At 71.8% G+C, this 113,328-nt stretch carries 101 protein-coding genes (2 of these 101 only partly in view); 31 read left to right on the top strand and 70 right to left on the bottom strand.

Annotated features, from left to right (window positions below; translation table 11 throughout):
- From ACFYXS_RS23290 to ACFYXS_RS23310, 5 genes are all read left to right on the top strand, one after another.
- Window positions 1-457: the final stretch of a branched-chain amino acid ABC transporter substrate-binding protein gene (locus ACFYXS_RS23290; protein WP_389251161.1), read on the top strand. Its footprint begins 713 nt before the window's first position; only the last 457 of its 1,170 coding nucleotides appear in the window; its start codon lies beyond the left edge, outside the window; it ends in the stop codon at window positions 455-457.
- 127 nt (window positions 458-584) lie between these two features.
- Entirely contained in the window at window positions 585-1,514 is a 930-nt protein-coding gene (locus ACFYXS_RS23295; RefSeq protein WP_389251163.1) for a branched-chain amino acid ABC transporter permease, read from the top strand.
- Complete coding sequence (locus ACFYXS_RS23300) at window positions 1,511-2,878, top strand: branched-chain amino acid ABC transporter permease (protein ID WP_389251165.1); 1,368 nt, start codon at window positions 1,511-1,513, stop codon at window positions 2,876-2,878. Before ACFYXS_RS23295 ends, ACFYXS_RS23300 begins: the two co-directional genes overlap by 4 nt.
- On the top strand, window positions 2,875-3,813 hold the full coding sequence (locus ACFYXS_RS23305) for an ABC transporter ATP-binding protein (protein ID WP_389251167.1): 939 nt from the start codon (window positions 2,875-2,877) through the stop codon (window positions 3,811-3,813). The genes ACFYXS_RS23300 and ACFYXS_RS23305 overlap by 4 nt, the downstream gene beginning before the upstream one ends.
- On the top strand, window positions 3,810-4,580 hold the full coding sequence (locus ACFYXS_RS23310) for an ABC transporter ATP-binding protein (protein ID WP_389251169.1): 771 nt from the start codon (window positions 3,810-3,812) through the stop codon (window positions 4,578-4,580). Before ACFYXS_RS23305 ends, ACFYXS_RS23310 begins: the two co-directional genes overlap by 4 nt.
- Window positions 4,581-4,646: 66 nt before the next feature.
- Here the strand turns inward: ACFYXS_RS23310 and ACFYXS_RS23315 are convergent, their stop codons facing one another.
- Together ACFYXS_RS23315 and ACFYXS_RS23320 are read right to left on the bottom strand one after the other, a co-directional pair.
- Window positions 4,647-5,132 carry a PaaI family thioesterase gene (locus tag ACFYXS_RS23315; RefSeq protein WP_389251171.1) on the bottom strand — a complete coding sequence of 162 codons (486 nt, stop codon included), beginning with the start codon at window positions 5,130-5,132 and terminating at the stop codon, window positions 4,647-4,649.
- Window positions 5,133-5,189: 57 nt separating this feature from the next.
- Window positions 5,190-7,523 carry an FdhF/YdeP family oxidoreductase gene (locus ACFYXS_RS23320; RefSeq protein WP_389251173.1) on the bottom strand — a complete coding sequence of 778 codons (2,334 nt, stop codon included), beginning with the start codon at window positions 7,521-7,523 and terminating at the stop codon, window positions 5,190-5,192.
- 67 nt (window positions 7,524-7,590) lie between these two features.
- Here ACFYXS_RS23320 and polA point away from each other — a divergent pair, with 67 nt between their 5' ends.
- On the top strand, window positions 7,591-10,323 hold the full coding sequence (gene polA, locus ACFYXS_RS23325; RefSeq protein ID WP_389251175.1) for a DNA polymerase I: 2,733 nt from the start codon (window positions 7,591-7,593) through the stop codon (window positions 10,321-10,323).
- Here polA and ACFYXS_RS23330 read toward each other — a convergent pair.
- A complete protein-coding gene (locus ACFYXS_RS23330) occupies window positions 10,254-11,156 on the bottom strand; it encodes a DUF4184 family protein (protein WP_389251177.1) in 903 nt (300 codons plus the stop codon). The two genes, polA and ACFYXS_RS23330, sit on opposite strands and share 70 nt — an antisense overlap.
- 137 nt (window positions 11,157-11,293) lie before the next feature.
- Here ACFYXS_RS23330 and ACFYXS_RS23335 point away from each other — a divergent pair, with 137 nt between their 5' ends.
- Window positions 11,294-12,556: a lytic transglycosylase domain-containing protein gene (locus ACFYXS_RS23335; RefSeq protein ID WP_389251179.1), complete on the top strand. Its 1,263-nt coding sequence runs from the start codon at window positions 11,294-11,296 to the stop codon at window positions 12,554-12,556.
- A gap of 289 nt (window positions 12,557-12,845) precedes the next feature.
- Here ACFYXS_RS23335 and pyk read toward each other — a convergent pair whose 3' ends face one another.
- Both pyk and ACFYXS_RS23345 read right to left on the bottom strand, forming a co-directional pair.
- Window positions 12,846-14,285, bottom strand: a complete 1,440-nt coding sequence (gene pyk, locus ACFYXS_RS23340; RefSeq protein WP_389251181.1) for a pyruvate kinase — start codon at window positions 14,283-14,285, stop codon at window positions 12,846-12,848.
- Between the two features lie 194 nt (window positions 14,286-14,479).
- A complete protein-coding gene (locus tag ACFYXS_RS23345) occupies window positions 14,480-15,187 on the bottom strand; it encodes an SIMPL domain-containing protein (RefSeq protein WP_389251183.1) in 708 nt (235 codons plus the stop codon).
- Between the two features lie 149 nt (window positions 15,188-15,336).
- Between ACFYXS_RS23345 and ACFYXS_RS23350 the strand changes: the two genes are divergently transcribed.
- Entirely contained in the window at window positions 15,337-17,148 is a 1,812-nt protein-coding gene (locus tag ACFYXS_RS23350) for a bifunctional metallophosphatase/5'-nucleotidase (RefSeq protein WP_389251185.1), read from the top strand.
- 4 nt (window positions 17,149-17,152) lie between these two features.
- Here the strand turns inward: ACFYXS_RS23350 and ACFYXS_RS23355 are convergent, their stop codons facing one another.
- Window positions 17,153-18,076: a LysR family transcriptional regulator gene (locus ACFYXS_RS23355; RefSeq protein WP_389251672.1), complete on the bottom strand. Its 924-nt coding sequence runs from the start codon at window positions 18,074-18,076 to the stop codon at window positions 17,153-17,155.
- 94 nt (window positions 18,077-18,170) lie between these two features.
- Between ACFYXS_RS23355 and ACFYXS_RS23360 the strand changes: the two genes are divergently transcribed.
- The 3 genes from ACFYXS_RS23360 to ACFYXS_RS23370 are packed head-to-tail and all read left to right on the top strand — an operon-like array spanning window position 18,171 to window position 21,552.
- A complete protein-coding gene (locus ACFYXS_RS23360; protein ID WP_389251187.1) occupies window positions 18,171-18,872 on the top strand; it encodes a succinate dehydrogenase cytochrome b subunit in 702 nt (233 codons plus the stop codon).
- Window positions 18,873-18,874: 2 nt separating this feature from the next.
- Entirely contained in the window at window positions 18,875-20,809 is a 1,935-nt protein-coding gene (locus ACFYXS_RS23365; RefSeq protein ID WP_389251189.1) for a fumarate reductase/succinate dehydrogenase flavoprotein subunit, read from the top strand.
- Complete coding sequence (locus ACFYXS_RS23370) at window positions 20,806-21,552, top strand: succinate dehydrogenase/fumarate reductase iron-sulfur subunit (protein ID WP_360912077.1); 747 nt, start codon at window positions 20,806-20,808, stop codon at window positions 21,550-21,552. The genes ACFYXS_RS23365 and ACFYXS_RS23370 overlap by 4 nt, the downstream gene beginning before the upstream one ends.
- Here ACFYXS_RS23370 and ACFYXS_RS23375 read toward each other — a convergent pair.
- From ACFYXS_RS23375 to ACFYXS_RS23395, 5 genes are all read right to left on the bottom strand, one after another.
- Window positions 21,506-22,954: a lysine N(6)-hydroxylase/L-ornithine N(5)-oxygenase family protein gene (locus ACFYXS_RS23375; RefSeq protein WP_389251191.1), complete on the bottom strand. Its 1,449-nt coding sequence runs from the start codon at window positions 22,952-22,954 to the stop codon at window positions 21,506-21,508. The genes ACFYXS_RS23370 and ACFYXS_RS23375 overlap by 47 nt on opposite strands.
- Complete coding sequence (locus tag ACFYXS_RS23380) at window positions 22,941-24,335, bottom strand: pyridoxal phosphate-dependent decarboxylase family protein (protein ID WP_389251193.1); 1,395 nt, start codon at window positions 24,333-24,335, stop codon at window positions 22,941-22,943. Before ACFYXS_RS23380 ends, ACFYXS_RS23375 begins: the two co-directional genes overlap by 14 nt.
- Before the next feature lie 194 nt (window positions 24,336-24,529).
- Window positions 24,530-27,031: an aminopeptidase N gene (gene pepN / locus ACFYXS_RS23385; RefSeq protein ID WP_389251195.1), complete on the bottom strand. Its 2,502-nt coding sequence runs from the start codon at window positions 27,029-27,031 to the stop codon at window positions 24,530-24,532.
- Between the two features lie 76 nt (window positions 27,032-27,107).
- Window positions 27,108-27,698, bottom strand: coding sequence for a sortase domain-bontaining protein (locus ACFYXS_RS23390; protein ID WP_389251197.1), 591 nt, complete (start codon window positions 27,696-27,698; stop codon window positions 27,108-27,110).
- Between the two features lie 16 nt (window positions 27,699-27,714).
- Window positions 27,715-27,876 (bottom strand): hypothetical protein, encoded by a 162-nt coding sequence (locus tag ACFYXS_RS23395; RefSeq protein ID WP_389251199.1) that lies wholly within the window; start codon window positions 27,874-27,876, stop codon window positions 27,715-27,717.
- 163 nt (window positions 27,877-28,039) lie between these two features.
- Here ACFYXS_RS23395 and ACFYXS_RS23400 point away from each other — a divergent pair, with 163 nt between their 5' ends.
- The 3 genes from ACFYXS_RS23400 (at window position 28,040) to ACFYXS_RS23410 (ending at window position 30,965) form a co-directional block, all read left to right on the top strand.
- Window positions 28,040-28,444 carry a VOC family protein gene (locus tag ACFYXS_RS23400; protein WP_389251201.1) on the top strand — a complete coding sequence of 135 codons (405 nt, stop codon included), beginning with the start codon at window positions 28,040-28,042 and terminating at the stop codon, window positions 28,442-28,444.
- 556 nt (window positions 28,445-29,000) lie between these two features.
- Window positions 29,001-30,029 (top strand): class I SAM-dependent methyltransferase, encoded by a 1,029-nt coding sequence (locus ACFYXS_RS23405; protein ID WP_389251203.1) that lies wholly within the window; start codon window positions 29,001-29,003, stop codon window positions 30,027-30,029.
- A 33-nt stretch (window positions 30,030-30,062) separates the two neighbouring features.
- Window positions 30,063-30,965, top strand: a complete 903-nt coding sequence (locus ACFYXS_RS23410; protein WP_389251205.1) for a hypothetical protein — start codon at window positions 30,063-30,065, stop codon at window positions 30,963-30,965.
- Between the two features lie 30 nt (window positions 30,966-30,995).
- Here ACFYXS_RS23410 and ACFYXS_RS23415 read toward each other — a convergent pair whose 3' ends face one another.
- The 4 genes from ACFYXS_RS23415 to ACFYXS_RS23430 form a co-directional block, all read right to left on the bottom strand.
- The gene (locus tag ACFYXS_RS23415) at window positions 30,996-31,976 is read right to left on the bottom strand and encodes an alpha/beta fold hydrolase (RefSeq protein ID WP_389251207.1); all 981 of its coding nucleotides are present in this window, start codon (window positions 31,974-31,976) and stop codon (window positions 30,996-30,998) included.
- An 80-nt stretch (window positions 31,977-32,056) separates the two neighbouring features.
- On the bottom strand, window positions 32,057-33,883 hold the full coding sequence (locus tag ACFYXS_RS23420; RefSeq protein WP_389251209.1) for an alkyl/aryl-sulfatase: 1,827 nt from the start codon (window positions 33,881-33,883) through the stop codon (window positions 32,057-32,059).
- Between the two features lie 38 nt (window positions 33,884-33,921).
- A complete protein-coding gene (locus ACFYXS_RS23425) occupies window positions 33,922-34,962 on the bottom strand; it encodes a glycoside hydrolase family 113 (protein WP_389251211.1) in 1,041 nt (346 codons plus the stop codon).
- Window positions 34,959-36,791 carry a DUF2334 domain-containing protein gene (locus tag ACFYXS_RS23430; protein WP_389251213.1) on the bottom strand — a complete coding sequence of 611 codons (1,833 nt, stop codon included), beginning with the start codon at window positions 36,789-36,791 and terminating at the stop codon, window positions 34,959-34,961. Before ACFYXS_RS23430 ends, ACFYXS_RS23425 begins: the two co-directional genes overlap by 4 nt.
- A gap of 528 nt (window positions 36,792-37,319) precedes the next feature.
- On the opposite strand from ACFYXS_RS23430, the gene ACFYXS_RS23435 reads away from it, so the two are divergent.
- From ACFYXS_RS23435 to ACFYXS_RS23445, 3 genes are read left to right on the top strand one after another with little or no spacing between them, the layout of a single operon-like run.
- Window positions 37,320-38,570, top strand: coding sequence for a glycosyltransferase family 2 protein (locus ACFYXS_RS23435; protein ID WP_389251215.1), 1,251 nt, complete (start codon window positions 37,320-37,322; stop codon window positions 38,568-38,570).
- A gap of 59 nt (window positions 38,571-38,629) precedes the next feature.
- Window positions 38,630-39,856 (top strand): non-hydrolyzing UDP-N-acetylglucosamine 2-epimerase, encoded by a 1,227-nt coding sequence (gene wecB, locus ACFYXS_RS23440; protein WP_389251217.1) that lies wholly within the window; start codon window positions 38,630-38,632, stop codon window positions 39,854-39,856.
- Window positions 39,853-40,563 (top strand): calcium-binding protein, encoded by a 711-nt coding sequence (locus ACFYXS_RS23445; RefSeq protein ID WP_389251219.1) that lies wholly within the window; start codon window positions 39,853-39,855, stop codon window positions 40,561-40,563. Before wecB ends, ACFYXS_RS23445 begins: the two co-directional genes overlap by 4 nt.
- Window positions 40,564-40,629: 66 nt before the next feature.
- Here ACFYXS_RS23445 and ACFYXS_RS23450 read toward each other — a convergent pair whose 3' ends face one another.
- The 14 genes from ACFYXS_RS23450 to hisI all read right to left on the bottom strand — a co-directional run bounded on the left by ACFYXS_RS23450 (window position 40,630) and on the right by hisI (window position 56,862).
- Window positions 40,630-42,090, bottom strand: coding sequence for a glutamate synthase subunit beta (locus ACFYXS_RS23450; protein WP_389251221.1), 1,461 nt, complete (start codon window positions 42,088-42,090; stop codon window positions 40,630-40,632).
- Window positions 42,083-46,630 carry a glutamate synthase large subunit gene (gene gltB / locus ACFYXS_RS23455; RefSeq protein ID WP_389251223.1) on the bottom strand — a complete coding sequence of 1,516 codons (4,548 nt, stop codon included), beginning with the start codon at window positions 46,628-46,630 and terminating at the stop codon, window positions 42,083-42,085. The genes ACFYXS_RS23450 and gltB overlap by 8 nt, the downstream gene beginning before the upstream one ends.
- 345 nt (window positions 46,631-46,975) lie before the next feature.
- Entirely contained in the window at window positions 46,976-47,716 is a 741-nt protein-coding gene (locus tag ACFYXS_RS23460) for a VIT1/CCC1 transporter family protein (protein ID WP_389251225.1), read from the bottom strand.
- Window positions 47,717-47,901: 185 nt separating this feature from the next.
- The gene (gene lgt, locus ACFYXS_RS23465) at window positions 47,902-48,927 is read right to left on the bottom strand and encodes a prolipoprotein diacylglyceryl transferase (protein WP_389251227.1); all 1,026 of its coding nucleotides are present in this window, start codon (window positions 48,925-48,927) and stop codon (window positions 47,902-47,904) included.
- Window positions 48,928-49,014: 87 nt separating this feature from the next.
- On the bottom strand, window positions 49,015-49,941 hold the full coding sequence (locus tag ACFYXS_RS23470; RefSeq protein WP_389251229.1) for a DsbA family protein: 927 nt from the start codon (window positions 49,939-49,941) through the stop codon (window positions 49,015-49,017).
- Window positions 49,942-50,017: 76 nt separating this feature from the next.
- Window positions 50,018-50,827, bottom strand: coding sequence for a tryptophan synthase subunit alpha (trpA, locus tag ACFYXS_RS23475; protein WP_389251231.1), 810 nt, complete (start codon window positions 50,825-50,827; stop codon window positions 50,018-50,020).
- Complete coding sequence (trpB, locus tag ACFYXS_RS23480) at window positions 50,824-52,074, bottom strand: tryptophan synthase subunit beta (RefSeq protein ID WP_389251233.1); 1,251 nt, start codon at window positions 52,072-52,074, stop codon at window positions 50,824-50,826. Before trpB ends, trpA begins: the two co-directional genes overlap by 4 nt.
- 152 nt (window positions 52,075-52,226) lie before the next feature.
- Window positions 52,227-52,364 (bottom strand): tryptophan biosynthesis modulator TrpM, encoded by a 138-nt coding sequence (gene trpM / locus ACFYXS_RS23485; RefSeq protein ID WP_389251235.1) that lies wholly within the window; start codon window positions 52,362-52,364, stop codon window positions 52,227-52,229.
- 8 nt (window positions 52,365-52,372) lie between these two features.
- Window positions 52,373-53,182 carry an indole-3-glycerol phosphate synthase TrpC gene (gene trpC, locus ACFYXS_RS23490; RefSeq protein WP_319661104.1) on the bottom strand — a complete coding sequence of 270 codons (810 nt, stop codon included), beginning with the start codon at window positions 53,180-53,182 and terminating at the stop codon, window positions 52,373-52,375.
- 150 nt (window positions 53,183-53,332) lie between these two features.
- On the bottom strand, window positions 53,333-53,785 hold the full coding sequence (locus ACFYXS_RS23495) for a DUF2752 domain-containing protein (RefSeq protein WP_389251238.1): 453 nt from the start codon (window positions 53,783-53,785) through the stop codon (window positions 53,333-53,335).
- A gap of 75 nt (window positions 53,786-53,860) precedes the next feature.
- Complete coding sequence (locus ACFYXS_RS23500; protein ID WP_389251240.1) at window positions 53,861-54,076, bottom strand: HGxxPAAW family protein; 216 nt, start codon at window positions 54,074-54,076, stop codon at window positions 53,861-53,863.
- A 120-nt stretch (window positions 54,077-54,196) separates the two neighbouring features.
- Complete coding sequence (locus tag ACFYXS_RS23505) at window positions 54,197-54,877, bottom strand: TIGR02234 family membrane protein (RefSeq protein WP_389251242.1); 681 nt, start codon at window positions 54,875-54,877, stop codon at window positions 54,197-54,199.
- A 43-nt stretch (window positions 54,878-54,920) separates the two neighbouring features.
- Window positions 54,921-56,441, bottom strand: a complete 1,521-nt coding sequence (locus tag ACFYXS_RS23510) for an anthranilate synthase component I (RefSeq protein WP_389251244.1) — start codon at window positions 56,439-56,441, stop codon at window positions 54,921-54,923.
- Between the two features lie 73 nt (window positions 56,442-56,514).
- Entirely contained in the window at window positions 56,515-56,862 is a 348-nt protein-coding gene (gene hisI / locus ACFYXS_RS23515; RefSeq protein WP_389251246.1) for a phosphoribosyl-AMP cyclohydrolase, read from the bottom strand.
- Between the two features lie 83 nt (window positions 56,863-56,945).
- Between hisI and ACFYXS_RS23520 the strand changes: the two genes are divergently transcribed.
- A complete protein-coding gene (locus tag ACFYXS_RS23520; RefSeq protein WP_389251248.1) occupies window positions 56,946-57,713 on the top strand; it encodes a hypothetical protein in 768 nt (255 codons plus the stop codon).
- A gap of 39 nt (window positions 57,714-57,752) precedes the next feature.
- A complete protein-coding gene (locus ACFYXS_RS23525) occupies window positions 57,753-58,391 on the top strand; it encodes a TIGR03085 family metal-binding protein (protein ID WP_389251250.1) in 639 nt (212 codons plus the stop codon).
- Here the strand turns inward: ACFYXS_RS23525 and ACFYXS_RS23530 are convergent.
- The 10 genes from ACFYXS_RS23530 to hisD all read right to left on the bottom strand — a co-directional run bounded on the left by ACFYXS_RS23530 (window position 58,388) and on the right by hisD (window position 66,211).
- The gene (locus tag ACFYXS_RS23530) at window positions 58,388-59,656 is read right to left on the bottom strand and encodes an MFS transporter (protein ID WP_389251252.1); all 1,269 of its coding nucleotides are present in this window, start codon (window positions 59,654-59,656) and stop codon (window positions 58,388-58,390) included. The genes ACFYXS_RS23525 and ACFYXS_RS23530 overlap by 4 nt on opposite strands.
- Window positions 59,657-59,712: 56 nt before the next feature.
- Window positions 59,713-60,327, bottom strand: a complete 615-nt coding sequence (locus ACFYXS_RS23535) for a winged helix-turn-helix domain-containing protein (protein WP_389251254.1) — start codon at window positions 60,325-60,327, stop codon at window positions 59,713-59,715.
- 131 nt (window positions 60,328-60,458) lie between these two features.
- The gene (hisF, locus tag ACFYXS_RS23540) at window positions 60,459-61,223 is read right to left on the bottom strand and encodes an imidazole glycerol phosphate synthase subunit HisF (RefSeq protein WP_389251256.1); all 765 of its coding nucleotides are present in this window, start codon (window positions 61,221-61,223) and stop codon (window positions 60,459-60,461) included.
- The gene (locus tag ACFYXS_RS23545) at window positions 61,220-61,636 is read right to left on the bottom strand and encodes a RidA family protein (RefSeq protein ID WP_389251259.1); all 417 of its coding nucleotides are present in this window, start codon (window positions 61,634-61,636) and stop codon (window positions 61,220-61,222) included. Before ACFYXS_RS23545 ends, hisF begins: the two co-directional genes overlap by 4 nt.
- Window positions 61,633-62,367 (bottom strand): bifunctional 1-(5-phosphoribosyl)-5-((5-phosphoribosylamino)methylideneamino)imidazole-4-carboxamide isomerase/phosphoribosylanthranilate isomerase PriA, encoded by a 735-nt coding sequence (gene priA, locus ACFYXS_RS23550; protein ID WP_389251261.1) that lies wholly within the window; start codon window positions 62,365-62,367, stop codon window positions 61,633-61,635. The genes ACFYXS_RS23545 and priA overlap by 4 nt, the downstream gene beginning before the upstream one ends.
- Window positions 62,368-62,381: 14 nt before the next feature.
- Window positions 62,382-63,032: an imidazole glycerol phosphate synthase subunit HisH gene (gene hisH / locus ACFYXS_RS23555; RefSeq protein ID WP_389251264.1), complete on the bottom strand. Its 651-nt coding sequence runs from the start codon at window positions 63,030-63,032 to the stop codon at window positions 62,382-62,384.
- Window positions 63,033-63,045: 13 nt separating this feature from the next.
- Window positions 63,046-63,198 carry a hypothetical protein gene (locus ACFYXS_RS23560; RefSeq protein WP_389251267.1) on the bottom strand — a complete coding sequence of 51 codons (153 nt, stop codon included), beginning with the start codon at window positions 63,196-63,198 and terminating at the stop codon, window positions 63,046-63,048.
- Window positions 63,195-63,788 (bottom strand): imidazoleglycerol-phosphate dehydratase HisB, encoded by a 594-nt coding sequence (hisB, locus tag ACFYXS_RS23565; protein WP_319661088.1) that lies wholly within the window; start codon window positions 63,786-63,788, stop codon window positions 63,195-63,197. Before hisB ends, ACFYXS_RS23560 begins: the two co-directional genes overlap by 4 nt.
- A gap of 3 nt (window positions 63,789-63,791) precedes the next feature.
- On the bottom strand, window positions 63,792-64,892 hold the full coding sequence (locus ACFYXS_RS23570) for a histidinol-phosphate transaminase (protein ID WP_389251269.1): 1,101 nt from the start codon (window positions 64,890-64,892) through the stop codon (window positions 63,792-63,794).
- Window positions 64,889-66,211 carry a histidinol dehydrogenase gene (hisD, locus tag ACFYXS_RS23575; RefSeq protein WP_389251271.1) on the bottom strand — a complete coding sequence of 441 codons (1,323 nt, stop codon included), beginning with the start codon at window positions 66,209-66,211 and terminating at the stop codon, window positions 64,889-64,891. The genes ACFYXS_RS23570 and hisD overlap by 4 nt, the downstream gene beginning before the upstream one ends.
- Window positions 66,212-66,341: 130 nt before the next feature.
- Between hisD and ACFYXS_RS23580 the strand changes: the two genes are divergently transcribed.
- The 3 genes from ACFYXS_RS23580 to ybaK all read left to right on the top strand — a co-directional run bounded on the left by ACFYXS_RS23580 (window position 66,342) and on the right by ybaK (window position 69,777).
- Entirely contained in the window at window positions 66,342-67,865 is a 1,524-nt protein-coding gene (locus ACFYXS_RS23580) for an oxidoreductase (RefSeq protein ID WP_389251273.1), read from the top strand.
- 682 nt (window positions 67,866-68,547) lie between these two features.
- A complete protein-coding gene (locus ACFYXS_RS23585) occupies window positions 68,548-69,258 on the top strand; it encodes an LON peptidase substrate-binding domain-containing protein (protein ID WP_389251275.1) in 711 nt (236 codons plus the stop codon).
- Window positions 69,259-69,276: 18 nt separating this feature from the next.
- On the top strand, window positions 69,277-69,777 hold the full coding sequence (gene ybaK, locus ACFYXS_RS23590) for a Cys-tRNA(Pro) deacylase (RefSeq protein ID WP_389251277.1): 501 nt from the start codon (window positions 69,277-69,279) through the stop codon (window positions 69,775-69,777).
- Between the two features lie 9 nt (window positions 69,778-69,786).
- Here ybaK and ACFYXS_RS23595 read toward each other — a convergent pair whose 3' ends face one another.
- The 4 genes from ACFYXS_RS23595 to ACFYXS_RS23610 all read right to left on the bottom strand — a co-directional run bounded on the left by ACFYXS_RS23595 (window position 69,787) and on the right by ACFYXS_RS23610 (window position 73,710).
- A complete protein-coding gene (locus ACFYXS_RS23595) occupies window positions 69,787-70,410 on the bottom strand; it encodes an ABC transporter permease (protein ID WP_389251279.1) in 624 nt (207 codons plus the stop codon).
- A 67-nt stretch (window positions 70,411-70,477) separates the two neighbouring features.
- The gene (locus ACFYXS_RS23600; RefSeq protein ID WP_389251281.1) at window positions 70,478-71,314 is read right to left on the bottom strand and encodes an ABC transporter permease; all 837 of its coding nucleotides are present in this window, start codon (window positions 71,312-71,314) and stop codon (window positions 70,478-70,480) included.
- A gap of 88 nt (window positions 71,315-71,402) precedes the next feature.
- The gene (locus ACFYXS_RS23605) at window positions 71,403-72,416 is read right to left on the bottom strand and encodes an ABC transporter ATP-binding protein (RefSeq protein ID WP_389251283.1); all 1,014 of its coding nucleotides are present in this window, start codon (window positions 72,414-72,416) and stop codon (window positions 71,403-71,405) included.
- A 61-nt stretch (window positions 72,417-72,477) separates the two neighbouring features.
- Complete coding sequence (locus ACFYXS_RS23610; protein ID WP_389251285.1) at window positions 72,478-73,710, bottom strand: NYN domain-containing protein; 1,233 nt, start codon at window positions 73,708-73,710, stop codon at window positions 72,478-72,480.
- A 197-nt stretch (window positions 73,711-73,907) separates the two neighbouring features.
- Here ACFYXS_RS23610 and ACFYXS_RS23615 point away from each other — a divergent pair, with 197 nt between their 5' ends.
- Window positions 73,908-74,078 carry a hypothetical protein gene (locus ACFYXS_RS23615; protein WP_319661079.1) on the top strand — a complete coding sequence of 57 codons (171 nt, stop codon included), beginning with the start codon at window positions 73,908-73,910 and terminating at the stop codon, window positions 74,076-74,078.
- A gap of 110 nt (window positions 74,079-74,188) precedes the next feature.
- Here the strand turns inward: ACFYXS_RS23615 and dnaE are convergent, their stop codons facing one another.
- From dnaE to ACFYXS_RS23640, 5 genes are all read right to left on the bottom strand, one after another.
- The gene (gene dnaE, locus ACFYXS_RS23620; protein ID WP_389251288.1) at window positions 74,189-77,767 is read right to left on the bottom strand and encodes a DNA polymerase III subunit alpha; all 3,579 of its coding nucleotides are present in this window, start codon (window positions 77,765-77,767) and stop codon (window positions 74,189-74,191) included.
- Window positions 77,768-78,078: 311 nt separating this feature from the next.
- A complete protein-coding gene (locus ACFYXS_RS23625; protein WP_389251290.1) occupies window positions 78,079-79,743 on the bottom strand; it encodes an alkaline phosphatase D family protein in 1,665 nt (554 codons plus the stop codon).
- Between the two features lie 127 nt (window positions 79,744-79,870).
- Window positions 79,871-80,680 (bottom strand): thioredoxin domain-containing protein, encoded by an 810-nt coding sequence (locus ACFYXS_RS23630; protein WP_389251292.1) that lies wholly within the window; start codon window positions 80,678-80,680, stop codon window positions 79,871-79,873.
- A gap of 75 nt (window positions 80,681-80,755) precedes the next feature.
- Window positions 80,756-81,403: a hypothetical protein gene (locus tag ACFYXS_RS23635; protein WP_389251295.1), complete on the bottom strand. Its 648-nt coding sequence runs from the start codon at window positions 81,401-81,403 to the stop codon at window positions 80,756-80,758.
- A 70-nt stretch (window positions 81,404-81,473) separates the two neighbouring features.
- Window positions 81,474-82,790 (bottom strand): DUF2252 domain-containing protein, encoded by a 1,317-nt coding sequence (locus tag ACFYXS_RS23640; RefSeq protein ID WP_389251297.1) that lies wholly within the window; start codon window positions 82,788-82,790, stop codon window positions 81,474-81,476.
- Window positions 82,791-82,960: 170 nt separating this feature from the next.
- Between ACFYXS_RS23640 and ACFYXS_RS23645 the strand changes: the two genes are divergently transcribed.
- Entirely contained in the window at window positions 82,961-83,500 is a 540-nt protein-coding gene (locus ACFYXS_RS23645; protein WP_389251299.1) for a hypothetical protein, read from the top strand.
- A gap of 275 nt (window positions 83,501-83,775) precedes the next feature.
- On the opposite strand, the gene ACFYXS_RS23650 is transcribed toward ACFYXS_RS23645, so the two are convergent.
- The gene (locus tag ACFYXS_RS23650; RefSeq protein ID WP_389251301.1) at window positions 83,776-83,976 is read right to left on the bottom strand and encodes a dehydrogenase; all 201 of its coding nucleotides are present in this window, start codon (window positions 83,974-83,976) and stop codon (window positions 83,776-83,778) included.
- A gap of 196 nt (window positions 83,977-84,172) precedes the next feature.
- Here ACFYXS_RS23650 and ACFYXS_RS23655 point away from each other — a divergent pair, with 196 nt between their 5' ends.
- Window positions 84,173-84,868 (top strand): SMI1/KNR4 family protein, encoded by a 696-nt coding sequence (locus ACFYXS_RS23655; RefSeq protein WP_389251303.1) that lies wholly within the window; start codon window positions 84,173-84,175, stop codon window positions 84,866-84,868.
- 439 nt (window positions 84,869-85,307) lie between these two features.
- On the top strand, window positions 85,308-85,745 hold the full coding sequence (locus ACFYXS_RS23660) for a hypothetical protein (RefSeq protein ID WP_389251305.1): 438 nt from the start codon (window positions 85,308-85,310) through the stop codon (window positions 85,743-85,745).
- 1,113 nt (window positions 85,746-86,858) lie between these two features.
- Here ACFYXS_RS23660 and ACFYXS_RS23665 read toward each other — a convergent pair.
- Complete coding sequence (locus tag ACFYXS_RS23665; RefSeq protein ID WP_389251307.1) at window positions 86,859-87,167, bottom strand: hypothetical protein; 309 nt, start codon at window positions 87,165-87,167, stop codon at window positions 86,859-86,861.
- Between the two features lie 373 nt (window positions 87,168-87,540).
- On the opposite strand from ACFYXS_RS23665, the gene ACFYXS_RS23670 reads away from it, so the two are divergent.
- Together ACFYXS_RS23670 and ACFYXS_RS23675 are read left to right on the top strand one after the other, a co-directional pair.
- Window positions 87,541-88,278 carry a GNAT family N-acetyltransferase gene (locus tag ACFYXS_RS23670; RefSeq protein WP_389251309.1) on the top strand — a complete coding sequence of 246 codons (738 nt, stop codon included), beginning with the start codon at window positions 87,541-87,543 and terminating at the stop codon, window positions 88,276-88,278.
- A gap of 27 nt (window positions 88,279-88,305) precedes the next feature.
- Window positions 88,306-88,926 carry a hypothetical protein gene (locus tag ACFYXS_RS23675; RefSeq protein WP_389251311.1) on the top strand — a complete coding sequence of 207 codons (621 nt, stop codon included), beginning with the start codon at window positions 88,306-88,308 and terminating at the stop codon, window positions 88,924-88,926.
- Window positions 88,927-88,954: 28 nt separating this feature from the next.
- On the opposite strand, the gene ACFYXS_RS23680 is transcribed toward ACFYXS_RS23675, so the two are convergent.
- The 3 genes from ACFYXS_RS23680 to ACFYXS_RS23690 all read right to left on the bottom strand — a co-directional run bounded on the left by ACFYXS_RS23680 (window position 88,955) and on the right by ACFYXS_RS23690 (window position 90,816).
- Window positions 88,955-89,326: a hypothetical protein gene (locus ACFYXS_RS23680; protein WP_389251674.1), complete on the bottom strand. Its 372-nt coding sequence runs from the start codon at window positions 89,324-89,326 to the stop codon at window positions 88,955-88,957.
- A gap of 330 nt (window positions 89,327-89,656) precedes the next feature.
- The gene (locus ACFYXS_RS23685; protein ID WP_389251313.1) at window positions 89,657-90,139 is read right to left on the bottom strand and encodes a hypothetical protein; all 483 of its coding nucleotides are present in this window, start codon (window positions 90,137-90,139) and stop codon (window positions 89,657-89,659) included.
- Window positions 90,140-90,234: 95 nt separating this feature from the next.
- On the bottom strand, window positions 90,235-90,816 hold the full coding sequence (locus ACFYXS_RS23690; RefSeq protein WP_389251315.1) for a dienelactone hydrolase family protein: 582 nt from the start codon (window positions 90,814-90,816) through the stop codon (window positions 90,235-90,237).
- 79 nt (window positions 90,817-90,895) lie between these two features.
- On the opposite strand from ACFYXS_RS23690, the gene ACFYXS_RS23695 reads away from it, so the two are divergent.
- On the top strand, window positions 90,896-91,999 hold the full coding sequence (locus ACFYXS_RS23695; RefSeq protein ID WP_389251317.1) for a mechanosensitive ion channel family protein: 1,104 nt from the start codon (window positions 90,896-90,898) through the stop codon (window positions 91,997-91,999).
- Between the two features lie 25 nt (window positions 92,000-92,024).
- On the opposite strand, the gene ACFYXS_RS23700 is transcribed toward ACFYXS_RS23695, so the two are convergent.
- The 5 genes from ACFYXS_RS23700 to ACFYXS_RS23720 all read right to left on the bottom strand — a co-directional run bounded on the left by ACFYXS_RS23700 (window position 92,025) and on the right by ACFYXS_RS23720 (window position 96,554).
- A complete protein-coding gene (locus ACFYXS_RS23700; protein WP_389251319.1) occupies window positions 92,025-93,620 on the bottom strand; it encodes a Na+/H+ antiporter in 1,596 nt (531 codons plus the stop codon).
- Window positions 93,621-93,664: 44 nt separating this feature from the next.
- Window positions 93,665-94,102 carry a GNAT family N-acetyltransferase gene (locus ACFYXS_RS23705; RefSeq protein WP_389251321.1) on the bottom strand — a complete coding sequence of 146 codons (438 nt, stop codon included), beginning with the start codon at window positions 94,100-94,102 and terminating at the stop codon, window positions 93,665-93,667.
- Window positions 94,095-95,030, bottom strand: a complete 936-nt coding sequence (locus ACFYXS_RS23710; RefSeq protein ID WP_389251323.1) for an RluA family pseudouridine synthase — start codon at window positions 95,028-95,030, stop codon at window positions 94,095-94,097. The genes ACFYXS_RS23705 and ACFYXS_RS23710 overlap by 8 nt, the downstream gene beginning before the upstream one ends.
- An 86-nt stretch (window positions 95,031-95,116) precedes the next feature.
- The gene (gene lspA, locus ACFYXS_RS23715; RefSeq protein WP_389251325.1) at window positions 95,117-95,677 is read right to left on the bottom strand and encodes a signal peptidase II; all 561 of its coding nucleotides are present in this window, start codon (window positions 95,675-95,677) and stop codon (window positions 95,117-95,119) included.
- 109 nt (window positions 95,678-95,786) lie between these two features.
- The gene (locus ACFYXS_RS23720) at window positions 95,787-96,554 is read right to left on the bottom strand and encodes a TraR/DksA family transcriptional regulator (protein ID WP_389251327.1); all 768 of its coding nucleotides are present in this window, start codon (window positions 96,552-96,554) and stop codon (window positions 95,787-95,789) included.
- Between the two features lie 58 nt (window positions 96,555-96,612).
- Here ACFYXS_RS23720 and ACFYXS_RS23725 point away from each other — a divergent pair, with 58 nt between their 5' ends.
- A complete protein-coding gene (locus ACFYXS_RS23725; protein ID WP_389251329.1) occupies window positions 96,613-97,185 on the top strand; it encodes a hypothetical protein in 573 nt (190 codons plus the stop codon).
- Window positions 97,186-97,568: 383 nt separating this feature from the next.
- The gene (gene ileS, locus ACFYXS_RS23730; RefSeq protein WP_389251331.1) at window positions 97,569-100,697 is read left to right on the top strand and encodes an isoleucine--tRNA ligase; all 3,129 of its coding nucleotides are present in this window, start codon (window positions 97,569-97,571) and stop codon (window positions 100,695-100,697) included.
- 235 nt (window positions 100,698-100,932) lie between these two features.
- On the opposite strand, the gene ACFYXS_RS23735 is transcribed toward ileS, so the two are convergent.
- From ACFYXS_RS23735 to murF, 12 genes are all read right to left on the bottom strand, one after another.
- Window positions 100,933-102,117 (bottom strand): DivIVA domain-containing protein, encoded by a 1,185-nt coding sequence (locus ACFYXS_RS23735; RefSeq protein ID WP_389251333.1) that lies wholly within the window; start codon window positions 102,115-102,117, stop codon window positions 100,933-100,935.
- Between the two features lie 46 nt (window positions 102,118-102,163).
- Window positions 102,164-102,451, bottom strand: coding sequence for a YggT family protein (locus ACFYXS_RS23740; protein ID WP_319661048.1), 288 nt, complete (start codon window positions 102,449-102,451; stop codon window positions 102,164-102,166).
- Window positions 102,452-102,513: 62 nt separating this feature from the next.
- Window positions 102,514-103,113 (bottom strand): cell division protein SepF, encoded by a 600-nt coding sequence (locus ACFYXS_RS23745; RefSeq protein ID WP_360911931.1) that lies wholly within the window; start codon window positions 103,111-103,113, stop codon window positions 102,514-102,516.
- A 63-nt stretch (window positions 103,114-103,176) separates the two neighbouring features.
- On the bottom strand, window positions 103,177-103,917 hold the full coding sequence (locus ACFYXS_RS23750; RefSeq protein WP_389251336.1) for a YggS family pyridoxal phosphate-dependent enzyme: 741 nt from the start codon (window positions 103,915-103,917) through the stop codon (window positions 103,177-103,179).
- Window positions 103,918-103,929: 12 nt separating this feature from the next.
- A complete protein-coding gene (pgeF, locus tag ACFYXS_RS23755; protein ID WP_389251676.1) occupies window positions 103,930-104,667 on the bottom strand; it encodes a peptidoglycan editing factor PgeF in 738 nt (245 codons plus the stop codon).
- Window positions 104,668-104,682: 15 nt separating this feature from the next.
- Window positions 104,683-105,918, bottom strand: a complete 1,236-nt coding sequence (gene ftsZ, locus ACFYXS_RS23760; protein ID WP_389251338.1) for a cell division protein FtsZ — start codon at window positions 105,916-105,918, stop codon at window positions 104,683-104,685.
- 246 nt (window positions 105,919-106,164) lie between these two features.
- The gene (locus ACFYXS_RS23765) at window positions 106,165-106,947 is read right to left on the bottom strand and encodes a cell division protein FtsQ/DivIB (protein ID WP_389251678.1); all 783 of its coding nucleotides are present in this window, start codon (window positions 106,945-106,947) and stop codon (window positions 106,165-106,167) included.
- Window positions 106,948-107,060: 113 nt separating this feature from the next.
- Complete coding sequence (gene murG / locus ACFYXS_RS23770; protein WP_389251340.1) at window positions 107,061-108,152, bottom strand: undecaprenyldiphospho-muramoylpentapeptide beta-N-acetylglucosaminyltransferase; 1,092 nt, start codon at window positions 108,150-108,152, stop codon at window positions 107,061-107,063.
- A 6-nt stretch (window positions 108,153-108,158) separates the two neighbouring features.
- The gene (ftsW, locus tag ACFYXS_RS23775; RefSeq protein ID WP_389251342.1) at window positions 108,159-109,565 is read right to left on the bottom strand and encodes a putative lipid II flippase FtsW; all 1,407 of its coding nucleotides are present in this window, start codon (window positions 109,563-109,565) and stop codon (window positions 108,159-108,161) included.
- Between the two features lie 41 nt (window positions 109,566-109,606).
- Complete coding sequence (gene murD / locus ACFYXS_RS23780) at window positions 109,607-111,016, bottom strand: UDP-N-acetylmuramoyl-L-alanine--D-glutamate ligase (RefSeq protein WP_389251680.1); 1,410 nt, start codon at window positions 111,014-111,016, stop codon at window positions 109,607-109,609.
- Window positions 111,017-111,105: 89 nt separating this feature from the next.
- Entirely contained in the window at window positions 111,106-112,170 is a 1,065-nt protein-coding gene (mraY, locus tag ACFYXS_RS23785) for a phospho-N-acetylmuramoyl-pentapeptide-transferase (RefSeq protein WP_389251344.1), read from the bottom strand.
- On the bottom strand, window positions 112,170-113,328 hold the 3' portion of the coding sequence (gene murF / locus ACFYXS_RS23790; protein WP_389251346.1) for a UDP-N-acetylmuramoyl-tripeptide--D-alanyl-D-alanine ligase. Its footprint extends 266 nt past the window's final position; only the last 1,159 of its 1,425 coding nucleotides appear in the window; the start codon falls outside the window, past its right edge — the gene reads right to left on this strand; it ends in the stop codon at window positions 112,170-112,172. The genes mraY and murF overlap by 1 nt, the downstream gene beginning before the upstream one ends.

Raw genomic sequence — 113,328 nt, forward strand, 5'->3', positions numbered from 1 at the left:
GGACCTGGCCCCGTTCGCCAAGAAGCTGGCCGACGGCGGCTTCAAGGGCATCGGCGTCTCCGGTGACGGTTCCAACGACGCGAAGTTCGTGGAGCTGGCGGGCGCGGCGTCGGAGAAGTGGTACCTGACCTGCCCGTGCACCGACGCGACGAAGAACACCAGCACCAAGGCGTTCACCGACGCGTACGCCAAGAAGTTCAACACGCCTCCGGGCACCTACTCGGCCGAGTCGTACGACATCGCGAACCTGATCATCTCCGAGATGAAGAAGCTCGGTAAGGACGTCACCCGCGACAAGCTGCTGGCGGCGCTGAAGGTCGTGGACTACAAGGGTCTGACCAAGGACTTCGCCTTCGACGACAAGGGCGAGCTCAAGACCAAGAACGTGTACCTGTACCAGGTGACCGGCGGCAAGATCGGTTACCTGGGTGACGTGGCCACCCTCAGCAACGGCTGATCCGGCTTCCGGCACCTGAGGTGGGGGGCGTGGGACGCGGCTCCGGCCGTCGCCCCGCGCCCCCCATCGCCGTGTCGGACGCGATTTCGCCGCCCTTCACCGGCTTCAGCAAGGACATCCACGCACGATGAATCTCTTCCACAACTTCTGGGATTACTTCATCCCAGGGCTGACGACGGGCTCCATGTACGCCGTCATCGCCATCGGGTACACGTTGGTCTACGGCGTGCTCCAGCTCATCAACTTCGCCCACAGCGAGGTCTTCATGATGGGCGGCTTCGGTTCGCTCGTCGTGCTCTCGGAGCTCGCTCCCCAGAGTCCGCACGGTTTCACTTCCGTGGTCTGGGTGATCGTCGGCATGATCGCCGGCGCTCTGGTCGGTGCGCTGACGGCGTTCGGCCTGGAGAAGGCGGCGTACAAGCCGCTGCGCAAGCGCAATGCGCCGAAGCTGGTCTTCCTGATCAGTGCCATCGGCGCGTCGTTCTTCCTGTACAACCTGGCGGGCAAGCTGTGGGGCCGCAACCCTGTGCCGATGCCGGAGCTGTACACCAATGGTGAGGTCTTCAGCGTCTTCGGCACTCCGGTGAAGATCACTCAGTTGATCATCATCGGCTCCGCGGTGGCGATGATGATCGGCCTGGACCTGGTGGTCAACCGCACCAAGATGGGCGCCGGCATCCGTGCTGTCGCGCAGGACGCGGAGACGGCCGGTCTGATGGGCGTCGACATCGACAAGATCATCTCGCGCACCTTCATCATCGGCGGTCTGCTGGGCGGTGCGGCCGGCTTCCTGTACGGCTTCGGCATCTCCGGCCAGGTCTGGTTCACGGTGGGCTTCCTGCCGGGCATCAAGGCGTTCGCGGCCGCGGTGCTGGGCGGTATCGGCAACATCCGCGGCGCGATGCTGGGCGGTCTGCTGCTGGGCATCGTCGAGAACCTGAGCTCTCCGGTCTTCGGCACCCAGTGGATCGACGTGACGGCGTTCGCGATTCTGATCCTGGTGCTGATGTTCCGTCCGACGGGCATCATGGGCGAGCGTCTCGGGAGGTCGGCATGAGTGGCATGAGCGATGCCGGGTCCTTCTCGGTGGACGTGGCGAAGCTGCGGCGCCGGGCCTGGTACCAGGAGCCCCGCTGGGTACGGCTGCTCGGCATGCTGGTGCTGGGCTACATCCTGGCGCTGATGACGGGCGACGACGGCAATCCGGCGGAGAAGTTGTCGGCGTTCACCGGCGCCTTCGAGTCGGTGCGGCTGTGGATCTGCCTGGCCATCCTGGTGGGCCTGTGGGCGTTGATCGAGTTCGGTGCCCCGGTGCGCGAGGCGGCCCGGCAGGGAGCGCAGGGGGTCACCAGGTCGCTGGAGCCGGCGCGGGCGGTGTTCCGCGGCAACGGCTGGCTGCGGCTGGGCGGCCTGGTGGTGGTCCTGGTGCTGGCGATCGTCATTCCCGCCGGGACCAGCCTGTTCTGGCAGGAGGTCCTCGTCACGCAGATGGGGATCTTCATGATCATCGCGGTCGGCCTGAACGTGGTGGTCGGCTGGGCCGGTCTGCTGGACCTGGGCTTCATCGCCTTCTACGCGATCGGCGCGTACTCCTGCGCGTTCTGGACCGGTCACATGCCGGTGAAGCCGCCGTTCACGGTGGGCGCGCTGGAGTCGATCCCGTTCGCGATCGTCACGTGTCTGATCGCGGGTGTGCTGCTGGGTGCGCCGACGCTGCGGCTGCGGGGTGACTACCTCGCGATCGTGACGCTGGGCTTCCACGAGATCGTGTACCTGGTCGCCAAGAACTCGGACGGTTTCACGAACGGTTCGCGCGGTGTGATCGGTATTCCGCACCCCTCGATCCACATCGGTCCGATCAACTACGACTGGACGCTGGACCCGCTGCCTTACTGGTACCTGCTGCTGTTCTTCCTGGTCGTGCTGATCTTCCTGTACAACCGCCTGGAGCACTCGCGGATCGGCCGCACCTGGACGGCGATCCGGGAGGACGAGGTGGCCGCCTCGGCGACGGGTATCAACACCGTCCGGTACAAGCTGCTGGCGTTCGCGATCGGCGCGTCGACCTCGGGTCTGGCGGGCGTGGTGTACTCCAGCAAGGTCGGCTTCATCAACCCGGAGAACTTCACCATCGTGCTGTCGGTGCTCGCACTGGCCTACGTGGTCTTCGGCGGCATGGGCTCGATCGCGGGTGTGCTCTTCGGCGCGGCGCTGCTGGTGTGGCTGCCGAACGCGCTGCGGGACTACGTCCCGGACCAGGACCGCTTCATCTACCTGGGCGCGCTGCTCGTCATCATGATGATCTTCCGTCCGCAGGGTGTGATCCCCTCCCGCCGCAGGCAGCGCGAGCTGCACATGGCGGAGGCGGGTGTCGGTGACGCCGACGCCATGAGCGAGCCGGTGGGAGGCGTGCAGAAGTGAACGCGGTGACGGAAGCGGGTGCTCGGCCCGCGCAGACCGGTGACACCGTGCTGGAGGCCCGCGGTGTGACGCTGCGGTTCGGTGGTCTCACCAGCCTCTCGGACGTGAACCTGACGATGCGGCGCGGGGAGATCCTCGCGGTGATCGGCCCGAACGGCGCGGGCAAGACCTCGTTGTTCAACTCCCTGACGGGCGTGTACGTCCCGCAGGAGGGCACGATCGCCTTCCACGAGGACGGCGGGGCGCAGCGCAAGCTGCTCGGTGCCAAGCCGTACCTGGTGAACCGCTACGGTGTGGCGCGGACCTACCAGAACATCCGGCTGTTCGGCGCGCTGACGGCGCTGGAGAACGTCAAGATCGCGGCGGAGTCGCGGCAGAAGTCGGGAGCGATCTCGATCATGCTGGGCCTGCCGCGGGCGCGGCGGGACGAGAGGGCCAGCGACCAGCGGGCCCAGGAGTTGCTGTCGTACGTGGGTCTGGCCGGCAAGCACAACGAGCTGGCCACGAGCCTGTCCTACGGCGACCAGCGGCGCCTGGAGATCGCGCGTGCGCTGGCGACCGACCCCAAGGTGCTGCTGCTGGACGAGCCGGCCGCCGGGACGAACCCGACGGAGAAGCTGGAGCTGGAGCAGCTGATCCGCCGGATCAACCAGGACCTGGGTGTCAGCGTGCTGCTGATCGAGCACGACATGAAGCTCGTGATGTCGGTCGCTGACCGTGTCATGGTGCTCAACTTCGGCAAGGTGATCGCCGAGGGGCTGCCCGAGGAGGTGCAGCGCGATCCCGCGGTGATCGAGGCGTACCTGGGGTCGGCCGACGAGGAGGCCGTGGAGGCCGTCGCGGAGCTGGTCGAGGCCGCCGAGGCCGACGCTGCTGCCGCGCCCGCGACCCCGGAGGTCCCCGCACCGCGCGAGTCCGAGGAGGAGGGCCGATGACCGAGGCCGCCAACTTCGAGAAGGCGTCGGGCTCTTCCGTCGCCGAGACCGCCCCGGCGATGCTGGAGCTGGTCGATCTGCAGGTGTTCTACGGCGCGATCCAGGCGCTCAAGGGCATCAATGTGACGGTCCGCCAGGGCGAGATCGTGGCGCTGCTCGGTGCCAACGGCGCCGGCAAGACGACTACCTTGCGCACGATTTCGGGTCTGCTGCAGCCGCGCCACGGCGAGGTGCGGCTCGGCGGCGCCCGGATCGACGGTGTTCCGTCGCACAAGGTGGTCGAACTCGGCATCGGGCACTCCCCGGAGGGCCGCCGGGTGTTCCCGGTGATGACCGTGCTGGAGAACCTGGAGATGGGCGCGTACCGCTTCAAGGGCGTGCCCAAGGACGACCTGGACCGGGTGCTCACGCTTTTCCCGCGTCTCGCGGAGCGGCGTGCGCAGCTGGCCGGCACGCTGTCCGGCGGTGAGCAGCAGATGCTGGCCATCGGCCGCGCTCTGATGGGGCGGCCGAACCTGCTGCTGCTGGACGAGCCGTCGATGGGTCTGGCACCGCTGATCGTGCAGCAGATCTTCCAGATCATCAAGGAGATCAACGACCAGGGCACGACGGTGCTGCTGGTGGAGCAGAACGCCGCGCAGGCGCTGCAGCTCGCCGACCGCGGTTACGTCCTGGAGACCGGCGCGGTGGTCATGGAGGACGAGGCGTCGCGTCTGCTGTCCGACCCGCGGGTGCGGGCGGCGTACCTGGGCGAGGGCGCCGCGTAGCGGCAGCCGGCCCCGCCTGACACACGAGAACCGCCCCCGGAGCGTTCCGGGGGCGGTTCTCGTGTGTCAGGCGGGGGCGGTGCCCGCGGCGGCGGGGGTGACCGGGCGCAGGGCGCAGGTCAGGCGCGCGGAGCAGACGCGGCGGTCCTGCTCGTCGCTGATGACGATCTCGTAGGTGGCGGAGGACCGGCCCCGGTGGACGGGGGTGGCCACGCCGGTGACGGTGCCGGTGCGCACGCCGCGGTGGTGGGTGCAGTTGAGGTCGACGCCGACGGCGATCCTGCCGGGGCCGCCGTGCAGCATGGCGCCGATGGAGCCGATGGTCTCGGCCAGGACGGCGGAGGCGCCGCCGTGGAGCAGGCCGTAGGGCTGGGTGTTGCCTTCCACGGGCATGGTGCCGACGACGCGCTCCGGGGAGGCCTCGACGATCTCGACGCCCATGCGGCTGCCGAGGTCGCCGGCGGAGAAGAGCGCCACCAGGTCGACGCCGAGGTCGGCGTACTGCTCGATGACCTCGGGCGGGAGAAGGCTCGTGACGGTCTGCTCGGACATGGACGGTGGCTCCGATCGTCGTCGTTCGGTGTACTGGCCCGCTTTTCTACCCGACGGTCACCGCGGGCCGGCGGGCGGGGTGGCCGGCTCCAGCCGGATCACGACCGACTTGGAGGCGGGGGTGTTGCTGGTGTCGGCGGTGTGGTCGAGCGGCACCAGGACGTTGGTCTCGGGGTAGTACGCGGCGGCGCAGCCGCGGGGCGTCGGGTAGTGCACGACGCGGAAGCCCTCGGCGCGGCGTTCGCTGCCGTCGGTCCACTCGCTGACGAGGTCGGTGTAGGCGCCGTCGGCGAGGCCGTGGGCGGCGGCGTCCTCGGGGTGGACCAGGACCACGCGGCGGCCGCCCTTGATGCCGCGGTAGCGGTCGTCGAGGCCGTAGATGGTGGTGTTGTACTGGTCGTGCGAGCGCAGCGTCTGCAGCAGCAGCCGGCCTTCGGGGACGTGCGGGTACTCCAGGGCGTCGGCGGTGAAGTGGGCACGTCCGGTGGCGGTGGGGAAGCTGCGCGAGTCGCGGGGGGCGTGCGGCAGGGTGAAGCCGCCGGGGCGGCGCACCTTGACGTTGAAGTCCTCGAAGCCGGGGATCACGCGGGAGATGTGGTCGCGGACGCGGTCGTAGTCGCCTTCGAGGCCCCGCCAGTCGATCCCGCTGTGCGGCAGGACGGCGCGGGCCAGGCGGCAGATGATCGCGGGCTCGGACAGCAGGTGCGGGCTCGCGGGCTTCAGGCCGCCGTGGGAGGCGTGGACCATGCCCATGGAGTCCTCGACGGTGACGAACTGCTCGCCGGCCGCCTGGAGGTCCTTCTCGGTGCGGCCGAGGGTGGGCAGGATCAGGGCGCGGGCGCCGGTGACGACGTGGGAGCGGTTGAGCTTGGTGGAGACGTGCACGGTGAGGCGGGCGCCGCGCATGGCCGCTTCCGTGACATCGGTGTCGGGTGAGGCGGCGACGAAGTTGCCGCCCATGGCGAAGAAGACCTTGGCCTGCCCGTCGCGCAGGGCGCGGATGGATTCGACGGTGTCCAGGCCGTGCTCGCGGGGCGGGGCGAAGCCGAACTCCTTCTCCAGGGCGTCCAGGAAGGCGGGGGCGGGCTTCTCGTAGATGCCCATGGTGCGGTCGCCCTGGACGTTGCTGTGGCCGCGCACGGGGCAGACGCCGGCGCCGGGGCGGCCGATGTTGCCGCGCAGCAGGAGGAAGTTGACGACCTCCTTGATGGTGGGCACGGAGTGCTTGTGCTGGGTGAGGCCCATGGCCCAGCAGACGATGACGCTCTTGGCGTCGAGCACCATGGCGAGCAGTGCGTCGATGTCGGACTGCGGCAGGCCGGTGGCGCGGGCGACCTCGGCGGGGTCGGTGGCGCGGGCGGCGGCGGCGAACTCCTCGAAACCGTGGGTGTGCCCGTCGATGAAGGCGCGGTCGATGACGGTGCCGGGCTTGGTGTCCCCGGCGTCGCCTGTGTCCTCGGCGGCCTCGGCGTCCAGCAGGGCCTTGTTCAGTGCGCGGAAGAGCGCCTGGTCGCCGCCGAGGCGGATCTGCAGGAAGAGGTCGGCCAGCGCGGTGCCGCCGCCGGCCAGTCCCTTGGGGGTCTGCGGGTTCTTGAAGCGCTGCATCCCGGCCTCGGGCAGCGGGTTGACCGTGACGATCCGGGTGCCGCCGGCCTTGGCCTTCTCCAGCGCGGAGAGCATGCGGGGGTGGTTGGTGCCGGGGTTCTGCCCCGCGACGATGATCAGGTCGGCGCGGTAGAGGTCCTCCAGCAGGACGCTGCCCTTGCCGATGCCGATGGTCTCCACCAGGGCCGAGCCCGAGGACTCGTGGCACATGTTGGAGCAGTCGGGCAGGTTGTTGGTGCCGAACTCGCGGGCGAAGAGCTGGTAGAGGAAGGCGGCCTCGTTGCTGGTGCGCCCGGAGGTGTAGAAGACGGCCTCGTCGGGGCCGCTCAGCGCGGTCAGCTCGTCGGCGACGATCTCGAAGGCCCGCTCCCAGGGGACGGGCTCGTAGTGGTCGGCGCCGTCGGGCAGGTACATGGGCTGGGTCAGCCGGCCCTGCTGGCCGAGCCAGTAGCCGCTGCGGCCGGACAGGTCGGTGACCGAGTGCTCGGCGAAGAAGTCGGGGGTGACCCGGCGGAGGGTGGCCTCCTCCGCGACGGCCTTGGCGCCGTTCTCGCAGAACTCCGCGGTGTGCCGGTGTCCCGGCTCGGGCCAGGCGCAGCCGGGACAGTCGAAGCCGTCCTTCTGGTTGACCTTGAGGAGGGTGAGAGCTGTTCGCCTCATGCCCATCTGCTGCTGCGCGATCCGCAGCGAATGACCGACGGCCGGGAGCCCTGCAGCGGCGTGCTGCGGGGCGCTGACCTCGGGTGCGTCCTGGACGGGGTCGCCTGCGGGTGCTTTGCCTGCCATGGCTCCGATCCTGCCACGACAAGGCGGCGGACCGGCAGTGTCAGTCGGGCGTGGGAGGATCGGTTGCGTGGCAGCAAAGGCAGAGAAGACGAGCGCAGCGACCGGTACCGCACCCCACGGGGGCGAGCGGCCCAGGTTGCTCCTGCTGGACGGGCATTCGCTGGCGTACCGGGCGTTCTACGCGCTGCCGGTGGAGAACTTCAACACGACCACCGGTCAGCCGACGAACGCCGTGTACGGCTTCGCCTCGATGCTGGCCAACACGCTCCGTGACGAGCAGCCGACGCATCTCGCGGTGGCCTTCGACGTCTCGCGGCGCACGTGGCGGCTGGAGGAGTTCCCGGAGTACAAGGCCACCCGGTCCGCCACACCGGACGAGTTCCGCAGCCAGGTCGAGCTGATCGGCGAGCTGCTGGACTCGATGAGTGTGCAGCGCTTCGCCATGGAGGGCTTCGAGGCGGACGACGTGATCGCCACGCTCGCCACCCAGGCGGAGGCGCTGGGTTACGACGTGCTGATCGTCACCGGCGACCGGGACTCCTTCCAACTGGTCTCGGACCACGTCACGGTGCTCTACCCGACCAAGGGCGTCTCGGAGCTGACGCGCTTCACCCCGGCGAAGGTCGAGGAGAAGTACGGGCTGACCCCGGCGCAGTACCCGGACTTCGCGGCGCTGCGCGGCGACCCGTCGGACAACCTGCCGGGCATCCCGGGTGTCGGCGAGAAGACCGCCGCCAAGTGGATCACCCAGTTCGGTTCGTTCGCGGAACTGGCGGAGCGGGCGGCCGAGGTGAAGGGCAAGGCCGGTGAGAACCTGCGCGCCCACCTGGAGTCGGTGAAGCTCAACCGGCGGCTGACCGAGCTGGTCCGGGACGTGACGCTGCCCTGCGGTCCGGAGGGGCTGGAGCGCCGGCCGTACGACCGCGAGGGCCTCAACGTGGTGCTGGACGCCCTGGAGTTCCGCCACCCCAACTTCCGGGAGCGGCTGTTCGCGGCCGACCCGGGGGCGCAGGAGGAGGAGCAGGAGATCGCCGGCGGCGTCGCCGTGGACGGCCGGGTGCTGGGCACCGGCGAGCTGGCCGGCTGGCTGGCGGAGCACGGGGGCGAGCCGCTGGGCATCGCCACGGTCGACGCCTGGGCGCTGGGCGCGGGCAGCGTCTCGGAGGTCGCGCTGGCGGCCGCGGCCGGGCAGGCCGCCTGGTTCGACCCGTCGGCCCTGGACGAGGACGACGAGCGGGCGTTCGCGGCGTGGCTGGCCGACCCGCAGCGCGCGAAGGTGGTGCACGACGCGAAGGGCCTGATGCGGGTCTTCGCCGAGCACGGCTGGAGCGTGGAGGGCATCACCATGTGCACGGCGCTGGCGGCGTACCTGGTCAAGCCCGGCCGCCGCTCGTTCGCGCTGGACGCGCTCTCGGTGGAGTACCTGGGCCGTGAGCTGTCCCCGGCCGGCGGCGAGGACGGCCAGCTGGCCTTTGGCGCCGACGACGAGGCCGAGGCGGACGCGCTGATGGTGCAGGCGCGCGCCGTGCTCGACCTGGGCGGGGCGTTCACCGGCCGGCTGGAGCAGGACGGCGCGCTGCGTCTGCTGAGCGAGGTCGAGCTGCCGACCTCCGCGCTGCTGGCGCGGATGGAGCGGGCGGGCATCGCCGCGGACCGCGAGCATCTGGAGCGGCTGGAGCAGCGGTTCGCCGGCGAGGTGCAGCTGGCCGTGAAGGAGGCGCACGCCGCGGTGGGCCACGAGTTCAACCTCGGCTCGCCCAAGCAGCTGCAGGAGGTGCTGTTCGGCGAGCTGGGCCTGCCCAAGACCAAGAAGACCAAGACGGGTTGGACGACCGACGCCGACGCCCTGGCCTGGCTGGCCGCGCAGACCGAGCACGAGCTGCCGGTCATCATGCTGCGCCACCGCGAACAGGCCAAGCTGCGCGTGACGGTGGAGGGTCTGATCAAGACCATCGCCCCCGACGGGCGGATCCACACCACGTTCAGCCAGACGGTGGCCGCGACCGGCCGGCTGTCGTCGACCGACCCCAACCTGCAGAACGTGCCGGTGCGCACGGACGAGGGCCGGGCGATCCGCCGCGGCTTCGTGGTGGGCGAGGGCTACGAGTCTCTGCTGACCGCCGACTACAGCCAGATCGAACTGCGCGTGATGGCCCACCTGTCGGAGGACGAGGGCCTGATCGCGGCGTTCGACTCGGGCGAGGACCTGCACACCACCGTCGGCTCCTATGTGTTCTCCGTGCCCGCGGAGCAGGTGGACGCCGAGATGCGGCGCAAGATCAAGGCGATGTCGTACGGACTGGCGTACGGGCTGTCGGCGTTCGGGCTGTCGGGGCAGCTGGGCATCGAGGCCGGCGAGGCGCGCGGTCTGATGGACACGTACTTCGAGCGGTTCGGCGGGGTGCGGGACTATCTGCAGCGCGTGGTGGAGGAGGCCCGGGTCACGGGCTACACCGAGACGCTGATGGGCCGCCGCCGCTATCTGCCGGACCTGAACAGCGACAACCGGCAGCGCCGCGAGATGGCCGAGCGGATGGCGCTGAACGCGCCGATCCAGGGCTCGGCCGCCGACATCGTCAAGATCGCGATGCTCAAGGTGGCCGCGGCGCTGACCGCGGAGGGGCTGCGGTCCCGGATGCTGCTCCAGGTGCACGACGAAATCGTGCTGGAGGTGGCCCCGGGTGAGCGGGCCGCCGTGGAGGAGCTGGTGCGCCGCGAGATGGCCGCCGCCTATCCCCTGCGGGCCCCGCTGGATGTCTCGGTGGGCGTCGGCACGGACTGGGAGTCCGCGGCGCACTGAGCCGCCCCTCCCCCGGTGCGGTGCGCGAGGCGCACCGCACCGGCGCAGGCCGTGGCGGCGAGGGCCAGGCCGGCGCCGGCGCCGAAGAGCCCGGACGGGATGATCCCGGCGGCGTCGCCGGTGGCCCGGTACCACTGCCCGGCGCGCACGGCGGCCGCGGCGACGGTGGTGGCCCCGATGGCGGTCAGGGCGACGGTGCGGGCCCGCCCCGAGAGCCGCGGCACCGCGGACAGCCGGGAGCGTCGGTTTTCGGCCGAATCCGGTCCGGGCACGGCGCGCAGCGCGCGGACCCCGTACCCGGCCAGCGCCACCAGCGCCACGGCGGAGCTGCCGTACTGCGCGTACTTGTGCAGCGGTGTGCCGTGCAGCTGCCGGTCGAGCACCGGCAGCAGGCGGACGCCCCAGCGGTCGTGGTGGGTGAAGGCGTCCCAGACCACATGCGTCACGGCCCCCGCCGCGGCCGAGGCCCAGAAGGCGGCGGCGGAACGGAGCGTCGGCCGGCGCCGGTCACCGCATCCGGTGAGCACCGCGACCCGGTCCCGCGACCGCTCGGGCAGCAGCGCCACGAGCGGTTCGCGCAGCAGTACCCAGCCGCCGGCCAGCGCGGCCGCGATGAGCGGGTCCGCGGTGACCAGGCCCAGCGGGGCGTGGGTGAACGTGCCGTAGCCGTACACCCCGGAGACCAGGGACTCGGCGAAGTAGGGGACGTCCGGGGCGAAGGAGCCGGCGACCAGGGCCGCGGCGACCAGCGGGCCACGTCCGCGCGGAGTGCCGTGGCGGTCCCGGCGCAGACCGGGAAGGACCGCCAAGGCATGGCTGAGCGTGAACGGCATGCGACCTCTTCCCGAACATGTCTGTCAGATCAGTATGCGACGCTTTCGACGGTAGATCCGTTCAGGAAGTTGCCGTAGGGTCACCAGGGTTGTCGCGCAGGGAGACGCACAACTCGGTTTCGGGAGGGGCAGCTCATATGCGAGCGCGGTACGGACGGCGAATCCGCAGGGGAGTCGCGGGCACCGCGGTGGCCGCCGCGGCGATGGCGGCGCTGACGGGCTCCCAGTCCGCGGCGGTGTTCCCGCAGATCGTCAACGCGAGCTCAGGGGCCCCTGTCACGCCCCCGCCGGGTGACCCCATCGACGGCGGCTCGCCGGACTACTTCACCGCGCTCCCCCCGCTCAACACGCCCGCGCCCGGCACCACGACGCCCAGCACCGGTACCGCCGACGGCACGGGCACCGTGACCTCCGACGGCACGGGGCTCCCGGCGACGGTGCTGGAGGCGTACCGCCGGGCGGAGGTGGCCCTCGCCGCCAGCGACCCGGGCTGCAACATGCGATGGGAGCTGCTGGCCGCGATCGGCCAGGTGGAGTCCAACCAGGCGCGCGGCGGCAACGTGGACGCCGAGGGCACCACGATCTCCCCGATCCTCGGCCCGGTCCTGAACGGCGAGGGCTTCGCGGACATCACGGACACCGACCACGGCATGTGGGACGGGGACAGCGTCCACGACCGCGCCGTCGGCCCGATGCAGTTCATCCCGCAGACCTGGCAGACCTGGGGCGCCGACGGCAACGGCGACGGGGTCAGCAACCCGAACAACATATTCGACGCGGCACTGGCCGCCGGCCGCTACCTGTGCGCGGGCAACCGCGACATGTCGGTGGAGAGCAACCTCCACCAGGCCATCCTCGGGTACAACCACTCCGAGGCGTACCTGAACACCGTGCTGGCGTGGTACGCCCACTTCCGCAAGGGCGGCATCGTCTCCCTGCCGGACATCGGCGGCGCGGGCAGCGACATTCCGGAGACCGTGCCGTCGTCCCCGAAGCCGTCGCACTTCCCCTCCTGGTCCCCGTCTCCGTCGGTCTCGCCGAATCCGTCCGACCCCGGTTCTCCCCGGCCGACCAAGTCGCCGCGGCCCACCGCCTCGTCCAGCGGCACGATCGGCACCCCGACGCCGACCGGCGGCACCTCGCCGACCGGGCCGACCGGGCCGGCCTCGCCGACCGACGACCCGACCACCGGTGGTCCGACCACGGGCCCGACGGACACACCGACGGACCCCACGTCGCCGACCTGCCCGACCGGCTCCCCGTCGCCCACGGACACCGCGACTCCCACGCCCACGGACAGCTCGTCGCCGACCGGTTCGCCGGACCCCTGTGCGACGGACACGCCCTCCCCGTCCGACTCGGCGACCGAGGGCGCCACCGCTTCCGGCAAGGCCGGCTGACCGGTCGGGCATCACGCCCGTCAGGTCCGGCACACAGCGCGTCGGGGGGGACCCCCGCGGGGGGGGTGCCCCCCCCGCGCGGGGTGGCCCCCAGCCCCGCCCGGCCGGCGGGCCCCCCGCCCCGGGGCGGGGGGGGGTGGGGCCACCCGCGGGCGGCCCCCGGGGGGCGGGGGGGGGGGCCCCCCCCCCCGGGGGGCCCCCCCCCCCCCGGGGGGGGGCCCCCCCCCCCGGGGGGCCCCCCCCCGCCGCGCTGTGGCCCCGACAGCTCGGCGCGGCCTTCGGCCCGCCGTCAGCGGGCCGGAGGGGAGTCGTCCTCCCCGATGTGGTGCACGCGCACGAGGTTGGTGGAACCCGGCACGCCGGGCGGCGAGCCGGCCGTGATGACCACGGTGTCGCCCTTCTGGCAGCGGCCGATCCGCAGCAGCTGCTCGTCGACCTGCTCGATCATCTGGTCGGTCGTCTGCACCACGGGCCCGATGAAGGTCTCCACGCCCCAGGTGAGGCTGAGCTGCGAGCGGGTCGCCGGCTCGGGGGTGAAGGCCAGGACGGGGATCGGCGAGCGGTAGCGGGACAGCCGCCGGGCGGTGTCGCCGGACTGGGTGAACGCCACCAGGTACTTGGCGTCCAGGAAGTCGCCGATCTCGGCCGCGGCGCGGGCGACGGCGCCGCCCTGGGTGCGGGGCTTGTTCTGCTCGGTCAGCGGCGGAAGGCCGCCCGCGAGCATGTCCTCCTCGGCGGAGGCGACGATCCGGCTCATGGTCTTCACCGTCTCGACGGGGTGCTTGCCGACGCTGGTCTCGCCGGACAGCATCACCGCGTCCGCGCCGTCCATGACCGCGTTGGCGACGTCGGAGGCCTCGGCGCGGGTGGGCCGGGAGGACTCGATCATCGATTCCAGCATCTGGGTCGCGACGATCACCGGCTTGGCGTTGCGCCGGGCGAGGGTGACCGCGCGCTTCTGGACCAGGGGGACGGCCTCCAGCGGCATCTCCACGCCTAGGTCGCCGCGGGCAACCATGATCCCGTCGAAGGCGGCGACGATCTCCTCCAGGTTCTCCACCGCCTGCGGCTTCTCGATCTTGGCGATGAGGGGGACCCGCCGGTCCTCCTCGCGCATGATCCGCAGCACTTCCTCGGCGTCCCGGCCGCTGCGCACGAAGGAGAGCGCGATGATGTCGACCCCGGTGCGCAGCGCCCAGCGCAGGTCGGTCACGTCCTTCTCGGACAGGGCCGGCACGGACACGGCGACGCCGGGGAGGTTCAGCCCCTTGTGGTCGGAGATCAGGCCGCCCTCGATGCACATGGTGCGGACGCGGGGGCCGTCGACCTCGGTGACCTCCAGCGTGACCCGGCCGTCGTCGACGAGGATCCGCTCACCGCGCGTGACGTCGGCGGCGAGACCCGCGTACGTCGTGCCGCAGATCAGCCGGTCTCCCTGGACCTCCTCGGTGGTGATCGTGAACTCGTCACCACGTTCAAGGAGTACGGGTCCTTCGGCGAAACGTCCCAGCCGGATCTTCGGGCCTTGAAGGTCCGCGAGGATCCCCACGCTGCGGCCGTTCTCGTCGGAGGCCTTGCGCACGCGCTGGTACCGCTCTTCGTGATCGGCAAGGCAGCCATGGCTCATGTTCAAGCGGGCGACGTCCATCCCGGCCTCGACCAGAGCCTTGATCTGGTCGTAGCCGTCGGTGGCGGGCCCGAGGGTGCAGACGATTTTTGCTCGGCGCATGGGGCGAGCCTATGACCTACTTCACAGTAGAGAGCTCGCGGAAGGCGACTGTCCCACGTCGCCGTGATTAACGCTTGCCGACAACCGATGAACAGACGTGCGCGGCATTCCGGGTGATGCCGGTGCGAACACCGCAAAAAGCGCCCAGGGCCCTGCCGGCTGATCATCCGGCAGTCGGGGGCCCCTTGCCGCGGTCAGGCCGACAGGTCCGGGGCCGTCATCGTGAAGTGCGCCGTGACCTGGGCGTACACGCTCTGTTGCTCCGGTTCCATGTCGAGGGCCTGGGCCATGTCCTCGGCGGCGCCCGGCGCGCCGGCGAAGGCGGCGGCCCGCATCGCGGGACGGCCCTGGTACGACAGCGTCTGCTGCATGCCCTCGTCGGCCAGTTCGACCAGGGCGAGCAGCCGCGCGCCGAGCGCCTCGGCGTACTCGCGGGCGCGCTGCACGGCGTCGCGCACGGCCAGCTGCCGGGCCGCGCGGTAGGCCGGGGAGTCCGGGCGCAGCGACCACCAGGGGCCGTCGACGCGGGTGAGGTCGAGGTCGGCCAGGCGGGTGGTGAGTTCGCCCAGGGCGGTGAAGTCGGCGAGGGTGGCGCCGATGCGAACGCTGCCGTGGTAGGCCCGGATCCGCTCCCCCCGGCGGCGCTCGCGCAGCTCCGGGGTGATCACGAAGGCGCCGGTCTCCAGCTTGTCGACCGCTTCGCCGTAGCCCTTGACCAGTTCCAGTACCTGGGCGTTGCGCCCGCTGAGGTCGTCCAGGGTGCCGCGGCGGTCCGTGCCGCGGGCGCTGACGGTGACGGCGATCCGGGCGAGTTCGGGCTCGACCTCGAGGGTCGCCTCGCCCCGGACGCCCACGTGCGGGACCTCGGGGGTCGGGTACGTCCTGGCCGCTTCGTTCGTCATACGTCCCACTGTCCCAGGGCGGGACGTCGCTGACGAGTCATCTGTTCGCAACGTGGCGGGGGTGTTGCGGGGTGTAGGGCCTGGGACAGAATCTACGCGCGTTACGCAAAGAATCGCCCATCGTTTCGTCAACCAATGGGAGCCGACGTATGCCGCTCAACCGCAGGGACTTCCTCAACCGCTCCGCCGTGACCGGGGCGGGCATAGCGCTGACCGGCGCGGCCGGCGTGCTGGCCACGGCGGCTCCCGCGCAGGCCAAAAGCCACAAGCCGGAGGAGCCCGAGCGCTACTCGTTCAGTGTCCTCGGCACCACGGACCTGCACGGCAACGTCTTCAACTGGGACTACTTCACCGACGCCGAGTTCGACGACAAGCCGCACAACGACGTGGGCCTCGCCAAGATCTCCACGCTGGTCAAGCAGCAGCGCGCCGCCAAGGGCCGCCGCAATGTGCTGCTGATCGACGCGGGCGACACCATCCAGGGCACCCAGCTGTCGTACTACTACGCCCGGGTCGACCCGATCACCGCCAAGCACGGCCCCAAGCACCCGATGGCCCAGGCGATGAACGCCATGGACTACGACGCCGCGGCGCTCGGCAACCACGAGTTCAACTACGGCATCCCGCTGCTGCGCGAGTTCGAGGACCAGTGCAAGTTCCCGCTGCTGGGCGCCAACGCCCTGGACGCGAAGACCGGGCAGCCCGCCTTCGCGCCGTACTCCCTCCACCGGATGCGGGTGCAGGGCGCGCCGGACGTGACGGTGGCCGTGCTGGGCCTGACCAACCCGGGCATCGCGATCTGGGACAAGGGCAACGTCCAGGGAAGGATGACCTTCCCGGGTCTGGAGGAGCAGGCGGCCAAGTACGTGCCGCGGCTGCGCGCGATGGGCGCCGACGTGGTCATCGTCTCGGCGCACAGCGGTACTTCGGGCACGTCCTCCTGGGGTGACCAGCTGCCGTACGTGGAGAACGCGGCGGCCCTGGTGGCCGAGCAGGTGCCGGGCATCGACGCGATCCTCGTGGGCCACGCGCACAACGAGATCCCCGAGTACGTGGTGGCCAACAAGCAGACCGGCCAGGGCGTGGTGCTCTCCGAGCCGTCGAAGTGGGGCCAGCGGCTGACCGTCTTCGACTTCGGGATGGAGATGGTCGACGGCTCCTGGGAGGTCGTCACGGTCGGCGCGTCCGTGCTCAACTCCAACACGGTCGAGGAGGACCCGGAGATCGTCGGGCTGCTGCGCGACGAGCACGCGAAGGTCGTGGAGTACGTCAACCAGGTGATCGGCGACTCCGCGGCGGCCATGTCGGCCACCGAGTCCCCGTACAAGGACACCCCGATCATCGACTTCATCAACCACGTGCAGGCCGAGACGGTCAAGGCCGCGCTGGTGGGCACCGAGTACGCCGCGCTGCCGGTGCTGTCGCAGGCCGCGTGCTTCTCCCGCACGGCCGCCATCCCGGCGGGCCGGGTCACCCTGCGCGACGTGGCCGGCCTGTACGTGTTCGAGAACACCCTGGAGGCCCGCGTCCTGACCGGCGCGCAGATCAAGGCGTACCTGGAGTTCTCCGCGAACTACTTCGTGCAGACCCCGGCGGGCGCCCCGGTCGACGTGTCGAAGCTGACCAACGCCGGCAACACCCCGGACTACAACTACGACGTGGTCAGCGGGGTCAGCTACGAGATCGACATCGCCAGGCCGGCCGGTTCGCGCGTGACCGAGGTGACGTTCCAGGGCGCGCCGATCGACGAGTCCGCGCGCTTTGTGTTCGCCGTGAACAACTACCGTGCCAACGGCGGCGGCAACTTCCCCGGTGTGGCGACCGCGCCGCAGGTGTGGGCGAACTCCGAGGAGATCCGGAACACGATCATCACCTACGTCGAGGCGACCGGCACCATCGACCCGGCGCGGTTCGGCGACGGGGACTGGAAGCTGACCCGCGACGGCGTGCCGGTGTTCTGATCCGTCAGGCCGGCGGGTGCCCGGGGCGGGACGCGCAGTCGCGGTCCCGTACGTGCTGCAGCAGCACCCGGCGCAGTTCGCGCGCGGCGCGCGGCGGTTCGGCGTCCTTGCGGTGCGCGAGGGCGACGGTGCGCTGCAGCCCCGGTGCCGTGAAGGGCGTCGTCCGCAGCCGCGGGCGGCGCCCGGCCACCATGCTGGGCACGACGGCGTGGCCGAGCCCCGCCTCGACGAAGCCGAGGACGGCGTCCATCTCGCCGCCCTCGATCGCCAGGCGGGGCTCGAAGCCGGCCGCCCGGCACGCGCCGACGGTCAGTTCCCGCAGGTCGTAGCCGCGGCGGAACATCACCAGCGGCTGGTCGCGCAGCTCGGCCACCTCGACGTGGGGGCCGGGCCAGGGCGGCGGCGTGTCGGCCGCGGTGACCACGACCAGGTCCTCGTGGAGCAGCGGCGTGGCGTCCAGCGCCGGGTCGTGGCTCTGCAGGGGCAGCACGATCAGTGCCAGGTCCAGGCTGCCGGATGCCAGCTCCCGCACCAGGTCGCGGGAGCCGCCCTCCTCCACGACCAGCCGGATGCCCGGGTAGCGTGTGTGGAAGTCGCGCAGCACGTCGGGGAGCAGGCCGGTGCACAGGCTCGGCGTGGCGCCCAGGCGCACCCGCCCGCGGCGCAGCTGCACCAGTTCCTGCACCTCCTGCGTGGCGGCCTCGGTGTCCGAGACGATGCGCCGGGCGATCGGCAGCAGCGCCTCCCCCGCGTCGGTGAGCGCGATGTTGCCCCGGGCGCGGCTGAACAGCTCGGCGCCGAGTTCCCGCTCCAGGGCCTTGATCTGCTGCGACAGCGAGGGCTGGGCGACGTGGACGCGTTCGGCGGCCCGGGTGAAGTGCCGGGTGTCGGCGACGGCCAGGAAGTACACGAGTTGCTGGAGCTGCACGCTGCCCACGGTAATCGACGATAGGGCCGACCTATCGAAACGAGCCCGAACGTGTCTTGGACCTTTCAATACGGGGGGACCTAGCGTCAGCCGCATGGCTTTGGCGACGAGAGCGGTGCGACCGTCCGCGGTGCGGGCGCTGTGGGGCTCGACCGTGGGCAAGAAGGCGGTCATGGCCGCCACCGGCGTGATCATGCTGCTGTTCCTGGTCGCGCACATGGCGGGCAATCTGAAGATCTTCTTCGGCCCCACGGACTTCAACGCGTACGCGGCCTGGCTGCGCACCATCGGCGAGCCCGCGCTGCACAACGGCTGGTACCTGTACATCCAGCGCACCGGCCTGGTGGCCGCGGTCGTCCTGCACGGCGTGGCCGCCTACCAGCTCAGCCGGCGCGACATCAAGGCGCGCCCGGCGAAGTACGCGCACTCACGGCCACGCGCGAGCTACGCGACCCGGACGATGCGCTGGGGCGGGGTGATCCTCGCCCTGTTCATCGTGTGGCACATCCTCGACCTGACGACGCTGACGGTGAACCCGCGCGGCCAGGCGGAGCACCCCTACGAGAACGTGGTGGCCGACTTCCGGCTGTGGTGGGTGGACGTCTTCTACATCGCGGCGATGCTCGCCCTCGGCCTGCACATCAGGCACGGCTTCTGGAGCGCGGCCCAGACCCTCGGGGCGGTCACCAAGCGCAGCGACCGGGCCCTGAAGGCCACCGCGAACGTGCTGGCGCTGGTGCTGACCGCGGGATTCATCGTCGTACCCGTCGCCGTGATGACCGGATTGGTGGACTGACCATGCAGTACCGCGAGGGCGACCCGATCGCCGACACCAAGGCGCCCGAGGGGCCCGTCGAGGACCGCTGGGGCCGCCGCAAGTTCGAGGCGAAGCTCGTCAACCCGGCCAACCGCCGCAAGCACAAGGTCATCGTCGTCGGCACGGGCCTGGCGGGCGGCTCCGCGGGGGCGACGCTGGCCGAACAGGGCTACCACGTCGTGCAGTTCTGCTACCAGGACTCCCCGCGCCGGGCGCACTCGATCGCCGCCCAGGGCGGCATCAACGCGGCGAAGAACTACCGCAACGACGGCGACAGCGTGCACCGGCTGTTCTACGACACCGTCAAGGGCGGCGACTTCCGGGCCCGCGAGTCCAATGTGCACCGCCTCGCCGAGGTGTCGCTGCAGATCATCGACCAGTGCGTGGCCCAGGGCGTGCCCTTCGCCCGCGAGTACGGCGGTCTGCTGGACACCCGCTCCTTCGGCGGCGTCCAGGTCTCCCGCACCTTCTACGCCCGCGGCCAGACGGGCCAGCAGCTCCTGCTCGGCGCCTACCAGGCGCTGTCCCGGCAGATCGACGCGGGCACGGTGGAACTGCACGCCCGCACCGAGATGCTGGACCTGATCGTGGTGGACGGCCGGGCCCGCGGCATCGTCGCCCGCGACCTGGTCAGCGGCGAGATCTCGGTGCACCTGGGCGACGCCGTGGTGCTGGCCAGCGGCGGCTACGGCAACGTCTTCTACCTGTCGACCAACGCCAAGGGCTCCAACGCCACCGCCATCTGGCGGGCGCACCGCCGGGGCGCGTACTTCGCCAACCCCTGCTTCACGCAGATCCACCCGACCTGCATCCCGCGCTCGGGCGACCACCAGTCGAAGCTGACGCTGATGAGCGAGTCGCTGCGCAACGACGGCCGCATCTGGGTGCCGAAGGCCAAGGGCGACGAGCGCCCGCCGCACGAGATCCCCGAGGACGAACGGGACTACTACCTGGAGCGGATCTACCCCTCCTTCGGCAACCTGGTGCCGCGCGACATCGCCTCCCGCGCCGCCAAGAACGTCTGCGACGAGGGCCGCGGCGTCGGCCCCGGCGGCCAGGGCGTCTACCTGGACTTCGCCGACGCGATCGCCCGCATGGGGCGCGCGAAGGTGGAGGAGAAGTACGGCAACCTCTTCGAGATGTACGAGCGGATCACCGCCGAGGACCCGTACACCCGGCCGATGCGCATCTACCCCGCCGTGCACTACACGATGGGCGGCCTGTGGGTGGACTACGACCTGCAGACCACGGTCCCCGGACTGTTCGCGATCGGGGAGGCCAACTTCTCCGACCACGGCGCCAACCGGCTCGGTGCCAGCGCCCTGATGCAGGGCCTGGCCGACGGCTACTTCGTCCTGCCGGCCACGATCAACGACTACCTGGCGCGCGGCCCCCACGAGGCGGTCGGCCCCGACCACCCGGCGGTCACCGAGGTCGTCGCGGAGGCCGAGGACCGGCTGAACCTGCTGCTGGCCGTGGACGGCGACCGCACCCCGGACTCCTTCCACCGCGAGCTCGGCGAGCTGATGTGGGACGAGTGCGGCATGGCCCGCACCGAGAGCGGCCTGCGCAAGGCACTGGAGCGCATCCCCGCGCTGCGCGAGGAGTTCTGGCGCCGCATCAAGGTGCCGGGCAGCGGCGAGGAGTTCAACCAGTCCCTGGAGAAGGCCAACCGGGTCGCGGACTTCCTGGAGCTGGCCGAACTGATGTGCCTGGACGCGCTGCACCGCGCGGAGTCCTGCGGCGGCCACTTCCGCGAGGAGAGCCAGACCCCCGACGGGGAGGCACTGCGCGACGACGAGAACTTCTCGTACGCCGCCGCCTGGGAGCACCCCGGCGACGGCGGTCTGCCGGTGCTCCACAAGGAGGCGCTGACCTTCGACTACGTACACCCCACCCAGCGGAGCTACGCGTGAACCTCACCCTGCGCATCTGGCGCCAGCGGTCCTCCCAGGAGGACGGCGCCATGGTCACCTACCGCGTCGAGGACATCAGTCCGGACATGTCGTTCCTGGAGATGCTCGACGTCCTCAACGAGGAGCTGATCCTCGCGGGCGACGAGCCCGTCGCCTTCGACCACGACTGCCGCGAGGGCATCTGCGGTGCCTGCGGCATGGTCATCAACGGGCAGGCGCACGGCCCGGAGCGGACCACCACCTGCCAGCTGCACATGCGGCACTTCCAGGACGGCGACACCGTCGACGTCGAGCCGTGGCGGGCCGCCGCGTTCCCGGTGGTCAAGGACCTGGTCGTGGACCGCTCGGCCTTCGACCGGGTGATCCAGGCCGGCGGGTACATCTCGGTGCCCACCGGCAGCGCGCCCGAGGCGCACGCGACGGCCGTCCCCAAGGCGACGGCGGACGTGGCCTTCGAGCACGCGGAGTGCATCGGCTGCGGGGCGTGCGTGGCGGCCTGCCCCAACGGCTCGGCGATGCTGTTCACCTCCGCCAAGGTCAACCACCTCAATGTGCTGCCGCAGGGTGGTCCGGAGCGGGAGACCCGGGTGCTGAACATGGTCGCCGCCATGGACGACCAGGGCTTCGGCGGCTGCACCAACACCGGTGAGTGCGCCACGGCCTGCCCCAAGGGCATCCCGCTGCCGTCGATCGCCGCTATGAACCGCGAATACCTGCGGGCCGTGCGGAAGGGATCTCGCTGACCGGGGCCGTGGCCGAGGTCAGGCCGTAGGTCGTGAAGGCCGTGCGGGCGGGGAGCGGATAGGGCTCCTTGCCCGTCACGGAGTTGAGGATGACCGCAGAGCGCCACGCGGCCAGGCCCAGGTCGGGGGCACCGACGCCGTGCGAGTGGCGGTCGGCGTTCTGCACGTACACCGATCCGCCCACCGCCGGGTCCAGCACGATCCGGTGCTGCTCGTCGATCCGGGGCCGGCCCGCCCCGTCGTGGCGGATGTACGGGTCCAGGGCCGCCAGCAGCTGGTCGGTGGGCCGCTCGCGGTAGCCGGTGGCGAGCACCACGGCGTTGGTGACCATCCGGGTGCGGGTGCCCTGCTCCTGGTGCTCCAGGTGGAGTTCGACCGCGCCCATGCCCAGCCGTCCGGCGGTGCGCACGGTGACACCGGGGGTGAGGACGGCGTCCGGCCAGCCGCCGCCCAGCGAGCGGCGGTAGAGCTCGTCGTGGACGGCGGCGAGGGTGCCGTGGTCGACGGCCCGGTGCAGCTGCCACTGCCGGGGCAGCAGACCGTCGCGCACCGGCTCGGCCAGGCCGTGGAAGAAGCGCGCGTAGTCGGGGGTGAACTGCTCCAGGCCGAGCTTGCTGTACTCCATCGGCGCGAAGGCGGGGCTGCGCGCGATCCACGTGATCCGCTCGCTCCCGGCGGGGCGGGCGCGCAGCAGGTCGAGGAAGACCTCGGCCCCGGACTGGCCGGCGCCGACGACGGTGACATGGCCGGCGGCCAGCAGCCGGTCGCGGTGCGCCAGGTAGTCCGCGGAGTGCACGACCGGCACCACCGGGGCCTCGACGAGCGGGCGCAGTGCCTCGGGGACGTACGGTTCCGAGCCGATCCCGAGGACGAGGTTGCGGGCGTGGCGGACGCCCCGTCCCACGGCCTGACCCTCGGGGTCGAGCCGGATGTGGCCGACCTCGAACAGGCCGCGGCCCGGGTTCCAGCGGACGCTGTCGACCCGGCGGCCGAAGTGGGTGCTGGTCAGCGACTCGGCGACCCAGCGGCAGTAGGCGTCGTACTCGGCGCGGTGCACATGGAAGCGCTCGGCGAAGTAGAACGGGAACAGCCGCTCACGGGCTTTCAGCCAGTTCAGGAAGCTCCAGCGGCTGGAGGGGTCGGCGAGGCTCACCAGATCGGCCAGGAAGGGTACTTGGAGGGTGGCGCCCTCGATCAGCAGCCCGGGGTGCCAGTGGAAGGCGTGCTCCTGGTCGTAGAAGGCGGCACTGAGGTACGGGACGCCGTCGGCGAGCGCGGCCAGGGAGAGGTTGAACGGCCCGATGCCGATGCCGAGCAGGTCGTAGGTCTGCTCGGCGTGCGGGGCGGTCGCTCCGGCGTATGCGGTGTACTCGGCGTACTCGGTGTTGTCATCCACGGTCATCGGGCGTGCTGCCTTCCTGGTGGGTCGCGCACACGAGCGCGAGGAGTGCCTCGAGGTCGCCGGCTGCCTGCGCCGGGTTGAGGAGGGTCGCCTTGAGCCACAGCCGTCCGCCGGCGTGGGCCCGGCCGAGGACCGCCCGGCCGTCGAGCATCAGCCGTCGCCGGATCGCGGCGACGGCGTCGTCGCCGGCCCCGGTGGGGCGCAGCAGCACGGTGCTGATCGCGGGGCGGGCGTACAGGGTCAGGTCCGGGTGCCGCTCGACCAGGTCGGCCAGCTCGCGGGCGCGGTCGCAGACGGTCTCCACGAACCGGCCCAGGCCCTGCCTGCCGAGGGCGCGCAGCGTCACGGCGATCTTCAGCACGTCGGGGCGGCGTGTGGTGCGCAGCGAGCGGCCGAGCAGGTCGGGGAAGCCGGCCTCGGTGTCGTCGACGGCGTTGAGGTAGTCCGCCTGGTGCCCGAGCGGGCGCAGCGACTCCCCCTCGCGCACGGCGAGCACGCCCGCGGCGACCGGCTGCCAGCCGAGCTTGTGCAGGTCCAGGGTGACGGTGTCGGCCCCGGCCAGCCCGGCGAGCCGCGGCGCCTCCCGGTCGCTGAACAGCAGAGGGCCGCCGTAGGCCGCGTCCACGTGCAGCGCGGCGCCGTACTCCCGTGCGGCGCGGGCGAGTTCGGGCAGCGGGTCGACGGCCCCGGTGTCGGTGGTCCCGGCCGTGGCGACGAGCAGGGCCGGGCCGGGGACGGCGGCGAGCGCGGTGCGTGCCCGCGCGGGATCGAGCACCCCGGCGGGGGTGTCGAGGACGACCGGCTCCGCCATCCCGAGCAGCCACGCGGCGCGGGGCACGCTGTGGTGGACGTTGGCCCCGGTCACGATCCGTACGCCGGGGGCGCGTTCGCGGGCGAGCAGCAGGGCGAGCTGGTTGGACTCGGTACCGCCGGTGGTGATCAGCGCGTCGGGCGCCGCCGCCCCGGGGTGGACGAGACGGGCCAGCGCCGCCGTCACCGCCGCCTCCAGGGCGGTCGCCGCCGGTGCCTGGTCCCAGGAGTCCATCGAGGGGTTCAGCGCGCTCGCGGCCAGGTCGGCCGCCGCGGCCACGGCCAGCGGCGGGCAGTGCAGATGTGCCGCGCAGAACGGCTCCGCCGGGTCGGCCGCGCCTTCCGCGGTCAGCCGCACCAGCGTCCGCAGCGCCTCCTGCGCCCCGGTCCCGTGCTCGGGCAGCGCCTCGCCCAGGGTCTGCGCGACCCGGGCGGCCACCGCCTCCGGCCCGCCCGCGGGCAGGGGTCCCGCGCGCCGCGCGGCACCCTCCGCGAGCGCGTCCAGCACCACCCCCAGCAACGGTCGCAGCCGGCCCGGCCCTCCCCTGCCGCCGGCGAGCTGAGGTGACACGGCCTGGCACCCTCCGAGAACACAGCGATCACCGCCGCGCGACCCGTCCGCGCGGTCCGGACTGCGTAACGACGCCGCCCCCGCGGGGATGCTGTCCCGTCCTCGAAGTACCCCTCATCGGACCCGTGGTCACCGCGCACGCGGGCGCGGGGGCGAGGGCACGTCAGGCGCGCCCTCGCCCCGGGAGTGAGCGGTCACGCGCCCCGCACGCGCAGGGCGCGGGCCAGGTCGTCGAGCTGGTCGACGAGCCTGCGCCGCAGGGCGGGGGTGGGAGCGGGGTCGGCCGAGCGCAGACAGGCCTCGCCGAGGTCGAGGACGGAGGTGTCGACGACCGGGAGGGGGAAGGCCCAGCGGCCGGCGGCGTCGGCCAGCGCCGGTCCCCGGCGGGCGGCGAGGGCGACGGCGGCCGGGTAGTAGCGCGGCACGTAGTCGCCGAGGAGGGCGAGCTGCTCGGGCTGCCAGAAGCCCTGGGCGGTCGCGGTGAACAGGTAGTTGGAGAGCGTGTCGTCCTCGAACATCGAGGTCCACGCCTCCCGCTTGGCCTCCGCGTCGGGCAGCGCGGCCCGGCAGCGGGCGGCGCCCTCCCGGCCGGTGGCGCTGGGGTCCCGCTCGAGTTCGGCGTCGATGTCGGCGCGGTCTGCGGCGCCCAGGACGCTGAGCCGGGTGAGGATCTGCCAGCGCAGTTCGGGGTCGAGCGGCGGCCCGTCCGGCAGGGTCCCGGCGGTGAGCCAGCCGCGCAGTTCCGCGGGGTCGGCGACGGCGGTGATGAGTTCACGGGCGGCGGCCAGCCGCATGCCCGGGTCCTCGTGGCGGAGCAGCTCGCGGGTGAGGGCCTCCAGCGTGGCAAGCGCCTCGGGCCGCTGCGCGGCGGGCAGGTAGCGGTCGGCGAGCTGGGCGCGGGCGAAGCCGAGCACGCCCTGCACCACGGCGAGGTCGGTCTCGTGCGGCAGGTGGACGCGAGCCACGTCCAGGTAGGCGGCGGGCGGCAGTTCACCGTCGCGCACCATGTCGCGGGCGGCGTTCCACACCAGGGCCCGGGCGAGCGGGTCGGGCAGGCCGCTCAGCGCCTGGACGAGGGTGTCCCAGGACCGGGCGTCGAAGCGGATCTTGGCGTACGTCAGGTCCTGGTCGTTGAGCAGCACCAGGTCGGGGCGCGGGCCGGGCCGTGTCCCGTCGGCCTCGGCGCCGGCGGGGACGTCGGTCTCGAAGCGTTCGCGCAGCACGAGCCGCGCCGGGTCGGGGTGACCGGTCGCGCGGTCGTACGCGGCGACGGCGATGCGGTGCGGGCGCTCGCCCGCGCGGACCACCTCGGGCCGCCAGCCGCCGTCGGTCTCGGCCGGGACGGGGGTGAGGGTGTCGACGCCGGTGGTGCGCAGCCAGCGGTCGGCCCACGCGTGCACGTCCCGGTCGGTGGCGGAGGCGAGGGAGTCGATGAAGTCGGCGAGGGCGGCGTTGCCGAACCGGTGCCGGGAGAAGTGCTCGTTGATGCCGGCGAGGAAGTCCTTGCGGCCGAGCCACGTCACGAGCTGGCGCAGGGCGGAGGCGCCCTTGGCGTACGAGATGCCGTCGAAGTTGAGCAGCGCCGACGCGGTGTCGGGGACGGCCTCGGGGTCCGGGGCGACCGGGTGGGTGGAGGGGCGCTGGTCGGCGTCGTAGCCCCAGCCCTTGCGGGCGACGGCGAAGTCGGTCCACGTGTCGGTGAAGCGGGTGGCCTCGGAGAGCACCTGGTAGCCCATGTACTCGGCGAAGGACTCGTTCAGCCAGATGTCGTCCCACCAGCGCAGTGTGACCAGGTCGCCGAACCACATGTGGGCCATCTCGTGGGCGACGACCATGCCGCGGGTCTGCCGTTCGGCGTCGGTGACGGCGGACCGGAAGACCATCTCGTCGCGGAAGGTGACCAGCCCGGGGTTCTCCATCGCGCCCGCGTTGAACTCGGGGACGAAGGCCTGGTCGTAGGAGTCGAACGGGTAGGGCTCCGCGAACAGTTCGTGGTAGCGGTCGAAGCAGCGCCGGGTGATGTCGAAGAGCTCCTCGACGTCGGCGTCGAGGTGGGGCGCCAGCGAGCGGCGGCAGTGCAGGCCGAAGGGCAGTCCTGCGTGCTCGGTGCGCACCGAGTGCCAGGGGCCGGCGGCGACCGCGAGCAGGTAGGTGCTGATGCGCGGGGTCGGCGCGATCCGCCAGTGGCCCTCGGCCTCGCCGGTGCGGTCGGCGACGCCGTTGCCGAGGACGGTCCAGGCGGGCGGCGCGGTGACGGTGACCTCGAAGACGGCCTTGAGGTCGGGCTGGTCGAAGGCGGCGACCACGCGCTGGACGTCGTCCAGGAAGAGCTGGGTGTACAGGTAGGTCTCGCCGTCCGCCGGGTCGGTGAAGCGGTGCATGCCCTCCCCGGTGCGCGAGTAGCGCATGTCGGCCTCGATCCGCAGCTCGTGCGGGCCTTCCGTGAGCCCGGTGAGCGGCAGCCGGTTGTCCTCCAGGGCGGCGGGGTCGAGGGCGTGGCCGTCGAGCACCGCGCGGTGCAGGGCGGCGGGCTTGAGCTCGACGAAGGTGTCACCGTCGGCGAGGGCGGTGAACCCGATGACGGTGGTGGAGCCGAACACGTCGTCGCCGCGGGTCAGGTCCAGGTCGACGGCGTAGGTGTGGACGTCGAGGAGCCGGGCGCGGATCTCGGCCTCGGCACGGGTGAGAGCAGGCATGCCGCCATGCTGCCTCATGGGCCGTACGACCCGCACGGGAGTTCGCCGCCCCGGGTACGGCGGCCGCGGCCGGGCGTCAGGGGGAGCGGACGGCGGCGGCGTCGACGATCAGGCTGTCGCCGTGGCCGCGGGTGCACGTGATCAGGCGCAGGGAGGGGGCCCCGGTGCCGGTGGACCAGGCCCCGGTGGGCCGGGAGCGCCCCGGGACCCGGACGACCCGGGTGACCGTGAAGCGGGCGCGGCTGCCGTCGCGGCGGGTGACCACGACCGTGTCGGCGGGGCGCAGGTCGCCGAGGTCGTGGAAGACGCCGCGGCCGCTTCCGGTGTCGTGGTGGCCGACCATCACCGCGGTGCCGGGGTCGCCGGGCGCGGCGCTGCGGTCGTACCAGCCGGCCCAACGGCGGCCCTCCTCGGCGCCCGGCGTCTGCAGGCTGCCGTCGTCGTTGAGCCCGAGGTCCAGGACGCGGGCGTGGACCCGGGCGCGGGCTATGTCGAGGCGCACCGGGGTGTGGCCCGCCGGATCGGCGGCGCGCGCGGAGGTAATGCCGTGCACGACGGCGTCGGTGCGCCCCGAGCCGGTGCGCCAGACGGCCCAGGCGGTCCCCGCGGCGGCCGCGACGAGCAGGGCGAGGGCGAGCACGTTGATCCGGCGGTGGGACGTCGTCACGGGGCCGCCCACGGGCTCACCGCGGGTGGACGGCGTAGCGCACGCCCCACACGCCCAGCGCCAGCAGTCCCGCGAACACCGCCGTGAGCGGGCCGCACGCGACGGCCGCGCAGCAGACGAGGACGGCGGCCCCGGCGGCGAGGGCGGCGGGCATCAGGGGCACAGGCAGGGCAGGCATCGCGGCGGGGTCCTTCGCGGCTGGCGGCTACGTCGACGGCCCCCAGGGTACGGAGCCGGGTGCGTGCCGCGCCTCCCCCGGCCGTCCCTGTCCGTATCCACCGAAAGTATGGTCCCGGCACCGGGTCTTGCACCTCAGGTATGACAGCGGGCAGGCTCGCCGGATGATCGCCACCTTGCAGCTCACCGTGATCGACTGTCCCGACGCGCGGGCACTGGGCGCCTTCTACCAGGGGATCCTCGGCGGGGCCCTGGACGGCTCCGACCCGTCCTGGGTGACCCTGACGGCGCCGGGCGGCACGCGCTTCGCCTTCCAGGAGGTGCCCTTCCACCGCCCGCCGCGGTGGCCGGACCCCGAGCACCCGCAGCAGTTCCACCTCGACTTCGAGGTGCCCACCCGCGCGGACGTGGAACGGGCCCAGGAGGAGGTCGTCGCCCTCGGCGCGACCCTCCTCCATGACAGCGGCGGCGAGCGCAGCGGCTTCCGCGTCTTCGCCGACCCCGCCGGCCACCCCTTCTGCCTCTGCTACGGCCAACTCCCCCCGCCGCCGGCTCCCGCCGCGGGCTGACCGCGGGGCCGCCCGCGGGACGCGGTCAGCCCCGCGCCGCCGGAGATCCGGGGCGGAGGTGCGGCCACGCCGACGCGGCCCGGGACCGCCCGGCGGCCCACCGCCGGGTCCCGGGCCGGGCAGCTCACCCCGCGGGACCCCGGCCGCACCGGCCCGTACCGCTCTGCGGGAGGCTGCGGCGGGCTGCCGACCGCAGTCGCGTCGGCCTGCCGCGCCGGTGCCGGAGGCTGGGCGCGCACGGGCACCAGGGGGCGATCTCTCCGCGGCCCGGCCTGCCTGCACGACGAGGGGGTGAGCGCAGCGCCCCGCCCTCGCCGCGCCGACGCGGCCCGGGACCGCCCGGCGGCCCACCGCCGGGTCCCGGCGCGGGAGTTCAGCACGTGAGGCCCCGGCCGCGTCGGCAGGCGATCCCCGCGACGTCCCATCCCGTGCCGGCCGCAAGGCGATCGCGGGCAACCCCACCGGCCGGATGTCGGTCGTCACTTGTACGGTGTCCGTACGTCGACGCGTCCGGCGGGTCGGCCGGGGGCGAACGGATTCGGCCGAGGGGGACGGCATGGTGGCGGGGCCGCACACGTACGAGCCGGTGGAGCACGATCCGCGGGATCCGGAGGCGGTGCGCCGGGTGACGTATGTGCTCTTCCTGCCGGACGGGCGCTGCGCGGTCCCCGCGCAGGGCCACGGCGGCGGGGGCCTGCGGCTGCCGTCGGGCCGGGTGCTGCCGGGCGAGGACTGGGTGCTGGACACCTCCGAGCGGGTGCCGCTGATGACCGCCGGCTTCCTGCGGCAGCGTGTGCACCCCTTCGCCTACGACGGCCTGGAGCTGCGGCTGTACGCGTGGCTGGACGGCGACCGTTACCGCGGCCGGCGGCCGCACACCCGGGTGGAGCTGTTCGCCGGGACCCCGGAGGAGGTCGCCGCGCGACTGGCGGACCGCACGGAGCGGCGGGCGGTGCTGGACGCGGCGCACTCCTTCCGGGAGCAGGACGACGCCTCGTGGTTCGCGGACAACCTGCGTCTGATTCAGCCCGCCTATCTGCGGGCCGCGACCGTCGAGGGCGGCTCCGGTTTCGGCGGCGGCCCCGAGGAGTGGCGGGCGCGCCGGTCGATGGTGGTGGACGCGCTGCACCGGGACGGCACCTTCCTCGACATCGGCTGCGCCAACGGGCTGCTGATGGAGTCGGTGCGGACGTGGGCCGCCGAGCGCGGCCGGGCGATCGAGCCGTACGGGCTGGACATCGCGCCGGGGCTGGTGGAGCTGGCCCGGAGGCGGCTGCCGCGGTGGGCGGACCGGATAGCCGTCGGCAACGCGCTGGACTGGCGGCCGGACGGCGGCCGGCGCTTCACCTTCGTGCACGTCCTCGCGGACTGCGTGCCGCCGGCGAGGCTCGGCGGCCTGCTGCGCCGGCTGCTCGCCGAGCTGGTGGAGCCGGGCGGGCGGCTGCTGGTGAGCGCCTACCAGCCGGCCGGCGGAGAGGCGCCGGGCGCGGCGGAGCGGCTGGCGGCGCTGGGGGTGCCCGTGGCCGGTTCGGCGTCCGGGACGGGACCGGATCGCACGGCGACAACGGCGTGGGTGGACGCGTAGGCTCGTAGCGTCGCACCGCTTGGGGGAGGCGCCGTGGGCGAGCCGTCGTCCAGCCCGATCGAGCACGGCTTTCCGCACCTGGAGAAGGTGCGGTCGGCCCTGACCGCGCTCTACCGCAGGCTGTCGTACGACACCGTGAGCCGGTTCGCGGCGAGCGTCCGTCCCGAGGCCGTGGATTTTCCGCCGGACGAGGATCTGCACCTGGGCGCGCAGCGGGTGGCCCGGGTCATCGTGCAGCACTTCCGGCTGCCGGAGGCCCGGATGGTGGTGAGCTTCCGCGACATGACGCACGCGGGCAACGTGGAACTGGCCGCCGGCCCTGAGTACTTCGTGGAGCTGCACGACCGCTTCCGCGAGGACCGGCGCGACGTGGGCGCGGCGCTGGCGCACGAGGTCATGCACGTGTACCTGCACCGGCTCGGCCTGGAGTTCCCCGGGACGCGGGACAACGAGATCCTCACGGACACCGCGACGGCCTATCTCGGCGCGGGTTGGCTGCTGCTGGACTCCTACCGGGAGGAGCCGGCGCTGTTCGGCGACCGGGTGACGATGACGGCGTCGAAGCTGGGTTACCTCACCCCGGAGGAGTTCGGGTACGTGCTGGCCAAGCGCGCGCTGGCGTTCGGCGACGACATCGAGCCCTGGCTGTCCGGCCCGCGGGCCCGCGACGCCTACCGGGACGGCCTCGGGCTGGCCCGGGACGACCTGCGGAACGCCCCGCTGCTGGGCTGCGGCTGGGCGAACCGCCGGCGCTACGCCCATGACCGCCGCCGCGGCGCCGCGCACCCCGTGGCCGGTTACGCCTTCGAGGGGGAGGCGCCGATGCGGGTGTCCTTCCCCTGCCCCACCTGCCACCAGCGCATCCGGGTCCCGGTCCGCGGCCGGGTGAAGGCACGGTGCGGGCTGTGCCGCACCGTGCTGGAGTGCGACACCTGAGCCGGTGGCCGGCAGGGCGTGGCAGGACGGTCAGACGCGGGCCGGTGCCGTCTCGCGCAGGAAGTCCAGCAGCGCCGCGTTGACCTCCTCCGGGCGCTCCTGCTGCGTCCAGTGGCCGCATCCGGGGAGCACGACGGGCTCCCGCAGCGTCGGGTAGATCTGCGTCAGCGCCCCGACGAGGTCGGCGGCGCCGGGGAAGGCGTGCACGACGTCGCGGTCACCGGTGATGTACAGCCCGGGGACCTGGAGGGGCGCGCCGCTCCAGGCGGCGGTCAGCCGCCAGTTGCGGTCGAGGTTGCGGTACCAGTTGAGCCCGCCGGTGAAGCCCTGGGACCCGTACTCGGCGGCGAAGGTGGCGACGTCGTCCTCGGTGAGCCAGTCCGGCAGCTTCTCCGGATCGCCGACGAGGTCGAGAAACCCGCTGCCCGGCTCGACCAACGGCTGGGCGGGGACAGGGTCGTTGGCAGGGTTGTCGCCGGAGGCGCCGTACAGGAAGCGGCGGAAGGTGGCGTCGGGGTCGGCGGCGAACTCGGCGTCGGCGACGCCGGGCCTGGCGAAGTAGTTCCAGTAGAAGCGCCCGCCGTAGAGCTCCTCCATGGCGACCAGCGGGGGCGTGTCCCCGCCGCGCGGGGTCGGCGGGACGCTCAGTCCGGCCACGGCGCGCACGACGTCGGGGCGCAGCATGGCGGTGTGCCAGGCGACGGGGGCGCCCCAGTCGTGGCCGACGACGACGGCCGTGTCCTCGCCGAGTGCGTGGATCAGCCCGATCACGTCGCCGACCAGGTCCAGCATGGTGTACGCGTCCACGGGCTCGGGGCGGTCGCTGCGCCCGATGCCCCGCTGATCGGGCGCGACCACCCGGTAGCCCGCGGCGGCGAGCGGTCCGAACTGGTGGCGCCATGAGTACCAGCACTCGGGGAAGCCGTGCAGGAGGACGACGAGGGGTCCCTCGCCCTCCTCCGCGATGTGCAGGCGGATACCGTTCACTTCGGCAAAGCGGTGTTCGACCATGACGTTCAGGCTATGCCCGCGGTGCCCCGGCCGTGCCGCCGAAATCGGCCACTCGGCGGGCCGGCCCGGAGGCCCCCCGGTCAGGGGGTGACGATGGCGAAGTCCCGGTCGGGGCCGTCCAGCAGGCCGACGAGGGTGGTCACCACCTTCAGGTCGCCCTCGTGCTCGATCCCGTCGAACCGTCCGCCGGCCAGCAGCCGTTGCAGTTCGGGCCGGGTGAGGGTGAGGGTCAGGTCGGCGTGCCGGTTGGGTCGGCCGTCCTGGGTGGAGTAGTGGGTGAGCGCCCCGTTCGAGAGGGTGAGGTGCCAGGTGCGGTGCTCGTCGGTGAGCCGCCAGTCGATGGTGAGGTGGGTGTCCCAGGCCCGGGGGCCGTTGACGCGGATGGCGAGCGAGTCGATCAGCTGATCGACCGTCAGGGCCGCGGTGAGATCGGGGCCGGCGGTCGCCGTCGGGGTGGGGCTGATGCCGTCGCGCAGTTCCTTGGCGCCCATCAGGTAGAAATTCCGCCAGGGACCGTTCTCGCAGCCGTGGCCCAACCGTAGGTAGACGGCGGCCAGTTCGCCGCGCGCGGTGGAGTGCCCGGGGTCGGCGAAGACGGCGTGGTTGAGCAGGGTCGCGGCGAAGCGCAGGTCCCCGGCGTCGGCGTACTCGCCCGCTTTGGCGACGGTGGCGTCGACCCCGCCGAGGCAGTCGACGTACCGGCGCGCCTCCTCGGCCGGCGGGTGCTCCCACAGGTGGGCGGGGTTGCCGTCGAACCAGCCCATGTAGCGCTGGTAGACCGCCTTCACGTTGTGGCAGAGGGAGCCGTAGTAGCCGCGGTTGGCGTGAAAGCGCTCCAGGGCGGGCGGCAGCCGCAGCTCCTCGGCGATCTCGCTGCCGGTCATGCCCTGGTTGAGCAGCCGCAGCGTCTGGTCGTGGAGGTAGGCGTACAGGTCGCGCTGGTGGGCCAGCAGCCGGTGGATGTTCTCCCGCCCCCAGGTGGGCCAATGGTGGGAGGCGACGACGACGTCGACGGCGTTGCCGAACAGCACCAGCGACTCGTTGAGGTACTGGGCCCACTGGCGGGCGTCACGGACCTGGGCGCCGCGCAGGGTCAGGATGTTGTGCATGGTGTGGGTGGCGTTCTCCGCCATGCACAGCACGCGCTTGCCCGGCAGCACGAAGTTCATCTCGGCGGGCGCCTCGGTGCCGGGGGTGAGCTGGAAGACGATGCGGACGCCGTCGAGGGTCTCGTCCTGCCCGGTGCGGGTGACGGAGACGGTCGGCCGCATCAGGGCGATGGCGCCGGTGGACACGGTCTGCCCGAGCCCGCAGCCGATCTGGCCCGCGGGGCCCTTGGGCAGTTCGGAGCCGTACATGTAGACGGCGCGGCGGTTCATCGCGGTGCCCGCGTAGACGTTCTCGCTGGCGGCGTGCTCCAGGAAGCCCGCCGGGGCGAGGACCGGGACCGGGTCGTGGCCGTACGGCAGGACGCCGCGCGCGCCGCCGAAGTGGTCGACGTGGCAGTGGGTGTAGATGAGCGCCGTGACCGGACGGTCGCCCCGGTGCTCGCGGTAGAGCGCCAGGGCGGCGGCCGCGGCCTCGGTGGAGTGCAGCGGGTCGATGACCACGACCCCGCGGTCGCCCTCCACGAGCGTCATGTTGGACAGGTCCAGGCCGCGGACCTGGTAGACGCCCTCGACGACCTCGAACAGGCCCTGTTTCGCCGCGAGCCGGCTCTGCCGCCACAGTCCCGGGTGGGCGGTGTCGGGGCAGGGGCCCTGCAGGAAGGAGTAGGCGTCGTTGTCCCAGACCACCCGGCCGTCGTCGTCGGTGACGCGGCCGGGCGTCAGGGCGCCGAGGAAGCCGCGGTCGGCGTCGGCGAAGTCCGTGGTGTCCTCGTGGTCGGGGGGCGCGAGAGCGGTCATGGGAACACAATCCCAGCGATTCGCACCTTTTGTCTCGTTCATCTGCGCCACCAGCGGCGCAGCACCTCCTCGGCGGGTTTGCCGTGCGGGGTGTAGGCCAGCCGCCGCGGTGTCTCGCCGCTGTCCGGCCAGTCGTCCCACATCCACCAGCACACCCCGGCCCACCAGCGCTCCCCCTCCATGGCGCCGAGCAGGGCCTGGTAGGCGGCGGCCTGTTCGTCGTCGGCCGGTCGCCCGCTGACCGTCCAGGACCAGGGGGCCGTGGTCGTGCCGCGCTGGCTGACGTAGCCGGCCTCGGTGAACAGGACGCGGCGGTGCCGGCGGGCGGAGAGGGCGGCGAGCTCCCGGGCGATCGGCCGCCACGCGGCGCGCAGCCGGCCGACGTCGGTGGTGGGGTGCTCGGCCAGCGGCCAGTACGCGTCGACGCCGATCAGGTCGAGGTCGTCCCAGAAGGGGACGTGCGCGTACTCGTCGTAGTTGGCGGCGTAGACCAGCGGTCCCCGGTAGTCCCGCCGGACGGCGCGGATGACCGCCCGCCAGGGGGCGCCGTCCCGCGAGGTGCCGGCCAGTTCGGTGCCGACGCAGACCTGCTCGACGCCGAGGTCCTCGGCCAGCCGCGCGTAGTGGGTGATGAAGCGGGTGTACGCGGCGAACCAGGCGGCGCGGTCGGCGGGCCGGATCTGCGCGCGGTCCTGGTCGCCGGGGAGGTCGACGTGCGGTTTGAGCAGGACCTTGAGCCCGGCGGCGTGGGCCTCGCGGACGATCCGGCGCAGCGAGGCGTCGCTCGCGGTCTCCCCGGTGGTGTGCATCGACGCGTCGCCCGGGGCCGACTGGTACCAGGTGGGGGTGAGCGACACCCAGCCCGCCCCGGTGGCCGCGATGTCCCGCAGGTAGCGGCCCGCGGCGGGGCTGTCGTAGTCCTCGGCGGCCCAGGACGGCAGGGCGATCCCCCGCAGCCGGGACGCGCCCGCACCGGCCGGCGCGGGCGCCGGCGAGGAGGTGACGGTGGTGCATCCGGCGGTGACGGCGAGGACCGCCGCCGCCATGGTGGCGACGGCGGTCCTCCGGATGAGGGTCACGTGAGCCCGGCGGGGCTGACGAAGGTGTAGCCGAGGGCGCGGATGCCGTCGACCGTCTCCTGCAGCGGCTGGACCGGGTTGTACGGGTGGTAGAAGAAGCTGGCGAAGCCGTCGCGCACGGCGAGGTTCGCCTTGGCCGAGGCGATCAGGTCGGCGGGCAGCCGGGCCGGGTGGTTGTTGTACGCCTCGGGCTCGTAGTTGCCGATGTTCTCGGGCAGCACGGTGGTGCCGTACACGTCCTTCACCACGTAGGGGAAGAACTGCCCGATGAAGCGGCTGGGATCACCGGCGGTACCGCTCAGCGTCCCGGAGAAGTACAGCGAACGCTCCAGGCGGGCCGTGTAGTTGCGGGCGAAGACCTTGTAGTCGGTGGCGGAGGCCGCGTAGTGCGGCGTGGTCCACAGCTTCGGCGTCGGCAGCCCCGCGAGGGCGAACTGGGCGAGGCTCAGGGTGACCCGGGTCTGCGCCCACATCGCGGAGTCCTCGGCGACCGGGCCGTCGTAGACCACGTTGTCGGCGGTGTCGACGTGGGCCCGGTAGAACTCGAAGTCGTCGCCGGAGACGCCGTCGTAGGGGTTGGCGACGGTGCCGTACTGGTGGGTGTAGCCGTGGTTCATCAGGACGGCGCCGCGCGCCAGCATGTACTTCAGCGCGGAGACCACCTGCGGGCGCTGGAGCAGGGTGACGGTCTCGGCACGGCCGTTGTTGTAGGTGCCGTGCGGGTCGGTGTAGACGGGGATGACGTTGATGCCGTACGGGATCTTCTGCGACCAGAGGTAGTCGGCCGTCGCGCGCAGTTCGGCCGGGTCCGAGTCGGGGCTGATGTCCTCCAGCCGCAGCAGCGCCCGGTGCCGCTCGGGGGTGCTCGGCGCGAGGGCGTCGAAGAGCAGGTCCTCGAAGGCGATGACGCGGTCGCTCTCGGAGACGTAGGCGAACGGGATCTCGCCGACGTAGGTGAGGTTGCCGGAGCGCACCGCCCACGGGAAGGACGCGCCGGTACCGGTGTCGACCGCCTGGGCCAGCGGGGTCACCGCCGGGTAGCCGGGCCCGGTCAGGAGGGTGGGGCGCAGCACGCCGCCGTCCTGACCGGCCGGGATCTTCCGGGTCAGGGTCTGGTCCCGGTACGTCACCTGCGTCACGGAGCCGGGGTCGAAGTACGACGAGCTGGGGTCCCAGCCGTAGGTGTTCTGGAACTGGGTGACCCCGGTGGCGTTCGCCAGCGACCAGATGTTGTCGCCGACCCAGGTCACCGGATGGGTGGTGGTGACGACGTCCTGGTAGAACGCGGCGGGGACGGCGTCGGGGATGCTGCCGCCGTAGTACGTGGAGCCGAGGTAGACGGTCGCCGTGTACTGGTTCACCATGCCGGCGGTGTACTGCTGGACCGGCTTCGCGGTCACCGTGCCGAAGTGCCCGGCGAGGTTGGCGGTGGCCATGGCGTACAGCTCACCGAGCTGTCCGTAGGGTCCCGCGGTGTCGTAGAGCACGAGTGCCGAGGTGCCGGCGGCCGCGGCGGCCGGCTTCGCGAGCAGCGCGGCGCGTGCGGCCGGCCGGTCCGCGGCGGCCTTCCGGATCGGCCCCTTGGCGCGGCGGTCGCGGTCGGCGGACTGCTGGGACTTCGCCCACGCGGCGAGGTCGATCTTGCCGACGCCCGAGCGGCCGCCGACGTTCTCGCCGTGCCGGTGGTGGCGCCCGCCGGGATCGGCGGCCGGGCCCCGGCCCGCGGCGCCGGCCGGGACGGTCAGGAATGCGGCGCCCATGAGCGCCGCGACGAGCATGACGATGACGGAGACCCGGGACTTCCGTGGCCTCCCGATGCGGGATTGCATGTTTCCCCCCATTGCACCGAATGAACAGGCCGCTGATTGTTCAGAGCGTCAATGCCCGCTGTCAACCGGATCATCGGATGTGCAGTTCGTTCGATTATTCATTCCATTACCGCGACCAATCCCACCCGGAAGGGTGAATCACCTTCCCGCTTCACCTTCCTCACCTGCGGAGACGTGAGGCGTGCCAGATGGACTCTCTCGCGGGTGACGCCGCCGGCGATGATCGTCTAAAAGTATCTGCTAACTTCCCTGAGGGAGTTTCGGCCCGACTTCGGAGCCGGAGCGCATTGGGGGGAACTCACTCATGTACGGAAGGCCCGCACTGGGCACAATGCTGCCTCTTGCCGGTATGGCGGAGGCGACGAGAACTGTTCCTGGCATTCCGTTCGCCAGGGTTTTACAAATAGCAGCAGGAATGGGCTTTCTGCTGTACTGCCTGATCGCATTCGGTCTGATCGCCGCACGACTGTGGCTGCGGCGCCGGCCCGTCGCACGGCCCTCGGCCCCGCGGCTCCCCGGGGGCGGCGGATGATCTCCCGGATCCCGCTCTGGGCCGCGACCGCGCTGATCGTGATGGCCGGTGCCTACAACACCGTGCTCTTCCTGCTCTCCAGACGGCGGATCCGCAGGTCCCGCCGCCCCGGCACGCCCCGCTTCTACGTCTTCCTGCTGGCCTGCCTCAACGAGGAGAAGGTCATCGGCGACAGTCTGGCGCGCATCACCTCACTGCCCGCCGACAGCTTCATGGCCCTGGTCATCGACGACGCCTCCGAGGACCGCACGGCCGATGTCGTCCGCGCCGCCGCCACGAGCAGCGACCGGGTCCGGCTCTACCAGCGCCAACTGCCCGACGCCCGGCGCGGCAAGGGCGCCGCGCTCAACGCCGGCGTACGCCATCTGCGGTCCTCGGGACTGCTCGGCGACCACGACCCGGACGACGTGATCATCTGCGTGGTCGACGCCGACGGCCGGCTGGACCCGCACACCCTGCAGTCCGTGGACCCGTACTTCGACGACCCGGCCACCGGCGCCGTCCAGATCGGCGTCCGGATGTACAACCGCCATCTGAGCCTGCTCGCCCGGCTCCAGGACATGGAGTTCGTCGTCTACGGCGATGTCTTCCAGAGCGCCCGGCGCTTCATCGGCAGCGTGGGCATGGGCGGCAACGGGCAGTTCATGCGGCTGTCCGCACTGGACTCGCTCGGCGGCGCGGGCCCGTGGAGCGACAGCCTGACCGAAGACCTCGACCTGGGCGTCCGGCTGATCGCCCGCGGCTGGCGCAACCAGTACTGCACCACCGCCGCGGTCTCCCAGCAGGCCGTGCTCGACGTGCGCCGGCTGGTGCGGCAGCGGTCCCGCTGGTTCCAGGGCCATCTGCAGTCCGCGAACCTCGTTCCGCTGATCCTGCGCGAGGTCGCCGGCCGCCCGGCCCTCGACCTGCTCTACCACCTGTCCAGCCCGGTGCTGATCCTGCTCACCTCGCTGCTGCCGCTGTCCTTCCTGATCGCCCTCGCCGGCACCGTCGCCGCGTCCGTCCAGGCGGGCCACGCGCTCGTCTCGCCGATGTGGCTGCTCGGCCCGTACGTACTGTCCTTCACCGCGGCCTATGTGTACGGGTTCGTCTACGCCAAGCGCGAGCGCACCCTCGGGCTGCTGCGCTCGGTCCTGGTCGCGCACGTGTTCATCCTCTACGGCTACATCTGGTTCGCCGCCGGATGGTGGGGCCTGTGGCGGATGGTCACCGGGAAGCGCACCTGGCTGAAGACCGCCCGCACCTGACGCGCACCGCTCGTTCCCATCACTCACCGACACACCGCCACACCGTCCCAGGGGGATCCATGTCCGCACGCTCCGCCGATGCGCCCGAAGTGCCGGGCACCATCCGCGCGATGCTCGTCCTCGGCACCAGGCCGGAGGTGATCAAGCTGGCTCCGGTGGCCCGCGCGATGGCCGCTTCCGACCTCTTCGAACCGCTGGTGGTCACCACCGGGCAGCACCGCGAGATGCTCCACCAGATGCTGGACCTGCTCCGGGTCCCGGCCACGACCGGCCTCGACGTGATGCGCGAGCGCCAGCAGCTGTCCGAACTGACCGCCCGTCTGGTGGAGGGGCTGGGCGAGGTCATCCGGGGCGACCGCCCGGATCTGGTCATCGTCCAGGGCGACACCACCACCGCGCTGGCCGGGGCCCTGGCCGCCTTCTACGAGCGGGTGCCGGTCGCCCACGTCGAGGCGGGCCTGCGCACCGGCGTCCTCGACAACCCCTTCCCCGAGGAGCTCAACCGCCGTCTCATCGGGCGCATCGCCCGCTGGCACTTCGCGCCCACCGCGCAGGCCGCCGGCCATCTACGTGCCGAAGGGACCCCGGACACCCAGGTGTTCGTCACCGGCAACACCGTCATCGACAACCTGCTGTGGGTGATCGGCGAGGGCGTGGGCCGCAGCGCCTTCCCCGGCACCGGCCGCCGCAGGGTGCTGCTGACGCTGCACCGCAGGGAGAACCAGGGCGAGCGCATGCGCGCGATGGGCAGGGCGCTGCGCCGCCTGGGCGAGCGCGGTGACGTGGAGATCCTGCTGCCGCTGCACAAGAGCCCGGCCGTCCGCGAGGCCCTGCTCCCCGAACTGACCGGCCACCACGCGGTCCACGTCGTCGAGCCGCTGGGCTACCCGGACTTCGCGGCCACCCTCGCGGACTGCGAACTGGTGCTCACCGATTCCGGCGGCATCCAGGAGGAGGCACCGAGCCTCGGCAAGCCCGCCCTGGTGCTGCGCACCACCACCGAGCGGCCCGAGGCCGTCGAGGCGGGCGCGGCCCGGCTCATCGGCACCGATCCCGACGCGATCCTCGGCGCGGCGACGCGGCTGCTGGACGACCCGGCGGAGTACCACCGCATGGCGACCGCCGGCAATCCCTTCGGCGACGGACTCGCGGCCGACCGCATCCTCGCCCAACTGGCCGAGGACTTCGGAGAGTTCGGTACGGATGTACGAGGTGACGCCCTGCGCGGCGAACTCGCCGCGGCGGCCGCGCCGCCCCGGGCCGCGGAGCCGTACTCCAGGGCATGACCACCGCGCCCCGGTTCCTCGCGTCCAGGCCCCTCCCCCGCCCGCGGCGGAGGGGCCGTCGGCCTGCCGGGTTCGCGCTGGCGCTGCTGCTGGTGGTGGGCGGCGTCGTGTACGCCTGCACCGGGCCCGGCGCGGCGGCCCCCGGCTGGGAGGACGGCTCGGTGCACGGCCGCTGGCTGTCGGTGTACGACGGGTACGGCGACAACCGCGGCGACGACACCTCGCTGACGCTCTCCCCGGCCCCCTCGACCCGCCCCGACGAGACGCACGCCGGGCTGGTGGTCAGCACCGGGCGCTACACGGACATGACCTGGTCGGCGCGGATGCGGGCGCTGCGCCAACTGCGCTCCCCGACGCCCAATCCGTGGGAGGTGCCCTGGCTGGTGTGGGGGTACAGCGACCCCGAGCACTTCTACTACGTCACGCTCAAGCCCAACGGCTGGGAGCTGGGCAAACGCGACCCCGCCTACCCCGGCGGCCAGCGCTTCCTGGCGACCGGGCCGGAACCCTTCCCCCCGGGCCCGTGGTACGAGGTCGGGGTGGAGCAGCGCGGTGCCGTGGTCACCGTCACCGTGGGCGGGCGCTTCCTGACCTCGTTCACCGACGCCGAACGGCCCTACACCAGCGGCAGCGTGGGCGCGTACACCGAGGACGCGCGGGCCGGCTTCGCCGGCATGCAAGTGCGGCGCCTGCCCTCGGCCGGGTAGTGAGGGCAGGCGCCGCCTTCCGTTCCGTACGCCGTTGTACGGGACAGCTCTTTTCCTCGCGGGACCTCAGACCGTCAGCGGCCGGTCGGTCGGGCGGATCGGGGCGGGCAGGATGCTGGCGCCGGTCAGGAAGCGGTCCACCGCGCGGGCGGCGGAACGGCCCTCGGCGATGGCCCACACGATCAGCGACTGTCCGCGCCCGGCGTCACCGGCGACGAAGACGCCCTCGACGTTGGTGGCGAAGTCCTTGTCGCGGGCCACGTTGCCGCGGGCGTCCATCTCCAGGCCCAACTGCTCGGCCAGGCCGTTCTTCTGGTCGGTGCCGGTGAAGCCCATGGCCAGGGTCACCAGGTCGGCCGGGATGACCTTCTCGGTGCCCGGCTGCGGGACGAACTTCCCGTCCTGGAAGACGACCTCGACCAGGTGCAGCGCCTTGACGTTCCCGTCCTCATCGCCCTCGAACTTCACGGTGTTGACGGCGTAGACCCGCTCGCCGCCCTCCTCGTGGGCCGAGGTGACCTTGTACGTCATCGGCATCGTCGGCCAGGGCTGGTGCGCCGGACGGTCGTCGGACGGCCGCGGCATGATCTCCAGCTGGGTGACCGACAGGGCGCCCTGGCGGTGGGCGGTGCCGACGCAGTCCGCGCCGGTGTCGCCGCCGCCGATGACGACCACGTGCTTGCCCGCGGCGGTGATCGGCGGGGCGACGAAGTCGCCCTCCTGCACCTTGTTCGACAGCGGCAGGTACTCCATGGCCTGGTGGATGCCGCGCAGTTCGCGCCCCTCGGCCGGCAGGTCGCGCCACTGGGTGGCGCCGGCGGCGATGACGACCGCGTCGTACCGCTTGCGCAGCTTGGCGCCGTCGAGGTCGCGGCCGATCTCCACACCGGTGCGGAACTTGGTGCCCTCCGCGCGCATCTGCTCGATACGGCGGTTGATGTGCCGCTTCTCCATCTTGAACTCGGGGATGCCGTAGCGCAGCAGGCCGCCGATGCGGTCGGCGCGCTCGTACACCGCGACCGTGTGGCCGGCCCGGGTCAGCTGCTGGGCGGCGGCCAGGCCCGCCGGGCCCGAGCCGATGACGGCGACGGTCTTGCCCGACAGCCGGTCCGGGGGCTGCGGCGTGACGTCGCCGCTGTCCCAGGCCTTGTCGATGATGGTGACCTCGACGTTCTTGATGGTCACCGCGGGCTGGTTGATACCGAGCACGCAGGCGGACTCACAGGGCGCCGGGCAGAGGCGGCCGGTGAACTCCGGGAAGTTGTTGGTCGCGTGCAGGCGCTCGCTCGCGGCCTTCCAGTCCTCGCGGTAGGCGTAGTCGTTCCACTCGGGGATCAGGTTCCCCAGCGGACACCCGTTGTGGCAGAAGGGGATGCCGCAGTCCATGCAGCGTCCGGCCTGCTCGGAGATGATCGGCAGCAGCCCGCCGGGAACGTAGACCTCGTTCCAGTCCCGCCTGCGCTCCTCGACCGGCCGGGTCGGAGCGGTCTCGCGGGGCGTGGTGAGGAAGCCCTTCGGGTCAGCCATTTGCCGCCTCCATCATCTTCGCGGTGGTCTCGGACTCGGAGAGTCCGGCCTGCTCGGCGGCGTTCTTGGCGGCGAGCACTGCCTTGTAGTCCCTCGGCATGACCTTGCCGAAGCGGGTCAGGGTGTTCCCCCAGTCGGCGAGGAGCTTCTCGGCCACCGTCGAGCCGGTCTCCTCGTGGTGGCGGCGCACCACGTCGTGCAGCCACTTGATGTCGTCCGCGTCCAGGTCCTCGACGTTCACCATGCCGGTGTTGACGCTTCCGGGGTCGAGGTCGAGGACGTACGCGATGCCGCCGGACATGCCGGCCGCGAAGTTGCGGCCCGTCGGGCCGAGCACGAGCGCCCGGCCGCCGGTCATGTACTCGCAGCCGTGGTCGCCCACGCCTTCGGACACCACGGTGGCACCGGAGTTGCGGACGCAGAAGCGCTCTCCGGTGGTGCCGCGCAGGAACAGCTCACCGCCGGTGGCGCCGTAGGCGATGGTGTTGCCCGCGATGGTCGAGTACTCGGCCAGGTGGTCGGCGCCGCGGTCCGGGCGGACGACGATCCGGCCGCCGGACAGGCCCTTGCCGACGTAGTCGTTGGCGTCGCCCTCCAGGCGCAGGGTGATGCCCTTGGGGAGGAACGCGCCGAACGACTGGCCGGCCGAGCCGGTCAGGGTGACGTCGATGGTGTCATCGGGCAGGCCCGCGCCACCGTACTTCTTCGTCACCTCGTGGCCGAGCATGGTGCCGACCGTGCGGTTGACGTTGCGGATCTTGACCTGGGCGCGGACCGGGTCGCCGGTGTGCAGCGCCTCGCCGGCCAGCTCGATGAGCTGCTGGTCCAGTGCCTTGTCCAGGCCGTGGTCCTGCTCGGTGGTGCGGTGCAGGGCGGCACCCTCGGGCAGCTCGGGCACGTGGAAGAGCGGGGCCAGGTCCATGCCCTGCGCCTTCCAGTGGTCGACGGCCGCGGTGGTGTCGATCAGCTCGGCGTGGCCGACGGCCTCCTCGATCGAACGGAAGCCCAGTTCGGCCAGGAGCTCGCGGACCTCCTGCGCGATGAACTCGAAGAAGTTCACCACGTACTCGGCCTTGCCGGAGAAGCGGTCGCGCAGCACCGGGTTCTGGGTCGCGATGCCGACCGGGCAGGTGTCCAGGTGGCACACGCGCATCATCACGCAGCCGGAGACCACCAGGGGCGCGGTCGCGAAGCCGAACTCCTCGGCGCCCAGCAGGGCGGCGATGACCACGTCGCGGCCGGTCTTGAGCTGGCCGTCGGTCTGCACGACGATCCGGTCGCGCAGGCCGTTGAGGAGCAGCGTCTGCTGCGTCTCGGCCAGGCCCAGCTCCCAGGGGCCGCCCGCGTGCTTCAGGGAGGTCAGCGGGGAGGCGCCGGTGCCGCCGTCGTGGCCGGAGATCAGCACGACGTCGGCGTGGGCCTTGGAGACGCCCGCGGCGACCGTGCCGACGCCGACCTCGGACACCAGCTTCACGTGGATGCGGGCGGCCGGGTTGGCGTTCTTGAGGTCGTGGATCAGCTGCGCCAGGTCCTCGATGGAGTAGATGTCGTGGTGCGGCGGGGGCGAGATCAGGCCCACACCGGGGGTGCTGTGCCGGGTCCTGCCGATCCACGGGTAGACCTTGTGGCCGGGCAGCTGGCCGCCCTCGCCGGGTTTGGCGCCCTGGGCCATCTTGATCTGGATGTCGTCGGCGTTGACCAGGTACTCCGAGGTCACGCCGAAGCGGCCGGAGGCGACCTGCTTGATCGCCGAGCGGCGCTCCGGGTCGTACAGGCGGTCCGGGTCCTCGCCGCCCTCGCCGGTGTTGGACTTGCCGCCCAGCTGGTTCATGGCGATGGCCAGCGTCTCGTGCGCCTCGCGCGAGATGGAGCCGTACGACATGGCTCCGGTGGAGAACCGCTTGACGATCTCGGAGACCGGCTCGACCTCGTCGACCGGGATCGGCTTGCGCTGGTCGTCCGCGTCCTTGAAGCGGAACAGGCCGCGCAGCGTCATCAGCCGCTCGGACTGCTCGTTCACCCGGTTCGTGTACTGCTGGAAGATGTCGTAGCGGCGGGAGCGCGTGGCGTGCTGCAGCCGGAAGACCGTCTCGGGGTCGAACAGGTGCGGCTCGCCCTCGCGGCGCCACTGGTACTCGCCGCCGATCTCCAGCCGGCGGTGCGCCGGCGCGATGCCGGAGGCGGGGTACGCCTTGGCGTGGCGGGCCGCGACCTCCTGGGCGATCACGTCGATCCCGGCGCCGCCGATCTTGCTGGTGGTGCCGTGGAAGTAGGTGTCGGTGAAGTCGCCGTCCAGGCCGATCGCCTCGAAGACCTGCGCGCCGCGGTAGGAGGCGACGGTGGAGATGCCCATCTTGGACATCACCTTCAGCACACCCTTGCCCAGCGCCTTGATCAGGTTCTTGATGGCCGCCTCGGGCTCGATGCCGGAGATGAAGGTGCCCGCGCGCAGCAGGTCCTCGACCGACTCCATGGCCAGGTACGGGTTGACCGCCGCGGCGCCGTAGCCGATCAGCAGCGCGACGTGGTGGACCTCGCGGACGTCACCGGCCTCGACCAGCAGGCCCACCTGGGTGCGCTGCTTGGTGCGGATGAGGTGGTGGTGGACGGCCGAGGTGAGCAGCAGCGACGGGATCGGCGCGTGCTCGGCGTCGGAGTGCCGGTCGGACAGCACGATGAAGCGGGCGCCGGCCTCTATGGCGGCGTCGGCCTCGGCGCAGATCTCGGTGAGCCGGGCGGCCAGCGCCTCGCCACCGCCGGAGACCCGGTACAGGCCCGAGAGGGTCGCGGCCTTCAGGCCCGGCAGGTCGCCGTCGGCGTTGATGTGGATGAGCTTGGCCAGCTCGTCGTTGTCGATCACCGGGAACGGCATCGTGATGTTGCGACAGGAGGCCGGCGAGGGCTCCAGCAGGTTGCCGGACGGGCCGACGGCGCTGATCAGCGAGGTGACCAGTTCCTCGCGGATGGCGTCCAGCGGCGGGTTGGTGACCTGCGCGAACAACTGGGTGAAGTAGTCGAAGAGCAGCCGGGGACGCTCGGACAGCGCCGCGATCGGCGAGTCGGTGCCCATGGAGCCCAGCGGCTCACCGCCGGTCTTGGCCATCGGCGCCAGGATGATGCGCAGCTCCTCCTCGGTGTAACCGAAGGTCTGCTGGCGGCGGGTGACCGAGGCGTGCGTGTGCACGATGTGCTCGCGCTCGGGCAGGTCGTCGAGGTGGATCAGGCCGGCGTCCAGCCACTCGCCGTAGGGGTGCTCGGCGGCGAGCTGCGACTTGATCTCGTCGTCCTCGATGATCCGGTGCTCGACGGTGTCGACCAGGAACATCCGGCCGGGCTGCAGCCGGCCCTTGCGGACGATCCGCTCCGGGGCGATGTCGTCCAGGACGCCGGACTCCGAGGCGAGCACGACCAGGCCGTCGTCGGTGACCCAGTAACGGCCGGGGCGCAGGCCGTTGCGGTCCAGGACCGCGCCGACGACGGAGCCGTCGGTGAAGGTCACGCAGGCCGGGCCGTCCCAGGGCTCCATGAGGGTGGAGTGGTAGCGGTAGAAGGCACGGCGGGCCGGGTCCATGGAGACGTGGTTCTCCCACGCCTCGGGGATCATCATCAGCACGCTGTGCGGCAGCGAGCGGCCGCCGAGGTGCAGCAGCTCCAGCACCTCGTCGAAGGTCGCCGTGTCGGAGGCGTCCGGGGTGCAGACCGGGAAGATCCGCTCCAGGTCCCCGCTGAACAGCTCCGAGGCCAGCTGTGACTCGCGGGCGCGCATCCAGTTGCGGTTGCCCTTGACGGTGTTGATCTCACCGTTGTGGGCGACGAAGCGGTACGGGTGCGCGAGCGGCCAGCTCGGGAAGGTGTTGGTGGAGAAGCGCGAGTGGACCAGGGCGATCGCGGTGGCGAGGCGCGGGTCGGACAGGTCGGGGAAGAAGGGCTCCAGCTGGCCGGTGGTCAGCATGCCCTTGTAGACGACCGTCCGGGCGGACAGCGACGGGAAGTAGACGTCCGCCTCGCGCTCGGCGCGCTTGCGCAGCACGAAGGCGGGGCGGTCGAGGTCGATCCCGGCCCTCCGCTGTCCGTCCACGCCGTGCGCGTCGGCCACGAAGAGCTGCGAGAAGTACGGCATGGTCGAACGGGCGGTGGCGCCCAGGCTCGCGGCGTCGGTCGGCACCTCGCGCCAGCCGAGGACGGTGAGGCCCTCCTCGGCGGCGATCCGCTCGATGGACTCGACGGCCTTGCGGCGGTCCTCGTCCTCGACGGGCAGGAAGGCCATGCCGACGGCGTACTGTCCGGCGGTGGGGAGCTCGAAACCGGCCACCGCCCTCAGGAACGCGTCCGGGATCTGCATCAGGATGCCCGCGCCGTCGCCGGAGTCCGGCTCGGAGCCGGTGGCCCCGCGGTGCTCCAGATTGCGCAGCACGGTCAGGGCCTGCTCGACGAGCGCGTGGTCCGCCTCACCGGTGAGGGTCGCCACGAAACCGACGCCGCACGCGTCGTGCTCGTTACGGGGGTCGTACATCCCCTGGGGGGCGGGACGCCCGTCCATGTGGGCCCGGCCGGAACCGGGGCCGGCGGGGCGGGGGTGTGTAGGCCGGTGCAGAACAGGACGCATCTGGTCGGCTCTCCCGTCGTCGTCATCTGGCATATGCATGCGCGCTAGGGACGACGTTGGCCCTCTGCGATTTCGAGCAGGTTACATGATGGCTTGATGACCGAAAAGTGGATAGCGGATTCCATCATGTGGACTGAACAGCGCTACGAGCAGGCAGTTCGGGGCCAGCATCGCTCACGTGAGACGCAGGCGACACTGCCCGCGGCGCCACAGACTGATGCCCTGTGTTGGCCGCGCTGAAACGAGCGGGTAACAAGTGGTTCGTGGCCTGTACCCGGCTCAACCGACGGCGGTACCGAAAAGCGCGCCCAGAACGAAGGTAACCCCGGCAGCCGCTCCACCCAAGACAAGTTGCCGCAAACCGCCGAACCACCAGCTGCGTGCCGTCACACGGGCCACAGCCGCACCGCAGAGGAACAGTCCGATCAGGGCGACGACCGCCGCGGGCCACACCACGGTGGCACCCAGCAGATAGGGCAGCACCGGGAGCAGCGCGCCGATGCCGAAGGACAGGAAGGACGAGCCCGCCGCCAGCAGCGGCGACGGAAGGTCGGCCGGGTCGACGCCCAGCTCCTCGCGGGCGTGGATCTCCAGCGCCTGCTCCGGGTCCCGGGACATCTGACGGGCCACCTCGCGGGCGAGCTCCGGCTCCACGCCGCGCGCGATGTACAGCTCGGCGAGCTCCCGCTCCTCGTCCTTCGGATGACGGCGCAGCTCCCGGCGCTCTATGTCGAGCTCCGCCTCGACCAGCTCGCGCTGGGAGGCCACGGAGGTGTACTCGCCCGCCGCCATCGAGAACGCGCCGGCGGTCAGACCGGCCAGTCCGGTGATCACGACGGTGGACGGGGCGACGTTGCCGCCGGCGACGCCGGTCATGAGCGCGAGGTTGGAGACCAGGCCGTCCATCGCCCCGAACACCGCCGGCCGCAGCCAGCCTCCGCTCACGTCCCGGTGCGTGTGGTGCGAGACGTGATAGGGGGCGCCTTGCTCCAGTTCGCTGCGCTCCACCGCTGCCGACATGGTCCGCGTACTCCTTCCCGCGGGTGGCGACCGCCCGCGTCCTCCCCTGGGAACGCCTCGACCGTACGCCCGGATTCCCTGCGTTTCCAGCAAGGAAAGCCTCCCCTACCTGCGGAAACGAGTGCGGCGCCGCCCGGGGTCATACCCCTGGCGGCGCCGCGGCCCGGCGTCGGAATGTGCCGGAATCAGCCCTTCTTGGCGGACTCGGCCCCGGCCGTGGCCCCGGCCTGCTCTTCCGCCGCTTCCGCCTCTTCGTCCCCGGCGGCCTTCTCGGCCTCGCCGGCCTTGTCGGCCTCGCCGGCCTTGTCGGACTCGCCGGCCGCTTCGTCCTTCTCCGCGGACTTCGTCAGGTCCGTCGTGCCGGCGTCGCCCTCCGCCGCGTCGACGGGCGCCGGCTCGACGTTCTCCTCGCGGCCCGGACGCAGCCGGGCTGAGACGATCATGTACGCGACCGCCCCGGCGAAGACGATGATCGACGTCCAGTCGTTGAGCCGCAGGCCCAGGATGTGGTGGGCGTCGTCGACGCGCAGGTACTCGATCCAGAAGCGGCCGACGGTGTACGTCGCGACGTACAGCGCGAAGGCGCGGCCGTGGCCGAGCTTGAAGCGGCGGTCGGCCCAGATCACCAGCAGGGCCACGCCGACGCACCACAGGGACTCGTACAGGAACGTCGGGTGGTACGTGGCGGCGTTCAGGGTGTCCGCCGGCCGGTGGGCGGCGTCGATCTTCAGCGCCCAGGGCAGATCGGTCGGCCGGCCGTAGAGCTCCTGGTTGAACCAGTTGCCCCAGCGGCCGATCGCCTGGGCGAAGGCGATGCCCGGGGCGACGGCGTCGGCGTACGCGGGCAGCGAGATGCCCCGCCGCCGGCATCCGATCCACGCACCCAGGGCACCGAGGGCGATCGCGCCCCAGATACCGAGGCCGCCCTCCCAGATCTTGAACGCGTTCACCCAGTGCTTGCCCTCACCGAAGTAGAGCTCGTAACTGGTGATCACGTGGTAGAGACGGCCACCGACCAGACCGAACGGAACCGCCCACACGGCGATGTCCGCGATCGTGGTCTTCTGTCCGCCGCGGGCGGCCCATCGCCTGCCTCCGAGCCAGACGGCTACGAAGACACCGATGATGATGCAGAAGGCATAGCCGCGCAGCGGTACGGGTCCGAGGTGGATCACACCGCGCGACGGGCTGGGGATGAATGCGAGTTCCATGGCACTGCCGACGCTACCGTGCCGGGCGGGTACGGCGGGCACCCGCCCGGCAACGGCTGGATAACGGGCCGCTCCCCCGCGGGTGCCTCAGCCGCTCGTCGTGGGGGTCACCGGCGGGCTCGCGGGCGCGCTCGCCGGGGCGGACGAGGCCGGAGCCGAGGAGGCCGGCGTGGAGGCGGCCGCCGAGCCGCTCGCCGGGGCGCTGGGCGGGGTCACGCTCGGCGTGACGGTGCCCGCCTTCTTGCCCTTGTTGGCGTCGGTGACCATCTGCTGCAGCTTCTGCGGGGTCAGCGGCGCGGCCTGGGCGCCGTAGATGTTCTTCCCGTTGAGCAGCACGGTCGGGGTGGAGTTGTAGCCGGACGAGTTGAAGGCGCTGTTGTTCTTGTTCACCCAGTCGTCGTACGTGCCCTTGTTCACACAGGCGGTGAACGCCGGGGTCGTCAGCCCCGGCACCTGGCCGGCGAGCTGCAGCAGGTAGGGCTTGCTCGCGAACTTGTCGTCCTGCTCCGGCGGCTGGTTGCGGTAGAGCACGTCGTGGTAGTCGCGGAACTTGTTCTGGTCCTGCGCGCAGGCCGCGGCGTTGGCCGCGTTGAGCGAGCCGGTGCCGCCCAGGTTGCCGTCGATGATCCGGACCAGGTGGTAGTCCACCTTCAGCTGGCCCTTGTCCTCCAGCGCGTGGATGGTGTCCCGGTAGCCCTGCTCGAAGGCGCCGCAGGCCGGGCAGCGGAAGTCCTCGTACACGGTCAGCGTGGACGGGGCGTCGCTCGCGCCGGTGGGGATCACGAGCTTGTTCTCGCCCGTCGCACCCGCCGGGGAGGTCGCGGCGGCCCCCTCGGAGTCGTCGCCGCCGTTGGCCACCAGGACCCCGATGACGGCACCGATCACCAGGACCCCGACGACGGAGCCGGCGACGATCGCCGTCCTCTTGCGCTTCTGGCGGCGTTGGTCCTGCACACGCTGCTCCTGCAGCCGCTCGCGGGCGCTGCGCTTTCCTTCACGGTTCTTCTCGCTCACACCCCGGGACAACGAACCGGGGGCGCACCTGCGCGCGCCCCCGGCCGTAATTCGCCCGTTCGGGCGATGCCACCGCTCAGCGGCGGACGCCCTTGGCCAGGTCCGCGGCCAGCTCGCGCACCGCCGTGAGGCCCTGCTCCAGGTCCGGCGCGTCCAGCAGCTTCTTCACGAAGGCCGAGCCGACGATCACCCCGTCCGCGAACCCGGCGACCTCGGCCGCCTGCTCCGCGTTGGAGACGCCGAGGCCGACGCAGACCGGCAGATCGGTCTGCGCGCGGGTGCGCCGCACCAGTTCGGCCGCCTCTGCGCCGACGCTCGCACGGGTACCGGTGACGCCCATCAGCGAGGCCGCGTAGACGAAGCCGGTGCCCGCCGCCGTGATCTTCGCCAGCCGCTCGTCCCGGCTGCTCGGCGCCACCACGAAGACGGTGGCCAGCCCGTGCTGCTCGGCGGCCTTGCGCCAGCCCTCGGACTCCTCCACCGGCAGGTCGGGCAGGATGCAGCCCGCACCGCCCGCCTCGGCGAGCTCCGCGGCGAAGCGCTCGGCGCCGTAGCGGTCGACCGGGTTCCAGTACGTCATGACCAGGACCGGCTTGCCCGTCGCCGCGTACGCCTCGCGCACCGTGCGCAGCACGTCCTTGATCCGCACACCGCCGCGCAGCGCGATGTCGTCGGCGGTCTGGATGACCGGTCCGTCCAGCACCGGGTCGCTGTGCGGCAGGCCGACCTCGACGATGTCGGCACCGCCGTCCAGGGCCGCCTTGACGGCCTCGATGCCGCCGTCGACGGTCGGGAAGCCCGCCGGGAGGTAGGCGACCAGGGCGGCCCGCCCCTCGGCCTTGGCGCCGGCCAGGGCCCGGTCCAGCAGTTCGATCTGCCCGCTCACTTCGCGGCCCCCTCGTTCTCGGCCCCGTCGTACAGCCCGAAGTAGCGGGCCGCGGTGTCCATGTCCTTGTCGCCGCGCCCGGAGAGGTTCACCAGGAGCAGTCCGTCCTCGCCGACCTCCTGGCCGAGCCGCAGCACCCCGGCGAGCGCGTGGGCGCTCTCGATGGCCGGGATGATGCCCTCGGTCTGCGACAGCAGGCGCAGCGCCTGCATCGCCTCGTCGTCGGTGACCGGGCGGTACTCCGCGCGCCCGGTCTCCTTCAGGTAGGCGTGCTCGGGGCCGATGCCGGGGTAGTCCAGGCCCGCCGAGATCGAGTAGGGCTCGGTGATCTGGCCCTCGTCGTCCTGGAGGACGTAGGAGCGCGAGCCGTGCAGGATGCCGGGCTCGCCCACGGTGAGCGTCGCGGCGTGCTCGCCGGAGTCCACGCCGTGGCCGGCCGCCTCCAGACCCACCAGGCGCACGGACTCGTCGGGGATGAAGGCGTGGAACAGGCCGATGGCGTTGGACCCGCCGCCCACGCACGCGGCGACCGCGTCGGGCAGCCGGCCGGTCCGCTCCAGGATCTGGCGACGCGCCTCCACGCCGATGACGCGGTGGAAGTCGCGCACCATGGCCGGGAAGGGGTGCGGGCCGGCGACGGTGCCGAACAGGTAGTGCGTGCGGTCCACGTTGGCGACCCAGTCGCGGAACGCCTCGTTGATCGCGTCCTTCAGCGTGCGGCTTCCGGACTTCACGGAGACGACCTCGGCGCCCAGCATGCGCATGCGGGCGACGTTCAGCGCCTGGCGCTCGGTGTCGATCTCACCCATGTAGACCACGCACTCCAGGCCGAACAGCGCGCACGCCGTCGCCGTGGCGACGCCGTGCTGGCCGGCGCCGGTCTCGGCGATCACCCGGGTCTTGCCCATGCGCCGGGTGAGCAGCGCCTGGCCCAGCACGTTGTTGATCTTGTGCGAACCGGTGTGGTTGAGGTCCTCGCGCTTGAGGAAGATCCGGGCGCCGCCGGCGTGCTCGGCGAACCGCGCCACCTCGGTGAGCGGACTCGGGCGGCCGGTGTAGTGCACCAGCAGGTCGTTCAGTTCCGCGGCGAAGGCCGGGTCGGCCTTGGCCTTGTCGTACTCGACGGCGACCTCGTCCACGGCGGCGACCAGCGCCTCCGGGATGAACTTGCCGCCGAACCGGCCGAAGTAGCCCTCGGCGCTGGGCACCCGGCCCTCGGGGTCGGGAATGAAGAAGTCAACGGACATGGCGTTCTCGGCTCCTTCGGGGGCGCGCTCGCGCCCCCAGAGTCTCAGGGCGTACCAATGGTCACGCTACGGCGCCCTCGGCGCCGTCGGCGTTCGCGGCCGCGCGCGTCACAGGCCTGGACGGGACCCCGTCCGGGCGCCGCGCGCGACGGCTAGCGCCATCGGCGACCGTTGATCTGCCCCGGCTCGCAGCCGATGTGGTACCGCACGCGGCGCCCGAGAATGCGCCGCGCGGGCGCGCGACAGCCACGGGGACGGCAGCCCCGGGCGAGTCGCGCGTAGGTGTGCATGGCGGGGGTCAGCCCCGTCCGTGGCGCAGCGCGGGGTGGGCCCCGGCGGCGACGAGGTCGGCGACCGCGGTCCGCGGGTCGCGGCCGGTGACCAGGGACTCGCCCACCAGCACGGCGTCGGCGCCGTCGTTGGCGTAGGCGATCAGGTCGTGCGGGCCGCGGACGCCGGACTCGGCGACCTTGACGATGTGGTCCGGGATCTCCGGCGCGACCCGGGCGAAGGTGCCCCGGTCGACCTCGAGCGTCTTCAGGTTGCGCGCGTTGACGCCGATGATCCGGGCGCCGGCGTCGACGGCGCGGGCGACCTCGTCCTCGTCGTGCACCTCGACCAGCGGGGTGAGCCCGATGGATTCGGCCCGCTCGATCAGGGAGACCAGCGCGTCCTGCTCCAGCGCGGCCACGATCAGCAGCGCGAGGTCGGCACCGTAGGCGCGCGCCTCCCAGAGCTGGTACGCGGTGACGATGAAGTCCTTGCGCAGCACGGGAATGTCGACCTTGGCCCGGACGGCCTCCAGGTCGGCCAGCGAGCCGCCGAAGCGGCGCTGCTCGGTCAGGACCGAGATGACGGCCGCGCCGCCCGCCTCGTAGTCCGCGGCGAGGCCGGCCGGGTCGGCGATGGCGGCGAGGGCGCCCTTGGAGGGGCTGGACCGCTTGACCTCGCAGATGACGGTGACGCCTTCGCCGCGCAGGGCGGCCACGCCGTCCTTCGCGTCACGCGCCTTCGCGGCACGCTGCTTGAGCTCGTCGAGCGAGACCCGGGCCTGCCGCTCGGCGAGGTCTTCGCGGACGCCGTCGATGATCTCGTCGAGCACACTCACGCGAGAGGACCCCTTCCGAAAGCGAAACGATCAAGCCAGTGAGATGTTCCACCAGCACTGCGATGGTAACCGCCGGGGGCCCCCGGACCCGCATCCGGCGGAACCAACAACCACCAGACGGACAGATCGGACGCCCTCCGGCAGGCGCCGTCAGGGGGCCAGTGCGGCCCCGAACGGCAGGTTCCGGACAACGGTGAAGACCACCACGACCGCCCCCACCGCCCACCAGTGCACCGGCCGCAGGCTCACCCCGAACGACCGCCCGCGCACGGCCCGGAAGAGCCAGACCACCATCGCGACGGCGAAGAGCAGGTACATCGCGACGGCGAGGGCGTTGAGGCCGAACGCGGCCCCGAAGTCGCCGTGCGCCACCGCGTAGGCGCTGCGCAGCCCGCCGCAGCCGGGGCAGTACAGGCCGGTGTAGTGCAGCAGAGGGCAGACGGGGTAGTGCCCGGGCTGGTTGGGGTCGACGGTCCCGACGTAGGCGAAGGCGGCGACGACGCCGCCCAGCAGGCCCAGCGGGGCGGCGAGGGCGCTCGCCTTCGGCGTGATGACGGTCTCGGTCACCCGCCGATTGTCCCGCGCCGGGCCGCCGGGGAACACCCGGGGTCGCCGCGGATACGGCGGAGCCGCCCGCGGCGCACTGCCGGGGCGGCTCCGGTGCCGTGGTGCGGCAGGTCAGCCGCGCGCGGCCTTCTGCGCCACCGGCTTGCCCAGACCGGCAGCGCGCATGCCGAGGCCGATGAGACCGCCCACCGCGGCCACGGCCAGGCCCGCGAACATGCCGATCGGCTCCGCCAGGACGACGAAAGCACCCGCGACACAGAAGCCGATGAAGGCGATGATCACGCCGGTCCAGGCGGCAGGGGTGTGTCCGTGGCTGTTGCCCGCCATGAGTGCTCCCAAGTCGTTCTACAGAAGGTTCGTTTGGTCGTTCGCCGCGCGATGGCACGCGTCGCGCCTCATTCTCCCCTGTTCCGCTCACGCTCCGCGCGCGGGGGGTGGCCCGGCGCGTCAGAGCGCGTCGGTGGGGTCCTCGCCGCGGTCCAGTGCCTTCCACATGTCCTCGGGGCGTTCCTCGCCGTCCGCGGCGCGAGCGGGACGGGCGGTCGCACGACGGGGCGTCCCGGCGGTGTCCCGCTCGTACCGGCTGGACATCCCGGGCCAGGACGCGGCGCGCAGGACGGCCGTCGCCCCGGCGAGCAGCAGCAGCGCACCGCCGGCCGCGGACACGGCCGGCCAGGCCGTGGTCGTGGTGCCGGTCGCCGTGGCCCGGGTCAGACCGCTGGCGGCGGCCGCCGCGGCGTCCAGGGAGGAGGCGTCCCCGACGGCGAGGAGCGCCGCGAGCAGGGCGCCCGCCCCGCACAGCGCGAGCAGTCCGCTGACGACCAGGCGGGCCGCGCCGCGCACGGCGAAGACCGCCACCAGGGCGGCCAGTCCCACCAGCGCCAGCGCGCCCGGCACCGCCGTCACCTGACCGCCGCTGACGTGCACCGCCACCCCGGCCCCGGCCGTCCCGGCGAAGCCGTGCTGCCAGGTCTTGCCCGCGGCCAGGAGTACGAGCGCGGCGCCGAGCACTCCGCCCGACAGGGCGACGGCCATGCTGCGACGGCCGCCCGCGCGGCGCGGCTCGCGGGTCACCGCCGTCCCTTCGGCGTCGGCGGTGGCACGGGGCTGGGGTACGGCGCTGGTCATCCGACCACTATCCCCCCTCGCCCCGCGGCCCGCGTACGCGGGGCTACGCCCCCGCGCTCATCCGGTTCGCCGTGGCGACGGCACGCAGCACGGCCGCCGCCTTGTTCCGGCACTCGGTGTCCTCGGAGACCGGGTCGGAGTCGGCGACGATGCCGGCGCCCGCCTGGATGTACGCCGTGCCGTCGCGCAGCAGAGCGGTGCGGATGGCGATGGCCGTGTCCGAGTCGCCGGCGAAGTCCAGGTAGCCCACGCAGCCGCCGTACAGCCCGCGCCGGGTCGGCTCCAGTTCGTCGATGATCTGCATCGCCCGGGGCTTCGGCGCCCCCGACAGCGTCCCGGCCGGGAAGCAGGCCGTCAGCACGTCGAACGCGGTGCGGCCGGCCCCCAGGGTGCCGGTGACCGTCGAGACGATGTGCATCACGTGGCTGTAGCGCTCGATCGACATGAAGTCGACGACCTCCACGCTGCCCGGCTCGCACACCCGGCCCAGGTCGTTGCGGCCCAGGTCCACCAGCATCAGGTGCTCCGCCCGCTCCTTGGGGTCGGCCAGCAACTCGTCGGCGAGCGCCTGGTCCTCGCGGGGCGTCGCACCGCGCGGCCGCGTGCCCGCGATCGGGTGCACCGTGGCGCGGCCGTCCTCCACCTTCACCAGCGCCTCGGGGCTCGACCCCACGACGTCGAAGCCCTCGAACCGGAACAGGTACATGTACGGGGACGGGTTGGTGGCCCGCAGCACCCGGTACACGTCCAGCGCGCTCGCCGGGCACGGCGTCTCGAACCGCTGCGACGGCACCACCTGGAACGCGTCGCCGGCCCTGATGTACTCCTTCGTCCGCTCCACGGCCCCGTGGTACGCGGCGCCCCCGAAGCGCGCCGTGATCTCCTCCGGCAGCCGCGACGGCGGCAGTTCCACCGGCGCGGAGTCCACCGGCCGGGCCAGGTCCGCGGTCATCGCGTCCAGCCGCGCCACCGCGTCCGCGTAGGCCTCGTCCACGCCGGTGTCCAGGTCGTTGTGGTTGATCGCGTTGGCGATCAGCAGCACCGAGCCGTCCCAGTGGTCGAGCACCGCGAGGTCCGAGGTCAGCAGCATCGTGAGCTCGGGCAGCCCCAGGTCGTCCCGCGCGTGGTCGCCGACCCGCTCCAGACGGCGCACGACGTCGTACCCCAGGTACCCGACCATCCCGCCGGTGAACGGCGGCAGCCCCGCGTCGTCGTGCAGGTCGCGGGGCGTGTGCAGCGCCTCCGTCGTGGCCCGCAACGCCTCCAGCGGATCGCCGTCCTGAGGCACCGCCACCGGCGGCGTCCCCAGCCAGTGCGCCTGCCCGTCCCGCTCCGTCAGCGTCGCCGCGCTCCGCACCCCGACGAACGAATACCGCGACCACGAGCGCCCGTTCTCCGCCGACTCCAGCAGGAACGTCCCCGGCCGCTCCCCCGCCAGCTTCCGGTACAACCCGACCGGCGTGTCCCCGTCGGCCAGCAGCCTCCTGCTGACCGGAATCACCCGGCGGTCCAGCGCCAGCTTGCGGAACGTCTCGAGATCGGGAGTGACGGTGCCCGTGGTCATGCCCCGCAGCCTAGTCCCCGCCACGCCGCGCTCCGCTTTCCCCCGGCGAGTGGGCCGGAGGCGAACCGGGCCTTCAGGAGAGAGGCAGCACGTCCGCGTCGAAGCATGTGCGGTCGCCGGTGTGGCAGGCCGCGCCGGTCTGGTCGACCTTCACGAGGATCGTGTCGCCGTCGCAGTCCAGGGCCACGGACTTGACGTGCTGGACGTGCCCGGACGTGTCGCCCTTGACCCAGTACTCCCGGCGGCTGCGGCTCCAGTAGGTGCAGCGGCCGGTGGTCAGGGTGCGGTGCAGCGCCTCGTCGTCCATCCATCCGAGCATGAGGACCTCGCCCGTGTCGTACTGCTGGGCGACGGCGGGCACGAGCCCGTCGGCCGTGCGCTTGAGACGGGCGGCGATGGCTGGGTCGAGCGGGGATTCCATGCCCTCCATTCTGCCGCGTCGGGGAGGGCGGTACTTCGACTCCCGCACACACGACGATCACCCGTATGGGGCATGCTTCGTCCATGAGTTTTCCTCCGCAGCCCCCTCCCGACGACCCGCGCTCCGGCCAGGGCGGCGGTTTCGGGCCGCCCCCCGGGGGTTTCGGTCCGCCGCAGTACCAGCCCCAGCCGTACCAGCCGCAGCCGTACCAGCCCCCGCAGGCGCCGTACCAGCAGCAGCCCCCGCAGGGTGGTTACGGCGGCTATCCGCCCCCGCAGCCTCCCCCGCGCAGCGGCGGCGGAGCGAAGATCGCGGCGATCGTCATCGGTGCGGTCGTACTGGTCGCGGTGATCGTCGGCGGACTCGCGGTGGCGCTGGGCGGTGGCGACGACAAGGACGCGGCGTCGTCCTCCAGCAGCCCGGCGACCTCGGCGCCGACGTCGTCGGAGCCCACGGACGACACGACCTCCTCGCCGTCGCCCGCGGAGACGTTCCGCAAGTACGTCGTGCTCGATGTCGGCCAGTGCTTCAACGACCCCGGTCTGGACAGCAGCGTCACCGAGGTCACCCCGGTCCCCTGCACCGGCCCGCACGACGCCGAGGTCATCGCGCACGAGAAGATCACCGGCACCTTCGCGACCGAGGCCGCGCTGAAGAAGAAGGTGCTCCAGCTCTGCGAGAAGGACGCCGGCAAGCGTCTGGACCACATCACGGACAACCGCACGTTCTACTACTACGCGCTCTACCCGAAGCTGGCCGGGTACCAGGTGCAGGGCAAGAACACGGTCTCCTGCTCCCTGACGCTCAGCAACAAGCCCGATGGCGAGAAGCTGGCGAAACCGCTCTCGTAGGTGCTGCCGGTGGGCGAGGAGCCGACGTAGGCTGACGGCATGTCGACTCATGCCCAGCGTGAACGTCTGCTCCTCGCCGACCTGCTGGAGAGCGCCGGCTCCGACGCGCCCACCCTCTGCAAGGGCTGGACCACCCGCGACCTCGCCGCCCACGTCGTCGTCCGCGAGCGGCGCAGCGACGCCTCGGCCGGCCTGGTCATCCCACAGCTCGCGGCCCGGTCGGAGCGGATCCGCAAGGAGTTCGTGGCGAAGCCGTACGAGGAACTCATCCAGCTCATCCGCACCGGGCCACCGCGGTTGTCGCCGTTCGCCCTCAAGCAGATCGACGAAGCCGCCAACACCGTCGAGTTCTACGTCCATTCCGAGGACGTGCGCCGCGCCCAGCACGACTGGGCGCCGCGCCAGCTGGACCCCGTCTTCTCCGATCTGCTCTGGTCCCGTCTGGAGCGTTCCGCCCGGCTGCTGGGCCGCAAGGCCCCGGTCGGCGTCGTGCTGCGCAGGCCGGACGGGCAGACCGCGGTGGCCCACCGCGGCACCCCGGTCGTGACGGTCACCGGAGAGCCGTCGGAACTGCTGCTGTTCGCCTTCGGGCGGCAGGAGGCGGCCCGGGTGGAGACCGAGGGCGACAAGGACGCCGTGGGCCGGCTGTACGAGGCGCGGCTCGGCATCTCGGGCTAGCCCGGGCTCCTGCGCGCGAGTTCGGCCCGGCGCAGCGCGGGCGCGGCGAGTCCGAAGACGGCTCCCGCGGCCGCGACCGCTGCGCTCGCGACGAACACCGGCCGGACGCCCCAGGCCCCGATGGCGGCTCCGGTGAGCGGGAAGCTCAGCGGAGCGACGCCGAGGGAGAACAGCGCGGCGACGGAGCTGACCCTGCCCAGGTAGGGGCCGTCGGTGACAGTCTGCAGCAGGGCGCCGCAGAGAGCCCCGCTCAGTCCCGCCACGAGGCCGACCACGGCCGCGACGGCGACCGCCGCGGGCAGTGCCGGCACGAAGGCGAGCACCGCGACCGCCACTGCCCCGAGGCCGAGGCAGCACGACTGGGCCAGTCCGGCGCGCGGCAGCCGACCGCGTACGGTCAGCAGCAGCGAGGCGGCCCCCGCGCCGGCCCCGAATCCGCTGACGATCCAGCCGAGCCCCGCGGCGCCCCAGCCGCGGTCGGCGACGAGCAGGGTGAGCCCGATGTTGAGGGGGCCGGCGAAGCCGAGCTCCCCCACCGCGATGACGATCATGAGGGCGGCGAGCACGCGGCGGCGGCGTATGTAGCGCAGGCCCTCGGCCAGGTCCTTCCAGGGCGTGGAGGCGTGCTCTGCCGAGCGGTCGTCGGGCGGCAGCGGTGCCAGGCGGACGGCGGCCAGCAGCACGAGCGAGACGGCGAACAGGGTTCCCGCGACGGCGAAGGCGACGGACGGCCCGCCCGTCGCGACGGCGGTGCCGCCCAGCGAGGCGCCGGCGACGTTGCCGACGCGCATCGCGATGCCTTTCATCCCGTGGAGCCGGCCGAGCTGGTCGGCGCCGGTGATGCGGGGCGGGAGCGCGCCGACGGCCGGGAGGAACACGGCGTCCACGGCGCCGAAGAGCAGCGCGATCACGGCGAGCGCCCACAGTCCCGGCGAGGTGAGGGCGAGCAGCGCGGCCGCCGCGAACATCACCACACAGCGCGTCAGGTCGCTGCCGATGACGATGCGGCGCGGGCCGAAGCGGTCGGCGAGCACTCCCCCGCCGAGCATCAGCACGGCGCGCGGCACCGCGCCGGCCGCGAGCACCAGTCCGGCCCGCCCGGGGTCGCCGGCGCGCGTCGCGGCCCAGGACAGGGCGAGGAACCACACGGCGTCGCCCACCAGCGAGGCCGTGAACGCGGTCAGCCAGCGCAGGACGTTGCCGTCCCGGTGGGCGGGGACGGCGGGCAGGATGAGGGGCGGTGCGGAGATTCCGGGGGCCGCCATGCGGTCGCCTCCTTCTTCGGAGTCTTCTTCGGAGTCTTCTTCGGTGCCTGCTGCTCTCACGGCCGGTAGGGGAATCCGTACAGGTGCACCGCGACGTTCTCGCGGCCCTCGGTGTCGCCGGCGTCCTCGGCGGCGCGTCCGCGGTCGACCCAGCGCATCATCAGCTCGCCCAACTCCGCACTGAGTTGGCGGGTCTCCTCGGCGGTGAGGCGGGGCATGTACTCGGAGCTGAAGGTGACGTCCGACCACTCCCTGCCCCACGCGTGCTGCTGGTCGAGGTAGGCGGCATAGCGCTCGTACCGGGTGGCAAGCAGCTGGCGGGTGACCTCGCTCATCACGGCCGCCCCCTCGGGGCGGTCGGCGAAGTCCGAGCTGCGGAAGGTGAATCCGCGGTCCGAGGTGACCTTCCACCAGCGTTCGCGGGCGTCGCTGCTCTGGCCGGTGGCCTCGCCGATGAAGCCGTGCGCGGCGAGTTTGCGCAGGTGGTAGCTGACCAGCGAGACCGCCTCGTCGACCTGGTCCGCCAGTTGGGAGGCGGTGGCGGTGCGGGCGACGAACAGCGCCCGGTAGAGCTTGATCCTCAGCGGGTGGGTGAAGACCTTCAGCGCGTCGAGGTCGGTGATCCTGCGCGGGTCGTCCGCGGTGCCGCCGGGGGGCGTGTCCTCTGCCATACCCGGAAGACTAGATACGAAAGAAAAGTTGCGCAAGATAATTTGCGCAACTGATCGTGTGCATCTCGGACCAGGGCAGGCGGAATCTCAGCGGCGGCGGTGGCGCCGCCGCGGCGCAATGGGGGCGTGCGTCAGCGCACCGGGTGGCCGGCCTGACGCAGCGTCTGCTTGACCTCGCCGATGCGCAGGTCGCCGAAGTGGAACACGGAGGCGGCCAGGACGGCGTCCGCGCCGGCGGCGACGGCCGGGGCGAAGTGGGCGAGGCCGCCAGCGCCGCCGGAGGCGATGACGGGGACGGTGACGAGCCTGCGGACGGCGGCGATCATCTCCGTGTCGTAGCCGTCCTTGGTGCCGTCGGCGTCCATGGAGTTCAGCAGGATCTCGCCCGCGCCGAGTTCCGCCGCGCGGTGCGCCCATTCCACCGCGTCGATGCCGGTGCCCCGGCGGCCGCCGTGCGTGGTGACCTCGAAGCCGGACGGGGTGCCTGCGTCCGTGCGGCGGGCGTCCACCGACAGGACGAGGACCTGCCGGCCGAAGCGTTCGGCGATCTCGCGGATCAGCTCGGGCCGGGCGATGGCGGCGGTGTTGACGCCCACTTTGTCGGCGCCGGCGCGCAGCAGCTTGTCGACGTCCTCGGCGGACCGTACGCCGCCGCCCACGGTGAGCGGGATGAAGACCTGCTCGGCGGTGCGCCGCACCACGTCGTAGGTGGTCTCCCGGTTGCCGGAGGAGGCGGTGATGTCGAGGAAGGTCAGCTCGTCGGCGCCCTCGGCGTCGTACAGCTTGGCCATCTCGACGGGGTCCCCGGCGTCCCGGAGATCACGGAAGTTGACGCCCTTGACGACCCGGCCGTTGTCCACGTCCAGGCAGGGGATGACTCGGACCGCCAGGGTCATTGCGCTCGGGCTCCTCGGACTGCTCGGAATGCTTCGAGTTCCACTTCGACCAGGACCCGCGGGTCCATGAACCCCGAGACCACGACGAACGTCGCGGCCGGGCGGGCGCGGTCGAAGAACTCCTTGTGCGCCCTGCCGACCTCCTCCACGTCATGGGTGTGGGTGAGGTACATCCGGGTGCGGACGACGGAGTCGGCGTCCAGGCCGAACGCCTCCAGCGCGGCGAGGGCCTTGGTGAACGCGAACTTCGCCTGCTCGTACGGATCCCCCTCGCCGTACAGCACGGTGCCCTCGAACGGCATCGTGCCCGCGACGTGGACACGGTCCCCCGCCGCCACGGCACGTGCGAAACCGAACTGCTCCTCCCAGGGGCTGTCGCTGTGCACTCGCCGTACGTCGGGGGTCTCCGTCATCGGGACACAGCCTCCAGGGCCTCTTCCAGGGTGAACGCCTCGGCGTAGAGCGCCTTTCCGACAATGGCGCCCTCAACCCCCTGGGGCACCAGCGAGGCGATGGCCCGCAGGTCGTCCAGGGAGGAGACGCCGCCGGAGGCGACGACCGGCCGGTCGGTGGCCGCGCACACGTTCTTCAGCAGCTCCAGATTGGGGCCCTGCAGGGTGCCGTCCTTGTTGATGTCGGTGACGACGTACCGGGCGCAGCCCTCGGAGTCGAGGCGGGCCAGCGTCTCGTAGAGGTCGCCGCCGTCGCGGGTCCAGCCGCGGCCGCGCAGGGTGGTGCCGCGCACGTCGAGGCCGACCGCGATCTTGTCGCCGTGCTCGGCGATGACCTTGGCGACCCACTCCGGGGCCTCGAGCGCGGCGGTGCCGAGGTTGACCCGGGTGCAGCCGGTGGCGAGCGCCGCGGCCAGGGTCTCGTCGTCACGGATGCCGCCGGAGAGCTCGACCTTGATGTCCATGGAGCGCGCGACCTCGGCGATCCGCGCACGGTTGTCGCCGGTGCCGAAGGCGGCGTCCAGGTCGACCAGGTGCAGCCACTCGGCGCCGGCCCGCTGCCAGGCGAGGGCTGCGGCCATCGGATCGCCGTAGGACGTCTCCGAGCCCGACTCGCCGTGGACGAGGCGGACTGCCTGGCCGTCGCGGACGTCGACGGCGGGGAGGAGTTCGAGGCGGTGCGTCGTGCTCATGACGGCGTGGGGTCCTAGTCCTTGAAGGTGTCGAGCCAGTTGGCCAGCAGCTGGGCGCCGGCGTCGCCGGACTTCTCGGGGTGGAACTGGGTGGCCCACAGCGGGCCGTTCTCCACCGCGGCGACGAAGGGCTCGCCGTGCGTCGCCCAGGTGACCTTGGGGGGCCGGATGCCGGGGTTGCCGGTCTCCAGCTCCCAGGAGCGCACCGCGTAGGAGTGCACGAAGTAGTAGCGCGCGTCGGCGTCGAGTCCCGCGAACAGCCGTGAGTCCTCGGGCGCCTTGACGGTGTTCCAGCCCATGTGCGGCACGATCGGCGCGCGCAGCGGCTCGACCGTACCGGGCCACTCGTCGCAGCCCTCGGTGGTCACGCCGTGCTCGACGCCCTGCGCGAACAGGATCTGCATGCCGACGCAGATGCCCATCACCGGACGGCCGCCGGCGAGCCGGCGGCCGATGGCCCATTCCCCGCGCACCGACTTCAGCCCGGCCATGCACGCGGCGAACGCCCCGACGCCGGGCACGAGCAGCCCGTCGGCGTTCAGGGCCTTGTCGAAGTCGGCGGTGATCTCGACGTCCGCGCCCACCCGCGCCAGCGCGCGCTCGGCGGAACGGACGTTGCCGAAGCCGTAGTCGAGGACCACGACCTTCCTGGCGGCCTTGCTCATGTGCGCGAACCCCCTACAGCCGCAGCAGGCCGGTCACCAGGGACATGGCCGAGCCGATGCCGAGCAGCACGATGACGCCCTTGGGCATCTTCTGCTTCCAGAACGAGTAGACACCGCCGGCCAGGAAGAGGCCCAGCAGGATGAACAGGATGGCCGGCTTGGTCACAGCGCGCCCTTCGTCGACGGGAGGATGCCCGCCGCGCGCGGGTCGCGCTCGGAGGCGTAGCGCAGGGCCCGGGCCAGCGCCTTGAACTGGCACTCCACGATGTGATGGGCGTTGCGCCCGTACGGCACGTGGACGTGCAGCGCGATCTGCGCCTGGGCGACGAACGACTCCAGGATGTGCCGGGTCATCGTCGTGTCGTAGGAGCCGATCATCGGCGCCATGTTCTCCGGCTCGGTGTGCACCAGGTACGGGCGGCCGGAGAGGTCCACGGTGACCTGGGCGAGGGACTCGTCCAGCGGCACCGTGCAGTTGCCGAAGCGGTAGATGCCCACCTTGTCGCCGAGCGCCTGCTTGAAGGCGGCACCGAGCGCGAGGGCGGTGTCCTCGATGGTGTGGTGGGTGTCGATGTGCAGGTCGCCCTCGGTCTTGACCGTGAGGTCGAAGAGGCCGTGGCGGCCCAGCTGGTCGAGCATGTGGTCGTAGAAGCCGACTCCGGTGGAGATCTCGGTCCTGCCGGTGCCGTCGAGGTCGAGTTCGACGACGACGGACGTCTCCTTGGTCGTGCGCTCCACGCGGCCGACGCGTGTCATGGGTTACCGCTCCTTCTTCAGCTCGCGTACCGCTTCGAGGAACGCGTCGTTCTCGGCCGGGGTGCCCGCGGTCACCCGCAGCCAGCCCGGTACGCCGTTGTCGCGGACGAGGACGCCGCGGTCGAGGATCGCCTGCCAGGCCAGGTGACTGTCCTCGAAGCGGCCGAACTGCACGAAGTTGGCGTCCGAGTCGGTGACCTCGTACCCGATCGCGCGCAGTTCCGCGACCAGGCGGTCCCGCTCGGCCTTCAGCTGTTCGACGTACCCGAGCAGCGTATCGGTGTGCTCCAGGGCGGCGAGCGCGGTGGCCTGGGTGACGGCCGACAGGTGGTACGGCAGGCGCACCAGCTGCACGGCGTCCACGACCGCCGGGTGCGCGGCGAGGTAGCCCAGCCGCAGGCCGGCGGCCCCGAAGGCCTTGGACATGGTGCGGCTGATCACCATGTGGGGGCGGCCCTCGATGAGCGGCAGCAGCGAGGGCGAGTGGCTGAACTCGCCGTACGCCTCGTCGACCACGACCAGCGAGGGCCGCGCGGCCTGCGCGGCCTCGTAGAGGGCCAGGACGGTGTCGGCCGCGACCGCGGTGCCGGTGGGGTTGTTCGGCGAGGTGATGAAGACCACGTGCGGTCGCTGCTCGGCGATGGACCGCCCGGCGGCGGCCACGTCGATGGTGAAGTCGTCCCTGCGGGGGCCGGGGAGCCAGGCGGTGCCGGTGCCGCGCGAGATCAGGCCGTGCATCGAGTACGAGGGCTCGAAGCCGATCGCGGTGCGGCCGGGGCCGCCGAAGGTCTGCAGCAGCTGCTGGATGACCTCGTTGGAACCGTTGGCCGCCCATACGTTGGCCAGGCCCACCGGGTGCCCGGCGGTGCGGGTCAGGTAGGCCGCCAGCCCGGTGCGGAGCTCCACCGCGTCCCGGTCGGGGTAGCGGTTGAGGTCGCGGGCGGCCTCGCGGACCCGCTCGGCGATCCGCTCGACCAGCGCCTCGGGCAGCGGGTACGGGTTCTCATTGGTGTTCAGGCGTACGGGGACGTCGAGTTGGGGCGCCCCGTACGGGGACTTGCCGCGCAGCTCGTCCCGGATGGGCAGGTCGTCGATGCCGGTCACGAACCCGGTACCGTCCAATCGAATCGTGCCCGCACCGCCGCGCCGTGCGCCGGCAGGTCCTCGGCGTCGGCCAGGGTCACCACGTGGCCGGCGACCTCCGCCAGCGCCTCGCGGGTGTAGTCGACGACGTGGACACCGCGCAGGAAGGACTGCACCGACAGGCCCGAGGAGTGGCAGGCGCAGCCGCCGGTGGGCAGGACGTGGTTGGACCCGGCCGCGTAGTCGCCCAGCGAGACGGGCGCGTAGGCGCCGACGAAGATCGCGCCCGCGTTGCGCACCCGGGCGGCGACGGCGCTCGCGTTCTCGGTCTGGATCTCCAGGTGCTCGGCCGCGTAGGCGTCCACGACCCGCAGGCCCTGCTCGATCCCGTCGACCAGCACGATGCCGGACTGGCGGCCGGACAGGGCCGGGGCGATCCGGTCCTCGACGTGCTTGGTGGCCGCCACCTGCGTCTGGAGCTCCTTCTCCACCGCCTCGGCGAGGTCGACGGAGTCGGTGACCAGGACGGCCGCGGCCAGCGGGTCGTGCTCGGCCTGGCTGATCAGGTCGGCGGCGACGTGCACCGGGTCGGCGGTGCCGTCGGCGAGGATCGCGATCTCGGTGGGGCCGGCCTCGGCGTCGATGCCGATGCGGCCCTTGAGCAGCCGCTTGGCGGCGGCGACCCAGATGTTGCCGGGGCCGGTGACCATGTTCACCGGACGGCACTCCTCGGTGCCGTACGCGAACATCGCGACGGCCTGGGCGCCGCCCGCGGCGTACACCTCGTCCACGCCGAGCAGCGCGCACGCGGCGAGGATCGTCGGGTGCGGCAGACCGCCGAAGTCCTTCTGCGGCGGCGAGGCGACGGCCATCGAGCCGACCTCGGCCTCCTGGGCGGGCACCACGTTCATCACCACGGACGACGGGTAGACCGAGCGACCGCCGGGCACGTACAGGCCCACGCGCTCCACCGGCACCCAGCGCTCGGTGACCGTGCCGCCCGGCACGACCTGCGTGGTGTGGTCGGTGCGGCGCTGCTCCCTGTGCACGAGCCGGGCACGGCGGATCGACTCCTCCAGCGCGGCCCGCACCTTCGGGTCGAGCTCCGCCAGGGCCCGGGTCAGCGCCTCCGCGGGGACACGCACCCGGTCGATGGTGACGCCGTCGAACTTCTCCGCGTAGTCGATCAGTGCCGCCGTGCCACGATGCTTCACGTCGTCGCAGATCGGGCGCACCTTTTCCAGGGCGGCCTCGACGTCGAGCTCGGCACGGGGCAGCAGATCGCGGTCGATGCCGTCCTCGGGGAAGGCGTCACCGCGCAGATCGATTCGGGAGATCACCCTCCCAAGTGTAGAGAACCGCCCACGGCGGCTTCGCCGAGTATCAGTCCCTGATACGCGTACGGCTCCCCACGGGTGATCATCCCCGCTAGCGTTTCCGTCGTCGTCGCCAGCCAGGGGAGGGATCTCGGTGACCGAGCCGCCGGACATCGCGCCGCCGCACGACTGGACCCCGGTGGAACAGGGCCTGTGGCGGGCCTTTCGCCTCGGCGAGCTGTACGACCTGCGCACGGGGATACCCGAGCGGGACGACCCGGCCGCCGACCGCTTCTGGGGCCCGGACCGCACCGTGCGCGCCGAGACGATCGCCCGGCTGCTGCTGGACGGACCGCAGGCCGCGTCCGGGCGTGTCTCGTGCGTGAAGCTGTCCGGCGCGCAGATCAGCGGGCAGCTCAACCTCTCCGGCGGCACGGTGGTGCCGTACGTGGAACTGCACGACTGCCGCTTCGAGGAGCAGGTGCTGCTCGCGGAGTGCAGCTTCACCACGCTACGCATGGTGCGCTGTGCCATACCGCGGCTGGAGGCCGCCCGGCTGCACACCTCCGGCGACCTGCACCTGCCCCAGTGCACGATCGAGGGCGGCGTCCGGCTCACCGACGCCCACATCGGCACGGACCTGCTGCTCAACCAGATCACCCTGCGCAAGGACCGGCACGGCCGGGCGCTCGCCGCCGACGGGCTGAGCGTCGCCCAGGACGTCGAGGCCGAACTGATGGAGGCGACCGGCGAGATCAGCCTGCGCAGCGCCCGCATCGGCGGCCGCCTCAGCCTGCGCGGCAGCCGGCTGCGCAATCCGGAAGGGCGCTACGCGCTCAACGCCGCCCGGGTGACCGTCGAGCACACCCTGTACCTCAGCTCCGGCGGGGTCCGGCCGTTCAGCAGCGACGGCGGGGTCCGGCTGGACGACGGGCGCTTCGGCAACGGCGTGATCATCCACCGGGCCCGGTTCCGGCTCGCCGAGGGCCAGCAGCTCTCCCTGCGCCGCGTCCAGACCCCGGAACTGCGGCTCACCCTCGACCAGCCGCCGACCGGCACGATCTCCCTGGCCGGGGCGCGGGTCGGCAACCTCACCGACAACCACACCTGCTGGCCCGCCACGGGCGGCATGGACCTGACCGGTTTCAGCTACGGCTCGCTCAGCCCCGAGGGCTCCTTCCCGCTCCGCGCCCGCATCGCCTGGCTCGCGGCGGCCACCCCCGAGTACAGCCCCGAGCCCTACGAGCATCTGTCCGCCGCCCTGCGCGCGAGCGGCGAGGACGCCGACGCCCGCGAGGTCCAGCTGGCCAAGCAGCGGCGCCGCCGCGAGACCCTCCCGATCGCCGGCAAGCTCTGGGGCTTCCTTCAGGACATCACCGTCGGCTACGGCTACCGGCCCGGCCGCGCGGCGATCTGGATGGCGCTGCTCTGGGCGATCGGGGCGGTCTTCTTCCAGATCCACGGCGAGCCGCAGCCCGTCGACGGCGGCGCCTTCCCCCACTGGAACGCGCCCCTGTTCGCCCTCGACCTGCTGCTTCCGGTCATCAACCTCGGGCAGGACAACGCGTGGCGCCTCAGCGGCGATGCGCAGTGGGGCGCCGCGTTCCTCACCATGCTGGGCTGGATCCTCGCGACGACGGTGGCCGCGGGCGCGTCCCGCCTCCTCCGCCGCGGCTGACGCTTCGCGTCCGGACCGGTTGGGTACTTTCCCCGCCCGCCCGCCCGTGTGCCCCGTGAAGTCAGAGACCCCGGCGCGCGTGCGGGGTGGGCCGGGTTCGGGGCCTCCGGGGCCGGCCATTCTGGACAGCACATTTAGGTGCCTCCGGCACTGTCCCTTGATCACCCCGGGTCATGCACCCAAATATGCTCCACAGTCCAGAACACCCACCCTCCCCCAGCCTCCGGCCGGGGGTGCCCCCAACTCCCCCGCCCCCTCCGTAGGCTGTCGCGCCTGATCCCCGGTGGGGGGGTGAGAAGGCGGCCGTGACGCGGGCACCCGTGGGCGCAGCGCACATCAGCCGCCCAGCCGTCACCGCCTCCATACCCCCCACTGGGGATCAGGCGCATGACGAAACCGAGGGGGCGGGGTCGAAGGGGTGGGTGTTCTGGACGCTGCGGGATATTTGTGCGCACTATCCGGTCAGGGACGGGATGAGCAGGTGCTGGAAACGCGCGTAAATATCACAGTCCAGAATGGCCAGCCCCGGAGGCCCCGGACCCGGCCCACGGACAACAGGCGCCGGGGTGCGTGACTTCACAGGGCACCCGGGCGGGCGGGCGGGGAAAAAACCCGGGCAGCAAGCGCAGCGCAGCCGCACCGCCACGAGAGCCCGGGCCGCCAGGCCCTAGGCTTGCTCGACGTGACCGCTCGCCTTCCGCTGTTCCCCCTGAGCTCCGTGCTCTTCCCCGGCCTCGTGCTGCCCCTGAACGTCTTCGAGGAGCGGTACCGCGCCCTCTTCCGCGACCTGCTCGAGCTGCCGGAGGAGGCACCGCGCCGGTTCGGGGTCGTGGCGATCCGGGACGGCCACGAGGTCGCGCCCGCGGGCGAGGAGGACGGCGCGGCGGCGGGCTTCGCCCCGGACCTGGCGGCGTCGCTGTTCACCATGGGCTGCACCGCGGAGGCGGCCACGATCGGGGAGCGCGAGGGCGGCGGCTTCCAGGTCGTGGCGACCGGCACGACCCGCTTCCGGCTGGTGTCGGTGGACACCACGGGCCCGTACCTCGTCGGCGAGGTCGAGGAGGTGCCGGAGGAGAACGGCAGCGGCTCCGGCGCGCTGGCGGCCGGCGTCGCCCGGGCGTTCCGTACGTACCAGAAGCGGCTGGCCGGGGCGCGCGAGTCCAGCATCGCGGGCGCCCAGGAGCTCCCGGACGACCCGACCGTGCTGTCGTACCTCGTGGCCGCGGCGGCCGTCGTCGACACCCCGGCCAAGCAGCAACTGCTGGAGGCCGCGGACACCGCGACCCGGCTGGAGCGGGAGCTGCGGCTGCTGCGCCGGGAGGCGGCCGTCATCGACAAGCTGCAGACCCTGCCTGCCGTGGACCTCACCCGCCAGGCCCCGAGCCTCAACTGACGGATCGTCAATTCCCTTATGGCCAAGAAGAAGCAGTCACCGTCCGGCGGTACGCCCGCCACCGTCGCCCTGGAGAAGGCGGGAGCCGCCTTCACCGTGCACGCCTACGCGCACGACCCCGCCTCGGAACTCGGCTACGGCGAGGAGGCCGCGCAGGCCCTCGGCACCTCTCCCGACCGGGTGTTCAAGACCCTCGTCGCCGACGTGGACGGCGCGCTGACCGTCGCGGTCGTCCCGGTCGCCGGTTCGCTGGACCTCAAGGCGCTGGCCACCGCGGCGGGCGGCAAGCGGGCGGCGATGGCCGACCCGGCGGCCGCAGAGCGCACGACCGGTTACGTACGGGGCGGGATCTCCCCGCTGGGACAGCGCAAGCGGCTGCGCACCGTGGTGGACGCCTCCGCCCTGGACCACGCCACGGTCTTCGTCTCGGCGGGCAAGCGCGGACTGGAGGTCGAGCTGGCCCCGCAGGACCTGGTCAGGCTGACGGACGCGGTCACGGCGGCGATCGGCCGCGGCTGAGCGCCCGCGTCAGTCCTTCGGGGGCAGGTGCGAGGCGGGCGTGTCCCAGTACGGCATCAGCGGCGGCTCGGGGTCGCGCGGGCCGAGGCCCAGGGTCAGCAGCAGGTGCGTGAGGACGGCGCCCACGGGCCAGGCCAGCAGGGCGCCCTTGGCCTGGAGCTGGAGGGGTCCGTCGAAGACCTTCTTCGGGCCGACGGCCTTGGCGTGCGCGATCAGGTCGGAGCTCGGGCCGAGCGAGATCCCCAGCCGCCAGGCGATCACGGAGCCGAGCACCGCGCCCGCGGCGAGGCCGAGCACCACGCCCACTCCCCCGCGCTTCACCCGCCAGAAGGCCAGGGCGCCGGTCAGGACGCCCATGCCGAGCCCGAGCAGCACGAAGGTGCCGTCACCGCCGACGGCCTGCTCGCCCTCGGTGTCCTTGAGGTAGACCGCCTTGCCGTCGGAGATCAGCGGCACCCGCGGCGCCAGCCAGAGCCACAGAAGGCCGAGCAGCACCCCCGCCACCGCCACGAGCACGGCGGTCAGCGCGCCGTTCTTGAGCTCCTGCGCGGGGGCCATGCGCGCGTCGTCGCCCTGGGGCGAGGGCAGCGGCACGGAGGGCCAGTGATCGTGCGGCGTCAGAGGTGCGGTCACCCTGCCATCGTGCCAGGTACACCCGCAGGACGCGCCACCGGCACCTCACACCCGCCCCACCGGCACCTCACCGGGAGGCCGCCCTGCGGTACGCCCAGGTGGCCACGGCCAGCGAGACGAGGCCGACGGCGGCGCACACCGACAGGTCGGCGATCACGGCCAGCCAGTCCGGGTGGGCGTCGAAGCTGCGGATGAACGCCTCGACGCCGTACGTGGACGGCAGCAGGTCGCGCACGTACCCGATCGGCGCGGGCAGGTTGCCGGCCGGGAGGACGCCGAGCAGCAGCGCGGCCGACATGCCGAGCTGCCCGGCGAGCGTGGCCAGCTCCTGGCGCGGGGCGAGCAGCCCGAGGGCCGCCCCGAGACCGGACAGGGCGGCGCCGGCCAGCGGGATGACGGCGGCCAGTACCCACAGATGGGTGAACGGGAGCTGGAAGAGGCCGCAGCCGATGCCGGCGGTCACCAGCGTCCCGGGCACCGTGAAGGACGCGTACGCACCCGCCGCGCCCAGCACCACCGCCGCGGGCGGCACGGGCAGCGTCGCGTAGTGGTCGAGGCCCCCGGAGGCGCGCAGCTGGCCGAAGTACTGGGCGAGCAGGTTGAGCGCGACGAAGGCGACGACGAGGACGCTGGAGCCGGCGACCACCGCGCGGGCGGCCGGGCCGCCGTGCACGACGCCGCGCATGAGCACCATGATCCCGACCGACTGGAACGTCGCGACGAAGAGCAGCGGGATGCGCGCGACCCGGGCGCGCGACAGCTGCGCCCGGTAGACCGCGATCATCGCCGGCAACAGGCGGGCGCGGGGGGCGAGCGGCGCGGCCGCGCCGGTGACGGGGCCGGCGGGGGCCGTCGTGAGGGCCGCCGCCGCGGTGGTGTCCGCTCCCGCGGAGACGATGGTCACGCCGCGCCGCCCCGTTCCCCCGCGATACCTTCCGGGATCTCGTTCACGGCCGTTCCCCTCATGGCTCCATTGCCGCCGTTGCCGCCGTTCACGCCTTGACCAGTCCCCTCCGGCGGCCGCCGAGGGCCAGGTAGACATCCTCCAGGCTCGGCGTCGCCAGCGTGAAGTCGTCGAGCGCGGCGAAGGCCGGGCCGCCGGTCACCTCGGCGACCACCGCGCGGGCGCGGTCCTGGGGCAGCCGCAGCGTCCAGCGGCGCCCGGTGATCCGCGCGGTCTCGCGCAGCGCCGCGATGCCGGGCACCGACAGCGGGGGCTCGTCCCGCCAGACCAGGTCCAGCCGCACCTCGTCGGCGACGAGCGCCTTGAGGCCGGCCGGGGTGTCGCAGGCGATGACCCGGCCCTCGTCGATGACCGCGACGCGGTCCAGAACGGTCTCCGCCTCCAGCACGTTGTGCGTGACGAGCAGGACGGTCACGCCGCGCTCGGCACGCCGCCGGTCGATCGCCGCCCACACCGCCCGCCGGGCGACCGGGTCCATGGAGGTCGTCGGCTCGTCCAGCACCAGCACCGGCCGCTCCCCCACCAGCGCGGTGGCGAGGCAGGCCAGCCGGCGCTGCCCGCCGGAGAGCTTGCGCAGCGGGTGGGAGGCGAGCCCGGTCAGCCCCAGCTCCTCCAGGACGGCGTCCCGTTCGGCCCGCGCGGACCGCACGTCCAGTCCGCGCAGCCGCCCGGTGGTCTCGGCGGCGAGGGCGACGGTGAGCTCGTCCAGCGCGCTCGACTCCTGCCCGAGGTAGCCGACGAGGCGCGAGGCCCGCTCGGGGTGGCGTACGAGGTCGTGGCCGAGGAGGTCGACGCTCCCGGCGTCCGGGCGCAGCAGGCCGGTCAACTGCCGCACCAGGGTGGTCTTCCCGGCGCCGTTGGGGCCGAGCAGCCCGAAGATCTCGCCGCCGCGGACGTCGAGGTCGATGCCGTCGTTGGCCCGCACGGCCGGTTTCGCGGCCGCGCGGCGTCCGCGCCCGGCCGGATAGGTCTTGACGAGTCCGCGCACGGTCACGACCACCGCCGTGCGCGCGGCGGTGTCCTGTCCCGTGCCCGTACTCACGAGGGTCGAGACTACGCTCCATCCCGGCCGGTATGCGCCTCAGGGTCCGTCCGGGGCGCGTTCACTCCGCCGAGGGGGGCCGCGCGACGACCGCGCGGGCGTCGACCTCGCGCCAGAAACCCGCCCGGATGGCGTAGCGGTCGTGCTCGTCGATCTGGTCGTCCTTGTGGGCGAGCAGTCCGAAACGCGCGGCGTAGCGCAGCAGCTCGCCATCGATGCGGTGCGGGACGCGCGGGTACTCGGCGGAGAGCAGCTGCAGGTGCAGGCCCTCGGTGAGCCGGCCGATCCAGCGCCGGGCGAAGACCTGCCCGACCTCGTACGGGTCGCCGCTGACGTCGGTGATGTCCTCCTCTCGGTCGGCCCAGCGCTGCTCGGCGCTGGTGAGCTGGGCCAGGGTGGGCAGCCCGGCGTCCGCGGCGTCGCTGCCGCCGACCATGCCGCGGTCGGAGGACCAGCGCAGCGTGGCGCCGGCAGCGGCGGAGGAGGGGTGCGGGGCGGAGTGGCCGCGGTGCACGATCCCGGCGAGGTCCTTGGGGGTGGGCACCAGGCCCTTGCCGGCGGTCGCGGGGGGATCGGCGAGGAGGCCGGAGCCGTTCTGCGCGGCGGTGGCCACGACGGGCTCGGCCGCGGTCGGCTCCTCCGCCGCGGCGGGCTGCGGCTTGGCCGGGGCGGGTTCGGGGAGCGGGGCGGAGAGGATGGCGGCGATCTCGGGGCGCGGGGTGGGCGGGGCGCAGACCCCGGCGGGCTCCCGGACCCGGATCGCCCGGGTGATCCACTCGCGGTCCAGCACGCGGCGTTCGTCGGCCTCGGCGACCAGGTCCTCGGACTGGTTGAAGTCCCCGTCGGCGGCCTGGACGGCCCACAGGTGGACGGCGACGCCGTGCTCCTTGGCCGACATCATGCCGGGCAGCAGATCGCCGTCGCCGGTGACGAGCACCACGTCGGAGCAGGCCCGGTTGCGGGCGAGCTCGGACAGTTCGGCGTGCATGGCCGCGTCCACGCCCTTCTGGGCCCAGCGTCCGTCGGTACGGGTGAGCGCGCCGAGCCGCACGGTGACACGGGGCATGACCCGCAACCGCCGGTGTTCCGGCTGCGGTACGCGGTCGGGGGCGCCGTCGAACCAGTAGATCCGCAGCAGCGGCTGACCGGTCTCCTTCTCGGCCCGTTCGCGCAAGCCCGCGACGATCTCCGCGTGATCGACCAGAATCCGGGAGCGCGAGGGCTCTCCGGCCAGCAGGCTCGCGGCGGCGCCGAGCAGATAACCGGCGTCCACCAGGACGACGCAGCGGTCCATCGGTCTCACCCTCTTTTCCGGAGTCCTGTCGTCCGTCCCCCCGACGTTTCCCCGAGTCTGCCCGAACACCGGCTCGTTGTGACCTGTTGGGCGATCACCGGCGCGCCACACTGGGCAACTGCCCGAAATGCGACCTTCGTACTCCCGTGCAAGCCTGAGTGCGGCCCATTCCGTGATTTCCCCCAAGGAGGAACATCGTGGGCAAGAACAAGAACCGGGGCGAGCGCACCGGCCAGCGATCCGAGCGCGGTACTTCCGCGACCACCGAAGAGCACGCGAAGAGCGCCGGACGCGAGCACATCATGACGGCCCCGGGGGCCGAGCCGCACGTGTCGCAGAAGCGGCAGAAGAAGTTCGGCCACAACTAGCGCCGGACGGCAGCGATCAAGGGTGGCATCCCGCTCGGGGGTGCCACCCTTGATGCGTATCTCCCCTGTGCACGCAGGGTGATCGGGAGGGAGAGGGCAGCGGCGGCCGATCAGCTCGCCTGCTGCTGGGCCGCGCCGAGGCAGGCGGGGCCCAGGAGGGCCTTGAGGTCACCGAAGAGTGCCGGGTCGGGGGTGACCCGATGCCGGTCCAGCCGCAGCACGGTGGTCGAGCGGGCGCCCTGCAGCCGCACCCGCACCTCGGTACTGCCCTTGTGGCTGGCCAGCACCTCACCGAGCCGGGCGACCAGCGGCGGGGTCACCTTGACCGTCGGGATGGAGATCGTCACGGGCGCGTTGGTGCCCGCGTCGCTGAGGTCGGGGACCATCAGCTCCATCGCGACCAGCCGCGGGATGTCCTCGCGCTTGTCGAGGCGGCCCTTGACGAAGACCACGGCGTCGTCGATCAGCTGCGTCGAGACCAGTTGGTAGGTGGCCGGGAAGAACATGCAGTCGATGGAGCCGCCGAGGTCCTCGACGGTGGCGATCGCCCAGGCGTTGCCCTGCTTGGTCATCTTGCGCTGCAGACCGGAGATGATGCCGCCGATGGTGACGATCGAGCCGTCGGCGTAGTCGCCGGCGAGGGCCGCGATGGCCGCGTCCGCCTTGTCGTTGAGGACGTGCTCGATGCCGAAGAGCGGGTGGTCGGAGACGTAGAGACCGAGCATCTCCCGCTCCTGAGCGAGCAGGTACGTCTTGTCCCACTCGACGTCGGAGAAGACGACGTCGAGCCCGAAGCCCGGTTCGTCCGCCGCCGCGTCGTCGCCCATGCCGCCGAAGAGGTCGAACTGCCCCTCGGCCTCCTTGCGCTTGACCGCGACCACGTTGTCGATCATCGGCTCGTAGTGCTCGGTCAGACCCTTGCGGGTGTGGCCCATCTCGTCGAAGGCGCCCGCCTTGATCAGCGATTCGACGGTGCGCTTGTTGCAGACGACCGCCTCGACCTTGTCGAGGAAGTCGGGGAACGCGGTGTACTTCCCCTTGGCCTTGCGGCAGCGGATGATCGAGTCCACCACGTTCTGGCCGACGTTGCGGACGGCGGTCAGGCCGAAGAGGATCACGTCGTCGCCCTGCGCGGTGAAGTTGGCGTCCGACTCGTTCACGTTCGGCGGGAGCACCTTGATGCCCATGCGGCGGCACTCGTTGAGGTAGATCGCCGACTTGTCCTTGTCGTCGCGCACCGAGGTGAGCAGCGCCGCCATGTACTCGGCCGGGTAGTTGGCCTTGAGGTAGGCGGTCCAGTAGGAGACCAGGCCGTAGGCCGAGGAGTGCGCCTTGTTGAACGCGTAGCCGGCGAAGGGGACCAGTACGTCCCACACCGCCTGGATGGCCGCGTCGGAGTAGCCGCGCTCGCGCGCGCCCTTCTGGAAGGGGATGAACTCCTTGTCGAGGACCTCCTGCTTCTTCTTGCCCATCGCGCGGCGCAGCAGGTCGGCCTGGCCGAGCGAGTAACCGGCGAGCACCTGGGCGGCCTTCTGCACCTGCTCCTGGTACACGATCAGGCCGTAGGTGATGTCCAGGACCTCCCGGAGCGGCTCCTCCAGCTCCGGGTGGATCGGGGTGATCTCCTGCTGCTTGTTCTTGCGCAGGGCGTAGTTGATGTGCGAGTTCATGCCCATCGGGCCCGGCCGGTACAGGGCCGAGACGGCGGAGATGTCCTCGAAGTTGTCGGGCTTCATCATGCGCAGCAGGGAGCGCATCGGGCCGCCGTCGAACTGGAAGACGCCGAGGGTGTCGCCGCGGCCGAGCAGTTCGAAGGTCTTGGGGTCGTCCAGCGGCAGCGCGAGCAGCTCGATGTCGACGCCCTTGTTGGTCTTCACGAGCTTGACGGCGTCGTCCATGATCGTGAGGTTGCGCAGGCCGAGGAAGTCCATCTTCAGCAGGCCGAGCGACTCGCAGCTCGGGTAGTCCCACTGCGTGATGGTGACGCCGTCGGAGTGCCGCACCCAGACCGGCACGTGGTCGGTGATCGTCTCGCTGGACATGATCACGCCGGCGGCGTGCACGCCCATCTGCCGGACCAGGCCCTCGACACCGCGGGCGAGGTCGATGACCTTCTTGGCGTCCGGCTCGTTCTCGTACATCCCCCGGATCTCGCCGGCCTCGCTGTAGCGCGGGTGCGTCGGGTCGGTGATGCCGTTGAGCGGGATGCCCTTGCCGAGGACGTCGGCGGGCATCGCCTTGGTGAGCCGGTCGCCGACCGCGTACGGGTAGCCCAGCACGCGGGCCGAGTCCTTGATCGCGTTCTTGGCCTTGATGGTGCCGTAGGTGCCGATCATGGCGACCTTGTCGGCGCCGTACTTCTCGGTGACGTACCGGATCACCTCGGCGCGCCGGCGCTCGTCGAAGTCGATGTCGACATCGGGCATGGAGACGCGCTCGGGGTTGAGGAACCGCTCGAAGATCAGGCCGTGCTCGATCGGGTCGAGGTCGGTGATGCCCATGGCGTACGCCACGATCGAGCCGGCCGCGGAGCCTCGGCCGGGGCCGACGGCGATGCCGTTGTTCTTGGCCCACATGATGAAGTCGGCGACGACGAGGAAGTAGCCGGGGAACCCCATCTGGATGATGGTGTCCATCTCGTACTCGGCCTGCTTCATCCGGTCGTCCGGGATCCCGCCGGGGTAGCGGCGGTGCATGCCGCGCAGCGTCTCCTCGCGGAACCAGGTGACCTCGGTGTACCCGTCGGGCACATCGAAGCGGGGCATCAGGTTCTTCTCCTGGAACCAGCCGTCGGTGTCGACCTGCTCGGCGACCAGCAGCGTGGTGTTGCGGCAGCCCTCCTGCCAGGCGTCGGAGGAGTCGATGGCGAGCATCTCCTCCGTCGTCTTGAGGTAGTAGCCCGTGCCGTCGAAGCGGAAGCGGTCCGGGTCGGAGACGTTCTTGCCGGTCTGGATGCACAGCAGCGCGTCGTGGGCGTCGGCCTCACTGGCGTACGTGTAGTGCGAGTCGTTGGTCACGACCGGCGGGATGCCGAGCTTCTTGCCGATCTCCAGCAGCCCGTCGCGGACCCGGCGCTCGATCTCGATGCCGTGGTCCATCAGCTCCAGGAAGTAGCGCTCCTTGCCGAAGATGTCCTGGTACTCCGCCGCCGCCTTCAGCGCCTCGTCGAAGTGGCCGAGCCGCAGCCGGGTCTGCACCTCGCCGGAGGGGCACCCCGTGGAGGCCATCAGGCCCTCGGACCACTGGGCGATGGTCTCCTTGTCCATCCGGGGGTACTTCGTCAGCCAGCCCTCGGCGTAGGCGTCGGAGGAGAGCCGGAAGAGGTTGTGCAGCCCCGTCCGGTTCGACGCCCAGATCGTCTTGTGCAGGTAGGAACCGGAGGCCGAGACGTCGTCCCGCTTCTGGTGCGGCTGGCCCCAGGTGATCTTGCGCTTGTTCCGCCGGGACTCGGGGGCGATGTACGCCTCGATGCCGATGATCGGCGTGATCCCGGCGCCCTTGGCCTGGTGGAAGAAGTCGTACGCCCCGTGCAGGTTGCCGTGGTCGGTCATGGCGATGTGCGACATGCCCATTTCACCGCAGGCCTTGAACATGTCCTTCAGCCGCGCCGCTCCGTCCAGCAGCGAGTACTGGGTGTGAACATGCAGATGGGTGAAGGGCGTGGTCACGGGAAGCGACACCTCCGGCATCGGTGGTCATCTGGCGGCGAGGGGAATCCTACGCCGGGGGTCGGACAACCACGGCCGGGACGGTCCGCACCGTGCGGGTGACCGCGACCGGCCCGGGAGGTGGGGCCGGTGCACCGGGCGGGCGGCCCGGGGCCCTCCCCCGCGACACGCCGGGCCGGCCGGGTTCCGGCGCGTCCGGGCGTCGTAGCCGATGTCCGAGCATCGGCGGACCCGGACCCGCGCCGCCGGTCGTACCCGGACCGGGTCCGGGCGTCCCGCGCTGCGCGGTGCGCACCGCGGGACGCCTGCCGGTGATCGGCGCCCGGGGGCGCTCAGCGCACCGGCGAGTCGGCGCGCTCCACCTTCTGGGTGCCGGACAGCGTGCGGTACGAACGCTCCCAGGTGGACGTGGCGTTGGCGTCGGTCCGGTCGGACAGGACGTAGTAGTCCATCTGCGCCCGCTCGCCGGTGATGTCCAGCACGCCGTAGCCGTGCGAGTCCATGTCCACCCACTTCACGTGCCGGTTGGCGACCTTGACGGCGGCCTCGGCGATCGGGGAGACGGTGTGCGGGGCGACCTTGAGGATGTCGTCCAGGTTGTCCGAGGTGACGGAGGTGACCACGAACTCCGTCGCCGCCGACGCCGACAGCGGGTAGGTGGCCGCCTTGACCGGGACGTCGTTGGCCCACGCCATGTGGATGTCGCCGGTCAGGAAGACGGTGTTGCGGATGCCGTTGTCCCGCAGGTGCGCCAGCAGCTCACGGCGGTCGTCGGTGTAGCCGTCCCATTGGTCGGGGTTGATCGCCAGGCCCTCGCCGGGCAGACCGAGCAGCTCGGCCAGCGGCGCGAGCAGGTAGTCGGGCAGCGCGCCGAAGGCGACCGGCGAGATCATCACCGAGTTGCCGATCAGCCGCCAGGTGGTGTCCGAGGCCTTCAGGCCCGCCTTCAGCCAGTCCAGCTGCGCCCGGCCGGTGATCGAGCGGTCGGGGTCGTCCACCGAGCCGCTGCCGACACCGGCCTGCTGCGAGCGGAAGGAGCGCAGGTCGAGCAGCGACAGGTCGGCGAGCTTGCCGAAGCGCAGCCGGCGGTAGGTCGTCCCGGCGATCGAGGGGCGCACCGGCATCCATTCGAAGTAGGCCTGCTTGGCGGCCGCCACCCGCGCGGTCCAGGTGCCCTCGGTGCCCTCGGTGTGGTTCTCGGCGCCGCCGGACCAGGCGTCGTTGGCGAACTCGTGGTCGTCCCAGATCGCGACGACCGGGGCGACGGCGTGCAGCGCCTGCAGGTCGGCGTCGGTCTTGTACCGGCCGTGGCGGGTGCGGTAGTCGGCCAGCGTGATGATCTCGTGGGTGGGGGCGTGCCGGCGGACGACGGCGCCGCGGGCCGCGTAGCCGCCGCTGGCGTACTCGTAGATGTAGTCGCCCAGGTGCAGCCAGGCGTCCAGGTCGCCGCGCGCGGCCAGATGCCGGTAGGAGGCGAAGTACCCGGCCTCCCAGTTCGAGCAGGACACCACGCCGAAGCGCAGGCGGGCCGCGGTGACGTTGTCGGCCGGTGCGGTACGCGTCCGGGCGACCGGTGAGTCCACGCCGCCCGCGGTGAAGCGGTACCAGTAGTCCGTCGCCGGCCGCAGGCCGCGCACATCGGCCTTGACGGTGTGGTCGGAGGCCGCGGTGGCGGTGGCCGTGCCGCTCGCGACGACGGAGGTGAGCGCCTTGTCCGTGGCGACGGTCCAGGTCACCTCGGTCGCCGGGCCGAGCCCGGAGCCGGGGACCGCCTCAGGGGTGGGCGTCACGCGGGTCCACAGCAGGATGCCGTCGGGCAGCGGGTCGCCGGAGGCCACACCGTGCAGGAAGGCGGGCGCGGACGCCGCCCGCGCCTGACCGGCGGTGGCGGCGAGCGGTATGAGCGCGGCGCCCGTCACGACGGCGCCGGCCTTGACCACCGAACGGCGGCTCGGTGTTCTCGGAGAGGTCTGTGAGGATGCAGAGGTCTCGGTCACGGCGGATCAGATTACGCGTCAGTAACCGCTCTCCGGCACCCCTCCCCGCAACTGTTGGCGAAGACTTCGCCCCTCGGCCCCCGGCAGGTCGCCGGGGCCCGAGGGGCGGTCAAGTGCGGTGCGCCGCCTACTGCTTGGCGCCGATCTGCGCGTCCACCGCCGCCGTGAACTGCTGCGGCGTCATGGTCTGCACGTTCTCGATCGTCTTGCCGTCGAGCTTCACGGTCGGCGTGCCCGTGATGCCGTCCGTGTCGAACTGCTTGGCCATCGTCAGCGCCCACTTGTCGTAGGTGCCGTTGCGGACGGCGTTCTCGAAGGTCTTGTTGCCCTTGAGGCCGTCGACCTTCTGCGCGATCTCGATCAGCTTGGCGTCGCTGCCGAAGTCGTCCTTGGTCTCCTCGGGGTGGACGTCCTTGGAGTACAGCAGCGCGTGGTACTGGACGAACGCGTCCTTGCTGACGTTCAGCGCCGCGCCGAGCGCGCTCAGCGCGTTCTTCGAGCCCTGGCCCTGCTTGAGGGCGTCGTCCAGGAAGGCGCCCATGGTGTACGAGATCTTGTACTTGCCGTCCTTGGCGTCCTTCTGGACCTCCTCGCCGGAGGTCTGCTCGAACTGCGCGCAGACCGGGCAGCGCAGGTCCTCGTACACCTTCAGCGTGTGCTTGGCGCTCGCGTCGCCGATCTCGATGGACGTGCCGTTCGTGCCCGTGGAGTTCGCCGGCGCCACCAGCTTCTGGTCCGCGGCCTTCTCCCAGTAGGAGGGCGCGTTCATCTTGACCACGGCCACGGCTATGCCGGCGCCCAGCGCCAGAACGCCGACCACGGCGCCGCCGACGATGAACTGGCGGCGGACCTTGTCGCGCTTCGCCTGGCGCTCCCGCTCCGCGCGCAGACGCTCGCGGGCTGCGGTCTTGGCGGTCTGGCTGTTCCTCTTGCTCATGGTGGTGGGTTCTCCGTGTCGTCGTGACATGCGTGAGGGGATGTGCGGGGTGGGACAGGTCGTGCGCGGCTCGGCTCAGCGAGCGGCGGCGACGACCGGGGGCCCTCGGCGTACGACGGTGTGGAGCAGCAGCGGCAGCGCGGGCGCGACGGCTGCCGCGGGCACGAAGCGGCGGGCGGCGGTCCGCGGCCGGGTGGTTCCGCGGAAGGCGGCGACGGCGACGATCAGCGGCCGGAAGACGGTGCGCAGCAGGCCGTGCAGCGCGGCCTCGCCGCGCCGCAGCCACCAGGCGGCGGCCAGGCCCACGGCGACGTGCACGACGAGCAGCAGCCACGGCGAGGCCGAATGGCCGGGGCTCCCGGCAGCGCCGGCGAGCGGGCTGCCGACGTCACCGCCGTGGCAGGCCAGCGCCTCGTTGATCGAGCGCCACGAGCCGGTGACAGGCCCGCCGGAGGGGCCGTAGCAGGTCTGCTGTCCGGCCGTGAACAGCGTGTCCACGGCCAGTTCGAGCGGGACCAGGAGGCCGGCGATCGGCCAGTAGCCGCGCTCCCGGCCGCCGAGGGCGTACGCGACGCCGAAGACGCCGACGGCCGCCCCCGCCGTGGTCACCAGCGGCAGGGGCTCCCGTGAGAGCAGGATGTGGGCGGTCGCGGACAGCGTGACGCACAGCGCGGCGAAACACGCCGCGCGCAACGCCCTCAGCTGAGGTCCGGTCCCATCCATGGCGCTGAGTGTGCCATGCCGGTGGGTAAGCAATGCCTAAAGCCCCGAAAACCCGGGATCGCAGCCTCGATCACAGCCCCGGGAAGCGGCCGTTGCGGAACAGGTCCACGAAGATCTGGTGGTCCTCGCGGGCCCGCGCCCCGTAGGAGTGGGCGAAGTCCACGAGCATCCCGAGGAAGCCCTCCTCGTCGCGCGCGATGGCCTCGTCGATCGCGTCCTCCGTCGAGAACGGCACCAGGGAGTGGCCGCTCTCGTCGTCCGCCGCCGCGTGCATGGCGGCCGTCGCCCGGCCGAGGTCGGCAACGACCGCCTCGATCTGGGCGGGGTCGTCGATGTCCGACCAGTCCAGGTCCACGGCGTACGGCGACACCTCGGCGACCAGCTGGCCGACACCGTCCAGCTCCGTCCAGCCCAGGTACGGGTCGGCGTGCGCCTGCAGCGCGCGCTGCGAGATCACCGTGCGGTGGCCCTCGTGCCGGAAGTAGGAGCGGACCGACTCGTCGGTGATGTGCCGGGAGACCGCGGGGGTCTGGCCCTGCTTCATGTAGATCACGACGTCGTTCTCCAGGGCGTCGGTGTGCCCCTCGAGCAGGAGGTTGTACGAGGGCAGGCCCGCGCTGCCGATGCCGACGCCGCGGCGGCCGACCACGTCCTTGACGCGGTGGCTGTCCGGGTGGATCCGGCTGGTCTCCGGCAGGGTCTCCAGGTACCCCTCGAAGGCCCGCAGCACCTTGGCGCGGGTCGCCTCGTCCAGCTCGACGGCGCCGCCGTCGGCGGTGAAGCGGCGGTCCCACTCGCGGATCTCGGTCATCGAGTCCAGCAGGCCCACCCGGGTCTGGGCGCGCGCGTGGCGCAGCGCGTCCAGCAGGGTGCCCTCCGCGGTGTCCAGGGTGAGCGAGGGCACGGCCTCGTCCTGGGCGAGGGCGCGGATGCGCTCGCGGTAGGCGCTCGCATAGGTGCGCACCAGGCCGGAGATCACGTCGTCGGCCAGCGCCTTGCTGTAGCCGATCAGCGCGATGGAGGCGGCGAAGCGCTGCAGGTCCCAGGTGAAGGGGCCGACATAGGCCTCGTCGAAGTCGTTGACGTTGAAGATCAGGCGGCCGTTGGCGTCCAAGTAGGTGCCGAAGTTCTCGGCGTGCAGGTCCCCGTGGATCCACACCCGGGAGGTGCGCTCGTCCACGAAGGGGCTGTCCCCCTTCTCCTCGGCGAGGTCGGCGTAGTACAGGCAGGCCGTGCCGCGGTAGAACGCGAACGCCGAGGCCGCCATCTTGCGGAACTTGACGCGGAAGGCCGCCGGATCCGCCGCGAGCAGCTCGCCGAAGGCGGTCCCGAAGACCTCGACGATCCGCTCCCCGCGCTGCTCGTCGCTCGTGAGACCTGTGGCCATCTGTCCTGCGCCTCCTGACTGTACGTGTGCCGGCTCGCCGTCGACCGGTCAACGCAGGAGCGTACGCCCGCGTCACCCGGCCCGGCCCCCGGCGGGGCGTGATATTCGCGTCACCGACGCCGCTCGTTCAACCGGGCACTTACCGCCCACGTCGGGCGTTGTGGGGGGCGATGAACACCACCAGGGGGCGGGACACCACACGCGGCCGCAGCGTCCGCCGCACCGTTTTCGGGCTGCTCGTGATCGGCGCCCTCGTACTGGCCGCCGTGGCCTGGCCCACGCTCTCCGCCCAAGTGCGCGCGGCCAACTGGCCCGAGGAGGCCCCGCAGGGCCCCGACCACATCACCCCGCGCATGGCGGCCGTCCGCGACGCCGTCGTCAAGGAGTTCGGCCCCCGCGGCCTCCGTGGCGCTCCCGGCTGCTACCGCGAGGACGGCGGCATCGCCGGCGGCGGCGAACACCCCCTGGGCCGCGCCTGCGACTTCATGCTCATGCCCGCCGGCCACAAGGTCGCCGGCAAACCCGAGGCCCTCGGCGACGACATCGTCGCCTGGGTCCGCGACCACGCGGACGAATACGGCATATGGTACGTGATCTTCGAACAGCACATATGGTCCAGCCGCCTCCCCCAGCAGGGCTGGAAACTCATGGAGGACCGCGGCTCCATCACCCAGAACCACTTCGACCACGTGCACATATCGGTCTACTGACCGGCCGCCTGCCTGAACTGCGGCCCCGGACGGAACGGCCCGCTGACCAGCGTCGAATCCGTCACTGGTTGTCAACGTTGGTCAGCGCCGGTCCACCTTCCACGGCCCAGGGACGGCCCCGCGACGGTGTTCAACTTGCAGGGCGACACCCGCTCCAGGAGTTCGATCGGGGTCCGGGGGCACCTGCGGGAACTACATGGTCGCTGGCGGAGTCGGTCCCCCAGCGGCCGACTTGATCCGGGGCCGTTCGTGGCCGTTGATGTCAGCGTTGGATGTCAGCGGAACAGCTGCGGCCACGGGCAGGCCTCCCATGGCTCGTCCGGCCGGTCGGCCCACTTCCACCAGACGTGCCGGTGAGTGCACTTCCACAGTGAACGGCAGACCCGCCGGCCGTCGTCCTCCCGCTTGAAGACCGCCAGGCCACCGTCCTTCATGCGCTGGCTGCACCCGGGGCAGAACGGGGTATCGGTGATCACGTCGACACCCTAACGGGCTGACCTCTTCGTCCCGAAGCAACGTAGTCCACCCTTCGACCTGCGGTGATACGGCGAGTGGCCTGGGAAAACGCCGCCGTCCCTGGGTGTCCGCCTGGGTACGGGGTCGTTGTAGCGCAGTGAGACAGTTGCCGTCCAACCTTCCAGCACGTCGCGCGTTCATGTGATCATGTGGCGCATGAGCGAGTACGCAGACCGTGATCAGGGACTTCTGATCGAGAAGTTGCGTTCCCGCGCCTGGGATCCAGCTCGACGCTTCGACGAGGTGCCCGTTCCTATCGCCTGGATCGAGCAGCACTACGGCGAGGACCGGGTAGAAGCGGCCCGGGAGAGCAGCTACGCATTCTCCAGCGATGGAACGATCGACTTCCCAGCGGGCTCTCCTGAGGCAGACCACTATTACAGGAGCGATCTGCGGCGGCCCCTCTTCCCACCCGCCGATGTTCGCGAGGTGGAGAAGGCAGAGCGCGAGATCGGACATCGCCTGCCACAACTCCTCAGGCGCCTCTACACCGAGGTTGGCAATGGGGGCTTCGGGCCCTACGCCCGGGGTTTCTCCAGCATAACGAGCAGCCTTACGTCGCCGGACGGTCTGGTTGTTTTGTCGCTGGTGGAGACCTACCAGCGCGACTGCGCGCGTGGCATGCCGGCTTCCTGGCTTGAGCTCACACCCTGCGGATGTGCTGTGTATTGGTACGTGTCGCTGACCGAACCCGGCAACCCGGTGATGCTCTACGAAACGGACCGCGGTGACCCACGTTACGGGCAGCGCCCGGAGGAAGGTGTGCATGGCACCATCCCGCTGCGTGAGTGGCTGTGGATCTGGGCTGACGGTGGCGACGTCTGGGATGAAGTACTCGAACAGCGCAAGTGAGCGGCCCGACCACAGCTGTCTTCGGACCGTAGCCCAGGTCACGTCATGAGTCAGGTTGCTTTGCCGAGACTGGCGACGCACGGACTCTGCACCACCCGGCGATACCCGCACCCACAGCCGCACAGATCACCGCGCGGGTGTTTGGCGCGATCTTTGGCCGGTAGCCTGCCCGGGCTGGGGTCGAGCATGGCCAGGGGCCATACGCTGGCCGCGAATCGGGCTGGCTCCTGTACCGAGGCAATCTCCGGGCCGGCGAATCGGCCCAGAAATCGGGGTCGGTGCGCAGCCCGGCGAGGGCGGCCGGAGCAAGGTCAGGCTTGAACGACCAGCCTGGCGTCCCGCCTCAGGAGATGAACACTCGCAGGTAGTCGACCAGAGTGATGTCGGGCCGGCCGCCGACTCCGTGGATGTAGGACGCCGCGCATCTAGGCTGTGCCGCATGCATCAGCCCCGTAGGCGCGACAGGCGCCCGGCTCGCCGCGCCCGGCCGGAACCGACCCGGCACCGGGCCCCGCGGCTCACGCTCGTGGGGGCCGATGTCGTGGTGGTCGGCTGCTTCTCCGCGAAGGAGAAGGACTTCGCGACGCTCATGACCTCGGCTGCCACCGAGCTGGCAGCTCGCGGCGCCCGGGTCGTCGGGCAGATCGTGCAGCGACGGGGCGTCTCGGACGGAGGGGTGCGGAAGATGGGTCTGCCCTATTCCTCGCGGACTCTGCTGAGCAAGGGCAAGGTCCGGGAGGTGGCCGAGGCCTGCGAGCGGGCCGACGCCGATGCGGTGATCTTTGTCGCCTCTCTGAGCGAGCGTCAGCAGCACGCGCTGACACCGCTGCTCGACCGCCCCGTGGTGAGTCTCTCCGAGATCCTCACCGCCGGCTGACCGTGTGGTCCCGGAACTGAACAGGGTCGTGAACCCGCAGGAGGGACTTGCGGGTTTCCCCGTGTCTTCATCGAGGAGAAACGGGGCGATCAGAGGTACCGACTTCGGTTCGCGCCGCCGGAGGTCTGTGCGGTACCTCGTCGCCGACGGGACAAGCACGGCGCCCTTCTGGACAGGTGCCTGTTGAGACGTGACCGAAGGCGCTCCCGCGGCGCGGCCGTGGGCACACGAGACGTGCACTGGGGCCCGGCCCTTCCCCTCCGCGCCCGCAGGGGATACAGGTCAAAGAGCCGGATCCCAGAGGCCTCAGCGATCCACGTGCCGTTCTCACGCGTTCACCGGCAACTGCGGCCGCACCTGGTGGCCTCCCCAGCCGTCGGCCTACTCCACGCATGCCGCGACTTCACCCGTGCAGCGTCCATCCACTCAACAATCCCGCCCGCCGCTTCACGCCGCGCAGCTCTTCACGCTGCAGTTGCCGTGTCATTTCCCAGGAGAGCAAGGCCTCTTGCGATCCGTAGGCCCTTCTGGACAGTTGATCAACGCGCTCTTCTATGAGCCTCAGGTGCCGACCCACCCTCTGCACAGCCCGATTGTTGTGCCGTATCCAGAAGCTTGCAAGGGCCGCGAGTACGACCGCCCATTTGCATTCGGTTGGCAATCCGTTGCACTGACTCTGCACGCAGCGCTCTGTATTCTTCGAGCAAGAGCGCTATGGCCTCGGATTCCTTTCCGCTCGCACACAGCCTCGGCGTCTCTTCCGGCGTTGACCGCATGCGCACTCCCGCTTCCTCGGCGTCGTGGCGGCGATGACTCTTGCACCGTACCCATCGCGGGGTCGCCCAATGCCGAGGTCGGCGTGGCGGCTTGGGGCTGGGGCCGATATGAGCCAAGGGAGACTCGCGCAGGCGAACTCCAACGACTGGCCGGCGCTTTCGGCTGCCCGGAGTCCGCGCGGCGGGACGACATCCCTCGGTGTCCGCGGTTGTCCGGAGGCGTACACGGTAGTTTCAGCACAGCTGGACACGGGGTCGTTCACACGCGACTACTCACCGTGGGGAATGCGGACGAAGTCCTCCGTCCACGTGTCCTCGTCAACGACGTACGGGGCGATCAGGAAGCATTCCGGTTCGTCGCGGATCCAGGCAGGAGACGCGCGCGAGGGATGCGCTCCTCCGCTTTCTGCTCGGTCGAGTAGATGCCCAGGAGCTTCACGTCATCGCCGTCCTGCTCGTCGATGTGCAGGCTGCCGCCCTCGTCGAAGTGCAGGGTGACGCCGTCGAGTCCGGCCTCGTTCTGATGGCCGACGTGCCAGAGCGGCCGGAACCTCGGGAGCAGATCGTTCTCGGCAGGCCTGATGGACTGGGTGGGAGAAGGCCCGCCTACCCCCGAGGCCTCGAAGGAAGTGTTCTGCTCGATCAAGGGGTCGCACACATCGGGTTCATCGCCCGCGGCGGTGGATGCATCACCGGCGACCGTCCACTGGAGGCGGACGGCATTTGGACACCGTTCCGGGTCACCCCCGTGGGCCTCGGTGATCCGGTCAGGTATCTCTACCGGGGGCTCCATCGCGTTCGCGAAGCGGAGCCGTTTGCATGCGATCCGTATGTAGGGCTTTCGGCATGGAGCAAGCCCGACATACAGGCAAGGGCCAATACGCGAGTCGTGGAAGGCCGGCTGCCGGTCGACGGCTACCGGACTGTCACTTCGTTCGGCCGCTCCCGAGAGCTATGTGCGGAACATACGACGGCCCAACTCCCCGCCCGTCCCGGGCCTGTCGCTCTAGGATCCACGGGTGCCCACGACAGAGATCACGACGACCAGTGAGCGACCCGACCTGTACCAGCAGGCCAAGGACGCGCTCCGCGACGTCTGGCCGGCCTTCGTCCTGCACGACCCGTTCTCGAAGACCTACCGCCGTCGGGCGACGACCTGCTTCCCCCGATTCGACGTGCTGCTCGTGCGGGACGGCGAGGTGGTCGCCAACGCCGCGGGCGTGGCGCTGCGCTGGGACGGAGACGTGGACACGCTGCCGGCCGGCTACGACGGCGCCCTGGAGCAGGCGGTGACGGAGCACGAGGCGTCCGTCGCGCCCGACACCCTCTGCATCATGGTCGCCACCGTGCTGCCCGGGCACGCGGGCCGCGGGCTGGCCGGGGCGGCGCTCACCGCGCTGCGCGAACGTGCCGCCGAAGCCGGTCTGCGACGCGTGATCGCTCCCGTGCGGCCGGCTCTCAAGGCGAGGTATCCCCTGACGTCGATGGAGGACTTCGCGGGCTGGACGCGTGACGACGGCCTGCACCTCGATCCGTGGATCCGCACCCACCAGCGCCTCGGGGCGAGGGTTCTCGCCCCCGCTCCGCGTTCCATGGTCGTGCCCGGGACCGTCGCCCAGTGGGAGCAGTGGGCCGCCATGGCCTTCCCCCAGACCGGGCGCTACGTCGTCCCGGACGCCCTCGATCCCGTCGAGATCGATCGCGAGCGGGACCAGGGCCTCTACGCCGAGACCAATCTCTGGATGCGGCACCAGTAGAACGAGCGCAGCGCGACGGGAGGGAACATGGGCATCGGCTACAAGACGTCCTGGCTCGCGGTCCGGGACGCGGCGCCCGGGGAGGTGGCGGATGCCCTCGGGCTGCGGCACCGGCGGACCACGGACTGGCAGGACGGCACCGCGGCCGCCTACCGGCAAGGGGTGTTCGTGGCCCGGCCCGTCGCCGCGTGGACGATCGCCCACGGCCGCGTCCATCTTCCCTGCGGGACCGACGCGACCGAACCCGGTTTCCCCGACTGGCTCCGGTCGCTGGGCACGCGCCTCGGCGACGTCCAGTTCTTCAGCACCGACCGCATCGGCGAGTGCCACGCCTGGGCCAGGGTCGACGCCGATGAACTGACCCGCGCCTACTGCTACATCGGGGAACGGGACGACGTCCCGCTCGATATCGGCGAACCCACCGACGTCGAGCGCGAACTCGGTGTCGGGCGCAGCCGGCCCGACGGATGGCGGGACTGGCAGGATGCCGAATGGGACGCCTGGCACGCGGCCACGCCCGGCGAGGACGACGTCATGCGCATCGCCCGGCGCTGGGGCATCTGCCCCCTCGACATCCCGGACGACTCCGTGACCCTCCCGGGCGTCCACGGCTTCCCGCCGGGCGTCGAGCCGCCGCGCGCCGGGTAGCCGGCCACATGCGGCCGGGCACGCGCGCTCACGCCATGGCGACGAATCCGCCCCGGGACCGGCCGTCGGTGAACAGTTCGTCCCAGTCGATCTCCTCGGGCAGCGCGTCGAAGGAGTCGAGGGAGACGACCACGGCTCCCCCGGCCTGTTCCACGGCGCCGCACCACCGGGCCATGTCCGCGGCCTCCTCCTGCGACCGGGCGCCCTGGACAAGGCATCCCGCGTCGCCGGGGCCGTCGACCACCGACATGGTCAGCCGCGGCATGATGCGCCACTCGGGACACGACGGCATGGCGCCCCCGGGCGCGTCCAGCACCGGCAGGCCGTCGTGGATCGGGGCCTGGGCCAGCAGGAGCAATGGAACCGGGCCCAGCACGAAGTGCGTGTTCTCGCGAGTCATCAGCACGCGCCGACTCTACTTTCGCCCCCGGCCCGGTCACGCCGGGCCACGCCTGGCCGCGGGGCGAGTCGCCCCAGGGGTACGGGATGTTGTGGAGCGTGAGCGAGTTGTACGACATGCGGTCGCCGTGGGCCTGGTCCCGGCGGGCCTGTTCGATGAGGAGGCCGTCGGCGTTCTCCGTACGGGAGGTGCCGCGGCGCAGGAGCTTGACGATCAGAAAGGCCGCGAAGGACATCAGCAGGCCCAGAGCAACCAGCAGTTCGACCACAGCGGCTCTCCCCCGTGTCAGCGCTTGGTGAGACGCGTCGTAGTCCCGGCCGGCCCGCCGCGTCAGGGACAGATCCAGCAGTAGAGGCGCCTGCCGGTGGACGAGGCGCGGCCGGCGAGGGCGGCGAGGTCCTTGAGGAAACGGCCGAGGGCGTGGGGGTCCGACTCGCCGCGGGCGGCACCGGGGACGGCCGGGGTGCGCGAGGTGCGGGCCCAGCCGACGGCGACATCGTCGAGGAGGCGCGGGTCGAAGGCGGCGAGGGCGTCGCGGAAGGTGTCGGTGAGGGAGACGGCGACGACCTCGCCGTCCCCGGCCATACCGACGAGGGCGCCGCGGCGGGGGTCGGTCTGGACGTCCTCGGCCGCGCGGCCGGTGATCAGCACCTCGGCGGGGAGGATTTCGACCACCGGGTCGACGCCCTTGATCACCAGCTGGTCGTAGTCCGGGGCGAGGGTCGCGCCGTCGTCGTGGACCTCGGCGTGGACCACGGCGCGGACCGCGTCCCGGTCGTCACCGGCGGAGTAGTAGCCGTAGAGAACACCCATGGCCGGATGATCCCATCCGGCACTGACAACGCCCTTCGCGAGCACGTCAGTTGCCCGCCCTCGGCCCCCACGCCCACCGGATCCGCCGGATCCGCCTACTCCGCGTCCGCCGCGATGTCCGTGAGGAAGTCCAGCGCGATCGCCCACGCGCGTTCGGCGGCCTCGGCGTCGTAGTCGTCGAGACCGGGGTCGGTGAACAGGTGGCCCGCGCCGCGGTAGCGGTGCACCTCCACGTCGGCGCCCGCCTTGCGCATGCGCAGGTACCAGGCGTTCAGCCAGTCGTCGGGCTCGAAGGGGTCCGGCTCGGCGACGTGGAGCTGGACGGGCATGTCGGTCGCCGCGTCGTCGGCGATGTCGGAGGTGCCGTGCAGCAGCAGGAGACCGCGGGCCTTCTCGTCGGCGAGGGCGAGGTTCTGCGCGATGGAGCCGCCGAGGGAGAAGCCCGCGTACACCAGCCCGCGCTCGGAGAGCGGCCCCGAGACGGTGACGGCGCGCATCAGCAGCTCGTCGCGGCCGATCTCGTCCTTGATGGCCATGCCCTCTTCGACCGTCTCGGCGGTGCGGCCCTCGTAGAGGTCGGGCACATGCACCTCGTGCCCGGCCGCGCGCAGCCGGTCGGCGGCGGCGTGCACGGCGGGGCGGAGCCCGTAGGCCGAGTGGAAGAGCACGATGGTCATGCCGGAGGTCACAATTCACATCCCATAGGGGCCGCACGATCGGGGTACGGGCTCCATCATGCCCGTTACCGTCGAAACCATGGACTCCGTCGTACGGCCGCTGGGCGTGGTGGGCGGCTCCCTCATCGTGACTCTTGCCGTGGGCTGGGCCGTCGACCACGCGCTGCGCCGCGCCGACGCCCGTCATCCCGAGACCCCTCTGTGGCAGTTGCTGCGGCGCGCCCGCCTGCCGCTCCAACTGGTGATCTGCAGCTCGCTGCTACGGGGTTCCTACGAGCAGGCGCACCTCGCCCGGGGCCACACCCGGGCGATCGGCCAGGTGCTGATCCTGGTGCTGATCGGGGCCTGCGCCTGGCTGGTGGTCCGGGTGGCGGCGGCCATCGTGGAGGCCTCGTACTCGCGGTACGCCTCCGGGGCGCAGGACGCCGCGCGGGTGCGCCGGGTACGCACCCAGGTGTCGCTGATCCAGCGGGTGGTGTCGGCGGTGGTCGGTGTCGTCGCGGTGGCGGCGATGCTGCTGACGTTCCCGGCGATGCGCGGCTTCGGCGCGTCCATGCTGGCCTCCGCGGGTCTGATCGGCATCGTCGCCGGTATCGCCGCCCAGTCGACGCTGGGGAACCTGTTCGCCGGGCTGCAGATCGCCTTCGGCGACATGGTGCGGATCGGCGACGCCGTGGTGGTGGAGGGCGAGTGGGGGACGGTCGAGGAGATCACCCTCACCTACCTGGTGGTCCGCACCTGGGACGAGCGGCGGATCACCATGCCGGTGTCGTACTTCACGAGCAAGCCCTTCGAGAACTGGTCGCGCGGCACGGCCCGGATGACGGGCACCGTCTACTTCCACCTGGACCACACCACTCCCGTGGACCTGATGCGCGAACGGCTGCTCCAGGTCCTCAAGGAGTGCGAGCAGTGGGACGGGCGGGCCTGGGGGCTGGTGGTGACGGACACCACCCCGTCCACGATCCAGGTGCGGGCGCTGGCCACGGCGAAGGACGCGGACGACATCTGGACGGTGCGCTGCGTGGTGCGCGAGCAGATGATCGAGTGGCTGCGCCGTGAGCACCCGTACGCCCTGCCCCGCATCAACACCGCCCCGGCGCCGGGCCTGGCCGATGCCCCGGACCGGCAGCAGGCGACGCCGGGCGCGAGCGACATCGGGCCGGGGCCGGGGGCCCGCTGACGGGCCCCGGGGCGCCCCGCGGCCCCTACCGGGACACCCGCAGGCTGCGGACGTCGAGCTGGCGCAGCACCCGGTCGACGATCTCCGGGTCGTAGCCGGGCTCGCTGCGCGCCGCGAGGACCTCGTGCCGGGCTGCTGAGAGCATGTCCCGCTGGACGCGTTCGAGGGTCCTGATGCGGCTCACCCGCGCGGTGTGCCGGTCGCGCTTGTCGTCGTCGACGATGTCGGGGCAGATCCGTGCCCCGACGTCGAAGGCGCGGCGGTGCAGGAGTTCGGAGACCTCCTCGGGGAAGCTCTCGGTCGCCTCGACCTCCTTCAGCCGCTGCTTGGCCGCCGCCATGGCGCGCAGCGCGAGCAGCATCTCCATGTCGTGCTCGATCTGGGTGTCGCTGCTGACCCCGAGCCGTTTGACGACCCACGGCAGGGTGAGGCCCTGCAGGACCAGGGTGGTCAGGACGACGGAGAACGCGATGAAGAGGATCTCGTCGCGGGCCGGGAAGGCGTCGCCGTTGTCGATGGTGTGCGGGATGGCCAGGGCCAGGGCGACGGACGCCACGCCGCGCATACCGGACCACCACATGACGACGGTCTCCCGCCCGCTCATGGGGATGTCCTCGTCCAGGTCGCGCTTCTTGTGCAGCCGTCTGGCCAGGACGGCCGCGGGCATCAGGTACGCGAGCCGGACGATGATCACGGCGCCGACGACGAGTGCCGCGTGGCCGACCATCGTCCCCCAGCGGCCGGCCCCGACACCGAAGACGTTGTGCAGCTCCAGGCCGATGAGGCCGAAGGCGACGCCGGTGACCAGGGTGTCGACGACCTCCCAGAAGGTGGCGCCGACCAGGCGCCCCGTCACGTCGTCGGCGTCCACGGCGTGCTCGGCCAGGAAGAGCGCCGTGGTGAGCACGGCGAGGACGCCCGAGCCGTGGGCCTCGTCGGCGATGGCGTACGCCGCGAAGGGGACCAGCAGCGACAGCCCGATCTGGAGGGTCGGGTCGCCGACGACCCCCATCAGCTTGGAGGCCATCCAGCCCAGGGCGAAGCCGACCACGACCGCGACGACCGCCGACAGCAGCAACTCGCCGAGCGCCTCGGGCCAGGAGAAGGAGCCGGTGACGGCAGCGGCGACGGCCACGTTGTAGACCACGATCGCGGTGACGTCGTTGAACAGCCCCTCGCCCTCCAGGGTGGAGATCATGCGCCGGGGCAGGCCGAGCCGTCCCGCCACGGCGGTGGCCGCCACGGGGTCCGGAGGGGCGACGAGCGCGCCGAGCGCGACGGCGCCGGCCAGGGAGATCCCGGGGACGACGGCGTTCGCGATGCCGCCCACGGCCGCCGTCGTGATGAGCACCAGGGCGACGGCGAGCAGGAAGATCGCCCTCTTGTTGGCGGCGAACTGCCGCCACGAGGTGCGCTGCACAGAGGCGTAGAGCAGCGGCGGCAGCACGAGCGGCAGAATGAGCGCCGGATTGATCTGTACGTTGGGCACGAACGGCAGCAGTGCCAGGACGACCCCGAGCAGTGTCATGAGAACGGGCGACGGCAGCCCCAGCCGGTCGCCCAGCGGCACCATGATGATGGCCGCGAGCATCAGGGCGAAGAACAGCGCGAGTTGATCCACGCCCCTAGCGTGACATGTCCGCGGAGCCCACCCGGGTCAGCGCGTCACAGCGCGCGCCTCATGGAGCGGTGGGCGATGCCCGCCTCCTCGTACTCCTCACCGAAGGACTCGTAGCCCAGGCGCTCGTAGAAGCCGAGCGCGTGGACCTGCGCGTGCAGTTCGACGACGCGCAGTCCCAGCAGCCGGGCCTGCTCCTCCACGGCCCGCACCAGTGCCGCCCCCACGCCCAGCCCGCGGGCCTTGGAGAGCACCGCGAGACGGCCCAGGACGCCGATGCCGTCCGCGCCGGGGAGCAGGCGGCTGGCGCCCAGCGCGCCGTCGGGACCGATCGCCATCACATGGACCGCGGTCGCGTCGAGTTCGTCGTACTCGAGGTCGGCGGGCACCTTCTGCTCCAGCACGAAGACGTCGTGCCGCACGGCGAAGTACGCCTTCAGGTCGTCGGGGCCCTCGGGCACCCGGATCGTGTACGCCTCAGGCACTGTCGCCCCGCACGATGTCGAGGGCGTGCTGGAGGTCCTCGGGGTAGTCGCTCTCGAACTCGACCCAGCGGCCGTCACCAGGGTGCGTGAAGCCCAGGCGCACGGCGTGCAGCCACTGGCGTCCGAGCTCCAGGCGTTTGGCGATCGTCGGGTCGGCGCCGTAGGTGAGGTCGCCGACACAGGGGTGGCGGTGCGCGGCCATGTGCACGCGGATCTGGTGGGTGCGGCCGGTCTCCAGCTTGATGTCCAGCAGCGAGGCCGCGCGGAACGCCTCGACCAGGTCGTAGTGCGTGATGCTGGGCTTGCCGTCCGCGGTGACGGCCCACTTGTAGTCGTGGGTGGGGTGGCGGCCGATCGGCGCGTCAATGGTGCCGCTGAGCGGGTCGGGGTGGCCCTGGACGAGCGCGTGGTAGCGCTTGTCGACGGTCCGCTCGCGGAACTGCTGCTTGAGGTCGCTGTAGGCGATCTCCGACTTGGCCACGGCCATGAGCCCGGAGGTGCCGACGTCCAGCCGGTGCACGATGCCCTGGCGCTCGGCGGCGCCGGAGGTGGAGATCCGGTAGCCGGCCGCGGCCAGGCCGCCGATGACGGTGGTGCCGGTCCAGCCGGGGCTGGGGTGCGCCGCGACGCCGACCGGCTTGTCGATGACGACCACGTGCTCGTCGTCGTGGACGATGCGCATGCCCGGCACCGGCTCCGCGACGATCTCCACGGGCCGCGGCGGGGCGGGCAGCTCGACCTCCAGCCAGGCGCCGCCGGAGACGCGGTCGGATTTCCCGGCGGTGCTGCCGTCGATCGTCACCTTCCCCGCCGCCGCCAGCTCGGCGGCCTTGGTCCGGGAAAATCCGAACATACGGGCGATGGCGGCGTCGACACGCTCGCCTTCGAGACCGTCGGGAACAGGGAGGGACCGAACTTCGGCAGACATACTCACCTGGTCGAGTATGCCGGATGGGTGACCGGTGCTTCCCCGCTCACACGTTCCGGCCGCTCCCGGCGGCCGGACAGAACGCGTCAGTCCTTGTGGACGGTGCCGTCCGGGTCGAGGCCGCGGAAGGACAGCAGGACGATCAGGATGCCGCCGCAGACGATCGCCGAGTCGGCGAGATTGAAGACGGCGAAGTGGGCGGGGGCGACGAAGTCGACCACGTGCCCCTGCAGGAAGCCCGGTGCCCGGAACACCCGGTCGGTGAGGTTGCCGAAGGCGCCGCCGAGCAGCAGCCCGAGCGCGATCGCCCACGGCACGCTGTGCAGCTTCCGCGCGATGCGGGCGATCACCACGATCACCGTGACCGCGATCACGGTGAAGACGATCGTCATGCCCTGCCCGAAGCCGAAGGCCGCGCCCGCGTTGCGGACCGCCTCCAGGCGCAGGTAGGAGCCGATCAGGTCGATCGGCTCATGCCCCTCCAGGCGGGTCACCACCCAGATCTTGGAGAGCAGGTCCAGGGCGTACGCCAGCGCCGCCACGCCGAGCAGCACCGCGATGCGCCGCGGTCCCTTGGGGACGGTCACGTCCGTGCCGCCGGTCGGCTCGTCCGCCGTGTCCGTCGCCGTCTCCTGTGCCTTCGCCATGTGAGTCCTTCAGCCCCGATGTCCCGGCCAGGCCTGATCCTGACGCTGACGAGGTTACGGCACACACGTCCGAACAGCGGGGGCGGCCGGGCGCGGCCCCCGCGAAAACTCAGTAGCGGCGCTCCTGCCGCTGCTTGCAGTCGACGCAGAGCGTGGCCCTGGGGAAGGCCTGCATGCGCGCCTTGCCGATGGGCGTGCCGCAGGACTCGCACAGCCCGTACGTACCGGAGTCGAGCCGTTCCAGTGCGTGCTCGGACTGGGCGAGCATCTCGCGGGCGTTGGCGGTGAGCGCCATCTCGTGCTCGCGGGTGATGTTCTTGGTGCCGGTGTCGGCCTGGTCGTCCCCCGCACCGTCGCCGGAGTCGCGCAGCAGGCCGGTGATGGCGTCCTCCGAGGTCGTGATCTCCGTCCGCAACCGGTCCATCTCGGTCAGCAGCTCGGCGCGCGCCGCGTCCACCTCTTCGGCGGACCAGGGCTCCTCGTCGGGCCGGACCGCCAGGTCGCCCGGGGCCACGACGCCGGTCGGCCGGGCGATGCGCGCCGTGGGCACCGCGGAGGCGGATCCCCCTGATGCGGCCGTACCGGCCGCGGTCTTCTTCGCTACCACCTTCTTGGCTCCCTTTTTCGTGGCCTTCGCGGTCGTGCCGGCGTTCGCCGGCACGGACTTCTCGGCGGGCTCGGCCGTGCGGCCCGCCTTCACGGTCTTCTTCGGCGGGGCGGCCTTCTTGGCCGCCGGCGCCTTCTCCGCCGCGGGGGCGGTCTTCTTCGCCGGGGGCGCGGTCTTGCGCGCCGCGCGTCCCGCCGTCGTACCGGCCTTGCCCGACTGGCCCTTGGTGCGTGCGGGCGCCGTCGTCGTGGTCTTGTCAGCCTCCGCCACGGCAGCTCTCTTCCCTGCGGCCTGAGCCGCGGTCTTCCGCGCGCCATCCGCGGTCTGCTTGACGGCACCCGCCGCCTTCTTGGCGGGCGGCCTCACGGACGCCCCCTTCGAGGATGCCGCCTTTGTGACGGATTTCGCTTTTCCGGAGGACGCCGCTTTCTTGGCCGGTGGCTTCACGGGGCTCTTGGCCGACGTCTTCGCGGGCGCCTCCACAAGGGCCGGCGCCTTCGAGGACGGCGCCTTGGTGCGGGATTCCGAGGACGCCGCCTTGCCGGACTTCCCGGCCCTGCCCGCCTTCCCGGCCGCGGCGGCCTTGCTGCGTGCGGGCGCGGAAGGGGCGGGGCGTTTCGACGCGGCCTTGGGCGCGGTCTTACCGCGGTCCGCGGGAGTGCCCGCGGATGCCGTCTTCTTCGCCGTCGCCTTCTTCGTGGCGGTGGTCTTCTTCCCCACCATGGTCGCGGCCCCTTCACACATTGTGATCTTGCTCGCGAATCGTGCCGGAACGATAAATCGGCTCCGGACCCGCGGCAACGGGGCACGCCGCCGGATTCGCCCGCCTTGCCCGGCCGGGAGGCAGGTCTGCATGCGTTGTGCCCAGCTCTCCGCCAGGTATTCCGGTACCAACCGGTAACGAGGTGCGCACCGGGCCATTCGGGTCACTCCCGCCCCGCGGAAAACCCGGCCGACACGGCGACCCCCGGCCCCGTACACTGGGCGGAGCGAAAGGCGTGGAAGGGGACGAGTAGCGCCGCACGCAGCCCATAGCGACCCGGGGGCGGTGGAAGCCCGGGGGTGTGCGCGACGTGAAGATCACCCCGGAGCCGCCGGAAGAAAGCCCGTGAGGGCGAGTAGACCCGGCAGCGCGACCCCAATGAGGGGGCTGCGGAACGACCCCGCGAGGGGCCCGCCCGCCGCCAAGGAGGGTGGTACCGCGGGACCGGCGCAGCAGCCGGCTCTCGTCCCTCCGACGGAATACGCACGCACCAATGACGTGTCCGCCGGAGGCAGAATCCGATGACGCAGTACCGCCAGGTCCCCGCCCAGGTCGACCTGCCCGCGCTGGAGCACGAAGTGCTCGCGTTCTGGCAGGACAACAAGGTCTTCGCCCGTTCGCTGGAGCAGACCCGGGGCAAGCCGGAATGGGTCTTCTACGAGGGCCCCCCGACCGCCAACGGCATGCCCGGCGCGCACCACATCGAGGCCCGCGTCTTCAAGGACGTCTTCCCCCGCTTCAAGACCATGCAGGGCCACCACGTGACCCGCAAGGCCGGCTGGGACTGCCACGGCCTCCCGGTGGAGCTCGCCGTCGAGAAGGAGCTCGGCTTCACCGGCAAGAAGGACATCGAGGCGTACGGCATCGCCGAGTTCAACGCCAAGTGCCGGGAGTCCGTGACCCGCCACACGGACGCCTTCGCCGAGTTGACGACCCGTATGGGCTACTGGGTCGACCTCGACGAGGCCTACCGCACGATGGACCCCGAGTACATCGAGTCCGTCTGGTGGTCGCTGAAGCAGATCTTCGACAAGGGCCTGCTCGTCCAGGACCACCGCGTGGCGCCCTGGTGCCCGCGCTGCGGCACCGGCCTGTCCGACCACGAACTCGCCCAGGGCTACGAGACCGTGGTCGACCCCTCGGTGTTCGTGCGCTTCCCGCTCACGTCCGGCCCGCTGGCCGGCGACGCCGCGCTCCTGGTGTGGACGACCACGCCCTGGACGCTGGTGTCCAACACCGCCGTCGCGGCCCACCCCGACGTCACCTACGTCGTCGCGACCGACGGCACGGAGAGGCTGGTCGTCGCCGAACCGCTGCTCGGCAAGGCGCTCGGGGAGGGCTGGGAGGCCACCGGGCAGTCCTTCACCGGCCGTGAGATGGAGCGCTGGACGTACGACCGGCCCTTCGACCTCGTGGAGATCGAGGGCGCCCACTTCGTCGTCAACGCCGAGTACGTGACGACCGAGGACGGCACCGGTCTGGTCCACCAGTCGCCGGCGTTCGGTGAGGACGACCTCAAGACCTGCCGCGCCTACGGCCTGCCGGTGGTCAACCCGGTGCGTCCCGACGGCACCTTCGAGGAGGAACTGGACCTCGTCGGCGGCCAGTTCTTCAAGAAGGCCGACGAGGCCCTGGTGGCCGACCTCCAGGAGCGCGGCCTGCTCTTCCGGCACCTGCCGTACGAGCACAGCTACCCGCACTGCTGGCGCTGCCACACCGCGCTGCTCTACTACGCGCAGCCGTCCTGGTACATCCGCACGACCGCGGTCAAGGACGCCCTGCTGCGCGAGAACGAGCGCACCAACTGGTACCCCGAGGCGGTCAAGCACGGCCGCTTCGGCGACTGGCTGAACAACAACATCGACTGGGCGCTGTCCCGGAACCGCTACTGGGGCACCCCGCTGCCCATCTGGCGCTGCGCGGAGGGCCACCTCACCTGCGTCGGCTCGCTGGCCGAGCTGTCGGACCTGACCGGCACCGACCAGACCGGCCTCGACCCGCACCGGCCCTTCATCGACGACGTCACCTTCGCCTGCCCGCAGTGCTCGGCCCCCTGCGAGCGCGTTCCCGAGGTCATCGACGCCTGGTACGACTCGGGCTCCATGCCGTTCGCGCAGTGGGGCTACCCGTACCGCAACAAGGAGGTCTTCGAGGGCGCGTACCCCGCGCAGTTCATCTCCGAGGCGATCGACCAGACCCGCGGCTGGTTCTACACGCTGATGGCGGTCGGCACCCTGGTCTTCGACCGGAACGCCTACGAGAACGTGGTCTGCCTGGGCCACATCCTCGCCGAGGACGGCCGGAAGATGTCCAAGCACCTGGGCAACATCCTGCAGCCGATCCCGCTCATGGACCAGCACGGCGCCGACGCCGTGCGCTGGTTCATGGCGGCCGGCGGCTCGCCCTGGGCGGCTCGGCGGGTCGGCCACGGCACCATCCAGGAGGTCGTCCGCAAGACGCTGCTGACCTACTGGAACACCGTCGCCTTCCAGGCGCTGTACGCCCGCACCGCCGGCTGGGCCCCCGGCGACGCCGACCCGGCACCCGCCGACCGCCCGCTGCTGGACCGCTGGCTGCTCGGTGAACTCGGCACCCTGGTGCGGGATGTCACCGGCGCGCTGGAGTCGTACGACACCCAGCGGGCCGGCAAGCTGCTCTCCTCCTTCGTGGACGACCTGTCCAACTGGTACGTCCGCCGCTCCCGTCGCCGCTTCTGGCAGGGCGACCGGGCGGCGCTGCGCACCCTGCACGACGTCGTGGAGACCGTGACCCGGCTGATGGCGCCCCTGGTGCCGTTCATCACCGAGCGCGTCTGGCAGGACCTGGTCGTCCCGGTCACCCCGGGGGCACCGGAGTCCGTGCACCTGACGAGCTGGCCGACGGTGGACGAGGCGCTCGTCGACCCCGCCCTGTCCGAGCAGATGGCCCTCGTGCGGCGCCTGGTGGAACTGGGCCGGGCCACCCGGGCGGAATCCGGGGTCAAGACCCGTCAGCCGCTCTCGCGGGCGCTGGTGGCCGCGGCGGGCTTCGAGTCGCTGGGCGAGGAGCTGCGGGCGCAGATCGCGGAGGAGCTGAACGTCGGCTCCCTGGCGTCGCTCAGCGAGGTCGGCGGCTCCCTGGTCGACACCACCGCCAAGGCCAACTTCCGCGCGCTGGGCAAGCGCTTCGGCAAGGGCGTCCAGGCGGTCGCCAAGGCCATCGCGGAGTGCGAGGCGGCGGAGCTCTCGCTCGGCCTGCGCGAGGGCACCGCCACCGTCGTGGTGGACGGCGAGCCGGTCGCCCTCTCGGCCGAGGAAGTGATCATCACCGAGACCCCGCGCGAGGGCTGGTCGGTCGCCTCCGACTCCGGCGCGACCGTCGCGCTGGACCTGGAGGTCACCCCGCAGCTGCGGCGCGCGGGACTGGCCCGTGACGTGATCCGGCTTGTCCAGGAGGCCCGCAAGAACAGCGGCCTGGACGTCGCGGACCGCATCGCGCTGCGCTGGGCCGCCGCCGACGCGGAGCTGGTCTCGGCGCTGGAGGAGCACGCGGGGCTCGTCGCGGACGAGGTCCTCGCGACGGACTTCGCCTCCGGCGGGCCCGAGGACGGCTACGGGCCCGCCTTCATCGACGAGGCCCTCGGCCTCACCTTCCACCTGCGCAAGCGGTGATCGCCGGCCGGAAGCCCGGCGGGCCCTTTTAGCCCATCCGGGTACCGCGAAGGCCGAGCCGCCCCCGTCCACGTCACCGTGGGCGGGGGCGGCTTCCTTGTGCGGCGGACGTCCCCGGGCAGGGCTTCCGGAGACGCAAAAGGGCCGGGCCCCCGAGGGAAGCGATTCCCTGGGGGCCCGGCCCTGTGTGGTGCCGTGGTGCGCGCCGCGCGAGCGCCGGAGCGGCTCTTGGCGACTAGTTGTCGTCCTCGTCGATGAGGAACCCGCGCATCGGCGTGGGCGCCTGCTGCAGCGGCGCCGGCCCCTGCGGCCGGACCGGTGCCATCGGCTGGGTCATGGCCGGGGACATCTGCTGCTGGCCGCCGTAGGTGGGGTTCGGGCCACCGTGGCCGCCCATGCCCTGGCCGCCGTAGCTCTGGCCGCCGCCCATGGTGCCGGCACCGGCCGTGGCCATGCCGCCGCCCATGGTGCCGCCACCCATACCGCCGCCCATGCCGCCGGAACCGGAGGACAGGGAGGGGGCCGCGGAGGTCCGCGGCGGGGCGAGCGAGTCGTCTGCCTGGTTCTCCAGCTGGCGCAGCTGGCTCTCCAGGTAGGACTTCAGGCGCGTGCGGTACTCGCGCTCGAAGCCGCGCAGGTCCTCGACCTTGCGCTCCAGCGTGGCACGGGCGGACTCCAGGGAGCCCATGGCCACGCGGTGCTTCTCCTGCGCGTCCCGCTCGAGCGCGTCCGCCTTGGCGCGGGCGTCGCGCTCCAGACCCTCGGCGCGGCTGCGGGCCTCGCCGACGATCTTGTTGGCCTCGGCGCGCGCCTCGGCGATCGCCTGGTCGGCCGTCTGCTGGGCGAGCGAGAGCACACGGGCGGCACTGTCGCCGCCGGGGCCCTGCTGCTGCATCGGGTGCTGGCCCTGCATCGGACCCTGCTGCTGCATGGGGTGCTGGCCCATGTGGCCGGGGCCCTGCTGCTGCATCGGGTGCTGGCCCTGCATCGGGCCCTGCTGCTGCATGGGGTGGCCGCCCTGCATGGGGCCGCCCTGCTGCTGCATGGGGTGCTGCCCCATGTGGCCCTGCTGAGCGCTGGGCCCGGCGGGCAGGGCGAGGCCACTGCCGGGTCCCTGGGGGCCGCCCATCTGCTGCGGCGGCACCGGCTGCGGTCCGGATATGGCGGCGGGCACGGGGGCCCCGGGGCCGCCACGGCCGTCCTGCGGCTCGGGCTTGCGCATACCCTGCTGCTGGTTCTGGGCGGCAGCGCGGGTGGCCGCCGCCAGCTTCGCCCGCAGGTCCTCGTTCTCGCGCAGCAGCCTGGTCAGTTCCGCCTCGACCTCGTCGAGGAAGGCGTCCACCTCGTCCTCGTCATAGCCTTCTCGGAGGCGGACGGTCGTGAACTGCTTGTTCCGCACGTCCTCGGGGGTCAGTGGCATCTCTTCACCTCAACGTGATCGTCGACATATCGGGAGCCCGCATCGGTCATCTCAAGCCCCCCACGACGGTGAGCAGGATGTACACGATGATCATCAATACGAAGAAGGACAGGTCGAGCGCCACGCCCCCGAGACGCAGCGGCGGAATGAACCGCCGCAGAAGCTTGAGTGGCGGATCGGTGACAGTGTAGGTGGTCTCCAGGACGACCACCATGGGCTTCCCAGGCTGCCACGATCGGGCGAACTGGAAGACATAGTCCATCACCAACCGGAAGATCAGGACAAGCAGGAAGCACATCAACGCGATCCACAGCACCTGGAGTGCGATGTCCATCGCGCGTCCCTCTCCTCTGCCTGCTCTTGGGCCTCGCGGCCGGTTTCGTGCGGTTGCGTATCTCAGCTCTGATTGAAGAACCCGCCCTCGGCGATGCGGGCCTTGTCCTCCGCCGTGACATCGACGTTAGCAGGCGACAGCAGAAACACCTTCTGCGTCACCCGCTCGATGCTCCCGTGCAGCCCGAAGACCAGACCGGCGGCAAAGTCGACAAGTCGCTTTGCGTCCGTGTCGTCCATCTCCGTCAGATTCATGATCACCGGGGTGCCCTCGCGGAAGTGTTCCCCGATGGTACGGGCTTCGTTGTACGTCCGGGGGTGGAGTGTCGTGATCCGGTACGGCTCTCGTTCGGACACGACCTTAGGCATGATCACCGGTGCGTTCTTCTCCAGGCTATGGCGTTCTTGTGTGATGGATGCCACTGGGGCGATCCGCGGTTCCCGAGGGACCGGCGGGTGCACGAGGCGCGCCGGCTCTTCCGGTTGCGTCTGGTGCGGTGGCTGGTGGGACGGGTGCGGCTGGTGCGGCTGGTGCGACCGGCGGGGACGCTCCGGCTCCGGCTCGGGCTCGAACTCGTCGTCCGGGTCGAATCCCGGGCCGTCGTACCCGTCGTCCTCCACGAGGCCGAGGTAGACCGCCATCTTGCGCATCGCGCCGGCCATGCTCTGCGTCCTCTCAGCGGGGAAAGACCATATTTTTTGTGTGGTCCGACTTGGTTGGTGACGTTACCGGAGCCCGGTCCGGACTCCGAGTACCGCGCTACCGATGCGTACGTGTGTCGCACCTGCGGCAACGGCCTGTTCGAGATCCGCGCTCATCCCTGCCGAGACCATGTTCGCAGCAGGATGCATCTCGCGCAGGCAGGATGAGATTTCCGCCAGCCGGCCGAACGCGGCGCGGGGTTGACCCTCGTAGGCTCCGGCCAGCGGCGCTACCGTCATGAGGCCGTCAAGTCGCAGGCCCGGAGCGGCAGTCACCGCTTCGGCGATCCCTTCGACGGCATCCGGTGCGATTCCCCCGCGGGTACCCTGGGCCCCCGACTCGGCGTCCAGCGCGACCTGGACGAGGCAGCCCAGTTCACGGTCCGCCCGCGGCGACTTCATGACCGCGGCGGACAGCGCCTCGACCAGCCGGACCCGGTCCACCGAGTGCACGATGTCGGCGTAACCGACCACCGAGCGCACCTTGTTGGTCTGCAACTGGCCCACGAAGTGCCAGGTGAGCGGCAGGTCCGCGCAGGCCTCGGCCTTGGGCGCGGCATCCTGGTCGCGGTTCTCGGCGACCTCGCGGACGCCGAGTTCCGACAGGATCCGGACGTCACTGGCGGGATAGGTCTTGGTGACCACGATCAGGGTCACCTCGTCCCGGGCCCGGCCGGCCGCCGCGCACGCCGCGGCGATCCGCTGCTCGACCCGGGCGAGATTCGCCGCGAGTTCGGCCCGTCGTTCTTCCGTTCGGTCAGTCATTCCGTGCGTCGCTCACTGGTCGCCGTCCAGCCAGACATATCCGGCGAGCCGCCCGGTGGTGCGCTCGCGACGGTAGGAGAAGTGGTCGCCCGACTCCATGGTGCAGATATGTGATTTCTCACCCGTGGGAACGCCGAGGCGGGCGAGTTGGGCGTGCACTCCGGCGGCGACGTCCACGGAGGGGGTGCCCCAGCTGGTGGTGGCCCGGGCCTCGGGGACGGACGAAGCGACGTCCTCCCGCATCTGCTCGGGCACTTCGTAGCACGCGCCGCAGACCGACGGCCCGGTGACGGCGGTGATCCGCTCCGGCCGGGCGCCGAGTCCGACCATCGCCTCGACCGCCGCCGGGACGACCCCGGCGACCAGTCCCGGCCGGCCGGCGTGCGCCGCGGCGACGACTCCGGCCTCGGTGTCGGCCAGCAGCACCGGGACGCAGTCGGCGACCAGCACCGCGAGCGCGAGACCGGGCCGGGTGGTGACGATCGCGTCGACCTCCGGTACCCGGTGCTCACCCCACGGGGCGGCGACCACGGCGACGTCGTTGCCGTGCACCTGCTTCATCCAGACCACGTGCGCCGGGTCCAGGCCCAGTTCACGGGCGGCGAGGCCGCGGTTGGAGAGGACGGCGGCGGGGTCGTCGCCGACCGCACCGCCGAGATTGAGGCTGTCGTACGGAGCGGCGCTCACCCCACCCCACCTGTCGGTGAAGGCGAAGTGGGCGCCGCCCGGACGTGCGTGGTTGTGCGTTATCACCTGAGACTGTGCTTACTTGAGGAAGTCGGGGACGTCGAGCTCCTCGGCGCTGGTGTCCTGGTAGGGACGCGCCGGGGGGACCTGCGGGGCGGCCGGCTGGGCCGGGACCTCGGCCACCGGCTCGGGCTGGGCGGGCTCCTCGTCACGCTGGGTGACGCTGCCCAGACCGGCGAAGGCCGGACGCGAGGGCTCGGCCGGCGGGGTGGCCGGGCGGACCGGGGACGCCGTCGAGCCGCTGCTCTCGTCGCGGGAGCTGCCGTACGCGCCCAGCACCTTGTCCCGGTTGCTGCGGGTCGGGGGCTGGCCGCCGTCGAAGCCGGCCGCGATGACGGTGACCCGGACCTCGTCGCCCAGGGCGTCGTCGATGACGGCGCCGAAGATGATGTTGGCCTCGGGGTGCGCGGCCTCGCTGACCAGTTGGGCCGACTCGTTGATCTCGAACAGGCCGAGGTCGGAGCCGCCGGAGATGGACAGCAGCACGCCCCGGGCACCGTCGATGGACGCCTCCAGCAGCGGGGACGAGATGGCCATCTCCGCGGCCGCGACGGCGCGGTCGTCGCCGCGGGCCGAGCCGATGCCCATGAGGGCGGAACCCGCTTCGGACATCACGGACTTCACGTCGGCGAAGTCGAGGTTGATCAGGCCCGGTGTGGTGATCAGGTCGGTGATGCCCTGGACACCGGAGAGCAGCACCTGGTCGGCGGACCGGAAGGCGTCCAGCACGCTCACCTGGCGGTCCGAGATGGACAGCAACCGGTCGTTGGGGATCACGATGAGGGTGTCGACCTCGTCGCGCAGCTGGGCGATGCCGTCCTCGGCCTGGTTGGCGCGGCGGCGGCCCTCGAAGGTGAACGGGCGGGTGACCACCCCGATCGTGAGGGCGCCCAGCGAGCGGGCGATGTTGGCGACCACAGGCGCGCCACCGGTGCCGGTGCCGCCGCCCTCACCCGCGGTGACGAAGACCATGTCGGCGCCCTTGAGCACCTCTTCGATCTCCTCGCGGTGGTCCTCGGCGGCCTTGCGGCCGACATCCGGGTTGGCGCCGGCACCGAGGCCGCGCGTGAGTTCACGGCCGACGTCGAGTTTCACGTCGGCGTCGCTCATCAGCAGGGCCTGTGCATCGGTGTTGATCGCGATGAACTCGACGCCCTTGAGACCGACCTCGATCATCCGGTTGATGGCGTTGACGCCACCGCCGCCGATGCCGACGACCTTGATGACTGCGAGGTAGTTCTGCGGTGCTGCCACGTCGAAGGCCTCTCGCCTCGAGTTACGTATACCTGTGGGACGGTCGGGAGGTGCCGGCCGACCCGAACCCTAACCCTCAGGTTTAGGGTTACCAGTATGTCTGTCCCGCACGTTCTTTGGGACAGGACACTAAATCGACAAGCGGTTCGCGTTCAACGAACACGCCGAACCTCCCGTTTTTCTTTTGACCCTATGTGATCACGCAGGTGCCGGACCAACCAGGGTGTCGAACTGAAGGCTGAGACGTCAACCGTCCGATGCCGCAGGGGCTGTTGGGGCACTCACGTCGTAGAAGACCGCACCCTCTTCGACTTTCATCAGGGCCGCGAGCGCGAACGCCTTTTCCTCGCCCCGCTCCACGCTCCCCCACACCACGGTGCGGCCGCCCGCCAACTCCACCGAGATGTCGTCCCAGGAGCGCACTTCGATCAGACGGGCCTGCTGGTAGGCGGCTTTCGGGAGGTCGGCGGCGACCTGAACGGCCGCGGCGAGGAGGCGTTTTGTCCCGAAATGGCGAAAGCTCGCCGAGTCGCGGTCGGGGCTCAATTCGATGACGGGGACACCCTTGATGAGGTCGTGGATCTCCGCGAACCGTACGCCGTCGGCGTCCACTTCGATGAAGTTCCCGCCATCTTTCACCAGGGCGGCGGGAGTTCGCTCCGTCACTTTAAGAACGATCGTGTGCGGCCATGAACGTTCCACTGTCACATTCGCGATCCGCGGAAGACGTTCACGCAGCCGGCCGCCCACCGCTTCGGTGTCCACGGAGACCAACGGGTCGCCCAGCGGGACCTCGGCGGCGTCCCGCACTTCGTCGGGGCTCAGTACGTCCGTGCCGGTCACGCTGACGGACGTCGTCCGCAGCCAGGCCGAGCCGTACAGCGACCAGGCGGATGTGCCGGTCAGCAGGCCGGCGGCCGTGAGCGCCGCGAGCGCGATCACACGCCGGCGGCGGGCCGATCGCGGCGACGGCCGGATCTCGTCGTCGTCCTGGTCGGCGGCCGGCTCGGCGGTCGTCGGTACGGCCACGTTCGCCTCCGGGGTTTGGGGGTGGGTTCGTCCGCTGCGCAGCAGGCTAGCCGCCCCGCCCGGCTCTCCGGCGGGCGCACGCCGGTGGGTGGGCCGGGGCCCACCCACCGGGCTCAGCGACGACGGGCGGCGATCGCCTCGCGCACCATGCCGACGAGCAGCTCGTCGGCGTGCGGACGGCCGAATTCGGCCGCGGCGCGGGACATTTCATACAGTCGGTGCGGATCGGTCAGAACCGGCAGCACATGGCCCAGCACCCACTCGGCGGTGAGTTCCGCGTCGTCGACGATGACGCCGCCGCCGGCCTTGACCACCGGCTGGGCGTTGAGGCGCTGCTCGCCATTGCCGATCGGCAGCGGGACGTAGGCCGCGGGCAGGCCCACGGCGGACAGTTCTGCGACGGTCATGGCCCCGGCCCGGCAGAGCATCATGTCGGCGGCGGCGTAGGCCAGATCCATCCGGTCGAGGTAGGGCAACGGGATGTACTGCGGCATGCCGGGCATATTGTCGGCCAGCGGGAGTTCGTTCTTGGGGCCGACCGCGTGCAGGATCTGCACGCCGGACTGCTGCAGGCGCGGGGCGACGGAGGCGATCACCTCGTTGAGCCTGCGGGCGCCCTGGGAGCCGCCGGAGACCAGCAGCGTGGGCAGGGTCTGGTCGAGCCCGAACGCGGCCCGCGCCTCGGCGCGCATCGCGACGCGGTCCAGGGTGGCGATGGACCGGCGCAGCGGGATGCCGACGTAACGGGAGTGCCGGAGCTTGCTGTCGGGGGTGCTCACCGCGACGTAGTCGGTGTAGCGCGAGCCGATCTTGTTCGCCAGGCCGGGGCGGGCGTTGGCCTCGTGCACCACGATCGGCACACCCAGCCGCTTGGCGGCCAGGTAGCCGGGCAGCGCCACGTAACCGCCGAAGCCGACCAGAGCGTCCGCCTTGGTGCGCTCGAGGATCTGCTCCGCGGCCTTGATCGTGCCGCGCAGCCGCCCGGGTACGGTGATCAGCTCGGGGGTGGGCCTGCGCGGCAGCGGTACGGCGGGGATCAGGGCCAGCTCATAACCGCGCTCGGGCACGAGCCGGGTCTCCAGGCCCCGTTCCGTGCCCAGCGCGGTGATCCCCACGGTCGGGTCCTGCCTGCGCAGGGCATCGGCGAGCGCGAGCGCGGGCTCGATGTGGCCGGCGGTCCCCCCACCGGCGAGTACGACATGCACCGAAATTCACCGCTCCCTGGACGGCCGCCGTGTGACGAGCCGCCTCATTGTCCGTGTCATTGCCCCCGGCCAGTAGCCGGGCCCCCGCGCCTTGAGTGCCGCCCGCGCTCCGGGCTCACTCCTCGCGAAGGAGATGAGCAGCCCGATCGCGAACATGGTCGGCAGGAGGGCCGAGCCCCCGTAGGAGAACAGCGGGAGCGGGACGCCGGCGATCGGCAGCAGGCCGAGCACCGCACCGATGTTGACCACGAACTGCGCCGTGATCCACGTCGTCACCCCACCCGCGGCAAACCTGACGAAGGGGTCCTCCGTACGACCGGCCACGCGGATACCCGCATAGCCTAGAGCCGCGAAGAGGGCGAGCACCGACAGCGTCCCCGCCAGGCCCAGTTCCTCCCCGGTCACGGCGAAGATGAAGTCGGTGTGCGGTTCAGGCAGTTGGCCCCATTTCTCCACACTGGCACCGAGACCGGAACCGAACCATCCGCCGGAGGCCAGGGCGTAGATCCCGTGCACGGCCTGCCAGCAGCCGCCACTGGGAGTGACGTCGGTGGCGCCGATGCAGGCGAGCCGGCCCATCCGGTTGCCACTGGTCTTGATCAGCAGGAAGCCGATGACACCGGCCACCGCCAGCACCCCGGCGAACAGCCGGGTGGGGGCGCCGGCGATCCACAGCAGGCCGAACAGGATCGCGGTCAGGATGATCGCGGTGCCCATGTCGCCGCCGAGCATGATGAGGCCCAGCAGCAGGAAGGCGATCGGCACCAGCGGGATCAGCAGGTGCTTCCACTGGACGAGCAGCTTCTTGTCGTCCTTGCGGGCCAGCAGGTCGGCGCCCCACAGGACGAGGGCGAGCTTGCCGAACTCACTGGGCTGCAGCTGGAACGGGCCGCCCAGGTAGATCCAGTTCTGGTTGCCGTGCACCGACTGCCCTATCCCCGGCACCTGTACCAGCGCCATCAGGAAGACCGAGCCCACCAGCAGGGGGTACGCCAGCGCCCGGTGCAGCCGCACCGGGATCCGGGATCCGACGATGAGCAGCCCGGTGCCCAGCACGGCCGCGAAGAGCTGCTTGCGGAAGTAGTAGGTGGAGGGCAGCCCGTACTCCAGGGCCTTGATCTGGGAGGCGGAGAAGACCATCACCAGGCCGAGGACGGTGATCAGCAGACTGCTGCCGAGGATCACGTAGTAGGCGGTCAACGGGCGGTCCCAGGCCCGCTTGGCGCGGTCGAAGACCACCTTGGCGCCGCGCAGGGCGCTCCCCCGCGACGGGCCCCTCGGGGGGCGCGTGGCGGGTGGCCCCGCGCGTCCCGGCCGGGGCAGTGCCGCCGCCGGGCGCGCCGGGCGGGCGGGGGCGCCGAGCGCGTTGCGGGAACGAGAACCGGAGGCGCCACCGTGGTCGGCTGCCGTCATGTCCCCTCCTTGGTCGCGGTGCGTGCCGGAGCGGCCTGCGGCTACTGCCCGGTGCCGGGGGCCCGCAGGTCCCGTACGGCCTCCGCGAACGCGTCGCCGCGGACGTTGTAGTTCGCGAACATGTCCATCGAGGCACAGGCCGGGGCCAGGAGCACCGTGTCGCCGGGGCGGGCCAGGTCCCGCGCCGCGCGGACGGCGGCCGCCATCGCCCCAGTGTCGGTGCGGTCGAGGTCGACGACCGGGACCTCGGGGGCGTGTCGCGCGAGCGCTTCGCCGATGAGGGCCCGGTCGGCGCCGATCAGGACGACGCCGCGCAGCCGCTTGGCGGCGCCCGTGACGAGCTCGTCGAAGATGGCGCCCTTGGCGAGGCCGCCGGCGATCCAGACGATGTGCTCGTAGGCGGCCAGTGAGGCCTCGGCGGCGTGCGTGTTGGTGGCCTTGGAGTCGTCGATGTACGTGACGTCGTCGACCGTGCCGGCGTGCGCGATGCGGTGGGCGTCCGGGCGGAAGGCGCGCAGGCCGTCGCGGACGGCGGCCGGCGCGACACCGAAGGCGCGGGCCAGCGCGGCCGCGGCCAGCGCGTTGGCGATGTTGTGCGGGGCCGGCGGGTTCACGTCGGAGACCTCCGCCAGCTCCTGGGCGGTGGTGTGCCGCTCGGGGGCGAAGGCGCGGTCGACCAGGATGCCGTCCACGACGCCGAGTTCGGAGGGGCGGGGGCTGCCGAGGCCGAAGCCGATCGCGCGGCAGCCCTCCTCGACGTCGGCCTCGCGCACCAGGGCCTCGGTCGCGGGGTCGGCGAGGTTGTAGACGCAGGCGACCGTGTTGCCCTCGTAGATGCGGCCCTTGTCGGCGGCGTAGGCGGCCATGGAGCCGTGCCAGTCGAGGTGGTCCGGGGCGAGGTTGAGCACCGCCGCGGAGTGCGGGCGCACCGAGGGCGCCCAGTGCAGCTGGTAGCTGGACAGCTCGACCGCCAGCACGTCGTACGGCTCGTCGGAGAGCACGACGTCCAGGACGGGGGTGCCGATGTTCCCGACGGCCGCGGTGCGCAGGCCCGCGGCGCGCAGGATCGAGGCCAGCATCTGCACGGTCGTGGTCTTGCCGTTGGTGCCGGTGACCGCGAGCCAGGGGGCCGCCCCCGGGTCCCGCAGCCGCCAGGCCAGCTCCACGTCCCCCCAGACAGCGACTCCGGCCGCCGCGGCGGCGGTGAAGAGCTCACTGGTGGGCTTCCAGCCCGGGGAGGTGACGATGAGTTCGGTGCCCTCGGGCAGGGTGGCGCCGTCGCCGAGCCGCACGGCGACGCCGAGCGCCTCCAGAGCGGCGGCCTGCGCGCGGTGCCGCTCGCCGTCGCCGCCGTCCACCACGGTGACCCGCGCGCCCAGCGCGGCGAGCACCTCGGCGGCCGGGATCCCGGAGACCCCGAGCCCGGCCACCGTGACCCGGCGGCCCGGCAGCCCGAGCGCCCGGGCCGCCTCGACGGCGTGCGCGGGAAGCGTGCGCGGACCGCCGCGCGCGGCGCCGGATCCCTGCCCGGAGGGCGGCGTCACTGCGCGGCCACCCAGCCCGCGTAGAAGAGGCCGAGACCGACGGCCATGCACATGCCCTGGATGATCCAGAAGCGGACGACGACCAGGACCTCGCCCCAGCCCTTGAGTTCGAAGTGGTGCTGCAACGGGGCCATGCGGAAGACGCGCTTGCCGGTCAGGCGGAAGGAGCCGACCTGGATGACCACCGAGAGGGTGATGAGGACGAACAGGCCGCCGAGGATGGCGAGCAGCATCTCGGTGCGCGAGCAGATGGCCAGACCGGCCAGCGCGCCGCCGAGTGCGAGCGATCCCGTGTCGCCCATGAAGATCTTGGCGGGCGAGGTGTTCCACCACAGGAAGCCGAAGCAGGCGCCCATGAGCGCGGCCGCGACCACCGCGAGGTCCAGCGGATGCGGCACGTCGTAACAGCCCGGTCCCGCGGTGACGACGTTGGAGCAGGACTGGCCGTACTGCCAGACGCCGATGACGGTGTACGAGGCGAAGACCATCACCGAGGCGCCGGTGGCGAGACCGTCGAGGCCGTCGGTGAGGTTCACGCCGTTCGACATCGCCAGGATCATGAACAGCGCCCAGATCACGAAGATCACCGGGCCGAGCGACCAGCCGAAGTCCTGGGTGAAGGACAGCCGGGTGGAGGCGGGGGTGACCCCGCGGGAGTCGGCGAACTGCAGCGACAGCACCGCGAAGGTGATGCCGACGATCAGCTGGCCGGCCATCTTCGCCTTGGCGCGCAGACCGAGGCTGCGCTGCTTGACGATCTTGATGTAGTCGTCGAGGAAGCCGACGACGCCGAGGCCCGCGAAGAGGAAGAGCACCAGCAGGCCGGAGATCGTCGGCCGCTCGGAGGTGATCACCTTGGTGAGCGCGTACGCGACGAGCGTGGCCAGGATGAAGGCGATGCCACCCATGGTGGGCGTACCGCGCTTGCTGTGGTGTTCCTTGGGGCCGTCGTCGCGGATGAACTGTCCGTAGCCCTTGCGGGCCAGCAGCTTGATCAGCATCGGAGTGCCGATCAGGGAGAGGAAGAGTCCGAGGACGCCCGAGACCAGAACCTGGTTCATTACTGAGCGCCCCCACCCTCGACGCCGTCGAGCAGCGCGAGCGCCACCCGTTCCAGTCCGACCGCTCTCGATGCCTTCACCAGCACGACGTCCCCCGGACGCAGCTCACTGCGCAACAGGTCGATCGCCGCCTCAGCGTCGGACACGTGCACCGACTCCTCACCCCACGAACCCTCGTTGTAGGCGCCCATTTGCACCCAGGCGGCCGCCTGGCCGCCGACCGCCACCAGCTTGCTGACGTTGAGTCGGACGGCGAGCCGTCCGACCGCGTCGTGTTCGGCGAGGGACTCCCCGCCGAGCTCGGCCATCTCGCCCAGCACCGCCCACGTGCGGCCCCCGCGCGCCTCGGCGGCACGCCCCATCGCCGCGAGCGCGCGCAGGGCGGCCCGCATGGACTCGGGGTTCGCGTTGTAGGCGTCGTTGACGACCGTCACGCCGTCCGGCCGTTCGACGACCTCCATACGCCAGCGCGACAGCGTCCCGGCTTCGGAGAGCGCGACGGCGATCTCGTCTGTGGGCATGCCGAGTTCACGGGCTACGGCGGCCGCGGCGAGCGCGTTCGACACGTGGTGCTCACCGTACAGGCGCAAGGTCACTTCGCTGCACCCGGTAGGTGTTGTGAGCGTGAAGACCGCCTGACCTCGGTCGTTGAGACGGACGTTCTCGGCACGCACGTCGGCATCCGGGGACTCCCCGAACAGCACGACGCGCGCCTTGGTGCGCGATTCCATGGCGCGCACCAGGGGGTCGTCGGCGTTCAGCACGGCGATGCCGCCCTCGGCGGCCTCCGGCAGCCCCTCGACCAGCTCGCCCTTGGCCTGGGCGATCTGCTCGCGGCCGCCGAACTCGCCGATGTGGGCGGTCCCGACGTTGAGGACCAGGCCGATGCGCGGCGGGGTCAGCTCGGTGAGATAGCGGATGTGGCCGATGCCGCGGGCGCCCATTTCCAGCACCAGGTGCCGGGTGGACTCGTCGGCCCGCAGCGCGGTGAGGGGCAGCCCGATCTCGTTGTTGAGGGAGCCGGGCGTCCAGACGGTCGGGGCGAGCCGCTGGAGCACCTGGGCGATGAGGTCCTTGGTGCTGGTCTTGCCCGCCGATCCGGTCAGCGCCACGAGGGTCGCGCCGAGCCGTTCGATGACGTGCTTGGCCAGCCGTCCG

Source organism: Streptomyces sp. NPDC002574 (assembly GCF_042889545.1).
In the GTDB taxonomy this organism is placed as follows: domain Bacteria; phylum Actinomycetota; class Actinomycetes; order Streptomycetales; family Streptomycetaceae; genus Actinacidiphila.

Bases quoted from the DNA above. Each gene is read 5' to 3' on its own strand.
- ACFYXS_RS23535 (WP_389251254.1), bottom strand. From the start codon at position 60,327: ATGGCAGAGGACACGCCCCCCGGCGGCACCGCGGACGACCCGCGCAGG.
- gltB (WP_389251223.1), bottom strand. From the start codon at position 46,630: ATGGACGGGCGTCCCGCCCCCCAGGGGATGTACGACCCCCGTAACGAG.
- ACFYXS_RS23685 (WP_389251313.1), bottom strand. From the start codon at position 90,139: ATGGGTGTTCTCTACGGCTACTACTCCGCCGGTGACGACCGGGACGCG.
- ACFYXS_RS23395 (WP_389251199.1), bottom strand. From the start codon at position 27,876: ATGCCTGCCCTGCCTGTGCCCCTGATGCCCGCCGCCCTCGCCGCCGGG.
- trpM (WP_389251235.1), bottom strand. From the start codon at position 52,364: ATGCACACCTACGCGCGACTCGCCCGGGGCTGCCGTCCCCGTGGCTGT.
- ileS (WP_389251331.1), top strand. From the start codon at position 97,569: ATGACGCAGTACCGCCAGGTCCCCGCCCAGGTCGACCTGCCCGCGCTG.
- ACFYXS_RS23635 (WP_389251295.1), bottom strand. From the start codon at position 81,403: ATGGATGGGACCGGACCTCAGCTGAGGGCGTTGCGCGCGGCGTGTTTC.
- ACFYXS_RS23360 (WP_389251187.1), top strand. From the start codon at position 18,171: ATGGCTTTGGCGACGAGAGCGGTGCGACCGTCCGCGGTGCGGGCGCTG.
- ACFYXS_RS23375 (WP_389251191.1), bottom strand. From the start codon at position 22,954: ATGACCGTGGATGACAACACCGAGTACGCCGAGTACACCGCATACGCC.
- ACFYXS_RS23350 (WP_389251185.1), top strand. From the start codon at position 15,337: ATGCCGCTCAACCGCAGGGACTTCCTCAACCGCTCCGCCGTGACCGGG.
- ACFYXS_RS23645 (WP_389251299.1), top strand. From the start codon at position 82,961: ATGAACACCACCAGGGGGCGGGACACCACACGCGGCCGCAGCGTCCGC.
- hisI (WP_389251246.1), bottom strand. From the start codon at position 56,862: ATGGAATCCCCGCTCGACCCAGCCATCGCCGCCCGTCTCAAGCGCACG.
- ACFYXS_RS23405 (WP_389251203.1), top strand. From the start codon at position 29,001: ATGGTGGCGGGGCCGCACACGTACGAGCCGGTGGAGCACGATCCGCGG.
- ACFYXS_RS23315 (WP_389251171.1), bottom strand. From the start codon at position 5,132: ATGTCCGAGCAGACCGTCACGAGCCTTCTCCCGCCCGAGGTCATCGAG.
- ACFYXS_RS23750 (WP_389251336.1), bottom strand. From the start codon at position 103,917: ATGACTGACCGAACGGAAGAACGACGGGCCGAACTCGCGGCGAATCTC.
- pyk (WP_389251181.1), bottom strand. From the start codon at position 14,285: ATGCGCCGAGCAAAAATCGTCTGCACCCTCGGGCCCGCCACCGACGGC.
- lgt (WP_389251227.1), bottom strand. From the start codon at position 48,927: ATGGAACTCGCATTCATCCCCAGCCCGTCGCGCGGTGTGATCCACCTC.
- ACFYXS_RS23510 (WP_389251244.1), bottom strand. From the start codon at position 56,441: ATGACCACGGGCACCGTCACTCCCGATCTCGAGACGTTCCGCAAGCTG.
- ACFYXS_RS23520 (WP_389251248.1), top strand. From the start codon at position 56,946: ATGAGTTTTCCTCCGCAGCCCCCTCCCGACGACCCGCGCTCCGGCCAG.
- ACFYXS_RS23445 (WP_389251219.1), top strand. From the start codon at position 39,853: ATGACCACCGCGCCCCGGTTCCTCGCGTCCAGGCCCCTCCCCCGCCCG.
- ACFYXS_RS23335 (WP_389251179.1), top strand. From the start codon at position 11,294: ATGCGAGCGCGGTACGGACGGCGAATCCGCAGGGGAGTCGCGGGCACC.
- ACFYXS_RS23655 (WP_389251303.1), top strand. From the start codon at position 84,173: ATGAGCGAGTACGCAGACCGTGATCAGGGACTTCTGATCGAGAAGTTG.
- priA (WP_389251261.1), bottom strand. From the start codon at position 62,367: ATGAGCACGACGCACCGCCTCGAACTCCTCCCCGCCGTCGACGTCCGC.
- ACFYXS_RS23415 (WP_389251207.1), bottom strand. From the start codon at position 31,976: ATGGTCGAACACCGCTTTGCCGAAGTGAACGGTATCCGCCTGCACATC.
- lspA (WP_389251325.1), bottom strand. From the start codon at position 95,677: ATGGCGAAGGCACAGGAGACGGCGACGGACACGGCGGACGAGCCGACC.
- ACFYXS_RS23530 (WP_389251252.1), bottom strand. From the start codon at position 59,656: ATGGCGGCCCCCGGAATCTCCGCACCGCCCCTCATCCTGCCCGCCGTC.
- ACFYXS_RS23680 (WP_389251674.1), bottom strand. From the start codon at position 89,326: ATGACTCGCGAGAACACGCACTTCGTGCTGGGCCCGGTTCCATTGCTC.
- ACFYXS_RS23365 (WP_389251189.1), top strand. From the start codon at position 18,875: ATGCAGTACCGCGAGGGCGACCCGATCGCCGACACCAAGGCGCCCGAG.
- ACFYXS_RS23660 (WP_389251305.1), top strand. From the start codon at position 85,308: ATGCATCAGCCCCGTAGGCGCGACAGGCGCCCGGCTCGCCGCGCCCGG.
- hisH (WP_389251264.1), bottom strand. From the start codon at position 63,032: ATGAGCAAGGCCGCCAGGAAGGTCGTGGTCCTCGACTACGGCTTCGGC.
- ACFYXS_RS23745 (WP_360911931.1), bottom strand. From the start codon at position 103,113: ATGGCCGGCGCGATGCGCAAGATGGCGGTCTACCTCGGCCTCGTGGAG.
- ACFYXS_RS23420 (WP_389251209.1), bottom strand. From the start codon at position 33,883: ATGACCGCTCTCGCGCCCCCCGACCACGAGGACACCACGGACTTCGCC.
- ACFYXS_RS23675 (WP_389251311.1), top strand. From the start codon at position 88,306: ATGGGCATCGGCTACAAGACGTCCTGGCTCGCGGTCCGGGACGCGGCG.
- ACFYXS_RS23345 (WP_389251183.1), bottom strand. From the start codon at position 15,187: ATGACGAACGAAGCGGCCAGGACGTACCCGACCCCCGAGGTCCCGCAC.
- ACFYXS_RS23435 (WP_389251215.1), top strand. From the start codon at position 37,320: ATGATCTCCCGGATCCCGCTCTGGGCCGCGACCGCGCTGATCGTGATG.
- ACFYXS_RS23300 (WP_389251165.1), top strand. From the start codon at position 1,511: ATGAGTGGCATGAGCGATGCCGGGTCCTTCTCGGTGGACGTGGCGAAG.
- ACFYXS_RS23690 (WP_389251315.1), bottom strand. From the start codon at position 90,816: ATGACCATCGTGCTCTTCCACTCGGCCTACGGGCTCCGCCCCGCCGTG.
- ACFYXS_RS23310 (WP_389251169.1), top strand. From the start codon at position 3,810: ATGACCGAGGCCGCCAACTTCGAGAAGGCGTCGGGCTCTTCCGTCGCC.
- ACFYXS_RS23525 (WP_389251250.1), top strand. From the start codon at position 57,753: ATGTCGACTCATGCCCAGCGTGAACGTCTGCTCCTCGCCGACCTGCTG.
- pepN (WP_389251195.1), bottom strand. From the start codon at position 27,031: ATGCCTGCTCTCACCCGTGCCGAGGCCGAGATCCGCGCCCGGCTCCTC.
- ACFYXS_RS23505 (WP_389251242.1), bottom strand. From the start codon at position 54,877: ATGACCAGCGCCGTACCCCAGCCCCGTGCCACCGCCGACGCCGAAGGG.
- trpB (WP_389251233.1), bottom strand. From the start codon at position 52,074: ATGTCCGTTGACTTCTTCATTCCCGACCCCGAGGGCCGGGTGCCCAGC.
- ACFYXS_RS23695 (WP_389251317.1), top strand. From the start codon at position 90,896: ATGGACTCCGTCGTACGGCCGCTGGGCGTGGTGGGCGGCTCCCTCATC.
- ybaK (WP_389251277.1), top strand. From the start codon at position 69,277: ATGGCCAAGAAGAAGCAGTCACCGTCCGGCGGTACGCCCGCCACCGTC.
- ftsW (WP_389251342.1), bottom strand. From the start codon at position 109,565: ATGACGGCAGCCGACCACGGTGGCGCCTCCGGTTCTCGTTCCCGCAAC.
- hisB (WP_319661088.1), bottom strand. From the start codon at position 63,788: ATGACACGCGTCGGCCGCGTGGAGCGCACGACCAAGGAGACGTCCGTC.
- hisF (WP_389251256.1), bottom strand. From the start codon at position 61,223: ATGACCCTGGCGGTCCGAGTCATCCCCTGCCTGGACGTGGACAACGGC.
- ACFYXS_RS23740 (WP_319661048.1), bottom strand. From the start codon at position 102,451: ATGGACATCGCACTCCAGGTGCTGTGGATCGCGTTGATGTGCTTCCTG.
- ACFYXS_RS23735 (WP_389251333.1), bottom strand. From the start codon at position 102,117: ATGCCACTGACCCCCGAGGACGTGCGGAACAAGCAGTTCACGACCGTC.
- ACFYXS_RS23610 (WP_389251285.1), bottom strand. From the start codon at position 73,710: ATGGACCGCTGCGTCGTCCTGGTGGACGCCGGTTATCTGCTCGGCGCC.
- ACFYXS_RS23330 (WP_389251177.1), bottom strand. From the start codon at position 11,156: ATGCCGTTCACGCTCAGCCATGCCTTGGCGGTCCTTCCCGGTCTGCGC.
- dnaE (WP_389251288.1), bottom strand. From the start codon at position 77,767: ATGCCGGAGGTGTCGCTTCCCGTGACCACGCCCTTCACCCATCTGCAT.
- ACFYXS_RS23640 (WP_389251297.1), bottom strand. From the start codon at position 82,790: ATGGCCACAGGTCTCACGAGCGACGAGCAGCGCGGGGAGCGGATCGTC.
- ACFYXS_RS23545 (WP_389251259.1), bottom strand. From the start codon at position 61,636: ATGACGGAGACCCCCGACGTACGGCGAGTGCACAGCGACAGCCCCTGG.
- ACFYXS_RS23630 (WP_389251292.1), bottom strand. From the start codon at position 80,680: ATGAGCAAGAGGAACAGCCAGACCGCCAAGACCGCAGCCCGCGAGCGT.
- ACFYXS_RS23460 (WP_389251225.1), bottom strand. From the start codon at position 47,716: ATGTCGGCAGCGGTGGAGCGCAGCGAACTGGAGCAAGGCGCCCCCTAT.
- ACFYXS_RS23400 (WP_389251201.1), top strand. From the start codon at position 28,040: ATGATCGCCACCTTGCAGCTCACCGTGATCGACTGTCCCGACGCGCGG.
- ACFYXS_RS23430 (WP_389251213.1), bottom strand. From the start codon at position 36,791: ATGCAATCCCGCATCGGGAGGCCACGGAAGTCCCGGGTCTCCGTCATC.
- ACFYXS_RS23450 (WP_389251221.1), bottom strand. From the start codon at position 42,090: ATGGCTGACCCGAAGGGCTTCCTCACCACGCCCCGCGAGACCGCTCCG.
- ACFYXS_RS23710 (WP_389251323.1), bottom strand. From the start codon at position 95,030: ATGTCTGCCGAAGTTCGGTCCCTCCCTGTTCCCGACGGTCTCGAAGGC.
- ACFYXS_RS23320 (WP_389251173.1), bottom strand. From the start codon at position 7,523: ATGGCAGGCAAAGCACCCGCAGGCGACCCCGTCCAGGACGCACCCGAG.
- wecB (WP_389251217.1), top strand. From the start codon at position 38,630: ATGTCCGCACGCTCCGCCGATGCGCCCGAAGTGCCGGGCACCATCCGC.
- mraY (WP_389251344.1), bottom strand. From the start codon at position 112,170: ATGAACCAGGTTCTGGTCTCGGGCGTCCTCGGACTCTTCCTCTCCCTG.
- ACFYXS_RS23500 (WP_389251240.1), bottom strand. From the start codon at position 54,076: ATGGCGGGCAACAGCCACGGACACACCCCTGCCGCCTGGACCGGCGTG.
- ACFYXS_RS23295 (WP_389251163.1), top strand. From the start codon at position 585: ATGAATCTCTTCCACAACTTCTGGGATTACTTCATCCCAGGGCTGACG.